Consider the following 89,093-nt stretch of genomic DNA (forward strand, 5'->3'; position numbering starts at 1 on the left):
CCTTTCTACGTTTATACAATGGAATAGCCATCCAGCTATTCCACCGCCGAGAACGTCCAAAAAGCCACTAGACATCCCGTCCAAAAACATCCTGGACTCCGTGTCCAAAAAGTCGCTAGACATCACATTACTGTGCTAGGGGTGCTAGGGGGCAAACGCAGGCTACAACCGTAAACCGCTAGAAGTGCCCAAGAACACCATGGCTCCCGTGTCCAAGAAGCCACCGGACTCCGTGTCCAAAAACCCTATGGACATAACAGCTTTCTGCTGAACTTAAGCTAGTCATTATCGGCAAGTTTTAAAACTGGGCAGCGACCCCAAGTCCTTCTCCTGACTTTTGGGACAAATTAAGACGTCGCTTCATAACCGTCAAAGAGATCGGCGGATGGGTAAGACGCAGAAGATAGTCCCTAGGTACTCACCACGACACCTAGGGACTATTCCCGCACCTGAAAAGCTTGTTGGCCAGAGTGTCTGTGCGGAAGAAACGGGCAGAGTAGTCGTTTCTGGACGCAGCGGTAAGTAGTGCTTGAGCCGGGTATGTTTTGCGTCGGACGATTTGCAGAGGATGGCAATTCTTTGCGCTTTTCACACCATTGGGCAGTGAGCGAGTCTGGTGAATTCTCTTTGTTGAGGTTGCGGCCGGTTGTGAAGGTGACGTATTCGATACACGCGCGAATTCGGTGAGTTACGGAAGCACTTACGCGTGCAGCGGTAAAGAGCTAGATAGTTAGAGAGAAAGACAAAAACTCCGCAGTTGTCGGAAGAACTGCAATCCGTTGTGATGATGTATTGATGCGCGTCGAAGAGGTAGAAAGTTTTTAGTCGCCGCGAAAACCGAGCGTGCGATTCAGGGGTTCGAGTTCTGCAGATGCCGGCAAACTACAATCCGCCTGTCCTTACTTAACGAATAGTGAGGGAGAAGTGGGCGTCGAAAAACTTGGGAACATGCAGATTTCGAACGTAGGGTAGTGAGCATGTCAAATGCGCAGGTTGCCTCAAAGTCGGCGGTGAAAGCGGCGTTTCCGTTGTATCTTGCGGCGGGACTCGTCGCGGCGCTCATCGCCGGGGTGATTTCGGAGATGTTCGCGGGCGCCTCGCTCGCAGCGTTGGGTATCCCGGATCCGGGAGCTGTGACGACGTTCGGCCTGCCGGCTCTGCGCGGCACCGCGTGGGTGCTAGCCGCGCTGGCTGCCGGGTCCTTCCTCTTCTCCGCGTGGTTGCTGCCGCCGAAGCAGACGGGGTCCGACCTCAACGGCGCGCGCCTGACTGTCGACGGGGTGATTGCGTCGCGCACGGGCGCGGCGTCGTCCGCGGGACTGGCGCTGATCGGTGTGGTGATGGTGCCGCTGGTGCTTTCCGACGTCTCGGGCCAGCCGTTGAGCACCGTGATGTTTGAAGTCGACGCGTGGGCCCTGGCGCTGGACAAGGTTGCTGACGCTCGCGTCTGGCTCATCGTTGCCGCGATCGCGGCGTGTGTGGCCGTGGCGGGGTACCGCGTGTCGTGCTGGTGGTCGCAGGTGGCGCTATTCATCGGATCGTTGCTTGCGATTATGCCGCTAGCACTCACCGGTCACTCGGCGACCGGTGGCGACCACGACTTCGGCACGAACTCTTTCATCTGGCACCTGGTATTCCTGCTGGTGTGGGTTGGCGCCCTGATGGCGCTGGTGGCGCACGGGTTCAGGTTGGGGCCGAACTTGGCGCCGGCGGTGCGGCGATACTCGCGAATCGCGCTGTTCGCATTCGTAGCGATGGCAGTGTCTGGCGTTATTAATGGAGCGATCCGCGTGCACCTGGACGACATCACCCGCTACGCCTACGGCTGGGTGCTGGTGGGCAAGCTGGTCGGCATCCTGGTGCTTGGCTTGATGGGGTACGCGCACCGCGAGCGGACGATTCCGGCGCTTGAGGCGGAGGGGCCGTCGCAACGCAGGGCGTTCGTACGTCTTGGTGCGGTGGAAGTGCTGGTGATGGCGGCCGTGACCGGCCTTGCGGTCACACTCGGGCGCACTCCGCCACCACCGCCGCGGGACCCGAACCTCACCCCGATGCAGATCCAGATGGGCTACAACCTCGAGGATCCACTGACCTGGTCGAACTGGGTTGGGCTGTGGCGCTTCGAGCTGCTCTACAGCGTCATCGCGATGCTGCTGGCCGTCTACTATCTGCAGCTGACGCGTCGGGTGAGTGGGTGGTCGAAGGGGCGCACGGCGTGGTGGTTGCTGGGCTGCGCGACCGTCGTACTCACGATGTGCTCCGGCATTGGGCTGCACATGCCGGCGTCGTACTCGGCGCACATGACGGTCCACATGATTCTATCGATGGGTGTGCCGGTGTTTCTCGTGCTGGGCGCGCCGCTGTCGCTCATTATCGACGCCTACCCGTCCGGCGACTTCAACCCCCGGCTGTGGGCGGAGTCCTTCCAGCGCAGTAAGTTCCTGCGCATCGTGACGTACCCGCCGGTGTCAGCGGTGCAGTTCCTGGTGTTCTTTTACGTCATGTACGTGTTCACCGATCTGTACGAGCTGATGATTTCTGAGCACGCGGGCCACGTCATCATGAACGCGGTGTTCCTGGTGTCGGGCTACTTCTACTTCTGGGAGCTCATCGGCCCGGACTATATTGAGGGCCGCGTGACGGCGAAGACGCGTCTGCTGTGGCTGTGGATCTCCATGCCGGTGCACCTCTTCATGGGCGTGTACCTCATGCAGCTCAACACCGTGATGGGGGAGGAGTTCTACCGTTCGCTGCTGCTGCCGTGGGAGCCAGATCTGCTTGCGGACCAAAAGGTCGGTGGCGGTATCGCGTGGGCGTCGGGCTCGTTCCCGCTGGTCATCGTGTTCGGTGTGCTGTTCATCCTGTGGTGGCGCGAGGACCGCGCAGAAACCGCAGAGGTCGACCGTCGCGCGGACGAAACTGACGACGCCGAGTGGCGCGCCTACAACGAAATGCTGGCACAGTACACGTCGGATACCACGCAGCGCAAGGGCTAACCGAAGATCTGTTGAGATCTGTGGAATTTACATTTTTCATCCACAGGCTGCCAGGCCGCATCCTTTCTTTTCCGTTTCTGCACTGGAAAGCTCCGAGTTGTACCAGTTCAGGAAACATTTGAAAGGACACAACAATGAGCCAGATGAACGTCACCGTATGCGGAAATTTGACGGCAGCACCGTACTTTAAGTGGTTCCCGGCGTCGGGAAATTCGGTGTGCAAGATGCGCATCGCATCCTCCCGTAGGCGCCGCACGGGCGAGCAAGACAACCAGGGCCGGGACATCTGGGAGGACACGGACCAGCTCTACATCGACGTTGAGTGCTGGAACCAGCTCGCCATCAACGCGCGCACCTCGCTGTTCCGCGGTGCGCCGGTGATGGTGTCCGGCAGGTTAGTCACGGAGACCTGGGTGGAAACGAACGACGCAGGTGAGAAGCTCAACCGCTATCGCACCGTGCTCAAGGCCGACAAGGTCGCGTTCGAGCTCGGCATGCACCAGATCTCTTCCTGGAAGATCACCGAGAACGGCCACACGCTCGAAGGCCAGCCTGCGGTAAAGATTAAGACGGCGGTCGATTTCATGACGGAGGAGGAGCGCGAGTTTTACTTCGAGCAGATGAAGATGCAGGCATCCGCGTCGTCGTCGGACTCGGCGTCAGCGACGGAACCACAATCGCAGTCGCCTGAGCTCGAGCCGGTGGCTGTGGGCGCTGGCAGCGCTGAAAGTGACGACGGCCCCGCCCCCTTCTAGCACTCCGACGGCGGGGCCGCTTGACGCTGGAAAGCGCACGTTCACCTTTCGCTGATGTACCCTGTGAAACGATGTATGTCCGCTTCAGTTAAAGGGGTTTTTACGTGGCTGAGTTCATCTACACGATGAAAAACGTTCGCAGGGCCATCGGTGACAAGGTCATTTTGGACAATGTCACCATGGCGTTTTATCCCGGCGCCAAGATTGGTGTCGTTGGGCCAAACGGCGCGGGTAAGTCCTCGCTGCTCAAGATTATGGCGGGGATTGACCAGCCAAACAACGGCGAAGCATTCCTGGACCCGGGTGCAACGGTTGGCATCCTCCTGCAGGAGCCGCCGCTGAACGAGGAAAAGACGGTACGCGAGAACGTCGAAGAAGGCCTTGGCGATATCTTCGAGAAGAAGCAGCGCTTCGAAGCAATCGCCGAAGAAATGGCGACGAACTACACCGACGAGCTCATGGAAGAAATGGGCAAGCTCCAGGAGGAGGTCGACGCCGCCGACGCCTGGGAGGTCGACTCCAAGATTGAGCAGGCGATGGAGGCCCTGCGTTGCCCACCATCCGATAGCCCGGTGACCAAGCTTTCCGGTGGTGAGCGCCGCCGCGTCGCCCTGGCGAAGCTGTTGCTGTCCGAGCCGGACCTGCTGCTGCTCGACGAGCCGACAAACCATTTGGACGCCGAGAGTGTCCTGTGGCTGGAGAAGCACCTGCAGAACTACCCGGGCGCAGTCCTGGCAATTACCCACGACCGCTACTTCCTGGACAACGTTGCCGAGTGGATCTGTGAGGTCGACCGCGGCAAGCTCTACCCATACGAGGGCAACTACTCCACCTACCTGGAGAAGAAGGCCGAGCGTCTCGAGGTTGCTGGCAAGAAGGACCAGAAACTGCAGAAGCGCCTGAAGAACGAGCTCGAGTGGGTGCGTTCCTCGCCGAAGGCACGTCAGGCGAAGAACAAGGCGCGCCTGGAGCGCTACGAGGAAATGGCCGCCGAGGCAGAGCAGTACAAGAAGCTGGACTTCGAAGAAATCCAGATCCCGACGCCTCCACGCCTGGGCAACAAGGTTGTCGAGGTCGAGCACCTCGACAAGGGCTTCGACGGCCGCGTCCTGATCAAGGACCTGTCCTTCACGCTGCCGCGCAACGGCATCGTGGGCGTCATCGGCCCGAACGGTGTGGGTAAGTCCACCCTGTTCAAGACCATCGTTGGGCTGGAAGAGCCAGACGCAGGCACCGTCGTGGTCGGCGACACTGTGGAGCTGTCCTACGTCGACCAGAACCGCGAAAACATCGACCCGGAAAAGACGGTGTGGGAAGTCGTGTCCGACGGGCTCGACTACATCGTGGTTGGCCAGAACGAAATGCCGTCGCGTGCCTACCTCTCCGCATTCGGCTTCAAGGGTGCTGACCAGCAGAAGCCGTCCAAGGTGCTCTCCGGTGGTGAGCGCAACCGCCTGAACCTGGCGCTGACGCTGAAGCAGGGCGGTAACCTGATCCTGCTCGATGAGCCGACCAACGACCTGGACGTCGAAACCCTCGGCTCGCTGGAGAACGCGCTGCAGAAGTTCCCGGGCTGTGCCGTCGTGATTTCGCACGACCGCTGGTTCCTGGACCGCACCTGTACCCACATCCTCGCCTGGGAAGGCAACGTTGAGGAGGGCAAGTGGTACTGGTTCGAGGGCAACTTCGGAGACTACGAGAAGAACAAGGTTGAGCGCCTCGGTGAAGAAGCAGCGAAGCCATCGCGCGTCACGCACCGTAAGCTCAGCCGCTAACAGCGGACCAGATAGGAATTGGCTATGTCGGAACAGAATATGCGCGGCAGGATTCACACGCACTCCATCCCCCTGCGGTGGAACGATTTTGACCGGTACGGCCACGTAACAAACTCGGCCTACATCGAGATCGCGCAGCAGGCGCGACTCGAGTTTGCCCAGGAGTTCTTCGAATCTCAGGGCCACGAGTTTGTAGCGTTCGTTCGGCGCATCGAAGCGGACTATGTTCGCCCGGTGTTGCCGAACACGCAGGCGGTGACTGTTGATACGCAGGTGATTCACCTTGGCAATACGTCGTTTACGACGCGCCAGGAGATCAAGGATGCGCAAGGCAGAGTCTGTTGCGTGATTGATTGCGTGCAGGTCACCGTCGATAGGCGGACGGCAACCCCGCGGGAAATCACCTCGCAGGAGCTCGGCATCCTCGCCCGCGCCTACACGACACTCGAGGGCGACGACGAGATCGGGCAGGCATAAGTTGTCTACCACCGAAACGCTTGTCGTTCAGCAGGGGGAGCGCGGCCTGCGCGCCTTGCTGCAGCGTGCCCTTGCCCTCCAGGACGACGCCTACGCGCGGTTCCAACGAGTCGGGGAACACGACGTCGACGTCTTCGTCACCACCCCGTTCGACTGCGTCGCCTCGCGCCGGGTCCGCGGAACCGTATCCCGTGACGGTGCGGTGGTGCCTGCGCTCCGGGTGCTTGACGCACTCGGTACAGTGTCGGGCGAGCCGGGGGAGCTTGGTGTAGCGCAGGACCAGAACTGGCCGGGGGCGCTGCCACCGGCGCAGGGGTTCACACTGCGCGAAGAGGTGCCGATTGCGACCGCGCGCCAGCTCGCCGACGAAGGCCGAAATCTCGCGCGCCAATTCGCGGGCCCGCTTGGCCCGCCGGTCTCGCTGCTGGATGGCGTCGTCATCACCATCGAAGCGGATGAGCGCGGCCCGAAACTCGAAATCCCCATGCGCGCGGTGTTCACCTGCACTTCGCTTGGGCTCATCCCGGGGTTTGAAGCCCCAGTCGAGGTGCCTCGCTACCTGCGGATTTCAAGCGCGGGCAGGTGGGTGCGTATTGACGCCCCCTTCGGCACCGTCTACCACAGCAAGTCGCTGAGCCTATTCGTATGACCGCGAGCCCTGGTTGATCATCATGTACGCGACCCGCTGCATGTGATTCCACAGGGCATCGCGGTATGGCTGGGGCAAAGCGGCGTCGTCAAACTCGGCGACAGCCTTACCCATCAGCTCGAGCCAGCGGTCCGCCTCTGCCTCCCCGATTGCGAACGGGAAGTGCCGGCGGCGCAGCATCGGGTTGCCGCGGCGCTCTTGGTAGGTGCGTGGACCGCCCCAGTATTGGGTGAGGAACCAGCGCAAGCGTGATTCGGCGCCTTCCCAGTCGTCGTCGGGGTACATGGGGCCGATGAGGTCGTCCTCTTTGACTTGGGCGTAGAAGCAGTGCACGAGAGTGCGGAAGAATTCTTCGCCGCCGACGGCCTCGTAGAGCGTCTGCTGTGCCGCGCTATTATTGCTGATCTGCATCCTTGTTCTCACCCCCAGAGGTGTGGTCCAGGTGCCGGATGTAGGTCGGCTCCGTGCCAGGCAGGGGCACGCCGTGCGTGTGGAGTGCTTCGAGGATAACCGCGGTCATGAAGCGGGAGACGCCCCACTGCTCGCCGGGCAGCGTATTGACCATCACACGCAGCGTCGCGCACTCGGGGTCGAACTTGGAAATGCCCAGCATGGTCGCCTCGCCGACGAGCTTCTCCGCGATCTCAGGGCGAGTTACCGCGTCTTGCATCGCGGCTTCGACGACGCTGGCGGCCTGGTCCGGGTCCGCCTGGATAGAAACAGGGATCTCGAGGCGGGCAACCGAGTAGATATCGCTCTGGTTGCCGAGCAGGTCAATATCGCCGTTTCGGATGTACCACAACGTGCCGTCAATATCGCGCACGGTAGTGATGCGCATCGTGACGTGCTCGACAGTGCCCTCGACGTCGTTGACGGCGATGACGTCACCGACACCGTACTGATTTTCTAGCAGCATGAAGATACCGCTGAGGAAGTCCTTCACCAGCGATTGTGCACCGAAGCCGAGAGCGACGCCCACAACGCCTGCAGAGGCGACGAGGGGTGCGACGTTGACTCCGAGCTGGTCCAGCACTGCAAGCACCGCCCACACCCAGATGACGATGGCTGCCGCGGAGCGCCCCACGTTCGCCAGCGTGAGGATGCGCTGCTGACGCCGTTGTTCCTGCGAGCGTGAGTGGGCAGTATCTGGCTTCGGAGCGCCGGCGCGGCGTCGCAATGGTAGGGCACTGCCCTGGGAATTGATGGCATTGTTCGCCGCCTTCGTGATGATCCTGCGCACCACGAGATGCAGCACGAGTGCAATGGCAAGGATGACCAGGATCCACAGTGGGCGGGTGACAAAGATGTCCCGTGTGGCTGGATCGTTCCACCACGAAGTGACGGAGTCGACGGCTTCGTCGACTTCGGGAACACTCACTGATTTGGTTGGAGCTGACATGGAAAACTGTGTAAGAGAAAACATCCCGCACGAGTTTACGCGCTATGTTGAAATGCTCGCAGAGCGCCAGGCTTACCGCAAACGGGGGTGCCCGGCTGAGCTTGGACGACGTTGCATTTGGGGTTGGAGATTCCTGGATTTGGCACGTAGAGGGGGTTCAACTGAAAGTAGGAGATGCTAATTTGCGTTTGTGGTAAATGGTGCGTGTTTTGTCCAAATTTATTGTTAGGCACTTTTATGGTCCAATGAACTATATTAAAAAGAACTGAGATTACGGTGCTGGACCATATCGTGGTGCACCAGGCGTTTTGTGTGTACGAGACTGTACCTAAGGGCGACCGCAAAAAGAGGAGGAAGTTGTGGCTAAAAAGCCAGCATATGTAGCAATTGCGGACGCGTTGCGAAGCAAAATTGAATCACGCGAGCTAGAACCGGGGGATAAGCTCCCCCCGGAGCGCGAACTTGTAGACATGTACGGCGTGGCTCGCATGACCGTACGCCACGCGCTAGACCTCTTGCAGCTCGAGGGCATCATTGAGCGAAAGCGTGGCCGCACCGGCGGCACCTTCGTGCGTGCACTGCCTCCGATCATTGATCTGACAGGTAAGGTATCGCTGACGGAGCAGCTTGCTGCGCATGGCTTGGAGGTCTCTTCCGAACTCATTTCGGAGACCGCTGCGCCCGCACCGCAGGTCGTCGTCTCTGCATTCGGTGTAGATTCCCGCGACAAGTTGCTGACCAGCGAGCTCGTCCACTTCGTTAACGGAAACCCGGTGTTCGCTGAAACCACCTATGTGCGTCCGGGCTACGAGTCCAAGTACAATCGCAGCTCCGTCGATTACGCATGCGGCCAGCGCACAGACCTAGGTGGCGTGACTCCTCGCCTGCGCCGCGAAGACATCCTGTTCCCGGCCAACCCGACCGATAAGGAGCGCGAGAGCCTCTCTTTAGCAGCGAACACCCCGGTGCACCGCATCACGCGCAAGCTCTTCGAGGGCGAAACATTGGTCATGTTCGCCTCTATCGTGGCCCGCACGGATGCGGCGCAGATCCGCATCGTCGAGGAGAACTAGCCACTAACGCAGCGTTTTCGCTGCGCCTTCTGCGCCGGCGTCGCCAACACGGTTGCGCAGCGCACGCTCGAGACGGGCCTTGCCCTCCGAAACGATACGGCGCAGGCCGACTGGAATATCCTCGCGTCCCAGGAGTGCGTCGGCACGCTCAACCGTGGCAATCGAGACGTCCCAGAGCGGGAACAGGCCCTCGAGCGTATTCTGCGCCATCTCGTTCGTCAGCTTGTCCCACAGCTCGGGCGCGATCTCGAAGTAGCGTTCGCTCAAGCCGTCCAAGCCCTCGCTGGTGAACGTGAGGCCGTCGATAAGGAAGCGAACCTCAAGGTTCGTGCGCTTACCGCTGACGATCTCATCCCACGCCCACCGCTTGTTCGTCACTGCGTCGATCCGCAGGCGGGAAAGTGCGCCCTCGGACGTGGGGTCATCCTCGCCCTTCGCTGTCTTTGCCAGGATTGCACCACCTGCAACGAGGTTCGTGAGGATAAGCCAGCGAATCTCCTGATTATCCAGCGACTGTAGGAGCTCGTGGAAGTACGTCGTGTTCTGCTTCGATGGCTGTAGACGGGCAAGGGCGCGCTGGTAAATACCGGCGGGTTCCTGCCCACGGAACGCCTCGCTGAGCATGTAGAAGCCGGTGCGCTGCCAGGACCACGCCACGTACTGCTTGACCGCCAAGGTTGCCTGCGCGAGAATGCGCTCCTGCACGCTCGCCTGGTCCTCAAGGCGGCTGAAGTTGGCCACGGCCATCACGAACTTGCGTGCTGGCAGCAGCGTGTCGCGGACCGCTTCCCACAGGGACGACCAGCACAGCGTACGAGCCAGCGGGTCCTCAATCTGGCCGATGTGCTCCAGCACGAACTCGGTGTGTGCTGGCGTCAGCCGCATCTTGCAATATGTGAGGTCCTCGTCATTGACCAACGCGAGGTCGTGGTCGATGCCGGCGAGCTCGGGAACCTCGGTGCGTGCTCCCTCGATGTCCACCTTCACATGATGGGTGCGCACGACCTTGTCGCCGTCCAGCTTGTACAACCCGATGCCGACGCGGTGGGTGCGCAGCACATCGGATTCCTGCACAACCGTGAATGCGTTCTCGGTGATTTCGGGGCGAAGCGTGGACACGCCAGTGGTGCGCAGCCACTGCTGGGACCATTCGCTCAAGTCACGGCCAGAAGACTTCTCGAGCGCGCCCAACAGGTCGTCGAAGGTGGCGTTGCTGAACTTGTGGTTCTTGAAGTGATCACGAACTCCGGCGAAGAATTCGTCGCGTCCCACGTAGGCCTGCAGCTGCTTGAGCACGGACGCTCCCTTGGCGTAGGTGATGCCGTCGAAGTTCTGCTCAGCGGTCTCGATGTCCGGGGCGTCAGCGGCGATGGGGTGGGTCGTTGGCAGCTGGTCCTGCTGGTACGCCCACGCCTTCTCGACGGCCGCGAACGTCGTCCACGCATTCGGGTATTCACCAATCTCGGTCTGGGCAATGGCCGCGGACCACGTTGCGAAAGACTCGTTGAGCCACAGGTCATCCCACCACTGCATCGTGACGAGGTCACCGAACCACATGTGCGCCATCTCGTGGAGGATTGTGTCGTTGCGGCGCTCGAGGCGGTAGGGGGTTGGCTCGGAAGTAAAGACGTACTCGTCGCGGAACGTCACCGCGCCGACGTTCTCCATCGCGCCCATGTTGTACTCGGGGCAGAAAATCTGATCGTACTTGCCGAACGGGTACGCAATGCCGAAGTTCTCGTGGTAGTACGCGAAACCATCCTTCGTCTGGCGGAACAGGCGTTCCGCGTCGAGGTGCTTCATCAGTGACGCACGGGCGAAGATGCGAAGCGGGATACGCTTCAGATCGTCGACGTACTCGTCTTCGACGAACTCGTACTCGCCGGCGCAGACCGCCACCAGGTACGTCGACATTGGATAATCGATGGTGCAGGACCACACGTTGCCCTCACGGGTCGCCTCCTCGTTGAGCACGACCGTGTAGGCCTCCGGGGCATCGACGGCGATCTTGTACGTGGCCTTGATATCCGGCTGGTCGAAGCAGGCAAACACCTTCATTGCCATCGCGGGCTCGAACTGGGTGTAGAGGTATTCCTTGCTGTCCACCGGGTCGATGAACTTGTGCAGGCCCTCCCCGGTGTGGTTGTAGGTAATGGTGGCGTCGACAACTAAGGTGTGCTCACCCTCGGTGAGTTTGAGGGTGCGGCCGTCGACGGCGGCGCCGTCGAGCGTTGCGGAGAATTCGTCGGCGACGAGGTCGAAGAACGTCTCACCCGCACCCGAGCGGAACGTGACTGCGGTGGTCGACGTGAACTGCTCTGCACCGTTGACATCGAGCGCAATATCGTAATGGACATCTGAGATGAGTTGTGCGCGAAGTTGTGCGTCGCTGCGCTTGAGGTTTGTCTTCATGCACTCCAACATACTCGCCGTACCTGTGTGGTTTTCGCTATGGTGGCTGCAGAATTTCAACACATCATGAGAAGGGATGATTTCGTGACAGCACCAGTTACCTTTTGGTTCGACGTAAGCTGCCCATTCTGTTGGCTCACCTCGCGTTGGATGAAGGAAGTAGAACAGGTCCGCGACATCACTGTGGAGTGGGTGCCCATGTCGCTTTCGATTCTGAACGACGGCCGCGACATTCCCGCCGACTACGCCAAAATGATGGAAGCGAACTGGGGCCCCGCGCGAGTGTTTGCCGCAGTCAAGCGCGACCACCCTGAGAAGATCGACGCCCTCTACACCGCGATGGGCACCGCGATCCACGCCGGGGAGCAGGGCGGCAAGAAGGGCTATGGTGCCTACGGCGAGATCATCGTGGCAGCGCTCGAAGAGGTAGGTCTTGACGCCAGCTACGCCGATCTTGCCAATACCAACGAGATGGATGAGCTTCTTGGCACCTACCACCAGGGCGCAATGGACGCCGTCGGCGACGAGGTGGGCACCCCGGTGGTTAAGCTGGGCGACACTGCCTTCTTCGGGCCAGTCATCACCCGCGTCCCAACGGGCGAGGAGGCTGGCAAGCTTTTCGACGCCTCTTTGGCCCTCGGCGAATACCCCTACTTCTTCGAATTGAAGCGTTCTCGCACGGAACCGCCGCAGGTGAGCTAGCAGGCAGGTAGTGTAGAGCGCATGCGTATTTACCTTGGGGCAGATCATGCCGGTTTTGAACGAAAGAATCAGATTAAGGCTCACCTGGAGGAGCAGGGCCACGAAGTCATCGACTGTGGCGCACACGAGTACGACGCACTCGACGACTACCCAGCGTTCTGTATCGCAGCAGCTGAGCGCACGGTAGCTGACGAAGGTTCCCTCGGCATCGTGCTGGGTGGTTCCGGCAACGGTGAGCAGATCGCCGCGAACAAGGTGAAGGGCGCGCGCTGTGCCCTTGCGTGGTCAGAGGAGACCGCACGCCTGGCACGTGAGCACAACAACGCACAGCTCATCGGTATCGGTGGACGCATGCACACCGAGGAAGAAGCACTGAAGATCGTCGACGCGTTCATCGGCCAGGAGTGGAGCAACGAGGAGCGCCACCAGCGTCGCATCGACATCCTGTCCAAGTACGAGGAGACCGGCGAGGCCCCAGCTATCTAACCCAGCTCTTCGTAGTCCGCGGGGTGCGGCCCGTGGCGCCCGAACTCTTCCTCGTCGAGCGCGACAATGGAGGACATTTCTTCGGGGGTGAGCGTGAAATCGAAGATATCCATGTTTTCACGCATCCGCTCCACGGACGTGGTCTTGGGGAACACGATCACGTCGTTCTGCAGATGCCAGCGTAGAACTACCTGCGCTGGCGTTTTGCCGTGTGCCTCGGCGGCGTCGGTGATTTCGGGAAAGTCCGTCAGGTCGTAGGCGCCGCCACCGAGTGGTGCCCACCCCTCGATGGCGATGTTGTGCACGCGCATCGCGTCGAGCTCTTTCCAATTCTGAAACAGTGGGTGCAGCTCTACCTGGTTGACCACCGGGGTGACATCGGTGTGCATCTCGATTTGCTCGATGTGCTCGGGGAGGAAGTTCGAAACGCCGATTGAGGTGGTGAGTTTCGCCTCCCGGAGTTTGATGAGGGACTTCCACGCATCCACGTAGGCACCTTGCCCGGGTAGGGGCCAGTGAATGAGGTAGAGATCCACGTGGTCAAGCCCGAGCTTTTCCAGCGACTCTTCGAGCGCCGCTGGGGCGTCGTGGTGGCGGTTGTTCCACAGCTTCGTGGTGATGTACAGCTCGTCGCGCGGGATGCTCGACTTCGCGATTGCCTTGCCGACGCCCTCTTCGTTGCCATAAATGTGGGCGGTGTCGAAGTGGCGGTAACCGGCCTCCAACGCCTCGCTGACCAGGCGCTCGGCCTCCTGCGGGTCTACGCGGTGGAGGCCGTAGCCGAGTTGGGGGATTGATGTGCCGTCGTGAAGCGCAAACATGGGTACCATGCGCTTTACCTTAGCGGCTTGTCACCTTGCCAGTCGCTTGCGCCACCGGGGCAACCAATGCAGGCCGCGCCAGCTTGCACACCCCCGCGATAACGACCGCGGCAACAAGGAATAGGATCACGCCGGTCCAGCTCGTGCCGTACACATCTGGGTTGACGTCGCCGGACGCGGCGAACATCGCGTTCATATTCCTGCGCAGTCCCGTGGTGAGCACCAGGAAGACGTGCACCACGGTGAACAGTACGAAGAACAGCATGGTGGGGAAGTGGATGGCACGCGCCGCCTTCAGTGAAAAGAAAGTCCAGGACTTCGGCCACCACTCGCTCATACGGGCGCCGGAGAGGATCGCCAGTGGCGCGGCGATGAACACTACTGCGAAGTAAGACAGCTCTTGCAGCGCGTTGTAGTGCACCCATGGGTTTTCCGTCGGCCAGTCCAGGCTGAGGTATTGGATCCCCGCGGAGATAGCTTGCGGGATGACCTCCCAGCTCGTAGGCACGATGCGCATCCACTGGCCAGTGGCGAACAGGACAATGTAGAACACCACGCCGAGTGCCACCCACAGCACGTCAATCGTGAGGTGGAGCCACAGGGTGAGCGAAATCTTCTTCTTGGGGTTCTTGCGCGGCGCCCAATACGCTTCGGGTTTGCGCTCGTGGTGCACGGTGATACCCGTCTTGATGATGAGCGCCATGAACAGCATGTTGAAGAAGTGCGACCACCCCAGCCATGCTGGCAGCCCAACAGGTGCGCCTTCCGGCAGGGGCTGCTGGCCGGTGTAGCGCTGAATGAAGCTGCTGCCCGTCGGGGTGCCGACAAACCACCGTGCAACCAGGATCGCCATCACGAAAGCAGCGAGTAACGCGACTCCGCCGTACGCCCACCAGCGACGCGTTGGTGCTTGGGTCGGTTCCGGCACAGACTGCGCCGCCGGCTTTGGGCGTTCAGGTTCAGTTGTTGTAGGCACTGGGGTCGCTTCTGGAGCGGACGCAGCAGCAGCGGCCACGGGCTCCGCCGTGGCACCGTAGAGCGGTGGAACCGCCACAGCGGAGTCTTCCGGGACGTCCACACTGGTCACAGGTGGGAAAGGTTCGCCGTCAGGCGTGTGAGGCAGACCTCGGCGGACCGCGACTGTCCTCAATGCCTCGGCGCGCTGCTCTGCTGCGGGCTGTGCAGGGGCAGTGCGTGCTGTAGCCGCCGAGAAGGCCTGCTCCACGTCTGGGTCCGTTGCGACTGCGGCTGTGTCCGCGGGTGGCCACGGTTGGCCGCTCGGGACTCGAGGTAGGCCGCGACGAAGAGGCGTCGAGACGCTGTCGGTGAGTACGGCGGGTTCAGTGGCTGGTGCCGCTGGAGCGCCTGAGAGATCGCCGCTCACATCCGGGTCGGGTTCGACCGCGACGGCATCGACTGGTGGCCAGGGCTGCCCGTCCGCTACACGGGGCAGACCGCGACGAAGGTGCATCTGCATTACTCAGACGCCTCCGAGCCGCGACGTGTGGCGATCTGCTCGATGAGCTCTGGCACAACGTCGAAGAGATCGCCAATGATGCCGAAGTCCGCAATATCAAACAGTGGCGCGTCCTCATCGTTGTTGATCGCGATGATGGTATCGGCCGTCTGCATGCCCACAAGGTGCTGCACCGCGCCGGAAATACCGATGCCGATGTAGAGCTTCGGGCTGACCACGACGCCGGTCTGTCCAATCTGGGCGTCGTGGCTGACCTGGTCCTCGTCCGCGGCGGAGCGTGTCGCGCCGACTGCGGCGCCGAGCTCGTCAGCGAGCCCGCCCACAAGTTGCTCGAACATGTCTGCATCGCCCAAGGCGACGCCGCCCGCGACAACACGGTCGGCGGTGAGCAGCTCTGGGCGTGTCGACGTACGCACCACCGGCGTCACCGACGTCACCGTTGCCGCACGCGTGCCGGACGCGGTAATATCCAGCTCGTGAACCTCGGGCGTTGTCGCATCCGCACGGCGATCGATCGCGCCGACGCGCACCGTAATAATCGGCGCCGAGTGCGTCGCTGCGGCCGTGGCGGTGTAGGCGCCACCGTAGTTCTCGTGATCAGTCACAATGCCCTGGTCGTCGCGGCGGACATCGATTGCGTCGGTCAGCAGTGCCTTGCCTTTGCGTACCGCCAGACGGGACGCGACGTCGCGGCCCCGGACGGAGTGGGCGAGGATAACGGCTGCCGGATCAGTGGCGTTGAATGCGGCCTCGGCGGCATCGACTAGAGGGACGGTCTGCTGCTGTGCGTCAATACTCGCGGTGAGCACGACCGCTGCGCCGAGCTCGCCGAGCGTGTCGGCGTGCGCGGGGCTAGTAGTGAGTACGACCGGGGTGCCCAGCGGTGCAGCTGCACCGATGAGTTCGGCGGCGGTGGGGTCAAGCTGGTCGTCGTGCGTCGCGTCGAGCACGACCAAAACTGTGCGGGGAGAGGTTGCCATGTCAGTATCCTTCAAGGTCCTTCAAGCGTGTGCGTTCGTTCGGCGGGTTAGATGTAGTGCTTCTCTGCGAGGAAATCCACCAGTTGGCCCACAGCGTTTGGGCCGTAGTCGATGATCTCGCCGCGTTCACGCGCAGGACGCTTTTCGACGTCCACCATGATTGCTCGCGGACGTGCGAAATCTTCCGCGTCGACGCCGAGGTCCGCCAGCGTCACCGTGTGTAGTTCCTTCTTCTTTGCCGCCATTAGGCCTTTGAAGTTTGGGAAGCGGGCATCGGGGTATTCGTCCGAGACCGCGACCAAAGCCGGGAGCTGTGCCGCCAGGGCCAGTGTCGCGTGGTCGCTGACCTGCGTAGCCGTCACTGTCTCGTTTTCGAGCGCGACTTCGGTGGCATTCGCAATTGCGGGCCAGCCGAGCAATTCAGCAAGCAATCCGGCCATGACGCCGCCGCCACCATCCGAGGAAGCGGTGCCGAGCACCACCAGGTCATAATCCTGTGTACGCAGCGCCGCTGCGAGCACCTCTGCCGTTAGTGTCACGTCTGCGCCGAGCAGCGCGTCGTCTGCAATGATATAAGCGTCGTCCGCGCCCATCGCGATGCCTTTACGCACGCTGGCGTGTGCTGATTCTGGCCCTACTGTAATGAGGTCGATGGTCGTTTCGCCGTCGCCACGAGCCTCTTTCAGCCGCATCGCGGCTTCGACAGCGCGCTCACAGACCTCGTCAGCGACAACGTCACCGGAGCGGTCGGTCAGGCCGGTTTCCAGATTCAGGTCGCGGTCGCCGTAGGTGTCCGGGACTTCTTTCAGCAACACAGCAATTTTCACGAAACGCTCCTTATACGGTTTATGCAGTGGGGTGCTAAACGGTAGGCATTCTACCGCACTGGCCTGGACTAAAAGTCAAATCCCCCGAAGTCGAAGCCGCCGCCGTCACCAAAGAGACCGCCGTCACCGAACAGGCCCTCGCCACCGGCGTCGCTCATGTCGCCCATCTCGCCGCCGTCGCCGATAGTGCCCGCGTCACCCATCTCGCCAAGGTAGCCCGCGCCGGCGTCACCAAAGTCGCCAGCTTCGAACGCCTCGGGTGACGGCGTGCCCGCCATGCCGGCGAACATCGCGGAGTAGAACATCATCGAACTTGCAGCCCACATCCCGGTCATCATCGCGGGCGCCCACCATGCGGTGGAGTACCAGCCCGCGGGGACCGGACGGCCGGCGACAACGCCACCGGGGTAGTAGTTCGGGGTGCGTGCTGACGCGTACGGAGAGGCGGTAACCGTGGTGCCGTCTTCCTGACGGATAGTCCGCTCCTCAGTCACTCGGCCTGCGCGGCGTTGGCCCTCAAGTTCAGGAAGTTCAGGGCCGGCAGGCAGCCCCATAATCTCGCGAGCCGCTTGGACGTAGTGCAGCCCCTCCAACGCTGACTCGCGGGCAAGCATCGCCTGCTTCGGTGTTGTTGCCTGGCCGAGCGCGCCACTTGCAGCGTTATAGCGTTCGGAAGCATCTGCCATCGCCTGGGTCGATGCGGCGTCGTTGCCCGAGATACTCAGAACCTGGGAACCCAGCCGTTCCGTCCAGCGACGAGCATCCGCCAGTGCGTCCTCAAGCTGGAGCTGTTCGCGCTGGTTATTTGCGCCGCTTTGGCGACTCTTGACCAGGTATACGGCGGCGCCAACGATGACAAGGATCAAAATGAGGTTCATAGCTGCAAAAAGCTCCTTCGGGATCGGCCAGAAAAGAATCAGTGCTTACAAGAGGGAACGCATGTGCAGGCAAGAAAGTTCCACGCTAAGCGCGTGGTTTGTTTCACCGTGGGCCGTGGGTTACACTTGCGCCCATCACCTTTTGGCGATGTGGGAATGTCGTATAGTGGCTAATACCTCAGCCTTCCAAGCTGAAGACGCGGGTTCGATTCCCGTCATTCCCTCCAAATAAAACACTGGAGAACGCGGTTGCACGAGATGTGTGACCGCGTTTTTCTATCTGTGGGTGCAGGCAAAAGTCATGTTGAACTGTGGATTTGCGTATTGTGTGGGCGTATGGTTATAGTTTCCAACGTCGCAATGAGCAATCATTCGCGGGGCGTGGCGCAGTTTGGTAGCGCACCTGCTTTGGGAGCAGGGGGTCGCAGGTTCAAATCCTGTCGCCCCGACATCAACAAGCCCGCTAGAAATAGCGGGCTTGTTTACATATTCGTACTATTTACCCGATTAAATACAGGAGTAATCCGTGAAGACTTCCGTCGACAAGCTCAGTGAGACTCGTGTCAAGTTGGACGTCAGCGTTCCTTTCGATGAGCTCGGCAAGGAAATCGACCAGGCGTACAAGTCAATTGCGCAGCAGGTCAACATTCCTGGCTTCCGTCGCGGTAAGGCTCCCCGTCAGCTGATCGACGCTCGCTTCGGTCGCGGCCCGATCCTGGAGCAGGTTGTCAACGATATGCTGCCAACCCGTTACGAGAAGGCTGTCCTGGAAAACGGTCTGAATCCGATTGGTCAGCCAGAAATCGACATCACGAAGATCGAGGACAATGACGTCGTCGAGTTCACCGCTGAGGTCGACGTCCGCCCAGAGATCACTGTGCCTGACTTCTCTAAGATTGACGTCACCGTTCCGGCCCTCGAGGTCAGCGACGAGGACGTCGACAAGGAGATCGACCAGCTTCGCGAGCGCTTCGGTGAGCTGAAGGACACCAAGCGCAAGATGAAGACTGACGACTTCGCGGTCATCGATCTGCACGCTGAGGTTGACGGCGAAAAGGTTGAGGAGGCTTCCACTGAGGGCCTGACCTACCAGATCGGCTCGGACGACCTGATCAAGGGCCTCGACACCGCGCTGCGCGGCATGAAGACCGGCGAGGACAACGAGTTCACCGCCACCATCGAGTTCGGTGAGCACAAGGGCAAGGAAGCCACCATCAAGGTGCACGTCCAGCAGTCGAAGGAGCGCAAGCTTCCTGACTTCGATGACGAGTTTGCACAGATGGCCTCCGAGTTTGACACCGCTGAGGAGCTTCGCGAGTCCACCAAGGAGCAGCTCGCTGAGGACAAGAAGACGCAGCAGGCAGCTGACATCCGCGACGAAGTCCTGAAGGCTGCGCTCGAGGAGACCAAGTTCGAGCTGCCGAAGTCGGCCGTCGAGGAGCAGGAGCACAACATGCTCCACCAGATGCTCGGCCAGCTGGCGCACGACGAGGCTGCTGTTGCACAGTTCTTCGAGGCGCAGGGCATGACCCGCGAGGAGTTCGACGAGAAGAACCACGAGCAGGCCGAGTCGGCTGTCCGTACCCAGCTGTTCCTGGACGCTGTCGCTGATCAGGAGGAGCCTGAGGTTTCCCAGCAGGAGATGACCGACCACATCCTGTTCACCGCGCAGTCCTACGGCATGGACCCGAACCAGTTCGTGGCACAGCTGCAGCAGGCAGGCCAGATCGGCAACCTGTTCGCGGACGTCCGCCGTGGCAAGGCTCTCGCAACCGCTATCTGCCGTGTGTCCGTCAAGGATGACAAGGGCGAGACCGTCGACCCGAATGAATACTTCGGTGAGGTTGAAGAGGAAGAAGCAGAGGCTTCCGAGGACTAAATCGTTTGAGAAAACGCCCCGGTAATGCACACACGCTGTGCGTTCGCCGGGGCGTTTTGTTGCCCGCTGCGAGGCAACAAAGCTTGTGTACGCCGTCAGCGAACAGCTACCTGCAAAGTGGACTATCAGAGTAGGGTGGTGGCATTGTTGTCGCTACATAAAACTGTTTGAACAATGAAGGAGCCATTTTTATGACATCCCCGACGCAGGGCATGAACTTGGGTGATTCTGTCTATGAGCGCCTGCTGCGCGAGCGCATTATTTTCTTGGGCCAGCAGGTCGACGACGAGATCGCGAATAAGCTGTGCGCGCAGATCCTGCTGCTGTCCGCGGAAGATCCAACTCGCGATATTTCCCTGTACATCAACTCCCCGGGTGGGTCCGTGACTGCAGGGATGGCGATTTACGACACCATGAAGTACTCCCCGTGCGACATCGCGACGTACGGAATGGGCCTGGCTGCTTCGATGGGGCAGTTCCTGCTCTCTGGTGGTACGAAGGGTAAGCGCTTCGCGCTGCCGCACGCGCGGATTATGATGCACCAGCCATCCGCAGGTGTCGGCGGTACCGCTGCCGACATTGCTATCCAGGCTGAGCAGTTCGCTGCAACGAAGCGCGAGATGGCGCAGCTTATCGCGGAGCACACCGGTCAGACGTTCGAGCAGATCACGCAGGACTCTGACCGCGACCGCTGGTTCACCGCCCACGAGGCGAAGGAGTACGGCATCGTGGACCACGTTATTGAGAGCGCCCAGGGCTCGATCAGCAACTAAGTAGACAGGAGAATATACGTATGTCTTTCCAAATGCCTTCCTCCCGCTACGTGCTGCCACAGTTCTTGGAGGAGACCTCCTTCGGCACGAAGCAGATCGATCCGTACGGCAAGCTCTTCGAGGAGCGCATCGTCTTCCTGGGAACCCAGGTCGATGACACCTCCGCGAACGACATCATGGCGCAGCTGCTGGTGCTAGAGTCCCAGGACCCGGACCGTGACATCACGATGTACATCAACTCGCCTGGTGGCTCGTTTACCGCGCTGATGGCGATTTACGACACGATGCAGTACGTCCGTCCGGACGTCCAGACGGTGTGTCTTGGCCAGGCTGCATCTGCCGCGGCGGTCATCCTTGCCGCAGGTGCCCCGGGCAAGCGTGCCGCGCTGCCGAATTCGCGTGTGCTGATCCACCAGCCCGCGACGCAGGGTACTCAGGGCCAGGTTTCTGACCTCGAGATTCAGGCCAATGAGATCGAGCGCATGCGTCGCCTGATGGAGGATACGCTTGCGCACCACACGGGCCGTTCTGCGGAGCAGGTTCGTATCGACACTGACCGCGACAAGATCCTCACCGCGCAGGAAGCTGTTGAGTACGGCATCATCGACCAGGTCTTTGATTACCGCAAGCTGAACGGCTAAGTTTTCTTCACTTTTCGACGCCACCGCGGGCAACCGGGTGGCGTCTTTTGTGTGTTTGAAGAATCGTGAATAAAACGGCGCGCATAGACAGACCGTGCACTACATTTTTCACTCAACTGTCAAAACGCTAGTGGCGAACATGAAAGATATTGCGCGGTGGAAATTAGAACCTCGATTAACACCCTGCCGATGAGCCCGTACCAGTGGCTGATCATCGCCGTTATTACCTACTTGAATGCCCATGGCGGCTACGACCTCGTCGCGACAGCATTCGCGGCGCCCCACCTGGCGGAGGAGTTCGCGATCGGTTCGTCCCTACTGGGGTGGGTGCTCTCTGCGACGCTGCTCGGCGTGGGAGTTGGCGCGGCGGCCTTCGGGCCAACTGGTGACCGGTTGGGGGCGTCCAAACGTAATTCTTGTGGCGCTGCTGATTGACCCGGTGGGCCTACTGTTGTCGAGCTTCGCGAGGGCAGCACCGCGGCGTTCATTGTGTCGCGCTTCGTCACCGGCGTGGGCGTGGGTAGCGTGCTCGCGTGCGTGACTGTACTGGTCAGCGAGTACGCAAACGACCGCTTCCGTGGCCTGACGGTGGCAATCTACGCGTCGGGCTACGGTGTCGGCGCGACGCTGTGTGGCAATGGATCTTCTTCGCTGGCGCGACACTGTCCGCTGTGGCGCTGGCGTTAGCGACCGCGCTGCTGCCTGAGTCAGTGGATGTGCTTGCGAGCCACGGGGATTCGGCGCGGGTCGAGCGAATCGCGCGCCGCATAGGGCATGGGGGAGCGATGCTCCCACCCCAGGCAAGCGCCCCGACTTCCGCGACAGGTGCGCTGCGCACGATTGTCTCCCCAGAGTGGCTGCCGACGACCCTCCGGATCTGGATCGCATTCTCCCTGATCAGCTTCGGTTTTGCCTTTGTAAACAGCTGGACTCCCAAGTTGCTCAACGAGTTGGGGCTGTCGGCGCAGCAGGGCATCTTCGGTGGCATCATGATTGCGTTCGGCGGCACGATCGGCTCGCTGATCTTCGGCGTGATTACCACGCGCGTGGACACCCGTGTGCTGCTCATCGCCTTCGCCATCGGTGGGGCGGGTGCCGTAGTGGTTTTCATTTTCTCAGCGGTGGCATCGTTGGTGGCGTTCCCGCTCGGGGTGCTGGCCGGCATGCTGCTGAACGCGTGTGTCACCGGCATGTACACGGTGACGTCGGCGTCGGTGTGGCGCTGGCTGTCGGCAGGGTTGGGTCTGTGTGTGGCCCGCTGTCGTCAAGGAACCGGGGGAGGCGCTTCGCGCTTAAGGGCAGTAAGGGACCGCGTCGCGTACTGCGGCCGGCGCGGAGGTGAAGTCCTTGCGGTCCCAGCAGGCGTTACCCTCGTGCTCGCCGACGGGGTCAACGGAGGCCCAAGAGTTGCCGTTGGAAGACCAGAAGTACTCCTGGCCGTTTGGCATCACCGTGCGGGCCCAGTCGCCGTCGCAGAAGGTGCTGTATTCGTCGCTCGCGGACTGCTGGCCCTGCTTCGGCCACGCGCACACCGCACCGTGCTGCGGGGCAGGCTCGGCAGGCTGTACCGCTGCGGGCGAATCGTCGCGGCTGTCCTCCGATGAGGTCGACTTCTTCGAGGAGCTTGAGGAGCTGGAAGAGCTGGAGCTCTTCTTCGACGTGCTGGTTGACGTCTTCGTCGAGGTGGAGGTTTTGGTCTCTGTCGCGTCGGCGTCGTCTTTTTCCTCGTCGGGCGTCGGAGTTGTCGACGTCTCCTTCGCCGGGAACGTGACGTGAGGCTCCGCCAGTCGATCCTCCGGCGATGAATTACATCCGGCCAGCAGCGTCGTGCACGTCAAAAGTGCGGCAAGCACAAGTTTGGGCCGGGTGTTCATCACTGGGGGATCCTTTCTGACAGACTTCTGCGTCTAGCGTAGCCGACAAATCTTAGCCCAAAAACTTGAGCAAGGCTGCATTGAAGGGCGCGGGGTTCTCAATGGGCACTTGGTGTGAGCCCGGCTCGATGACCACGGACTCCACAGGACCCGCGACACCGTCGGCGATTTCGGCCAATTTGTCCGGGCCGGTGCCAGCGTCACCGGTGGCTGCGATGGTCAGCACCGGGCAGGTGATCTGGTCAAGGTGGGAGGCGAAGTCCCACTTGGCCAGGGCGTCACCGTTTTGGGCGTAGCCCTCGGGGTTGATCGCGCTGACCATGTCGTGGATGCGCTGGACTTCCTCTGGGTGGGCGTCGATAAACTCGGGTGTGAACCAGTTCGGGATGAGCATGTCAGCGATGGGACCCATGCCTTCCTCGCGTGCGACGCGAGTGCGTTCATCCCACTGCGCATTGCCGCCGAGGTAGGTCGCGGTGCAAGCGAACACCGCCTTGTCGACGCGCCCGCTGTACGCCGCGAGCCACTGTGCGATGGCGCCGCCGAGGGAAAGCCCGACCACGCTGAAGCGGTCAACCCCTTCGCGGTTGAGCGCCTGCAGAATGTCTTGCGCGAGCAGTTTCACAGTCGCGGTGCCAGGTGCTGCCTCGGCGATGTCGGAACCGCCGTGACCGCGGTGATCGACGGCGATGACCCGGTGGTGCTTCGCCAACTCGGGGATCTGCTTCGACCAGGACTCGTGCGTCGTCGCGATGGAAGAGAGCAGCACGACGGTGCTGGTGTTGTCTTTGTTGCCGTACTCCACTGTATGTATATGCGTCATGCTCCCCATTGTGCCTTGAACAGCGAACATGTGCGAGAATGTGTGAGTTTGACGCACCAGCTAAGCTCTAAGGTCAACACTTAGGCGAGACGAAGAAGCTGGAGTCCAACGCATCTATGGCAACATCCCAAAACACCTCAAACCTGTTGAAGTGCTCCTTTTGCGGCAAGACGCAGAAGCAGGTTCGCAAGCTCATTGCTGGCGGCGGCGTGTACATCTGCGATGAGTGCATCGAGCTGTGCAACGAAATCATTGAGGAGGAACTCGGCGGAGCACAGGCTGAGCAGGATGAGGCTGCGGATCGTCTGCCGAAGCCGAGCGAGATCACCACGTTCCTGAACCAGTACGTAATCGGACAGGATGCGGCGAAGCGCTCGCTCGCGGTGGCGGTGTACAACCACTACAAGCGCATCCGGGCAGAGTCTCAGAATGTGGCGAACCGCAAGCGCGATGAAGAAGTAGAGATTGCGAAGTCGAACATCTTGCTGCTTGGCCCGACAGGTTCGGGCAAGACGTACCTTGCGCAGTCGCTGGCCAGGATGCTCAATGTGCCATTCGCAATTGCCGACGCCACCAGTCTCACCGAGGCCGGCTATGTCGGAGAGGACGTCGAGAACATCCTGCTGAAGCTGCTGCAGGCCGCGGACTTCGATGTCAACCGGGCGCAGCACGGCATCATCTACGTCGACGAGGTGGATAAGATTTCGCGCAAATCCGAGAACCCGTCGATTACCCGCGATGTTTCCGGCGAGGGCGTGCAGCAGGCGCTGCTGAAGATTCTGGAGGGCACCGTTGCCTCAGTCCCGCCGCAGGGCGGGCGGAAGCACCCGAACCAGGAGTTCATCCAGATCGATACGACGAACATCCTGTTCATCGTGGCCGGTGCGTTTGCGGGCCTGGATAAGGTGATCGCGGAGCGCGTCGGCAAGAAGGGTATTGGCTTCGGAGCGGAGATTGATTCGAAGCAGGAACGCGACGAGGCTAACATGCTGGCGAAGGTGCAGCCCGGGGATCTGGTGAAGTTCGGTCTGATCCCTGAGTTCATCGGGCGCCTGCCGATCATCGCGAACGTTGAAAACCTCGACCGCGAAGCGATGGTTCGCGTACTGACCGAGCCGAAGAACTCCCTGGTAAAGCAGTACAGCCGCCTCTTTTTGATGGACGGCGCCGAGCTCACGCTCACCGAAGACGCGCTCGAGGAAATCGCGGACCGCGCCGCTGAGCGCAACACCGGTGCCCGCGGTTTGCGCGCCATCATGGAGGAAGTGCTCGTGCCGATCATGTACGACCTGCCTGATCGCGAAAACGTCAGCGAAGTCGTCATTGACGGCGACGTGGTGCGGGGCACCGCTGAGCCGCAGTTCGTGGAAGAGGAAGGACAGCGCTCGGCGTAGGGGTTCCTAGTCGCAGCTAGTAGATGTCGTAGAGGTCATCGCTGGCGCCGGTGCCTTCACTGGCAGGCGCGGCGGTGGCCTCGAGGTAGCTTTCGTAGCCCGACGGTGCCAAATTGGACGTCAAAAACGCCAGCACACTATCGATGACCATGCGTCGCATCCCCTCGACATTGCGAGGCTCGTCGAGGTCTAGGTGGGACGTAATTATCGATGCCGCGTTGCCCGAGACCCGCAGCGTACTCAGCGCGGTGAGCAACGCAAGGACATCGTCGGCTGAGATTCCTGGTCTGAACGCTCCGGCGTCTTGGCCCACGAGCAGGAGGCGCTCAACGTGGAGCGTGATTTCGTTGCGACCATGAACAATGTCGGCCGATGTGTCCGCGAGCACCGGCTCAAGCCTTTCTCTGATGAGCAGTTGGACGGCTTCGGGGTTTTCTTGGAATGAGTGGAACATGCTGTCCACGAAGCGGCGCATGCCGTCAACCGGGACAGCGGAAGAACGCTGGAGGACCCCCTCCGGCGGAGTCAGCCGGTCGAGCGCACGCCTGATCGTTTTTGCGTACAGGCCTTTTTTGTCATTGAAGTGGTAGTGGATCATCCGCTTCGACATCCCGGTTTCTTTCGCGATGGCGCCCAGCTTGGTTTGAGAGAAGCCGCCGCGAGCAAACATGTCGAGGGCAATATCGACGACACTGTCGATTTCCGCGCTGATATCAGGCTCGGACGCTTTGATGCTCGCCGAGGTGGGGTCGGTAGGGAAGTCCATCGTTGTATCCGCTCCTGATTCAGTGCATTCGGTTCACGCGCGTGGCTACTGGCCTATTGGTGTCATCTACAGTTCCCTATGATGCCCCCATTTGAGAACTTTTTTGCCGGGAAACGGGGATTTCTGGGGAGCATCAAGCGATTTAGGCCTGAAAGGGGGAGGGTGTGCACGATTTCGGGGGTAGTGCGTCAGTCGTACTACCTATACTTTGTATGTCAGGTACCGCACTCTATTGACCCGAGGTTTTTCTATGACACACCATTCTTCCACTCCCGTTAAAGTCGTTGTCACCGGCGCAGCAGGCAACATCGCGTACTCCCTGCTGTGGCGTATTGCCTCTGGTGACGTCTTCGGTGCGGATCAGCCAGTTGAGCTGACCCTGCTTGAGATCCCAGCAGCGGTCCGCGCGGCGGAAGGCACCGCGATGGAACTGCACGACTCCGCCTTCCCACTCGTGACTGGCGTCAACGTGTCCGATGACCAGTACAAGGCATTCGAGGGCGCGAACGCCGCGTTCTTGGTGGGCGCGAAGCCGCGCGGCAAGGGTGAGTCCCGTGCGGACATGCTCACGGCGAACGGCAAGATCTTTGTCGAGCAGGGCAAGGCCATTAACGCCGGCGCTGCGGACGATATCCGCGTGCTCGTCGTGGGTAACCCCGCGAACACGAACGCGCGCATCGCAGCCAAGGCAGCTGCAGACATCCCTGCTGAGCGTTTCAACGCATTGATGCGTCTGGATCAGAACCGTGCACTGTCCATGTTGGGGCAGAAGCTTGAGGTGCCGTCGTCGACCATCGAGAAGATGGTGGTGTGGGGCAACCACTCGGATACCCAGTTCCCGGACGTGACCTACGCAGAGGTCGGCGGCGAGGAGATCGCCGACAAGCTGGACCGCGACTGGTACGTCGACGAGTTCATCCCGCGCGTTGCCAAGCGCGGCGGCGAGATCATCGAGGTCCGCGGTAAGTCTTCGGCGGCGTCCGCTGCTTCCGCTGCGGTTGACCACATGCGCGACTGGGTCAACGGCACCGACGGCAAGTGGACGACGGCCGCGCTGCCTTCCACAGGCCAGTACGGCGTCGAAGAGGGCCTGCTCTTCGGTTTCCCGGTCATCGGCCGCGATGGCAAGTGGGAAGTTGTTGAAGGCCTGGAGATCAGCGACTTCCAGCGTGAGCGCATCGACAAGAACGTCGAAGCGATGCGCGCTGAGTGGGAGATTGCTTCCAAGCTTTTCTAGTCGGTCGCGCCTACCGGAGGTTGATGGCTAAGATAGTCAACCGTGACTGACGCGACTGAACATTTGGTAGGCAAAAACCGGGCCGATGCGCTCCCGAAGTCTTGGGAGCCCGGCGAACACGAGCAGGCTTTGTACGAGGGCTGGGTGGAGAAGGGATACTTCACCGCCGACGCCGCCTCGGACAAGCCTGCTTATTCTGTGATGCTGCCCCCGCCGAATGTGACGGGCCAGCTGCACATGGGCCACGCCCTGGATCACACGCTCATTGACGTTATGGTGCGTCGCAAGCGTATGCAGGGCTACGAGGTCCTGTGGCTGCCAGGTATGGACCACGCGGGCATCGCTACGCAGACGAAGGTCGAGACGAAGCTGAAGGCCGAAGAGGGCAAGGACCGCTACGACTACGGCCGCGAAGAGTTCGTGGACAAGGTGTGGGAGTGGAAGCATCAGTACGGCGGCACCATCACTACGCAGATGCGGGCGATTGGGGACTCCGTGGATTGGTCACGCGAGCGTTTCACACTTGACGACGGCCTCTCGCGCGCAGTGCAGACAATCTTTAAGCAGCTCTACGACGCGGGCATGATCTACCGTGACTACCGCCTGGTGAACTGGTCGCCCGTGCTGGAAACTGCGGTTTCCGACATCGAGGTCGTCTACAAGGATGTTGAGGGCGAGTTCGTCTCCATCCGTTACGGCTCGCTGAACGACGACGAACCGCACCTGGTCGTTGCGACGACCCGTGTTGAGACCATGCTTGGCGACGTCGCTATTGCCGTCCACCCGGATGATGAGCGCTACGCGGACCTGGTTGGTCAGGAGTTCGACCACCCGTTCCGCGACGACCTGAAGATTCAGGTGATCGCTGACGATTACGTTGATATGGAGCTGGGCACCGGCGCGGTGAAGATTACGCCCGCACACGACCCGAACGACTACGAGATGGGCCTGCGCCACAGCCTGGATATGCCGATCATCATGGACGAGACCGGCCATATTGCCGACACCGGCACCAAGTTCGACGGCATGAGCCGCGAAGAAGCTCGCGTCGCGGTGCGCGAGGCGCTGGCGGAGCAGGGGCGCATCGTCAAGGAGGTGCGCCCGTACGTGCACTCGGTGGGCCACTCGGAGCGCTCCGGCGAGCCAATTGAGCCACGTTTGAGCCTGCAGTGGTTCGTCAAGGTTGAAGAGCTGGCCAAGATGTCCGGCGACGCGATCCGCAACGGCGACACGAAGATTCACCCGGCGTCGATGGAGAAGCGCTACTTTGACTGGGTAGACAACATGCACGACTGGACGATTTCGCGCCAGCTGTGGTGGGGCCACCGCATCCCGATCTGGTACGGACCGAATGACGAAGTGGTCTGCGTCGGCCCCGATGAGGAGCCGCCAGCCGGCTACACGCAGGACCCGGACGTGCTGGACACCTGGTTCTCCTCCGCGCTGTGGCCGTTCTCGACGCTCGGCTGGCCAGAGAAGACCCCGGACCTGGAGAAGTTCTACCCGACGTCCGTGCTGGTAACGGCCTACGACATCTTGTTCTTCTGGGTCGCGCGCATGATGATGTTCGGCACCTTTGCAGGAAAGAATACCCCGGAGGTCCTCGGTGAGGGCGTCGACGGCCGCCCGATCATCCCGTTCACGGACCTGTACCTGCACGGCCTGGTTCGCGACGAGAAGGGCCGCAAAATGTCGAAGTCTCTGGGCAACGGCATCGACCCGATGGATTGGGTGGAGCGCTACGGTGCTGACGCGCTGCGCTTCGCACTTGCCCGCGGCGCGAACCCGGGCGTGGACCTGCCGATTGGTGAAGATAACGCCACGTCTGCGCGTAACTTCGCCACCAAGCTGTACAACGCGACGCGCTTCGCCCTGATGAACGGCGCAGCCGTTGGCCCGCTCCCGGCACGCGAAGAGCTCACGGACGCTGACCGCTGGATCCTGGACCGCGCCGAGGAAGTTCGGGCGAAGGTCGACGCCTACCTGGATGATTACCAGTTCGCGAAGGCAAATGAGGATCTGTACCACTTCGCGTGGGACGAGCTGTGCGACTGGTACCTGGAGATCGCAAAGACCCAGATCCCGCGCGAGGGTGAGACCGCGCAGGGTCGCAACACGCAGATCGTGCTCGGCCGCGTACTCGACGTGGTGCTGCGCCTGCTGCACCCGACGATGCCGTTCATCACGGAGGTCCTGTGGACCGCGTTGACGCAGCAGCCTTCGATTACGCAGGCCCCGTGGCCGACTGCGGAGGACACCAACGGTGGCGTCGATACGGATGATGTTGCGCGCCGCAGGATCCAGGATTCCATCAAGCTGATCACTGAGCTGCGTCGCTTCCGCGCGGACCAGGGTGTGAAGCCGAACCAAAAGGTGCCGGCGAAGCTCGACTTTGCCAAGGCGGACTTGGCTGGCTTGGAGAACGTCATCCGCGATATCGCGCGGGTAGAGGCGCCTGGTGAGGACTTTGCGGCGTCGGCAAGCATTGAAATGCGCCTGAGCCAGGCGACGCTCGACGTGGCCCTGGATACCTCCGGCACCGTCGACGTTGCTGCCGAGCGCAAGCGCCTGGAGAAGGAACTTGCTGCGGCGCAGAAGGAGCTCGACACCACTGGCCGCCAGCTTGGCAACGAGCAGTTCCTGGCGAACGCGCCGGAGCAGGTCGTCGAGAAGATTAAGGTGCGCCAGCAGGTTGCGAAGGAAGAGTTCGCACGCGTGACCGCGCGTCTGGCGCAGCTGCCGGAGGCGTAAATGGCCGATAATGCTGATTTGCCGGAGCTTCCAGAGCTGCCAGAGCAGTTCGACATCTCCGTCGAAGAGTCCGGGCTGCGCCTGAACCTGGGAGCGCCGCAGCCGGAGGAGACGGAAGACACCGTCGCGCGTGAAGTCACGCCTGAAGACCTTGCCGCGCTGCGCGAAGTCCAGCGGGAGCTCGAGGAACGCTGGGGCGAAACACAAATCGACCCGACACTGGAGCGCGTCGAGTACGTCATGGACCTGCTGGGTTCCCCGCAGCGTTCCTTCAAGGCGATTCACGTCGCGGGGACGAATGGGAAGACGTCGACAACTCGGATGATCGAGTCGCTGCTGCGCAGCCTCGGGCACCGGGTGGGGCGCACGACGAGCCCGCACCTGCAGCTGATCACCGAACGTATCGCGATCGACGGTCAGCCGATCCACCCCGCGGACTTCGTTCGCATTCACGAAGAGATTCAGCCGTACCTCGCGATGGCCGACGAGCACTTCGGCCAGCCACTGAGCTTCTTTGAGGCCACGGTCTGCATTGCCTACGCCGCGTTTGCCGACGCCCCAGTGGACATCGCCGTGGTGGAAGTCGGCATGGGTGGTCGTTGGGACGCGACCAACGTGATTGACGCGGACGTGAACGTCATCATGCCGATCGGCATTGACCACACGCAGTACCTTGGCGACACGCTTGAGCAGATCGCGGGCGAGAAGGCCGGCATCATCACGAACCCGGACTCCGTCACTATCATCGCGGACCAGCAGCCGGAAGCTATGCGCGTGCTACTCGAGCAGACGGTCCAGGTCGGCAGTGCCGTCGCGCGCCTCGGCTCCGAGTTCGGTGTCGAGGAAGCCGGTGTGGCCGTCGGCGGCCAGCAGTTGCGTCTGCGCGGACTCGCCGGCAGCTACGAGGACATCTTCCTGCCGCTGTCCGGGCCGCACCAGGCACGCAACGCGGCTGTCGCGCTCGCGGCGGTTGAGGCGTTCCACGGCGCGCACGCCGAGCACCAGCTCAGCATCGACGCGGTGCGAGAAGGCTTCGCGGCGGTGCGCTCGCCGGGCAGGCTTGAGCGAGTACGCGCCACACCCACCACGTTTATCGACGCCACCCACAACCCCCACGGCGCGACTGCCCTCGCTGAGGCGCTGCAGCACGACTTTGACTTCACCCGCCTCATCGGCGTGATGGGCGTGCTCGGCGACAAGGACGCCGCTGGGATCTTCCAGGCGCTGGAACCGGCGCTGACGGAAGTGGTAATTACGCAGAATTCCTCGCCGCGCGCAATGGAGGCCGAGGACCTTGCCGAGATCGCCCGGCCCATCTTCGGTGATGAACGCGTGCACGTGCAGCCACACCTGCCGTCGGCTTATGAGCTGGCCGTTGAACTGGCCGAAGACGCCCTGGCGGAGGTTGGAGTGCAGTCAGGCTCCGGTGTGATCATCACCGGCTCTGTCGTGACCGCGGGGGAGGCCCGCACCATGTTTGGAAAGGACCCAGAGTGACCAGAGAGAAACGCCAACCGCCGATCAGCCCACTCGGGCTCGGGCACGAGCCAGTCAAGGACCCGATCGCAGGATTGCGCGGAGTGCTCTCCGGCACGCTGATCATGGAGTCCATCACCGTGCTGCTCATCCTGCTCGTGGTGCTCAAGGTCGACAATGGTGCCTATTGGACCACGTTCAACTGGGTCTACATCACGGTCATTGGTGTGGCGCACGTGGTGATGGCGTTTGCACAGAAGGTGCCGGGCGCGATGTGGATCAACCTGGCTTTGCAGGTGCCACTCATCTTCGGGTTCTTCGTGCATTGGTCGGTCACGGTGGTGGGGCTGATGTTCGGCCTGGTGTGGTTCTTCATCGTGAAGCTGCGCTCGGACATCGTCCAGCGCATGCGCGGGGGTTATCTGACCACGCAGCACCTGGACGCCGATTAGAGCTCGCGCCGTAAAATCTTGCCCGCCGCGTTACGCGGGATGTGATCCGTGAAGGTGACTTCACGGATCTTTTTATACCCGGCCACCCGCTCGGCGACCCACGCCATGATCTCCTCGCGGCCCAGCGTCGCGCCCTCGGCGACGACGATGCAGGCGCGCGGAACCTCGCAATCCACGCCGTGGGTGCGCACGATCTGGCGAACTACGGCGGCGTCACCAACTGCAGGGTGCGTGCGCAGCAGCGCCTCGAGCTCCGCGGGGGCGACGTGGAAGCCCTTGTACTTAATCACTTCTTTTGCGCGGTCGACGATGTACACGGTGCCGTCCTCAGCCAGCGTGACGATATCACCAGTGTGCAGCCACCCATCAGCGAGCGTCGCCCGTGTTGCCTCCGAGTCGTTGCGGTAGCCGCGCATCACCTGAGGCCCCCGAATGAGCATTTCGCCGGGTTCACCGGGGGCGACGTCGTGGCCGTCGCGAAGGTCGACGATGCGGAACTGCGTGTTCGGCACCGCGAACCCAATCGAGCCAGGCTTCGACTTCCCGGCGATGCCCACGTGAGTCACCGGCGAGGACTCTGTGGTGCCGTAGCCCTGCAGAATCACGGTGCCGAGACGCTTCTCAACGGTGTCCGCCAGCGTGGCATCCAGCGGGGCGGCGCCACACACCATGAACCGGGAATCCACAAACGCCTCCGCGGTCGCCTCCGGGTGGCGTGAGAGCGCAAGCGCGATGGGTGGTGCAATAAAGCCCAACTCAATACGGTGCTTGCGCTGCGCCTCAATGAACAGGCTCAAGTCAAACCCCGCCATCGTGTGAATGTGGTGCCGCGCGTACAACGACGATAACAACAGCGTGTTCAGACCGTAGATGTGGGCGAAAGGCAGTGGCGCCAGCGTCGGCGTGCCAGCGCCGATGCCGCTTGCGCGCAGCGCGGTCGAGAACTGCACCATGTTCGCACACAAGTTGCGGTGAGTCAGCTCCACAGCCTTCGGCAGGCCGGTGGTGCCGGAGGAAAACGCCACCGCGGCCACGTCGTCGGGCGCGGCGGGGCACGCGGTGAGCTCGGCGGGTTCGGTGGGGGCGATGGGGGCGTCGAAAAGTACTGAGGCCCCAGCGAGCTCGCAGAGGTGGTCGCGCTCGCCAGCGGTGAGACTCGTACCCAACAAACTTGCCGACGCCCCCACGTGCACCAACGCAAGAAAAGTAACAGCAAAGTCGATGCCGTTCGACAACTGCACCCCCACACAATCGCCGGGCCCGATGCCCCGCCGGCGCAACGTGGCGGCGAGCGCCAACACCTCTCGGCGCAGCTGCGCATAGGTCACGCTGCGCCCCGACTCAACCTCCATGAGGGCAGGCGCCGACGCGTGCTCGCCAAGATCGGCGAACAGCAGATCAGTGATGGAACTCGCACGCGTGCCGACGTCCGGAATGGGCGGCAGGGGACTCTCATAAGCCATGGAGCAAACTTTAATCATCCCCGCATCAAGATGTTCACACCTGGTGGTTGTTGTTTAGTAGGGTAGGGAACCATGACTGAACGTACACTGATTTTGATTAAGCCAGACGGCGTCGCAAACGGCCACGTCGGAGAGATCATCTCCCGCATCGAGCGCAAGGGCCTCAAGCTGGTCGAGATGGACCTGCGTACCGCAGACCGCGAGACCGCTGAGAAGCACTACGCAGAGCACAAGGACAAGCCGTTCTTCGGTGAGCTCGTTGAGTTCATCACCTCCGCTCCGCTGGTCGCTGGCATCGTCGAGGGCGAGCGCGCTATCGAGGCGTGGCGCCAGCTCGCGGGTGGCACCGACCCTGTCGCCAAGGCAACCCCTGGCACCATTCGCGGTGACTTCGCCCTTACCGTCGGCGAAAACGTCGTCCACGGCTCCGACTCCCCAGAGTCCGCCGAGCGCGAGATCGCAATCTGGTTCCCGAACAAGTAAGAACCACACTTCGGCCGCCCATCCTGCTGTGTATGGCAGGGTGGGCGGTTTTGTTGTGTTGCCGCCTCCCCTCCTGCCGAAAAAGTTCCCGCGATTTCCTGGATAGTGGGAACGATTTTCGTAGACAAGTGTTGCGACTTGGGGATACAGATGCGTTGGTCGACGGGAGCAGGCCCAAAACGCAAAATAGTTCCCGAGCTTGGGAACTATTTCATCGTGGTGCGCCGAACGGCTGGATGGCCACGCGCGGCGGTGCTGAAATAGGCACAGTCGGCGTGGTGTGTCACAATGGGGGCAAGCTTTTTACAACTTTCTGTAGGAACGTGTGTCAGCCGTGTGGCAGCGGCAACGGCTTCGCGCCCGGTTGACCCCGCTTGCAGATGCAAAAAATAGGAGCACGTACGTGGCGAAAAAATCTCATACCGAAATTCAGGACTTTGATCGATCCACCCTGAAAGACAAGATGCGGGTATTTCAACTCGCGAAGGCGTTGGGGGTGGCATCCAAGGACGTTGTAGTCGCGCTGACCGAGATGGGAATTACAAAGGTTGCGCAGTCCTCGATTACGCGGGAGGAAGCCGAAAAGGTCATCGATGCGCTGCAGCAGCCAACGGATAAGGCTGAGGCGAAGAAGTCGAAGGATAACAGCGACGAAAAGATCCGCGAGCGGGTGCGCAAGGACGTGGAGAACGAAATCCACCAGATCGAGGAGAAGGTCGACGCGACCTTCGAGTCCGCTGATGAGGAGGCCGACGAGCCGGAGCAGGAACCAGCATCGGAACCGGAGCCTGAACCGGAAGCTGAGGAAGAGCCAGAACACGAGGAAGAGGCGACGGTCGAATACGCGCCGATCTTCAAGGCGCCGACGCGACCGAAGCGCCGCCGTGCAGTGCGCACTGCCGCACCGAAGGAACCGGAGGCAGATACCGCACTCGAAGACACCGGCAAGGGCGAGGACCACGATGAGGCCGAGGAGCCCAAGGTTGAAGTTATTGATGAACCGAAGGGGATCAGCGGTTCCGCTCGTCTGGAGGCGCAGCGTCGTCGGCGGAGTGAGCGTCGAGAAGCAGAGCGTCAGCGCTCCCGCATTGTTTCTGAGGCTGAGTTCCTTGCTCGACGTGAGTCGGTGCACCGGACCATGGTGGTACGCGAGCGCGACCGTAACGATGGCCCGGGCCGCATCACGCAGGTAGCGGTCCTGGAGGATGGTCTGCTTGCGGAGCACTTTGTGTCGACGGATGACAACGCTTCGATCATCGGCAATATTTACATGGGCCGTGTTCAGAACGTGCTGCCGGGTATGGAGGCGGCGTTCATTGACATCGGAACTGGGCGTAACGCGGTGCTCTACGCCAGCGAGGTCGATTGGAAGGCGGCGAAGCTTGGCGGCAAGAAGCGCAGAATTGAACACGCGCTGAAGTCCGGTGACCAGGTGATGGTGCAGGTCTCGAAGGATATTAACGGGCACAAGGGTGCTCGCCTGACAACGCACATATCGCTGGCAGGGCGCTTCCTTGTCTACGTGCCGGGTGGCCGTAACGCTGGGATTTCCCGCAAGCTGCCTGTCACCGAGCGCAAGCGCCTTAAGGGCATCCTCAACGAAGTCGTGCCTGGCAAGGGTGGTGCGATTATCCGCACGGCCGCGGAGGGCATGTCGAAGGAGGCGATTGCCGAGGACGTGCAGCGCCTGCATAAGCAGTGGGAGATGGTGCAGGAGAAGGCGGAAGCCGCGAAGAGCGGTAAAGGCTCACGCCCAGTGCTGCTCTACGAAGAGCCGCGCCTGATCGTCCGTGTGGTCCGCGACGTCTTCAACGAAGACTTCTCCGAGCTGATCATCGACGGCAAGAAGTCGTACAACATTGCGCACGCGTACCTGCAATCTGTCGCGCCGGACCTGTTGGACCGTGTGACCAAGTTTGACCGTGTTGCGCACGACGGTGCCGACGCTTTTGCGGAACACCGCATTGACGAGCAGGTGCAGAAGGCGCTTGCTCGCGTTGTGTGGCTGCCATCGGGTGGCACGTTGGTCATTGAACGCACCGAGGCCATGACGGTGATCGACGTCAACACCGGAAAGTTCACCGGCTCCGGCGGCAACCTCGAAGAGACCGTCACCGCGAACAACTTGGAGGCCGCGGAGGAAGTCGTGCGCCAGCTGCGCCTGCGAGATATTGGCGGCATGGTGGTCATCGACTTCATCGACATGATCCTGGACGAAAACAAGGAGCTAGTGCTGCGTCGCCTGAAGGAGACGCTGGGCCGAGACCGCTCCCGCCACCAGGTTTCCGAGGTGACCTCGCTCGGGCTTGTGCAGCTGACCCGCAAGAAGCTCGGCGACGGGCTGCTTGAGACCTACTCCAAGCCGTGTGAGTGCTGTGGTGGCCGCGGTGTAATCATCACCGAGGAACCGGTGGAGCACGCGACGTACAACCCGGAGGAGGACGACCTGCAACACCGCGGTGGTCGCGGCAAGAAGCGCGGGAAGTCGAACGGTGAGCGCACGAACAAGAAGACGGCGGAGAAGTGCCGCAACAAGCTCGACGAGAAGGCTATCGACGAGCTGGTGGGCTCGGTTGTTTCCGAAGACGTTGAGGACCACGCCGACAACGCCGAGAACAACGAACCGAAGCCACCTGTAGTAGGTGAGTCTTCTCAGCGCGAATCCGGCTCGCGTCGTCGCGGCCGTCGCGGGACGGGTCGTGGCCGTGGTCGCGCGCAGGAGCAGCGGGAGAGCCGGCAGTCCCAGCAGTCCCAGCAGGAGCAGGAGACGCCGAAGTCTGAGCAGACATACGAAGAAGCACTCGAGGCCTTCGAGCGTTCTCCACGCCGCAAGCGGGCGACCCGCGGCAACTCCCGTTCCGACCACAAGCCGAAGCGTGAGGACTTCGAAATCAAGGAGCCGGAGAAAGAATCACAGGACAAGCCGGCCGTGAAGGTGACGGAGTCGCCTCGTCGACGTGGGCGCCGCCGCGCAGTACGCAGGACTTCTCAGCCGCAGCAGGAGCAGCCGAAGGCAAAGGAGAGCCAGCCGAAGGCGGTAAAGCCGATGGGGAAGAAGCAGGAGTCGAAGGCGAGTGCGCGCCGCAGGCGTCGACGCGCGACACGCCGAACCTCTTCTAAGTAGAGGGAAGCGGGTGCGGTTTGATAATCGCACCCGCTTCTGTGTAGTATTTGACAGTCGCTGTTTTGGGCTGTGAAGCCGCGCCGTTTACGCATGCAGGCATGGTGGAACGCGAAAGGCCACAAAGCGCTAGAGAACTGTACCAACTGTCTGCTCAGCATGCGGGGAGACACAACGAGTTTAGATAAGGGGTAACCCTCTATGTACGCGATCGTCAAGACTGGCGGCAAGCAGTACAAGGTTGCCGAAGGCGACCTCGTCAAGGTCGAGAAGATCGAGGGTGAAGCGGGCGACAAGGTTGCCCTCACCCCGGTTCTGCTCGTCGATGGCGCGGATGTCACCGCAGGCCCTGATGCTTTGTCCAAGGTTTCTGTTGAAGCTGAGATTGTCGAGCACGGCAAACGCAAGAAGGTCGACATTCTGAAGTACAAGAACAAGACCGGCTACAAGGTCCGCCAGGGCCACCGTCAGCCACAGACAACCATCAAGATCACTGCTATCAAGTAAGACTTGCACTAAGGAGAAATAGACAATGGCAACGAAGAAGGGTGCATCAAGCTCCTCGAACGGTCGTGACTCAGAGTCGAAGCGCCTCGGTGTGAAGCGTTTCGGTGGTCAGCAGGTAAAGGCGGGCGAGATCATCGTTCGTCAGCGCGGCACCAAGTTCCACCCAGGTGACAACGTCGGCCGCGGTGGCGACGACACGCTGTTCGCGCTTGCAGCTGGCGCAGTCCAGTTCGGCATTAAGCGCAACCGTCGCATCGTCAACATCGTCCCAGCGGACGGCGAGGGCGTTTCGGCAGAGGTGCTCGAGGCTGCAGAGGTAGCTGGCGTGGCACAGGAAACTGCGTAACCCGTAGCAATACTTGAAACACCGCACACCCCGACCGGGTGCGCGGTGTTTTTCTTTCCCACAACCCGGTACCCTCCACTACTAGAACTCTTTTGCAAGGAAGGCGGAAATAATGGCCCAATTTGTTGACCGCGCGGTGCTGCACCTCCAGGCCGGTGACGGCGGACATGGCTGTGTCTCTGTCCACCGCGAAAAATTCAAACCCCTCGGCGGACCGGATGGAGGCAACGGCGGCCACGGCGGCGACATCGTGCTGGAGGTATCCAACCAGGTGCACACGCTGCTCGACTTCCAGTACCATCCGCACGTCAAAGCGAAGCGTGGCGGCAACGGAGAGGGCGACAACCGCAACGGCGCTCGCGGGGAAGACCTCATCCTCGAGGTCCCGGTGGGCACCGTGGTGCGCAGCGAAGACGGTGAACTGCTCGCTGACCTGACGGTGCCGGGCACCCGCTTCCTTGCCGCGGAGGGCGGCTTCGGTGGTCTGGGCAACGCGGCGCTGGCCACCGCGAAGCGGAAGGCCCCAGGTTTCGCGCTGAAGGGCGAGCCGGGCGAAGCTCACGACCTGATCCTCGAGCTGAAGTCAATGGCGGATGTGGGGCTGGTCGGCTTCCCTTCGGCAGGGAAGTCCTCGTTGATCTCGGTGCTTTCTGCAGCGAAGCCGAAGATTGCGGACTACCCCTTCACGACGCTCGCTCCGAACCTTGGCGTGGTCAATGTCGGCGATGACACGTACACGATCGCGGACGTGCCAGGCCTGATCCCGGGGGCGAGCCAGGGCAAGGGGCTGGGCCTGGACTTCTTGCGCCATATCGAGCGTACTGCCGTGCTGGCACACATCGTGGACGTTGCCACGATGGAGCCCGGGCGCGACCCGATTTCTGACATTGAGGCGCTTGAACATGAGCTGGATACCTACGCGGAGCAGCTTGATATGGACTCAGGCCTCGGTGACCTGCGGGAGCGCCCGCGCATCGTCGTTTTGAACAAGATGGACGTCCCGGAGGCGCGGGAGCTCGCGGAGTTCTTGGAAGACGATATTAAGGAAAAATTCGGCTGGGATGTGTACATGATTTCTACCGCGACCCGTGAAGGGCTTGACCCGCTGAAGTGGGCGCTGTGGACCATCGTTGAACGCGCCCGGAAGCGCCGCGTGAAAGCTACGAAGGCGGCTCCAGCTGAGGTGATCCGCCCGAAAGCAGTAGCGCCGAAGCGGCGTGGTCACGCGCAGGAGGGCGGTATCGAGGTCGTTGCGGATCCGATGGTGCCGGGTGCATGGCTGGTCACTGGTGAGAAGGCGGAGCGCTGGATTCGCCAGACTGACTTCGAGAACGATGAGGCAGTTGGTTACCTCTCGGACCGTTTGAACAAAGCCGGTGTGGAGGACGAGCTGCGCAAGATCGGCGCGATGGAGGGCGATACCGTCACTATCGGCGAAATCTCGTTTGAGTGGGAGCCATCGCGAGCCGGCGATCCAACCTTGGCGGGACGCGGCCAGGATGCGCGCCTCTACGACACCACGCGTGCTTCTGCTGCGGAGCGTAAGCGTGCGTCGCAGGCGCGCCGCGGCCTGATCGACGAGTTCGATTACGGCGACGGCGCAACAGCCGACCGGGAACGTTGGCAGGGGTAGCGCTACACTGAGCTGCTATGAACGCAGCGACTACTACGGAGGCGCAGCTTCGCAGCCACATTGCTGGTGCGAAGCGGGTCGTCGTCAAGCTTGGTACTACCTCACTCGTCAACGAGGATTCGTCAGTGAGCAGGGTCAAGATTGATCGCCTCGTGGATGCGCTGGTGGATCGCATGGATGCGGGCACCGACATCGTGGTGGTGTCCTCCGGCGCGATTGCTGCCGGGATGCGCCCACTGGGGTTGCGGACCCGCCCGCGCGACCTTGCAACGAAGCAGGCCGCCGCGGCGGTGGGGCAGGTGCATCTCGCGCAGGAGTGGGGCGCTTCCTTCGCCAGGCATGGTCGCACTGTGGGCCAGGTGCTGCTGACGCAAGCCGACGCCGGCGTGCGCGAGCGCGCGCGCAACGCGCAGCGTACAATCGACCGGCTGCGGCAGCTGGGCACCGTGCCGATTGTCAACGAGAACGATACAGTGGCGACCTCCGAGATGCGCTTCGGCGACAACGATAGGCTCTCAGCGATCGTGGCGACGCTGATCGGGGCAGATGCGCTCGTGCTGCTTTCAGATGTCGACGGCCTCTACGACCGCAACCCTGCCGACCCTGATGCGCAGCTCGTGTCCGAGGTCCGTACCGGCGCTGACCTGGAAGGCGTCGTGGCCGGTGATGGTGGTGTGCTCGGGACTGGTGGAATGGCGGCGAAGGTATCCGCCGCGCGCCTGGCTGCCCGCGGCGGCGTGCCGGTGTTGCTGACCAGTGCGTCGAAGATTTCACAAGCGCTACAGGACGCGAGCTGTGGCACCGTCTTCCACACCCGCGAGCAGTCGACGCTGCGGGCGTGGAAGTTCTGGGCGCTCTACGCTGCGGACGCTGAGGGCGTGGTGCGCCTCGACAGGGGTGCGGTGAACGCGGTCACGAGCGGTGGTACGAGTCTGCTCGCGGTCGGCATCACGGATATCGAGGGAGACTTCCACGCGGGCGACATCGTCGAGATCCTGGGGCCGGACTCGGAAGCCGTTGGGCGCGGCGAGGTCGCCTACGACGCCACAGAGCTTGCAAACATGCTGGGCAAACACACCGATGAACTGCCGGAAGGCCAACGCAAACCTGTCGTGCACGCCGACTATTTATCGAATTACGCCACCCGCTTGTAAATCCACGCTAGGTTGGGGTGCATGAAATTTGCATTCTTACCGAAGCCTTGGGACGCAGTCGTCGATGATCTGACCGCGCACGGCCACACGTTTGTGGACCTCAACGAGTCTCCAGATGTATTGGTGTTTCGCGGGGGCCCGGAAGATTTCCCGGAGGAGCTGCCGCCGAGCATCAAGCTTGTGCAGGTGGCGTATGCGGGCGTCGAAAAGCTGGTAGAGGCAGGGGTGCTTGACCCAGATGTGCCGACGGCGAACGCCGCCGGGATTTACGACGACACGGTGGCTGAGTCTGCGCTGGCGTTGCTGCTGGGCGTATTGCAGCGGCACAAGGCGGTGACACCGCAGTGGAACGATCGGCAGATGCACGAAGAGAAGGACTACCTGTTCGACAACAAGAAGGTTGCTGTCATTGGGGCGGGTGGCATCGGCAAGAAGCTGATTCGCTTCCTCGAGCCGTTTGGACCGGAGATTATCGCGGTGAACCGTTCTGGCAACCCGGTGCCGGGGGCGACGCGCACCGTCGCCATGGATGAGGCGCAGGACGTGTGGTCGCAAGCGGACTACTTTGTACTCATCGCACCGTTGACGAAGCAGACGCATCACATGATCAACGCGGAAGTGCTGCGTGCGATGAAGCCGAACGCGGTGGTTGTCAACGTGGGCCGTGGCCCGCTGGTGGATACCGAGGCGCTGACCAAGGCGCTGCAGGAACGCACGATCGCCGGCGCTGGCCTTGACGTCACTGACCCGGAGCCGCTGCCGGAGGATCACCCACTGTGGCAGATGGACCGCTGCCTGATCACCCCGCATACCGCGAACATTCCGCGCTACATGCAGGCACGCCTGGGCGAGCTGACACGCCGCAACTGGGAAGCGCTGCAGGACGGCCGCCCGATGCCAACGCAGATCGACGTGGAGGAAGGGTACTAATGGCCAGTATTGAGATTGAGGCGCGGGTGCACCGCCTCGCGAAGGCCGCGAAGAAGGTAGCGCCGGTGATCGCGACGCTGCCGACTGCCCGGAAGAATGCCGTGCTGCTGCACGCTGCGGAGGCGCTCGAGGCACGCACCGCGGAAATCCTAGAGGCGAACGCCCACGACATTGTGGAAGCCCGCGAGGCAGGCATGGACGAGGCGCTGGTGGACCGGCTCGCCCTGGACGAGCAACGCATCAGCGGCATCGCGGACGGACTGCGCCAAGTCGCAGCCCTGCACGATCCGGTCGGGGATGTGGTGCGCGGGGGCACGATGTACAACGGGATTCGGATGCGCCAGGTCCGCGTGCCACTGGGGGTGATGGGCATGGTCTACGAGGCCCGCCCGAACGTCACTGTGGACGCGTTCGGTTTGGCTCTGAAGTCGGGCAACGTGGCGCTGCTGCGCGGTTCGAAGTCTGCGGCGCACTCGAACGCGGCGCTGGTCACGGTGCTGCAGGATGTGCTTGCGAAGGAGGCGCTGCCGGTCGAGGCAGTCCAGCTGCTGCCGAGCGATTCGCACGATTCCGTCACCGCGCTCATCACGGCGCGTGGGCTCGTCGATGTTGTCATTCCGCGCGGCAGCGCCAGGCTTATCGACGCCGTCGTTACCCAAGCAACCGTGCCCACCATCGAGACCGGCACGGGCAATTGTCACGCCTACGTGGACGCTTCCGCGGATCTTCAGCAGGCGATCGACATCGTTGTCAATGGCAAGACGCGCCGGGTGTCGGTGTGCAACGCGACTGAGACGGTGCTGCTTGATGCGACGCTGCCGGATGAGGACAAGGCGGCCGTCGTCAATGCGTTGCAAGAAGCCGGCGTGACGGTCCACGGTGACCCGGAGGTGCTCGGCGCGTTTGGTGCGCGTGACGTGGTCAAAGCGGGCGAGCACGATTGGTCGGAGGAGTACCTCTCGATGGATGTGGCCGTCGCCGTCGTTGATGGAGTGGAGGGCGCAGCGGAGCACATCGCGCGGTATTCGACGGGGCATACGGAAGCTGTCGTCGCGAGCAACGCGCGCGTGCTGCAGTACTTCGCGGACCACGTGGATGCTGCGGCCGTCATGTTGAACGCGTCGACCGCGTTTACAGACGGCGAGCAGTACGGTATGGGTGCGGAAATCGGGATTTCGACGCAGAAGCTGCACGCGCGTGGACCGATGGCGCTGCCTGAGTTGATGAGCACGAAGTGGATACTGGAAGGAAACGGGCACACTCGAAGTTAGGAAAATGGTGTAAGCGGGCTACACTAATGCGCAGTTCTTCACGCCCAAACTCCCAGGTGTGATTCATTTACGAAGAAGGTGCACAGTGATCCGCAAAATGCGTACGTTTTTCCGTCGTCGGCTGTCCGTGACTGCAGTTGCGTTCACCGCCGCAGCAGCGGCGGTGGTTACTCCGGTGCTGCCGACGCATGAGGCGGACGCGCAGCAGCATTGCCCGTCTGTTGCCGTGATCGCCGCGCGTGGTTCGGGACAAAACAACCAGATCTACCGCACCCGCTACGCAGGGGAAGCACCATGGACGTCGAATGGGTGGGAGGGGGAGACCATCCGGGCGTTCCTGCGCTACTCGGAGTCGCGCTACCGCGCCACGCATGGCGGGAATTCCCTGATGAAGGACGTGGAAGTCCTCGGGATGGAGCCACGTTACTACCCGGCTGTGTACCCGGATTACGACGTCCCCTCCGTCGCGGTTCCAGCTACCTTGCTGCAGGCGTTGGGGCTGGCGGTGCAGTACGCAGTGCCACTGTTTACCATGGCGCGCCAGGCTGGCACCGACTTCATGGATTCCGTCAACATTGGGCGCACCGGCGTGATGGCGCTGGTCAACGACTACGAGCGCTCAAGCGGGTGCCGCCCGAAGTACGTGCTGTCCGGCTACTCGCAGGGCGCGATGATTCTGCTGGAGCATGAGCGTGAGCTGGCACGCCGCGGCAAGCTGGCTGGCGTTGTCTACTTCGGCAACCCGATGACCGCAGCACGCGATGGTGGCACGGTTGGTGTAGCAAACGGTGGCGCTGGCGGCATGCTTGGCTTCCTGCCGTTCAACACGCGCACCGCGGGCGCGACGCCGAACAGGGTCAACTACTGCCTGCCGCTCGATGCGGTCTGTGACCTTTCCGTGCCCGTGTTGCGTGCGGCTGCTCCGACAGGAGGTACTCACGGACAGTATTTCCTGCGGTGGAACCGCTGGGATGACCAGGTGGCGGATTCCTTTGGGCGCTTCGTCGACCAGGTACGGTACCGCTAAGTGTTAAGGAAGGACAGAGACACAGTCATGGTTTCGTGGAAGCATACAGCGTGCAGCGCTCTCGTGGCAGCAACGCTGATGACCAGCGGAGTCTCGGTGGCGCAGGCTCAAGAGGCAGAAGCGGGTGTGGCAGTGCCGACGCCGACGCGGGGTGTATACATCCAGTCGCAAAGGTGCCAGTTCCGCACCGATGGGAACGGCAATGTTCTTGTCGACGCCCGCGGGCAGCGCATCCCGGTCCTCGACGAGCACGGCAAACCGGTGTGCGAGGACCTTAACGCCAGTTCGATGTCGTCGTTAAAGCAGAACGGGGGCTCCTCCGTGGAAGGCAAAGAGAAGCTGTCGTGGTGGGGGATTCTGCTCATCGTGCTTGGCTCAATCGTTGGCGTAGCGCTTACCGCGTTTTGGCTGACGTTCGAGCAGGCCAACATCTGGATCGGATAAGTACGTGGCAGAAGCTGTAGCGGCGTCGTTGCGTGGTGCACGACGCGTGGGAGTCATGGGTGGCACGTTCGACCCGATCCACAACGGTCACTTGGTGGCAGCGAGTGAAGTCGCTGACCGCTTCGACCTGGATGAGGTCGTGTTCGTCCCGACAGGGGAGCCCTGGCAGAAAGCTGACCGGCAGATCACTGACTCTGAGGACCGCTACTTGATGGCGGTCATCGCGACGGCTTCGAACCCGCGCTTCTCGGTCTCTCGGGTGGACATTGACCGTGCAGGCCCGACCTACACCCTGGACACGCTGCGGGACTTGCGCGCCCTGTTGCCGCAGGCAGACCTGTTTTTTATTACGGGTGCGGACGCGTTGGCATCGATAATGTCGTGGCGCGACTGGGACTTGATGTTTGACTTGGCGCAGTTCGTCGGAGTGACCCGGCCGGGCTACGAGCTGAGCGAATCTTTCCTGCCCGAGGATCTGCAAGAAAGGGTGCACCTTATCGAGATTCCCGCTATGGCGATCTCTTCCACCGGCTGTCGGGATCGCGCTCGGGAGGGCCGTCCGGTGTGGTACCTGGTGCCGGATGGTGTGGTGCAGTACATCGCGAAAAACGATCTTTACCGTTCAAGTGGCGAACAACATGCGTAGCGTGGGACAATAGGCGCGTTACTGCTATTTTTCATTACTTTTCATTACTGACGAAGGACTGAGTACTTGACTGCTTTGCAGATCTCTCTTGATCAGGCCGCGATCGCTGCGAAAGCTGCCGACGAAAAACTCGGCGAGAACATTGGCGTGATCGACGTGTCGAACGTGATCGGGATTACCGACATTTTTGTGATTGTCTCCGCGGACAACGAGCGCAAAGTAAACGCGATTGTCCAAGAGATTGAAGGCGACATGACCGACGCCGGTTTCGAGCCGAAGCGCTGCGAGGGCGTTCGCGAAAACCGCTGGGTGCTGCTGGACTACGGCAACATCGTGGTGCACGTGCAGCGCAGCCCAGAGCGCGACTTCTACGGCTTGGATCGCCTGTACGCGGACTGCCCAGCAATCGGCGTCGAGGGCTTGCCGGACTACGAGCGCCCCGGTGCCTTCGCGGACGGAGAGAGCGTACGCTCGGCGCAGCAGATTGAGGACCTGCCACTAGCGGGCGACGCGCCCGAGGACGAGGACGAGCTCTAGAACCATGGCGCGACGACTCATCTTGCTGCGGCACGGCCAAACGACGTATAACGCAACGTCGAGGATGCAGGGACAGCTCGATACGGAGCTGTCGGAGGAGGGGAAGCTGCAGGCGCGCAATATTGCGCCTGTGTTGACGGAGATGGGCGTCGCGAAGATAATTGCCTCGGACTTGAGCAGGGCCGCGGACACAGCGCAGATCGTCGCGAAACACCTCGGGCTGCCGGTGACCTATGATGCGCGCCTGCGCGAAACCCACCTTGGGCAGTGGCAGGGCAAGACCCACGCTGAGGTTGATGGCGTCGACGGCAGCGTTCGCGCCCACTGGCGCAATACCCCAACGTGGGCGCCTCCGGAGGGGGAGAGCCGAATTGACGTTGCGCAGCGCGCACGCCCAGTGGTCGATGAGCTGCTCGAGAGCTTTGACGAGTGGGAAGATACGGCGGTGCTGCTTGTCGCACATGGAGGCACGATTGCGGCATTGACGTCGAGCCTGTTGGACTTGGAGATTTCGCAGTACCCAATGATGAAGAGCCTGCGTAACGCGAACTTCGCACAGCTGCAGGCGTTGCCCCGCTACGGCGAGCCCGATGCCGGTGTCCAGTGGTACCTCGAGGCGTGGAACCAGGGGTTGACGGTCTAAATGGCGGTACGGGTAGTTGTTGATTCCTCCGCGGGCTTGCCTGACGATATTGTCAGCGAGCTGGGCATCACAGTGCTCCCGCTGCACGTCACGGAGCATGCCGAAGACGAAGAAGTATCGACGAGCGGGCTGTCGGCGTTGGAACTCGCGGCGGCCTACGGGCGCCAGCTCGAGCGCTCCGAGGACGAGGGTGTGGTGGCGCTGCACCTGTCGAAGCACTTTTCTTCCACCTGGTCCGCGGCGGTCTCTGCGTCGGGGGTGTTCCCGGGGAACGTGCGGGTGCTCGACACCAGTACCGTCGGCATGGCGGTTGGAGCGGCCGCGATGGCGGCGGCGACTGTAGCACGCGAGGGTGCGAGCCTCGAAGAGGTGGAGGCGATGGCGTCTTCCACGCTGAAGCGCTCCGAGACGTGGTGCTACCTACATCAACTGGACTGGCTGCGAAAGTCTGGCAGGATCTCGACGGGTACTGCGGTGCTCTCAGCAGCGTTGTTGGCAACGAAGCCGATCCTGCGGATGCACAACGGCAAGCTCGAACTTGCTGGCAAGACCCGCACTCAGACGAAGGCGTTTTCCAAGCTCACCGAGCTTGTCTTGGAACGCGCAGACTCGCAACCGGTGTTCGCTGCGGTGCAGCATGCGGACGCGGAGGAGCCTGCGCAACAGCTGGCGAGGATGCTCGAAGAGGTCCTGCCGCGGCACTCGCGAGTGCTAGTGGAGTCGATGGTCGACGTGCTTGCGGCGCACACAGGGCCTGGCGCGATCGGGCTGTCGGTTGTGTTCGGATCACGTACGTAGCGGCGGTGTCAAGGGGGATTCCTGCGGTTGTGGATACGTGGCCTGTGCGGGGCCTGTGGGTGAGGGGTTATCCACAGTAGGTTTGTGTGTGCTGCCCGGGGTGGTGGCGCTGGTTTTAGCCTGTGGTTATGCAGGTCAGTGAACGGATTCAAGAGCTTACGCGCCCGACTGGTGAGGAGGCGCTGCTGCAGGTGAAGTACCCTGCCCCGCGGGTGCATGTTCCGGCGAAGCCGGCTGCGGCGGTGGCTGGGGTGGTTGTTTGCGTGCTGGTGGTGTGGGCGCTCCTGCAGATTCGTGGCCTGGATCCCGCAGAGGTGGAAACACCGGTGTGGGAGAACGTCGCCACGGCGACGGATGTGCCTGAGCGTGTGGTTGTGGCGGTGGTTGGGGAGGTGGCTAACCCCGGGTTGGTGACGTTGAATCAGGGGTCGCGTGTGGCGGATGCGTTGGATATTGCCCAGCCACTTGAGCATGCGGATTTGTTGCAGTTGAACTTGGCTCAAGTGCTTGTCGACGGCCAACAACTACACGTCGTGGCAATCGGTGAGGGCCCTGCCGCGCCTGCCGGGCCTGCCGGTCCTGCTGGGGATGGCGCGCTTGCGGGCGCGGGTGGGCAGCTTTCACTCAACAGTGCCTCGGCGGCGGAACTGGTCACGTTGCCCGGGGTGGGAGAGGCGACAGCGGCGGCAATTATCGCTCACAGGGAGGCGAATGGGCCGTTTCAGAAGGTCGAGGACCTCATGCAGGTGAAGGGGATTGGGCCTGCGAAGTTCGAGGCGATTGCGCCGCTGGTGGGGTTGTAGGCGGTGCAGGAGCTTCGGCTGGTGCCCACCGCGCTGTGTGTCTGGTTGGCGACGATCGTGGCTGTTGGCGTCGCGCCGTGGGCGGGCTTCGCGGTGGTTGCAGGGGTGGTGTTGCTGTGCGGGTGGGCGCGTGCGGTGGGGCAGGCGCTGCTGGTCGGGGTTGGGGGTCTGGCGGCTGTCGTGGTGGCGTGGGTCCGTGTCGCGGTGGCACGCGCGGGGACCTTGCGGCTGCCGGTGGAGGCCACCGTGACAGCGACGCCGAAGGAGCTTGCCTCCGGCGGGGTGCTGGTGCGGGTGCGCACGAAGGCTGGCGGCGCGGAGCTGCCGGTGTTTGTTCGCGATGATGTCCCTGATGGGGTGGTCAGCGGGGCCACAGTGCGGGTGGATGGCACGGTGTCGGAGTCCTCGCGGGCAGGAGTGAACCCGTGGACGGTCAACGGAGCGGTCGAGCCCGTGGCGGGGCCGACGGGTGCATCCGGGTGGGCACAGCACGTGCGCTCTGCCTTTGCAGATGCGGTGCGCGACCATGTTGGCGAGCACTCGCAGGGGCTCATCCCCGGCATGGTGTTGGGTGATACCTCGATGCAGGGTGCATCGGAGCAGCAGGCGTACATCGCTACGGGTCTTTCGCACCTCTCGGCGGTATCGGGGGCGAATGTGGCCATTGTGACCACGTTTGCAGTGATGGTCGCGGCAGCACTTCGTATCGGGCTGTATGGCAGGCTCGTCGCCGCGAGTGCAGCGCTGGCGGTCTTCGCCGTATTGGTCGGCCCGGAGCCGAGCGTGCTGCGGGCATCCGTCATGGGACTGGTCGGGCTCGTCGCGGTGGTCGCCTCGAGCCAGACGGAGGTCATCCACGCGTTGTGCCTGGCGGTGGTCGCGCTCATCTTCTTCGATACCGACCTGGCGCTGCATTATGGGTTCGCGCTGTCGGTGGCGGCGACCGTCGGCATCGTGGTGCTCTTCCCGCTGTTCTACAGGGCGCTGGCACCGACTGCGCTGCCGGATATCTTCGTGCGCGCTGTCGCGGTTGCCATTGCTGCCGATGTTGTGACGATGCCCCTCGTGGCCGCGATGGCGGGGCAGGTCTCGTTGGTTTCCGTTGGTGCAAACGTGCTCGTCGCACCGGTCACGCCCCTGGTGACGGTGCTTGGGCTGAGCGCGGTGGTGCTCGCAGTGCTGCCGGGTGGCCTAGAGGCAGTCCTGCTGTGGGCGATTACCCCGCTGACCTGGTGGGTGCACACCGTGGCTGAGCGTGGCGCTGCGCTGCCTGCCGCGACAGTCGCCGCAAATCCGGTGACGGTGCTCATCGGATACGGATGGGTGGTTGCCGTGCTGCTGCTTGTGCCGTGGCGGGGCCGCACCCTTGCACTGAGCCTGGTCTGCGCGGTGGCAGTCGGCGTCTGCATTACCTGGCCACGCGGTACCGTCGTGGACCCCGCTACGCTACGCAGCCACGTCGTGGCCACCAAAGAGGACGTCTTCCCGGTCCCGACCGGTACCGAGCTGGTGGTGGTACTCGAAAAAGGCAGCGCACTCGAAAGACCAGCAGCCACAGCGGAAGGAATCCCCGTCATCTTCCCCAACCGGGGACCCGTGCCCGTCCTCTACGCAGATGGGAGGCAACAGCTACGCTAAGAAGCATGCTCAACCCAGTACACCTGGTCCTCGGGGAAGACGAATTCCTCGCCGAACGCGCCACCAAAGCCATCATTGCCCAGCTCAGCCCAGCTGCGGAGCGCACCACCTTACGCGCGGGCGACGTCACCGAGGGCGAACTGGCCATGGCGACCAGCCCCTCGCTGTTCGCAGAGGAGCGCATCGTCGTCATCGAGAACACAGAAATGGCGGGCAAAGAGCCACTCGAAACCCTGCTGCGCGCCTGCGTGGACCCAGCGCCAGGCATGACGCTGATCATCGAGCACTCCGGAGGTGGGCGTCAAAAAGCCTATGTGAAGAAGTTCGAGAAGATCGCCGAGGTCCACCGGGTGGACTCCCTGCGCGACCGCGACCGCCACTCCTGGCTCACTCAGGAGTTCCGGCGCTACGGGCAGCGACCAACGCCGGACACCGTCGCGGCGCTGCTCGAGTCGGTAGGCTCTGACCTGCGGGAACTCGCCAGTGCGGTGAGCCAGCTCGTGGCGGACACCGACGGCGAAGTCGACGTGACTGCCGTGCGTAACTACTACACTGGCGTGGCGGAAGTCGCAGGCTTCGACATCGCAGAACAAGCCATCGCCGGGCGCGCTGACCGCGCACTCGCCTCCACGCGCCGGGCGTTGCAGCTGGGCACGAGCCCGGTCGCGATCGCGGCGGCGCTCGCGCACAAGGTCGGTGACATCGCCAAACTGTATGGGGTGCGGGGCAACCCGGACCAGCTCGCTCGCACGGTTGGGATGCACCCCTTTGTGGTGAAGAAAACCATGAACGTTGCGCGCCAGTGGTCGGGGGACGCCGTGTCGCAGGCCGTCATCATCGTCGCTGAGTTGGAGTCGACAGTGAAAGGTGGCGGCGGGGAACCAGAGTACGCAGTGGAAGAAGCAGTTCGTCGGATTGCCCAACTCGCGTGATAGCGTGAGAAAACTATGACGCAGCAAGAACCGAACGAGATTCCCGAAGACGTCCAAGCCTTCGTCACCCGCCTGTTCCAGATGGCGCGGGACGGCGACATGAGCCTGCTTGACTACGTTGACCAGGGCGTCGACGTCAACCTGACAAACCAGGACGGCAACTCATTGTTGATGCTCGCCAGTTACTCCGGCCACCTCGCCGTCACTGAAGGGCTCATCGCGCGCGGCGCAGACGTCAACGCCCTGAACTCGCGTGGGCAAAGCCCGCTGGCCGGGGCGATTTTCAAGAAGGAAGACGACATCGCCCGCGCGCTCATCAGCGCGGGTGCCGACGCCACCACCGGCACCCCAACCGCCATCGACACAGCGAGCATGTTCGGCCGCGAGGACCTCATCGACCTGCTCAAGGGCGCTCAGCGGTGATCGCGCCGGCAGATCTCGCGGTCATTGTCGGCCTCAACCTGGTTGGTGCAGCCGCGCCGGGGCCCGACGTCATCCTGGTAACCCGTACCGCGACGCGTTCTCGGCCTCACGCTTGGGCGACGACATGCGGCATCCAACTCGGCGTGCTGTGGTGGTGCACGCTCACCGTGCTTGGAGCAGCGGCCCTACTGACCGCTGTGCCTCGCGCGCTGCAGGTGGTGCAAGTGATTGGTGGCGCGTACCTGGTGTGGATGGGCATCAATGCGGCGCGTCAAGGCTGGCGCGATAGGCGCAACCCACCCCTTTCCCTCGAGGAGGCGGAGCAGCGTCTTGGGAGCTTGCGCGCCAGTTTTGTTCGTGGTCTATCGACGAACCTAGCGAACCCAAAAATTGTTGTGGCGCTCTCCGCCATGATTGCGCCGCTGCTGCCGACGAGCCCCTCGTGGGCAACGCAGATCGTGGTGATCCTGTCGTTGTGGGCTAGTTCGTTCATCCTGTTCGGTGTGCTCACGCAGGTTGTGTCAACGAACCGGGTGCGGCGCAAACTTTTAGCCACCGGGCCCGCAATCGATATGGGCTCCGGCGGCTTCTTCTGCGTCGTTGGCGTGCTGCTCGTGGTGCGCGGCCTGCTTAGCGCTGGCTAAGCAGGAAGTCCACGGTGGTGTTGCTTGCGGAGGGGTCCGTGAACCAGTGGTGGATCCCGCCTTCGATCCGCTGCAATTCCGTTGGTGCGACGCATGATGCTGGTGTGAAACGGGTGACGTTGCCCAGCTGTGACTCGTTGACCGCGCCGACAGAGCAGCCGTTTTTGTCCATGAACAGGTTGAACACGTCGTTGACCGAGCGGAACGGCTTGCCGTGGCGGTTGCCACCGTTGTAACCCACGACGTTGTCGTTGGTGCCGTGCATGATCAACGTCGGGACGGCACCGCTCTTGCAACCCTCGACCGTTGGGTTGTAGTAGGCGCCCGCCACCGATGCGATACCGCTGACCAGCTCAGGTGCGTGGCAGGCAAGCGATGCAACCATGCCACCACCGTTGGACAAGCCGACCGCGGTCACGCGGTCGCGGTCGGCGCCGTAGTGCTCGACGAGGTCGTCGATAATCGCGCGAGTGTAAGCGATGTCCTGCTTGGTCGAGGTCCGCGCGTATGGTGCGCCGGCCCAGGCCTGCGACTCGCCCTCTGCGTACACCACAATAGCGCGGCCCGCAGCAGCGGACTCTAGGTTGGCGTAGCTCTGCATCTGATCAGCGGTGTGCTGCCAACCGCCGTAGCCGATAATGACAGGGTAGTGCTTGCCCTCCTCATAGCCTGAGGGCAGCACCACGTTGTAGGAGCGCGACAGACCGTCCGCGTTGACGGTGCGGCGCTCCTGGGAACCGCGACGACCCGGCTCATGCGAGGAGCCGATCGTGCCGGTGACCGGACCCAAAACCACAATGGCTGCCACGAGCCCGACGAGCAGCGCCAGCCGGTCCAGCCGAATATTCTGCGGGTTCAGCATTTTCTGAAGCTCACGTAGGTCAGGCAACTGCTGCGCCTGCGCGGTAGGGGTGACGGCGGACTGCTCCGGGGCCACCGCGACGGCACCCAACGTCAGAGTTGTAGCTGAAACTGCTGCGCAAAGCGCACGACGATAATTCTTCACAAATTCAGTATCGTAGAACAGATTCAGCAATGTTACGAATGCAAAAAATCCTGCGCACCGGGCGGGGCCGGGGCACAGGATTGCTATGCGCGAAAAGCTTAGGCCATCTTGTTCAGAGCGCGAGCCATGTTCGACTTCTTGTTCGCCGCATTGTTGCGGTGGAACACGCCCTTGGACACAGCCTTGTCCAGCTTGCGGGAAGCGAAACGCAGCTGCTTCTCAGCAGCGGCTTTGTCGCCGGACTCGACAGACTCACGGAATTTACGGATCTCCGTGCGGACAGCGGAACGGACCGACTTGTTGCGAACGCGACGCTTCTCGTTGGTGAGAACGCGCTTCTTCTGCTGCTTGATATTAGCCATAATGTGCACCTCTTAAATAAGTTGATATCGATTGCAATGTCGAAGATTCGGCGACGGGTTGTATATGCGCAATGCTTTGAACTTGACGCGAACCCAAGGTCCTGCCCGCGTAGATCACGCACCCGAAACCGGATACAAACAACTCGACCAAGATACCCCACCACGCGAAACGGGGCAAGTGCTGGGCCTGCTAGGTCCAGTGGTAGTTGTCGCGCAGGCGGTTGGCTACTCGTTCGAAGCGGCGCGCGGGAAGCGTGGCACCCCGCCGGTGGATGCTCGCCTCCGGCACCACCAGCAGTAGGTCAAGGCGCAGCCAGCCGGGTTGCCCAGAAGCGTCCCAGTCGCCGGTGCCGATGCTGAGCCATTCCTCAGTAGTGGACTCCGGGTTCGCCACCGGCTCCTCACCGCAGTGGATGAGCAGCGCAAGCACGTCGTGGTGGTCACGCCCCACGACAAGCATCGCGCGTTCTTCCGGGGGAGTAGACGGCACGAGTGCCCACACGACCTCGCCGGGCTCGGCGTTGCCGTCCATATCCGGACCGTAATAGATATTGCGCGCGTGCTGCTCCGTAGGTTGGACGTCGATACGCGTGGCGGTGGTGCGGGTCTTGGTGCCGGGGGTGAGCCCAAGGCGCTCGTTGAGCAGCGCAAGCCCCTCCTTGAGGGAGGCACGTCGTTGCTGTTGGAGCTTGCGCCAGATGACCATGGTGCAAACTCTAAGTGTTTTGCCTGACCTGGGCAAGGGTGTGTTTCGAAATGGGCCTTCGGCAGGTAGAGTGACACAATTATGGCTGCCCAAAAACGAAATTTCGCGGAAACGACGTTCACTGACCCGGAGCGGATCCGGAACTTCTGCATTATTGCCCACATTGACCACGGAAAATCCACGCTCGCGGACCGCATTTTGCAGCTGTCTGACGTTGTTGAGGCGCGTGAGATGCGTGATCAGTACCTGGACAATATGGATATTGAGCGCGAACGCGGCATTACCATTAAGGCCCAGAACGTTCGCCTGCCATGGACTCCACGTTCGGGCGAGTACGAGGGGCAGGAAATGGTCCTGCAGATGATCGACACGCCCGGCCACGTCGACTTCTCCTACGAGGTGTCACGCGCACTCGAGGCGTGTGAAGGCGCAATCTTGCTTGTCGACGCCGCCCAGGGCATCGAAGCCCAAACCCTCGCGAACCTGTACATGGCGATGGACAACGACCTGGAAATCATCCCGGTCCTCAACAAGATCGACCTGCCGGCAGCCGACCCGGAAAAGTATGCACTGGAAATCGCGAACATTATCGGCTGCGAGCCGGAGGACGTTTTGCGCGTATCGGGCAAGACGGGCGTGGGCGTCCCGGAGCTGCTGGATAAGGTCGTGGAGCTGATCCCTGCGCCGTCGTCCGAATACGACGCCGATGCTCCAGCCCGCGCCCTCATCTTCGACTCCGTCTACGACACCTACCGCGGCGTCGTCACGTACATCCGCATGTTTGATGGCAAGCTGCTGCCGAACCAGCAGGTGCAGATGATGAACACCGGCGTGCGCCACGAGATCCTCGAGATCGGTGTGGTCTCACCAACCATGAAGAAAACCAAGGGGCTCGGCCCCGGCGAGGTCGGCTACCTCATCACAGGTGTGAAGGACGTGCGCGAAACCCGCGTCGGCGACACCGTCACCTGGGCAACCAAGGGGGCTGCCGAGCCGCTCGACGGCTTCGAAGAGGTCAAGCCGATGGTGTACTCGGGCCTCTTCCCGGTCTCCCAGGAGGACTTCCCGGCGCTCCGCGAGTCGCTGGAGAAGCTGCAGCTTAATGACGCCTCCCTGACCTGGGAACCCGAGACCTCCGTGGCGCTGGGCTTCGGTTTCCGCTGTGGCTTCCTCGGGCTTTTGCACATGGAAATCACCCGCGACCGCCTCGAGCGCGAGTTCGACCTGGACCTGATTTCCACCGCGCCGTCGGTCACCTACCGCGTGATCGCCGAGGACGGTACGGAGCAAATGGTGCACAACCCATCCGACTGGCCGAGTGGCAAGCTGCAGGCCGTGTACGAGCCGATCGTCAACATGACGATCATCGTCCCGCAGGAGTTCGTCGGCTCCACGATGGAGCTGTGCCAGTCGAAGCGCGGCACCATGAAGAACATGGAGTACCTCTCGGAGGATCGCGTCGAGTTGCGCTACCACATGCCACTCGGCGAAATTATCTTCGACTTCTTCGACATGCTGAAGTCCCGCACCAAGGGCTACGCCTCGCTGAACTACGAGGACGCCGGCGAGCAGGAAGCAGACCTGGTCAAGGTTGACATCCTGCTGCAGGGCGATCCTGTAGACGCGTTCTCCGCGATCGTGCACAAGGACTCCGCGCAGTGGTACGGCAACAAGATGACGAAGAAACTCAAGGAGCTCATCCCACGCCAGCAGTTCGAGGTGCCCGTTCAGGCGGCGATTGGCTCGAAGATCATCTCGCGCGAAAACATCCGTGCGCTGCGCAAGGACGTGCTGTCCAAGTGCTACGGCGGTGATATTTCGCGTAAGCGCAAGCTGCTGGAGAAGCAGAAGGCTGGTAAGAAGCGCATGAAGGCGATCGGCTCGGTCACCGTGCCGCAGGAAGCATTCGTGGCGGCGTTGTCGACCGACGAAGCGTAGCTTTTACCCCTGTATGTGGCGGAAATCACCGCATGTTTTTGGGGAATGAATTCCGCAAGAAAATCCACCGCGCGTGTGCGTGGTGGATGTTTTTATGACCTTGTAGTTTCGCTCCCCACTGCTGAATGGATGAGAAGTGCTCAAAGAACTCCCGAAGGAATAGAGGAGATAAAAGGAGCGTAAATATGTGGTTTCTAAAACTCGCGTATCAAGTAAATGTGCAGGTAGGGGAATTGTCTACCGTGCCTGATATATTTTTGTTCCAAAAAGTACGGTGTTAATTTGCAGAAAACTCTGTCGTAGTATTAAGACGAATTTGTTGCCCCTGAAAGGACACCCCTCATGCGAAAAATTGGAGCGTCCCGCGCTGCACGCCGACGTGCAATGATCGCCGGAACCGTCATCTGTTCACTTGCGCTTAACACAGTGTCAGCGAACGCAGTCACGCCACACTACGCGGTGAACCCTGAGAGCGCTGCACAGCAACTCGACGGGAACCAGAACTGGCGTGATGCCAACGGCTCTGTCGTCCCGGCAGTAAGCCCCGAAGTTACGGAAGATGCGCGGCAAGCTATCGACCGTGACGCGATTGCAGCCGGACGTGTCACTTCCCTCGAACAAATTGAACAACAACGAGCGAAGGGCGTAGTGCAAGGCCGAGTCGTACTGGCCACGGATGCGAACACGCTCAACGCGGCACAGCAAGGAATCGGCAACGGTTACACCGTGTACCTTCAGTGGATGGACAACACATCGCCGGCATCGCCTATCTTCTCAGCCAAAACACACACACTGGCCGACGGCACTCCTCCCGGCGAAGGCTACTTCGCGTTCGATAACCTCAACTGGATTGATGCGAAGGGCACCCTGCACCACTTCAACCCTGAATCGGATGGGGAGCATACCCGCTACAAACTGTGGATGCGTCCCAATCAGCAAGGCCCTGCTGGCAATCCACTAGTCACACTGCGTCAAGCGCCAGGCTCCGGAGTTGGTTTTATGAACCCCGACTTCGACGGGCCGGGAGGCTCCAAGGTGATTGAGGGCTATGCTCTCACCCACGCGACTATTTACACAGCAGAGCAGCCTTTGGCCACGGACACACCCTTCCCATTCGCTCGACCGCGCAACGATTGGCGGCTCGACGAACAAGGCCCTTCCACTGATCGGCCGCAATACTCAGTTTCAGGCAAGGTGTACTGGTCCAGTATCGACAACCTTGACGGGTTCCCACGCAAAACTGAAGGTCAGGATGGGGATGGCCACTACGTAGTCATGAGCCGGCTGAGTGAAGAGGGCGTCGAAAAGCTGAAAGAAGCCGTCGGTCAGATCTCCGATCCTGCTCAGCGCTCCCGTGCGCAGGCTGAGTATCTCAAAGAGCACCCGGATACTGTCGCCGAGACTGTGATTGGCAAAGTTGTAGACGGCAATTACACCGTGCGCTTCAAGGGGCGAATCACCGAAGAATCGCTGTATGGCTTTGTAGTCGCCGGGACGCGAAAGTCCGGCCCGACACAGCAGATACTCCCTGCCTTCTCCGGCTGGTCTGTGCCGGAATTCGGCCCCGCCGGTGAAAACTCCGTGCTTCCAGCAGCTAAGTACCATACAACTGCTACCTACGCTGCTGAAGGCGTGAACTTCGCCCTCGTTCCAGACGTCGCGGATCCCATGTTGAGCATCAGTGCTTCCGTCGGCACGCACCGTGCGAAACCAGGCGACGTGGTCCAGCCATTCGTCGAAATGGTGGCGGCGCTAGGCCAATCCGCAGACGTCGAATGGACCAACGCCGATGGTCGCCCCGACGGCGCATGCAACGACGACAACTTGAACACCTGCTCTTTTACCGTGCCTGATGACGCCAAAGATGGCTCTATCTTCCAGGCCCGGCTCATGGTCGAAGGACAGATTGTGGCTTCGGCTCAGTTCGAAGTCGGCACGAAGGAACTCGCCGAAGACTACCAGCCACAATGGAGCAACATCACGGTTGAAGCGGGCAAGAAAGCCACCGCTCCGGCCCCTACGCTTGACGACACCCGTTCCACCACCACTGAGCGCCTCACCCCAGGCCAAGACGTAGTATTCGCCCGTGACGCAAAAACTCCTGACTGGGTCAACGTCGTCGAAGACGGGTCACTGACTATCAACCCACCAGCCGGAATGAAAGCAGGGAAGCACAACGTCCCCGTGAAAGTGACGTACCCGGATACGTCGACAGAAACGGTGAGCGTTGCAGTAACGGTGACGGCGCCGCCAAGCGTTGTGCCGACCCCGCCGGCCAAGCCGTCTACTTCGGCTAAGCCGTCCACGTCGGCCAAGCCGTCTGCCTCTCCGAAGAAGCCGACCCCGCCGGCCAAGCCGTCTACTTCGGCTAAGCCGTCCACGTCGGCCAAGCCGTCTGCCTCTCCGAAGAAGCCGAGCCCTTCGGCTAAGCCGTCTACGTCGGCTAAACCGTCTGCCTCTGCCAATCCGTCTGCTTCGGCTAAACCGTCTGCTTCGGCCAAGCCGTCTGCTTCGGCCAAGCCGTCTGCTTCGGCTAAACCGTCTGCTTCGCCGAAGAAGCCAACCACGTCGGCACAGCCATCGACTACCTCTCGCAAGATGAAGGCACCGACCCTGGAAGCGCTTGTCGAAGGCGACACAATGCTCCGCGGCAGTGCCGATGGGGTCAACCAAAAGCTGACTGTATCGGTAACTGGTCAGAAAGATGTCACGGTACGAACCGACAAGAACCATCGCTGGAGTGTGCAGTTATCGCAGCCCCTGCGTGCGGGGGATGTCGTGAAAGTTCGTGATGCTGCGGGCAACGAAACGAGGACGACTGTTCAGGCGAAACCGACTGAAGAACCAACACCTAGTTCGTCGACGGGCAGTATCGTTGGCATCGTGCTCGGCATCCTGGCGGCCTTGATCGGTGGCGCCGTAGCGTTCGGGCTGCACACCGGCATGCTCAAACTGCCTGGGGTGCTGCATTGATGAGGTGAGGCTCTGCCATAAAACCTAAAAGGCAGTAACAGGACGAGGATTACTACAGTCCTGTTACTGCCTTTTGTGCTGACGGCACTGCCTGTGTTGTTGAGTGTGGCGCCCAGCTAGTCCTTCTTGGACTTGGCTTCCGAACCAACCCCCGAACCAGACTCCGAATCAGTGTCGTTGCTGTCAGGGGTCTCTGGCTCGTAGCCGTCGGCCCAGGTGCCGGTTTCGTAGTCGTAGCCGACGTTTTCGCCGTCTTCGTTGGTGCGCTGGTACCAGTCGGTGACGTGGGCGGCGGTGGAGTCGAAGTCCGCGCCGGCGCCCTTGCCTTCGTCGGCTTGGTTGACGGTGAGTTCGAAGTCGTCGCCGTATTCTTCGAGGCCCTTGATGACGGCGGCGCGCATTGCGGATCGCGCGTAGGTGTTGCGGATCGCGAGAGGGTCGGTGGACAGGTCTCGGAGGAATGCGACGCCGATGAAGATCAGGATGGCGGAGAACGGCAGCGCGGAGAGGATCGTGAGGGATTGCAGGCCGGAGAGGGCGTCTTCGCCGCCGGTCAGGAGCATGACGACGGCGATGCCCATCATGCACGCACCCCAGAATAGGACGATCGGTTTCTTTGGCGCCGGGTCGCCCTTGGAGGACATGGTGCCCATGACGACGGAGGCGGAGTCGGCTGAGGTGATGAAGAAGATGGAGAGGATGACGATCAAGAGGGCGGAGGTGAGGCCGTAGAGGGGGAGCTGCTCGAACATGGCGTAGAGGACGCTTTCGGTGGAGCTGGTGCCGTCGAAACCTGGGATGTTGTCTCGGTTGAAGGAGATGGTGGTGCCACCGAAGATGGTGAACGCGAGGATGAGCACGGTGGTCGGCACGACGATGGTGACGATGGTGAATTGTCGGATGGTGCGGCCGCGGGAGATGCGGGCGATGAACATGCCGACGAACGGGGTCCAGGCGATCCACCATGCCCAGTAGAAGGCGGTCCAGGCCGCCTGGAAGTCGAGTGTTTCTTGGCCCCAGGTCAGTGAGCGGGACGCCATGTCCATGTACTTGTCGACGTACGCGATGGCGCCGGACGGGAGGAGGTTCGTGAGGAACAGGGTCGGGCCGGTGACGAACACAAAGAAGATCGCGCCGAGCGTCAGGGTGATGTTGATGTTGGAGAGGATGCGCACGCCCTTGGAAACGCCGGAGACGGCGGAGATCATGAAGCCGGTGGATAGCAGCATGACGATGCCGATGAGCACACCTGTGGACACCTCGATGCCACCGACGATGGAAACGCCCTCGGTGATCTGTAGCGCTGCGACGCCGAGAGAGGCCGCGGTGCCAAAGAGGGTGGCAACGATCGCGAGGATGTCGACGAGCTTGTCGGTCCATGCACCTTTACCCTTGGTCAGGGGGGTGAATACGGAGGACAGGAGGGAGACGCGGCCGCGGCGATACGTCGAGTAGGCGAGCGCACCGCCGACGAGCGCGTAGGCCGACCATGGTGAAACGCCCCAGTGGAAGTGGGACTGCGCCATCGCTTGGTGGAGGGCTTCGGGGGTTTCGGCGTCGACAGTCAGTGGTGGTGGGGTGATGTAGTGGCTGAGTGGTTCGGAGGGGCCGAAGAAGAAGATGCCGACGCCAATACCTGCGGCGAACATCATGGCGATCCAGGAGAAGAAGGAGTACTCCGGCTCCTCGTCGTCCTTGCCGAGTTTGATAGTGCCAAAGCGTGAGAACGCGATGACGAGCATCAGGACGACGCAGCCGGACATGATGATGTTAAACAGCCAACCGAAATTGTACATGCCCCAGTTCAGTGCGTTGCCGGCTACTTCGCCGACGGTATCTGGTGCGGCGATGCCCCAAATGATGAACGCGACGATGAGCACCGCGGTGACACCGAAGACGAGCTTGTCCACCCCGAATCGGTTGCGTTGTTCTTCCACGCTGATCCCGGGGACGAGCCCGGGGTGCATGTCGTCGGGATAGGCGGGTGCAGCATTGGTGCTGGACATGAGGTGCTCCTTGCGATTGTGAGTCTCTTAGTTAACCGCATCCGGGACGATATGGCTAGTTGGGTCCGGACGTTTTCGGCGGTTGATAGTCAGGAGGAGCAGCGTCGTACCGATGGTGAACGCGGAGGAAAACGCGAGGTCAACCCAATCAAGTTCGGTAGGGCTGGCGTCGGGTTCGATGAAGAAAACAGAGATATTATTAAACGCGTGCATCACCACTGCGGCCTCGAGTCCGCCGGTGTACCAGACAAGGGCGGAGACGCAGATGGTGAACACGAGGATGTCGGTCAACCCGATCCAGTTGTACTCGTGCAACGCCACGAATGGGATGACCGGGACCGCGTACGCCACCCACGGCGAGCGCACCCACGTGCCGACGATCTGGGGGATAGCGCCACGGAACATGAACTCTTCCGCTGCTGCCTGAAACGGCGTGATGAGCACGTACATCAGCAGGATTGGCGTGAGGTCGATGTCTTCCCACGGCGTGGTCAGGCCGAACAGCACCAGCATGACCAGGCTGCTGCGAAGCACGATTGGCCAGCGCACGCGGCCCGCCACGCTGACGAGCAGCGCCGGATCGCGTCCGGCCACCCGTGCTGCGAGGAACGCCGCCGGCAGCGTCAGCGCAAGGCTGAGCACGATGGCGAGCTGGGATTCCATGTCACCGGTGGCGTCCAGGAAGAAGAAGGCAGCCAGCGTCAGCGTGAGGAAGAACGCTACGAGCAGCAGCGCCTCTATGAGCGCGCGCCACCACGGCCGTTCAGCGGCGAGGAGGTGGTACTCAAGGCAGGGCTGCAACGGCGACCTCCAACGCGATGTTCGCGGAAGCGCCAGGCAGCAGTGTCACGCCACGGCGGTCTTCGCCGAGTAGGGCGGGTTCCACGCAGACGAAGTGGGCCCAGTCGTCATCGCCGAGATCGTCGGCTTCGCGGCACACGTCGGGGCCCGGGTTCCACACCACGAGGTGGTCGGTGCCGGTGCAGGTAAACGTGAGCTCGCGGGTGGCGTCGCGGAGGACGGCGCTGGTCGCCCCGGCAATCACGGCGTCGGTCTCCTTGCCAAAGCGCAGCGATCCCTCCACCGTCTTCAACTCGCCGTCGGTTTTGTCGAGGAAGCGGGAGCCGTCGACACCCGAGAGTTCCGCTGTCGCCGCGTCGCAGGCCCAGTAGGGGTGCAGTGCGATCTGGACGGGCCGCGGGGTGGACGCGCCGTTGGTGATGGTCAGTTCGAAGCGCGAGCGGGCGTCGTCAAGCTGGGTGCGGAAGACGAGGTGGAAGTTGTCGTGGCTCACGCGCATCGTGTCGCCGTCGTGTTGCCACTCGAGGCTGGTTGCCCAGCCGTGCATCTGCTCGCCGAGAGTTTGTGCGAACCACGGAGCGACAACTGGGATTCCTCCGTGGGCCGGACTGTGCTGGGAATGAAAAAACAGTGGTTGCGTCACGGCTCCCAATGCTAGTGGGGGTATAGCATGAGGGCCATGTCTCTGTTTGCTTCCCCGTTACACTGCGTTGATGTCCCCTTCGAGCGCGAAGGCATGCAGCTGTTCGCGCGCATCGTGCGCAGCGCCACGACCGCGAAGGACGCACCGGCGTTGCTCTTCCTCCAGGGCGGCCCGGGCTTCCCGAGCCCGCGCGAGCGCTTCGAGTGGATTGAGTACGCCACCAAGCGCGGCTACCAAGTGGTGCTGCTGGATCAGCGCGGCACGGGCCGCTCCTCCCGCATCGATCGCGCCATGCTTGACGACGCCACCATCGACTTCACCTGCCTCCGTGCCGACGCCATCGTGGACGACGCGGAAGCACTGCGCCACACACTGGGGCTGGCGCAGTGGGACGTGCTGGGCCAGTCCTTCGGCGGGTTCTGCCTAGTGCACTACATGCTGCGCTACCCGGAGTCGCTGCGTGCGGCGCTGTTTACGGGTGGGTTGCCCTCGATCAGCAGGGGCGTGGACGAGGTGTACGAGGCGACGTTCGCCACCGTGCGGGCCCGCCACGAGGAGCTCTTCAACGCAGTGCCGTGGGCGCAGGAGCGCATCGCGGAGGTGTGCGAGCACCTCGAGCAGCGCGAGGAGTTCCTGCCAACCGGGGAGCGGCTGAGTGCGCGGCGCTTCCGGACCATCGGCACGCTGTTGGGGCAGGAGGGCGGCGCGGGCACGATCGCGACGCTGCTCGAGGCCCCCTTCCACCCGAACGGTGCGATGCGCACGGACGTGCTTGCACAGATCGGCGCGCTGGTCAGCTACGAGTCCGGCCCGCTCTACGGGGTGATCCACGAATCCATCTACGGCGGTACCGTGCCGGGCGCGACCGCGTGGTCGGCGCAGCGCGTCGCCGAGCGCACTCCCGGCTTCGGCGCCGACGAAGGGCTGCTCACCGGTGAGCACGTCTTCCCGTTCCAATTCGACGAGGACCCGGCACTGCGCCCCTTCAAGCAGGCGGCGCACGAGCTGGCGGCCAAGGACGACTGGCCAAACCTCTACGCAGGCGCTGCGGGGTTCAACGCGGCCGACCACGGCATTCGGACCGCGGCGGCCGTCTATACGCAGGATATGTACGTGCCGCGCCAGTTCTCCCTCGAGACCGCCGAGGCGCTCGGCATCAACGTGTGGGAAAACGAGCACATGCAGCACGACGGGCTGCGTAAACACGGCGAGGCCGTGCTGGGTGCGCTGTTAGAAATCGTAGGCGTCTAGCTCGGCGGCGCTCGGGTAGGAGGGCTGGGCACCCGGCTTGGTCACCGCGATTGCGCCGACCTTCGCCGCGACCTTCGCGGCCTCATCCAGCGTGTCGCCCTCGACGAGTCGGTGGCACAGCGCGCCGGCGAACGCGTCGCCAGCGCCGACGGTGTCGACGGCCTCCACACGCGGCGTATCCACCGGGCGCAAGCCCTCCGCGTCGGCGATGAGCGCTCCGGCCGCGCCGAGGGTGAGCACGACGGAGGCGAAGCCGGCGTCGAGAAGCTGCTGGGCGAGCTGCTCCGGGGTTTCCTGCGGGGAGACGCCGAGCTGCTCGAGGATGAGGCCGGCCTCGTGCTCGTTGGCGAGCAGCGGGTCGGCGGCGAGCAGTGCTGCGCGGTCCACCTCCACGACGGGGGCAAGGTTGACCACGACGCGCGCACCGTGGGCCTGTGCCAACTCGACCGCCTTGGCGAAGCCGTCCGCGGGGATCTCGCCCTGCAGCAACACGAGCGAGGCGTCCTCGATGGCGGCGACGTGGCGGTCAACGTGGTTCGCGTCCACCTCGGCGTTCGCGCCGGGCACGACCAGGACGGTGTTCTCGCCGTCGGCGGCCACGGTGATCACGGCCAGGCCGGTGACCTCCTCTTTCTGCTCGACGTGGGTGAGGTCCACGCCCGCGACCTCCAGGAGCGCGAGCGCCGGCGCCGCGTTCGAGTCTTTGCCCACCGCGCCGACCAGCGCCACATGCGCGCCCAGCTTCGCGGCTGCGCACGCCTGGTTGGCACCCTTGCCTCCGGCGGTGAGCCCGCCGCCTTCGCCCAGTAGGGTTTCGCCCGGGTTAGGGTGGCGGGCAACGTTGACGGTGAGGTCTGCGTTAATGGAACCAACTACTACGATCTTCATACCCACCCACAGTAGCGTCTAAAACATGCTGTCGATGAGGCGCCGCGTGTATTCGTGCTGCGGATTGCGCAGGACGTCCTGCGTGCGGCCCTCCTCCACGATTTCGCCCTCGTGCATCACGATCGTGCGAGGGCACAGCGCGCGCACCACGCCGAGGTCGTGGGAGACGAACACGAGGGTGGAGGCGAGCTCGTCGAGCAGGGTGAGCACCTGGTTACGCAGGGTGGCGTCGAGGGCGGAGACGGGCTCGTCCGCAAGCAGGATATCGGGGGTGGCGGCGGTCGCGCGGGCAATGGAGATGCGCTGGCGCTGCCCGCCGGAGAACTCGCGGGGGAAGCGTCGCTCGGTGCCCTCAAGACCGACCGCGGCAAGCATCTCGCTGGCCCGCCGCGTATCGACGCCCGCCTCCTCCACCGACGCCCCGACCCGCATCCGAGGGTCCAGGGAAGAGTAGGGGTCCTGGAACACCATCTGGCAGCCGCCGTTGATGCGGACCTCCCCGGAGTCGACGCCACGCAAGCCCGCGATGACGTGCAGGAGGGTGGTCTTTCCGGAGCCGGAACCGCCCACGATGCCGATGCGCTCGCCCCGGCGGACCTCAAGGTTCACGTTGCGTAGTGCTTTGGTGGTGCCGCGGGTGACGGAGACATCACGAAGGGTGACCACGGGCACACTCACCTCACGCGGGGCGGATGCGAGCCGCGGCAGCGTCGGGTTGAGCAGCTTGCGCGAGTAGGCGCTGTCCGCCGGCTCGATCGCCCCGGCGCGAAACACCAGGACTTCCTGCGTCATGTGGTTGACCACGGGCATGTCGTGGGAGATGAACAGCAGCCCCATGCCGCGGCGGCGGACCACGGTGTCGATGAGGTCCAGGATCTGGCGTTGGACGGTGACGTCGAGGGCGGTGGTGGGCTCGTCGCAAAGTAAGAAGTCGGGGTCGCCGGCGAGGGCAAGCGCGATGAGCACGCGCTGTCGCTGCCCGCCGGAGAGCTCGTGTGGGTAAGCCTCGGGGCGGTCGACGCCGACTTCCTGCAGCAGGTGCCGCGGCACGACCTTGCCGATCTTCTTGAGCGGGTCGAGTGCCGTCATGGGTTCTTGGAAGACCATTGCGACGCGAGAGCCGCGCACGCGGCGGCGGGTCCGCTCGGAGGTGCCGATCATTTCGACGCCGTCGACGGTGATGGAACCTTCGGCCGGTAGGTCCGTGAGCCCCATGATGGACAGCGCCGTGAGTGACTTGCCGGACCCGGACTCGCCGATGATGCCGAGGCGCTGGCCGCGTTCGAGCGTAAAACTGATGCCGTGCAGCAGGCCCTCGATGCGGAGGTTAGAAACGTTGATCACGGTGGCCCCCTGCTACGTTGCACGCGAGAATCGTCAGCGCGATGGCCAGCGCCGGCCACAGCGCAAGGTGCGGGGCTGCGGCCAGGTAGGGCTGGCTGGCCTGCAGCATCCGGCCCCAGGACGCGTAGGGTGCCTGCACGCCGAAGCCCAGGAAGGATAGGCCCGACTCGGCCAGCACCGCCATGGAAAACGCCACCGCGATCTGGGTGATGACCACCGGCAGGATGTTCGGCAGCACGTGGCGCCACGCCACCATAATCCCAGGCACCTTGTTCAGGCGCGCGGCCAGGATGTAGTCCTGGGACATCACGCGAAGCGTGGCCACGCGCGAGACACGGACGAACCCGGGGATACCCGCGATGCCAAGGGCGAGCACCACGATCCACATGCTGGCGCCGAACGCCGCCGTGAGCGCGATGGCCAGCAGCAGCGCCGGAAACGCCATGAGCACGTCGCTGCCGCCCATGACGGTGCGCTCCGTCCAGGAGCGGCGCATGCCCGCGAGCACCCCGAGCGGCACGCCCACGAGCAGGGAGAGCGCCGCGGCACCTGCGCTCGCAGCAACGGTGTAGCGCGCGCCCATCATGATGCGCGAGAGTAGGTCGCGACCCAGCTCGTCGGTGCCGAGCAAGTGCGTGGCGCTTGGTGCGGCGAGGCGCTGCGCCGGCATGGCCTGCAGCGGGTCGTAGGGCGTCCACACCAGGGAGAGCACCGCCACGAACACGATCGCCCCCAGGGTTGCCCACCCGGCAACTCGTTTCGGATTCACTTCGCCCTCCTGACACGCGGGTCAACGACCCCGTAGGCGATGTCCACGAGCGCGTTGACCAGTAGCGTAAACGCCACCAGCAGCATCATCGTGGACTGCACCGCTGTGATATCGCGGTTGCGCACCGAGTCCAGCAGGAAGGAGCCCAGGCCGGGGATGGCGAAGACTTGCTCCACAACCACGGCGCTGACCACCAGCGCGGACAGCTGGATCCCCACCACCGTGAGCACCGGCAGCGCGGCGTTGCGAAGCACGTGCTCGCGCACCACCTGCGTCATGCTCGCGCCGGTAGAGCGCGCGGTGCGCACGTAGTCGCGCTCGAGCTCCTCGGAAACCGCGGTGCGGATATACCTCGCCAGGATCGCCGTCTGCACGGCGGTCAGCGACAGCACCGGCAACACCGCGTGCGCAGCCGTGCCCCACCCGTTGGCAGGCAACCAGCCCAAACGCACCGAGAACACCGCCACGGCCACAATGCCGACAACGAAGCTCGGCACCGCCATGCCCAACTGTGTCAGCCCGGACAGCACCGCACTGTTTCGCCGCGCCAGCCAGATCCCGACAGGAAGCGCGATGGCCAACGACAGCGCCATCGCAGCCACCGCCAACACCAGCGAGACCCCCGCGCGCTGCCAGATCACCGGGCCCAGGTCCGCGCCGCTTGCCAGCGACACCCCGAAGTCACCGCGCAGCATCGCGACAATCCAGCTCACGTATTGGGCCACCAGCGGGCGGTCCGTCCCTAACGTGTGCGACAGCTCCGCCACCGCCTCATCCGAGGCGTTGAGCCCAAGCGCGATGCGCGCCGGGTCGCCCGGGATGGCGCGCAGCAGCAGGAAAATCACCACGCTGGCCGCAGCGAGTAGCGCGAGCAGCCGCAGCAGCGTTGATGCAACGTGTTTCATCGGCGCACCTCGTTCAGCGGCAGGGAGTCGGTGACCACGTTCGGGTCGAGCCCGTGCACGCCCGGCGCGTAGAGCACGATGTTCGGCGCGTTGACCAGGGTGAGCGCCCCGGCGTCGGCCATGATGGTGTCCACCGCGGCCCGCAGGTCGCCCTGCGCCATGAGCTCGCGGGCGTGCGCGGAGTCGTAGCCGAAGTAGTAGTCCGGGTTGCCAAACATGTGCACCATGTCGCGCGGCTCCACGTGCGAGATAATCGACGCCTGATAGTCGTGCTGCTTGTGCACCTTGTTCAGCCACACCGCCGGGAACTCCACGGTGTGCAGCGTGACGCGGAAGCCGACGCTGCGAAGCTGGGAGTAGATGAGCTCGCCGGCGGTCTGCGCGTACGGCCTGCTGGGCACCTCGATGGTGATCTCTGGGGTGCGCCCCGCGAGCAGCTGGCGGGCTTTGTCGGGGTCGAAGGGGTAGTAGTTGGTGCCGGTAAACCACGGGTCGGTCGGCGGGACGGGCGCGCCGCCGGTGTCGGTGGCAAGCCCGTTGTAGACCACGGCGTTGAGCGCGTCGCGATCGATGGCGTATGCGACGGCCTGCCGCACGGTGACGTCGTCGAAAGGCTCAACCTTGTTGTTCATGCTGAAGATCACCTCGCCGTTGGTAGTACCGACCGCGGTGGTGATGTCGTCTGGCAGGGCGTCGATCAACTGTGGCGCCTGCATTGCCCACACGACGTCCACATCGCCGACGCGCAGCGCATTGACCGCGGCGATGGCGTCGCCGAAGTAGCGGATCATCGCCCCGCTTTGCGGCTTTGTGCCCCAGTAATCGGGCCGCGGGTCGAAAGAAATCACGTAGCCGGGCTCAAACGAGCGCAGCGTGTATGGGCCGGTGCCCAGCGGGTCGCGGGCAAGCCGGCTCACGGAGTCGGGCGTCATCATCGCCCCCGTCATCGTGCCCATGGACCACAGCCACTGCTCGTTCGGGGCTTTCAGCGTCACCTCGAGCGTGCGCGGGTCCACCGCGCGGGCGGATGCGACCGGGTCCATGTTCTCCTTGATGCCGTTGACCCAGGAGTCCTTTACATAGTTGATGGAGAAGACGGCGTCGTCGGCGTCGAAGGGGGAGCCGTCGGAAAACGTCACGCCCTCGCGAAGATCGAAGGTGTAGACGGTCCCGTCCTCGCTTACGCGCCACGAGGTCGCCAACCACGGCTGAGGCTCGCCGTGGGCGTCGATACGCACGAGCGTCTCATAAATGTTGCCCATCAACGCCTGGGGCGCCGCGGCACCGCCGATGGAGGTGAAGTCGAGGCCCGCTGGCGGCCCTTGCGTTGCGACGACCACATCCTCCCGCGGCGCCGCAGGACCGCACGCGGCGAGGCTCATCCCAAGCGCGGCGCCGAGCGTCGACGCCACCAGCCCGCGCGACAGGGTGCTGAAATGCATGGGTGTAGAGTCTAGCGGTCCCAGACTCCTGCGAGAATTTCCATCGAACGCAGCGCCTCTTCGTGCGTCGGGGCCTGCAGGGAAATCATCAGTTCGTCCGCGTGCGCGGTGGCGGCGAAGTCGGTGAGGTAGCCGCGGACCTGCTCACCGGTACCGGCTGCGGTGTAGCGCAGCATGCCGATAATCTGCTGGCCCTGTGGGGAGCGCACAACTTCGTCGAGCTGCTCGTCGCTCAGCATGGTGCCGCGTCGACCGATCATGGCGCGTACCCGGTTGCGGTGCACCAGGTGGGTCTGGCGCTCGGCGTCCTCGGCGCTGTCCGCCGCCGTGACATTGACGGCCGCGATGCAGTAGGGCTCCGGGTAGCGCTCAGACGGCTCGTAGTTTTCCTTGTAGTACGCCGTGGCCTGCTCCAACATGCTTGGCGCGAAGTGGGAGGCAAACGAGTACGGCAGGCCGAGCTTCGCTGCCAACGACGCCCCGAACATGGAGGAGCCGAGGATATACAGCGGTACGTTCGTTCCTGCGCCGGGCACGGCGGTGACTCCGGCCAGCGGGGAGTTATCGCTGAGCCACGCCTGCAGCTCCAACACGTCCTCTGGGAAGTGTTCGGCCGCCCGCGGGTCGCGCCGCAGCGCCCGGCCGAGCGTTTGCTGGTCGGTGCCCGGGGCGCGGCCAAGACCGAGATCGATACGCTTCGGGTAAAGCTCCTCAAGCATCCCAAACTGTTCTGCAACCACGTACGGCGAGTGGTTCGGCAGCATCACGCCACCTGCGCCGAGCCGAATACGTTCAGTCTTCGCGCCGATATGGGCGATGAGGACCGAGGGCACCGAAGAGACAATGCTGTGCATATTGTGGTGCTCGGAATACCAAATACGCGAAAACTCCAGCGACTCCGCCTTCTGCGCGAATGCAACGGAACGCTGCATTGCGTCGGCGACGGACTCGCCGGAGTATCGGGTGCAAAAATCAATCAGTGAGAGTGGGAGAGACATGGCCCCCACCCTACGCGGTAGCTGCCTCCACGTGTTGTTGCGGGCGAGCGAAGTCAACCACTAGACCAACGATGAACGCGATGACTACCGGCAGGACCCAACCCAGGCCAGCATCGTGCAGTATTGACCAGCTCACCAGCGGGGTCAGGGCGCCGGCAGCCCAGCCCAGGGAAATGAACGTCTCGATTGCGGACCAGACCACAGCAACCCAAATCGGCAGGAAGAGCGCCCAGTGGAACGCCATGCGGCGCTTGAACACGGGCTCGATCAGGGTGACGAAGATCAGCGCGATCGCCGGCGGGTACAGGAAACCGATGACCGGGGCGGCGATCGTCATCACGAAGTCCAGGCCCTGGGTAGCGATGACCATGGAAGTGATGGTGAAGATGACAGCCCAGGTGTGGTACGAGCCTGCGAACTCGGTGGAGAAGAACTCCGCGGTTGCGGTGATCAGGCCGACCGCGGTGGTCAGGCACGCCAGCAACACGATCAGCGAGAATACGATCTGTCCAGCCTGGCCCATCGTCAGGTTGGCGGCTTCTGCCAGCAGGCCAGCGCCGTTATCGAACTGGTCAGAATCAGGCATCACGCGGCCGATCATGCCCAACCCAACGTAAATGAGTGCCAACAGCGCGCCCGAGCCAGCACCGGCCGCGATGGTGCCGTTGACCAGCTTCTTGCCTTCAGGGAAGCCCTTCGAACGCAGCGTGGAAATTACAACGATGGAAAACGCCAGCGCGGCGATGGAGTCCATCGTCAGGTAGCCCTCCAGCAGGCCGGTTGGGTAGGGGCCGGACTGGTAGTGCTCGGAAGGCGCGGATGGTTCTGCGCTCCAGCGCGACAGGGAAACCGAAATCATCACGACCAGCAGGATGACCAGCGCCGGGGTGAGGAACTTGCCCAGCTTCTCCATGATTGTGTTCGGGTTCCAGCTCAGCGCCAGGGCGATGCCGAAGAAGATGACGTTAAACACGCCGGAGGCGAAGAGCCCGGAGACGTTGAACAATGGGGTGATCGCGGTCTCCATTGATACCGCGCCGGTACGCGGCAGGGCGTAGAACGCGCCGATGGACAGGTAGGCGAGCACCGGGAAAACGACGCCGAAAATGCTGCCTGCGCGCTGCGCAAGGTCGCGGACGTTCGTGCCGGACAGGGCAATCGCGATGACGGCGAGCACCGGCAGCAGAGCGCCGGTGCTGAGGAAGCCGAGGATGGCAGGCCAGAAGTTATCGCCTGCCTGTACAGCCAGGATTGGTGGGAAAATCAGGTTGCCGGCACCGAAGAACATGGAAAACAGCGCCAGCGCGGTGACGATGACCGCCTGGGTGGAGTTCCCCTGTTTCGTGCCCGTTTGAGCGTTCTGTGTGTGGTCCATTGCCACACAATACAACACACAGCGAAAAAATGGGAAATCTTTTCCATTCTGTGAGACGCTTATACGAGTGTTTCGATCGCTTTCAACGGAATCTCCACCCAATCAGGGCGATTGTTTGCCTCGTACACCACCTCGTACGCCGCCTTATCCACCACGTACGCAGCAAGGACTGGGTCCTCGCTCGCAGGGGCAGTGCCGTAGCCTTCCAACAGCTTCTCGACGTGCTCCCGCTCCCAGGCAGCGTCAAAGTTGCCCACTGCCGCGGCGTACCCGTAGGAACGGATCATCCCGGCGACATCGCGCAGCGGGTGATCGGGTAGGCGGCGCTCCTGCAGAGGACGCGCGGGTTCGCCTTCGAAGTCGATGAGGAACCACTGCGCATCCGTCTTGAGCGTCTGCCCAAGGTGAAGGTCGCCGTGGACACGCTGCGTGGTCAGAGCTGTGGCGGTGGTGGTGGCGGAGCTGGCGTCGAGAAGCGAGTAGAGCTTCAGGATGCGCTCGCGATACTGCTCGAGCACCGGCGCGCGCTGAATGTAGGAGTCGAGATGCTGCGTGAGCCGTGTGCGCAGCGCCGACGGGCTGGCGGTCTCGGTCGGGAAGGCGTCGGCGAGCGCGGTGTGTACCTGGCGGATCGCCGCGCCGAGCGCTTCGGTGTCGTCGGTGTCGAGCGTGCCGCCGGAAGCGAGCACGAACCCGTCAGTGCCACCCACGATGCGGTCTTGCTGCATCGCCAGGGTCTGGCCGTCGCGGGTAGCGTAGCCGCGCACCGCGGCGACGGCGGGGCAGTCCGCGATCTGGCTCAGCAGCTCCACATCCGGGTTCAGCCCGTCCTCGAGGCGGCGGAACACCTTCACAATGTGATCGCCAACCACCAGCGAGGTGTTCGACTGTTCGGCCCCGAGTGGACGCGCACCAGCAGCGTCGATGGCGCCCTCTACCGCGCCAAACTTTGCGACGTTAGCCAGGTAGGCCTCGGCGCCCTCTGGGGTGTGCAGGACGTCTTGGGTGCCGGTGGCGTCGACAAACACTTGGTAGTGGTCGACTGTGCCGCCATGGTGTACCGCGAGAATCTGCCACGTGAACTGCTCCCCGGTGGTGGGGGAGGTGACAGTTTCCGCGGCGACGACGTCAATGGCGTCGACCGGCTCGGACTTCGCGCCGTAGAAGCGCTGCGCAGCAATATCAATCATGTGACCAATGTTAGGAGATATCGAACCAGAAGAAGCCATGAGGCGCGAGTGTGCTCAACCACGGCAGCTCACCGATGGCCGGGAACTCCTCACCGCCGGTCAGCTCGCGGGGCACCACGCCGTTGTAGCCCGACAGATCCATCTCGACGGCCTGCGGGCGCGAGGACATGTTGTGCACGCACAGGATTCGCTCGCCCTCATACTCGCGGATAAACGCCAACACCTGCGGGTTCTCATGGTCAACCTCGATGTAGGAGCCACGCCCGAACGCGCGGTACTGCTTGCGGATCATGATCATCTGGCGCACCCACTGCAGCAGCGAGTTCTCCAGCTTCATCTGGGACTCCACGTTGACAATGTCGTAGCCGTACTGGTCGTTGCGCACCGGCGGCAAATAGAGACGCTCCGGATCCGCGTGCGAAAATCCACCGTTGCGATCGTTCGACCACTGCATCGGAGTACGCACACCATCGCGGTCCGGCAGCCAAATGTTGTCGCCCATCCCGATCTCGTCGCCGTAGTACAAAAACGGCGACCCAGGCAGGGAGAGCAGTAGCGCGTGCGCAAGCTCCAGGCGATCGCGGTGCCCACCCAGCAGCGGCGCAAGCCGCCTGCGGATGCCCACGTTCGCGCGCATCCGTGGCTCGAACGCGTAGTTCCGGTACATGAACTCGCGCTCCTGGTCCGTCACCATCTCGAGCGTGAGCTCGTCGTGGTTGCGCAAGAACATGCCCCACTGCGCGGACTCCGGAATCGGAGGTGTCTCACGCAGGATATCGACGATCGGCTGCGCCAATTCCTGTCGAATCCCCATGAAGATGCGCGGCATGACAGGGAAGTGGAACGCCATCTGGCACTCGTCACCCTCGCCCTCACCGAAGTAGGCGACGACCTCCTCCGGAAGCTGGTTCGCCTCCGCAAGCAAGAAGCGGCCCGGGTACTCTTCGTCGAACATTGCGCGGACCTTCTTAATAAACTCGTGCGTCTCCGGAAGGTTCTCCGACGACGTGCCCTCGCGCTCGAAGAGGTACGGGATAGCGTCGAGGCGGATTCCGTCCATCCCCAGGTCCAGCCAGAAGCGGATGACGTCCAAAATCTCCTGCTGAACCGCCGGGTTGTCGTAGTTGAGGTCCGGCTGGTGGGAGAAGAAGCGGTGCCAGAAGTACTGCTTGCGTACCGGGTCAAACGTCCAGTTGGACTCCTCGGTGTCGATGAAGATGATGCGGGTGCCGGCGTACTTCTCCGGGTCATCTGACCACACGTAGTAATCCCCGTACGGGCCGTTCGGGTCGCGGCGGGACTCCTGGAACCAGGGGTGCTGGTCGGAGGTGTGGTTGATCGGAAAGTCGGTGATGATACGGATGCCGCGGCGGTGGGCGGCGTCGATAAGGGAGACGAAGTCCTCCACCGTGCCGAACTCTGGCAGCACCTTACGGAAGTCCCTGATGTCGTAGCCGCCGTCTTTCAGTGGCGAGTCGTAGAACGGTGGGATCCAGAGGCAGTCGACGCCGAGCCACTGCAGGTAGTCCAGCTTGGACTCGAGGCCCTGCAGCGTGCCGGAGCCCGTGCCGTTCGGGTCGAAGAAGGCGCGGACCAGCACCTCGTAAAACACCGCGTCCTTGTACCACTCTGGGTCGGGGCGTTCCCACGGCTCGGCGGCCGGGGTCGGCGTGGCGAAGTCAGTGGCCTGTGGGGTAGGGAGTTTCGTGTTTTCGTCCATGCCTTCTCACAGTAGCTTGATTGCCTCAGCCATTACAGACTCCAGGCTTGCTACTCCTCATCATGGTCGTCGGAGTGGAAGCCGAACGCCTGTAACCTGGCTCGATCCGCCGCAGACGAGGACGCGGTAAGCCGCAGTAGCTCTGAATAAATACCGCCGGAGACCGCGAGCTCCGCAGGGGTACCAATTTCGTCGATGCGGCCGTCGCGCAACGTGATAATGGTATCGACGTCCGCGATGGTGGACAGCCGGTGCGCGATCATGATGGTGGTGCGGTCCTCCATCAGCGCGTCGAGTCCAGCCTGCACGGCGCGCTCCGCCTTCGTGTCGAGGGCGGAGGTGGCTTCGTCGAGAATCAGCAGTGGTGCGTCCTTGAGCATCGCGCGTGCGATCGCGACGCGCTGGCGCTGCCCGCCGGACAGGCGCAGGCCGCGCTCGCCGATGACGGTGTCGTAGCCGTCGGTGAACTTCATGATGAAGTCGTGCGCGTTGGCGCGTTTGGCCACCGCGACCACCTCGTCCATCGTCGCGTCCGGCTTGCCGTAGGCGATGTTTTCAAACACGGTGCCTGAAAAGAGCGCCGCCTCCTGGAACACCACGCCCGTGGTCGCGCGCAGCTTTTCGACGCCCAGCTCCGCCAAGTCCCGACCGCATACCTTCAGGGTGCCCACCTGGATAGGGTAGAGGCCCAGCAGCAGGTTCACGATGGTGGACTTACCGCCGCCGGACTCGCCAACCAGGGCGATCTTCTCCCCGGCGTGGGCTCGGAAGCTCATGTCGTGAATGACGGGCTCGCCTGGCTCGTACTCGAAGGTGACCGAGTCGAACTCCACGACGGGTTCGTGGACCGGCAGTGGGCGGTGCTCCTCGACGGTGAGCTCCGGCACGCCTGAGGTTTGGGTCGCAGCAACGAGCTCGCGGTTCGCGGTTGGCTCTACCATCTCGTCCATGACATGGAAGTAGTCGCGGGAACCCGCGACGGCCCGCTGGGCGCTGTCGACGATCCAGCTCAGCATCATTACCGGCTGGCGGGCCATCGTGACCAGCTGAATGAGCATGACCATGTCACCGATACTGAAGTGGCCCTGGATGGTGCGCACGAACAGGATCATGTAGATGCCCATGAAAATCAGCGACATCGCCAGCCCGCGCAGGGCGTCCATGGAGTGCCACCAGCGCGACTGCGGGCGAGTGATGTTCACCGTGTTGTTGTAGTGGTTGCCGAACTTATCCAGTTCGCGCACTTCGGCGACGTACGACTTCGTCACTTTCACCTGGCCGACGACCTCCGCGAAACGCCCGTTCGCCTCGTCGATCTGCGCGTTCTTCTCCGCTTCCCATTTCTGCCACCGCTTCGAGGTCAGCGCCGTAAGCCACGTGTAGACGGGGAAGAGCGCCAACAACAACAGGGTCAGTGGCCAGTAGTAGAAGGAGGTGATGACGAGGATGGCGATGATCTGGATGATCATCGGCAAGAAGTTGTTGGAGAACGACTGGATGAACTGCGTCACCGAGGCGATCGAACGATCCAGCCTGGCAATGATGGTGCCGGTGACCTGGGTGTCGAAGTAGCGCTGTGGCAGCGAAAGAAGCTTTGCGAAATAGCGGGTGGATAGGATCTGCCGGATCCGCGCCGCCATGACGTCGCCGAGGTAGCCGGAAACGTTCTTCGCCAGCCCGCTGAGCGAGGTTGCGATGAACAGTGCGAACGCGAGCCACAGGACGGTGCGCACCGGGTCGGCGGGAGCGTTGTCGGAGTTATTGAGGGCGTCGACAATTGTGTCGGTTGCCTCGCGGACGATGAATGGCGAAATCAGCCCGAGGCCTGCGACAACCGTCGAGATCACAACGATGGCGAGGTAGAACGGCCACAGGGCGGAAGCGCTTCTTAACACACGGGTGAGAGATTGCATAGGGTGCCCAGCGTAGCGCGCATGGGAGATGCTCGTACAATAGTGTCCAATTGTTTTCGCTTACATCAGACGAACCAGACGAAAGGGCACTGATGCGCCACCACATACTTTCAGCTGCGGCCTTGCTGCTCGTTACTACTCTCACGCTGGGCGGGTGCGTGGCAGAGGATGACACTGCAACCCCCACTGACATCGAGGTGACGACGCCCACTGGCGCCCCACAGCCCGAGTTCCACCAAGAGTATGGTGACCCGGTGACTTCTACGGAGATCACCGGCAAGAGCGTCGATGACCCGAAGATGGAGCTGTCCTACAAGTGGCAGGGCAGCAGCTACGGCACCGGCTCCGGTGGCATCATTGTCGTTGCGGTGACGAACAAGAGCGACGTGCCAATGCCCGTTGACGCGCTCAAGCCGAAGCTGCGCTACAACACCGGCAACAACAAATTTGTCGACGCCAACCCAATTAACGCCGAACAGGCCGGGGTAGACATCCTCGGCGTCGACCGCCCACTGGGGCCAGGGGCCACCACGAACGCGAAGTACGCCTTCGACGTCACCCCAGATGGTCTCTGGGACGCGGAATTTACGATCGGCAACGTGAAGTTCAAGGGGAATCTGAACAACTAATGCGTGAAGAAGTAATCCTGCTCAATGACGACGGATCCCCGATCGGCACCGCGGACAAGTCCGAGGTCCACACCGAGGATACCCCGCTACACCTGGCCTTTTCCTGCTGGCTGTTTAACGAGGATGGCCAGCTGTTGCTCACACGGCGTGCGCTAGGGAAGAAGACGTGGCCCGGGGTGTGGACGAACTCGTTCTGCGGTCACCCCGGCCCCGGCGAGGACGTGCCGACGGCCATCCTGCGGCGCTCCGTAGAGGAGCTGCGCCTTCCGGAAGGGGCCGTGCTAGAGGTCACGCCGGTGCTGCCGGAGTTCCGTTACCGCGCGGTGGATTCTTCCGGCATCGTCGAGTACGAAATCTGCCCGGTCTACTCGGCGCGCCTCGCGCCGGGCCACGAGGACTTGGACCCGAACCCGGACGAGGTGGACTCGTGGCACTGGGCGGATCCCGCCGATGTTGTCCGCGCGGTGGACGCCACCCCGTTCACGTTTTCGCCGTGGCTGGTCGAAGAGCTGGCGGACCCGCGGCTGCGCGCTGTGCTGGAGGGCGCCGGGCGTTAACTACTGGTTGAACGCCGCGCGCACGTGGCGCAACGGGTCTTCCACGACCGTCGTCGTGTCAGCGCTGAGCGAGGCACGCAGGACGTTTCGGCCCGGCCGGTAGGCGGGCCAGTCGGCCTGCCCGCTGCAGATGTAGTCGTAGACGAGTCGGCCGATGTGGGTCGCAGGCTCGCCGAACAGCGTGTCCAGCTCGTAGCTGTGGCCAAGTGGGGTATCTGTGCAGAACTCGATCTGGCGGATGTCGGCAGGGCCGTGTTCGCAGGCGACGTCGACCCAACGGCGGATCAGCGCGTCGGACAAGAACCTGCCAGCAAGTGCGCCGGGGTCCGTGGTTCGCGCAGCTTCGATGTAGGCGCGCCGGGCCGCCCTGCTTTTGGCGCCGAACAGTTTACCGAAGCAGCGGATGAACGCGGCGCCGAAAGCGTTGAACCCTTCGCCGGACTGGTGGAACTCTTCACGGGTGGAGGTAACCACGATTGGTACGTCGGCGAGCTCAGCTGGATCGAACGGCGCCGGGCCAAGCGCGATGTCGTGGAAGTACTGGGTGCGGAAGCGCTGGTAGGCGCGCTCGATGGCATCCGGGCGGCGCTCGGCGTGTGCGTTGAGCTCGTGGCGTGTCAGTGGCTTGCCGATCGCCCCGCGCGCCGCCCACTTGCGCTGACCAAACGGGGTCCGCGGGAACGCGGGGGAGAGCGCCAGCACACGCCGGAACGCTCCCTGAAAGTGGTCGCGGCGCGCCAACCACAGTGCCAGCGCCGCCCCCGCCGAGTGCCCGACCAGCGTGACGTTGGTTGGGTCGCCGCCGAAGTACTCAATGTTGCGCTGCACCCACCGCAGCGCCTCCTGACAGTCCTCCACCGCGCGGAATGACGTGTCGTTGGGGAAGGGGAGCAGCCCAGGAAATTTTCGACGATACCCCACCCGCACTTGCACGATACCCTGCGAAGCGAACGCCTCCGGTTGCGAGGTGGTCTCGCAGTGGTTGCCTTCCTCGAACCGGCCGCCGTGCAGGTACACCATGACGGGGTAGTCGTCGAGGGCGCGTGCAGTCGCCGGGGTGATGATGCTCAGCCCGATCGTGTCGGGGTGCGGCGTGGTGGCGTTGATGAGATGGCCCTCGGGGGCGGGGCGTGGTGGGTCGAAGGGGGCGTCGATACGCGAGTAGGGGATGGAGTGGAACTCGCGCATTGTGGCGGTGGCGGTGCCGGTGATCGCGCCGGCGGGGCAGGTGATGGTGACGTCCATGACAGGCCAGTGTAAACGCCTGCTCCATGATGGGAGATTCAATTGGATAATTGACGAAATTGGGTGGGTTGTTTAGGTTAGGTTTATGCGTACAGAACACGCCGATATACTCGGCTTTCGCAGACACCGAATGAAAGCGACCGCCTGGGCGATCGGCCTGAGCGTGGCGCTCGTTTTCACCTTTATTATGTGCGTGGGCTACGGCTCCGTGCCCGTTGCACCGAGCGAGACACTCAACATCATTTCGCACCACTTCTTCGGCACACCGCTGGAGGTGGAGCCGGTGAAAAACACCATTGTGTGGGACATCCGCATGCCGCGCGCGGTGCTCGGCATGTTCGTTGGCGCTGGCCTCTCGATCGCAGGCGCGATCCTGCAGACGCTCGTGCGCAACATGCTCGCGGACCCCTACATCATCGGTATTAACGGCGGCGCCTCGACGGGCGCGGCCTTGGCGATCCTCTTCGGCGCCGGTGCAGCGTTCGGCGACTACGCACTGCAGGGCAGCGCGTTCCTCGGCGCGATCGCGGCGTCGTTTGTTCTGTACGCGGTGGCGCGCTCGCAGGGCCGCCTCACCTCAATCCGCCTGCTCATGGCGGGTGTCGCGCTTGGCTACGCGCTCTCCGCGATCACCAGCTTCCTCATCTTCGCCTCCGGCGATGCCGAAGGCTCCCGCTCCGTGATGTTCTGGCTGCTCGGCTCGCTGGGCCTCGCGTCCTGGGACCTCTCGCTGCTGATCACCGTCATCGTGGTGCTCTTCAGCCTCATCGTCGCGGTCATCTGGGGCAGGAACCTGGACGCGTTGGGCATCGGCGACGAAACGGCGCTCACCGCTGGCATCAACCCGGAGCGCTTCCGCCTGGCAATGCTCGTGGTGGCCTGTCTACTCGTCGGCGCAATCGTCGCGATGGCGGGCTCCATCAGCTTCGTCGGCCTGGTTATCCCGCACCTGGCGCGCCGGGCCGTTGGTGGCGCGCACCGCACGATGCTCCCGATCGCGGGGCTGCTTGGCGCGGTGCTGCTGATGTGGGCGGACATCGGCGCCCGGATGTTGCTTGCACCGCGCGAGCTGTCCATCGGCATTATTACGGCGCTTGTCGGCGCCCCATTCCTGCTCATCCTGGTGCGCAACATGCGCGCCGCAAGCTAATACCCACACGAAAGGTAAATCATGAAACGCACAGTGAACCGGGTAGGCATCCTCGTTGCGACGGCCGCCCTGAGCCTCGGGCTCGTGGCCTGCTCCGGCAACGAGGCAGGTACCGAAGTGAACGGCGCATCGACCTCCGCGACCGCGGCGGCAGAGGTACACAAGTTTGAAAACTGTGGCCACTCGATGGAGATCGACGGCGTGCCACAGAAGGTGATGCTGGTCAACCGCGTGGGCGTCGTCCCGACGCTTGAGGCGCTCGGCGTGCTGGACGACGTGCACATGGTTGCCGGCCCGTTCCCGGAGGAGTACTTCTCGCCTGAGTTGGCGAAGAAAGTGGCCGCAATCCCGCTGCTGACCGACAAGGTCGATGCTGGCGGCCACCTGCAGATATCGAAGGAAGAGATCGTGGCGACGGACTCCGACCTGATCATCGGCTACGCAGGCAACGTCGACTACAACGCGATGCAGGGCACCGGCGTGCCGATTATCGAGGAGCCAGGCTTCTGTGGCGCGCTCAACGGCGCGGCGAGCTGGGACCACGTCTGGGACCACATCAAGTTCTACGGGGATCTTTTCGACGCCACCGAGGCCGCCGAGAAGTTCACCGCCGAGACCAAGGCGCGCCTCGAGGCCGCCGAGGCCAAGAAGGCCGGTGAGGGTCTGCGCGTAGCGGTGCTCTACCCGGCGACGGACGGCTCCGTGAACTACGCCTACGGCGCCGGTTCCATGTCCAACCCGATCGTCGAGTCCGCCGGCATGATCAACGTCTTCGGCGACTCCGCTGACCGCGTCTTTGAGGTCAGCGACGAGGAACTGATCGCCCGTAACCCCGACGTGATCATCTCGCTGCACTCCAAGGGCGGCGACGAGGCCGCGGCCGCGTCCATCGAGGGCGTGAAGCAGATCAAGGGCATCAACGACACCAATGCTGGCAAGAACGGCGCGATCATGCCGATGCTGCTCTACTTGGCGGAGCCACCATCAGGCATGTCTATTGATGGCCTGGAGCAGCTCAACGAGTTTTTGGAGCAGCGCTAAATGATTGAGGGCACCGGAATTCATTTCCAGCGTGGCAACCGCACGATTCTGCACGGCATTGACATTACGGTCCAAGATGGCCGGGTGCTGGGCTTGGTTGGGCCGAACGGCTCAGGGAAAACCACGTTGCTCCGGTGCCTGTTTGGGTCCTTGAAGCCTGATTCGGGAACCGTCACCGTAGATGGCGAACCGTTGAGCGAGATAAATAAAAAAGCGCTTGCGCACAAGCTCTCGGTGGTCACGCAGGAGCATGAGTCTGACATGCCGGTGAGCATCGCTGAGCTCGTCATGCTTGGGCGGTTGCCGTACCTTGGTCTGACGGGCAAACCGTCGGCGGACGACGAAGCGATCGTTGAAAAGTCGCTGCGGGACGTGGGAGCGATCGACCTTGCCACGAGGGACTTTTCTGCCCTGTCTGGGGGAGAAAAGCAGCGGGCGCTCATTGCTCGCGGGTTGGCGCAACGCTCTACACATCTGCTTCTTGATGAGCCGACTAACCACTTGGACATACGATTCCAATACGATGTCATGGACCTGATCGCGTCGCTTCCGTGCGCATCAGTTGTGGTGCTGCATGATCTCAACCTTGCGGCGCGTTACTGCGAAGATGTCATGCTGATCCATGACGGGCGCGTAGTGGCGGCCGGGCCCACGCAGGATGTGCTTCGCCCTAATTTGTTGGAGCCAGTGTATAAGCTTCCGGTCCGCAGATTAGAGACGGAGGACGGGTTGGTGCTGACATTTCGAAAAGCTTCCGCCAAGTTTCTCGACGAGCTGCCGAAGGTGACTTATGCTAGTGAGTGATTATTGTCTTTCTTTTGTAGGAATGAGTTGTCCCAAATGACAGATACCCAAGCACGCATTACTGAGTACTGGGCTGGCCGGGCGGAGGCGTACCACCGCGAGCACTTGATCTCCGATCGCGCCAAGGCGGACCGTGCAGCGTGGACTGACATCTTCAAGCGCTTTATGCCGGAGGATGCGGTTCGCGTGCTGGATATGGGCACAGGCGATGGCTACATTGCGCACATCATCGCGGAGCTCGGCTACGCAGTTGTGGGCGTGGATGCGTGCGAGCCGATGCTCGACGAGGCCCGCGACGAAGCGGAGCTCCGCCAGGAAGAAGGCATCAACACCCCACTATTCGCCGAGGTCGACGTGACGAACCTGCCGCCGTCCTTCTACGACTTCGATGTTGTAGTGAGTCGCTACCTGTTGTGGACACTGCGTGAGCCGATGCAGGCAATTCGCGGGTGGCTCAAGGCCCTGAAACCTGGGGGTCTTGTGATTGCCGCGGACGCGATCTGGTTCCCGAACGGTATCTCGAAAGACACACAGGTCATTTCTGACAACGGCCCAGACTCCTTCGTGCTGACCTACTCCGATGATGTCCTTGGGGAGCTGCCGCTTGCAACGGCGGAGTCCCCGGAGGCGTACGCGGAGGCGTTCCGTGTTGCGGGCTTAGAAGACGTGGAGATTGTCGAACTGCCAGAGATTACGAAGATTGACGAGGAATTCGGCGCGGCGGAGGGACACGAATCGCGCCCGAACTTCCTGGTGATTGGCCGTAAGTCGGCCTGACACGCACGCCAAGTAGGATAGGGTGCCATGACTGACAATCCGTTGCTGCACCCATCCGATTTGCCATATGGTCTGCCTGATTTCCAGGCGATCCGTCTTGAACACGTGCTGCCCGCGTTCGAGCGGGCGCTTGTTCTTCATGAAGAAGAAATCGCTCGCATTTGCGCAGAAAGCACCCCGACGTGGGAGAACACCGTCGAGGCGCTGGAGCGCGCGGGCAGCGATCTCAATCGGGTCGTGGCATGGTTTTTTAACCTCCAGGGCACTGATGGTTCGCCTGAGTTTGACGAGGTCGCGGACGCGATCGTGCCACGCCTGTCCGCGCATACCGACGCCATTTACCAGAACCAGGAGTTGTATGGTCGCCTGCGTGCGGTAGAGGCTCCGGTGGATGAGGAATCGCGTCGCCTGCACGATCTGCTGCTGCGCCGCTTCACCCGCCGTGGCGCGGAGCTCGACGAGGCTGGCAAGCAGCGCCTGCGCGAGCTGAACCAGCGCCTCTCGGAACTCTCCGAGCAGTTCGGGCGCAACTTGCTGGCGGACACCACCAAGCTTGCGGTGCGCATGATCCGCGAGGAGCTCGCGGGCCTGAGTGAGGAGCAGCTCGCAGCCTACCGCGACTCGGAAGACCCCGACGTCTACGTCGTACCGATTGAGCTGCCGACGACCCAGTCGCTGCAGGCCGAACTCGAGTCCAGCAGCGCCCGCCACAAGCTATTCGACGCCTCCCGCCAGCGCGGCCGCGACACCAACAGTGCGCTCGTGGTCGAGTCGGTGCGGTTGCGGCAGGAGCGCGCGAAGTTGCTCGGCTTCGACACGCACGCCGATTACGTCATCGCGGAGGAAACCGCGGGCAGCGCCGCCGCGGCCCGCAAACTTATCAGCGACCTCGCACCGGCCGCCGCGTCGAACGCCGCCGCGGAACGCAAGCTCGCGGGCGAGCTGGCAGGCGTGGAGCTCGACGGCGCCGACTGGCCGTACTGGGAGGCGCGCCGCAGGGAAGAGGCGTTCGCCGTCAACGACGCGGAGCTTCGCAAGTACTTCCCGCTGCAGCAGGTGCTGCGCGACGGCGTCTTCTACGCTGCGAACCTGCTCTACGGCATTACGGTCACACAGCGCGAAGACCTGCACGGCTACCGCGATGACGTGCACGTGTGGGAGGTCAAGGAGGAAGACGGCACCGGCATCGGGCTGCTGCTGACGGATTATGGGGCGCGGCCGTCGAAACGCGGGGGAGCCTGGATGAGCTCGTTCGTGGACCAGGCGACGCTGACCGGCACGAAACCAGTGGTGGTCAACGTGATGTCGCTGACCTCTGACCTGCTCACGATCGATGAGGTCACGACGGTGTTCCACGAGTTTGGCCACGCGCTGCACGGGTTGCTGTCCAACGTGCGTTACCCGACGCTCTCCGGCACCAACGTGCCGCGCGACTGGGTCGAGTTCCCCTCCCAGATCAACGAGAACTACGCGTTCGCACCCGAGATCATCCGCAACTATGCGCGCCACGTGGACACCGGCGAGGTCATCCCGGATGCGTTGCTGGAGGCGGTGCAGCAGTCCCGGACCTTCGGGCAGGGCTTCGCCACCGCGGAGTACCTGGCGGCCTGCGCGATCGACCTGGCGTGGCACTCGCTGGACGGTGAGGTGCCGGAGGATATTGATGCGTTTGAGCAGCGGGCGCTCGAGAAGGTTGGGCTGGACGTCGAGGGGCTCGAGCCGCGTTACCGCTCCACGTGGTTTAACCACATCTTTGCGGGCGGGTACTCGGCGGGTTACTACTCCTACCTGTGGGCGGAGGCGTTGGACGCCGACGGCTACCAGCTCATCGAGGAGTCCGGCATCAACCGCGACAGTGGCCAACGCTTCCGCGACGCGGTCCTCTCGGTTGGTGCCGCTCGCGACTACGTCGAGGCGTACCGCGCCTTCCGCGGCCGCGAGAAGGACACCCGCGCCCTGCTGGTGCGCCGCGGGCTCGAGGGCAGCGATGTTTGAGCTGTCGCCGTGGCTGCAGACACCCCTGATCCTGCTGGTGGCGCTGCCACTAGCAGGGGTGGCGTCGTGGGCGATGCTGCGTGTGAGTGACTGGATCGCGTACAAAATTTCGAAGAAGTAAGGTGGTCAACTATGGCCAACCCTGAAGAACTCCGCAAGCGTGATCAGCAGCTTCCGAGGCAGAAACGCAAATACCCACAGTCCCGTGTCACACAGGCACTGTGGGTGATGATTGCGTTGGTCGTCGTCGCGGCACTGGCAGGGCTGTTCTAGCGCGCTAGCGTTTCGACGCCTCTGCGACCCGACCGAACAACTCGATGCTTGGCAGGTCCTCGATGAGGACCGCCTTGCCGCTGTTATCCGTCAACGGGATGCACCAGTTGGAGTACTGCTCCGCGTTGGTGCCCGGCTGGTTCTGGATGCGGATATCGCCGACCATGTCCACCAGGTTCGTCACCGTCATCGCGGATGGGGTAGCGGCGATGAAGCGGGTCAGACCAACAAGCAGGTCCTCCACGTCCACGTCGCGCGCGAACTCCTCCGCGCTCAGGTGCGTGAACTCGGTGTGCTCAAGGGAGGTGCCGTGGAAGTGGCCGTCCTCGCGCACGCGGTCAAGCACGCGGGCCTGCCACTGGTGGTCCTGCTCATTGAGTTCCTCGAGGGGCTCCTCGATGAGGCCGAGCTCGTCGCGCAGGATGTTGTGCGCGAACTGCAGGTAGCCGGCGGTCGGTGGCAGGTCGTGCGTGCCGACGGCCGACAACGCCAACCGGCGGTAATCCCAGGTGTGGAGCGGGGAGCCGTCGTCGTAGGACTCGAACCACAGTACCGTCGTGCCAAGGATGCCCTTGTCCTGCAGGACGTCCTGGACCCACGGCTCAAACGTGCCCAGGTCCTCGCCAACCACCACGGCGTTCGCGCGCTGCGCCTCGAGCACCAGGGTGCCCACCATGGCCTCGTGGTCGTAGTTCATGTAGGTGCCGAACATCGGGGAGACGTTGCGTGGCATCCAGAACAGGCGGAAGAGCCCAAGGATGTGGTCGACGCGGATGCCGCCGGAGTGGCGCAGCACGGTGCGCAGCAGTTCTCGCCACGGCTCGTAGCCGGCTTCGGCGAGCGCCTGCGGGTGCCATGGCGGCTGTGACCAGTCCTGGCCCTGCTGGGAGTACTGGTCTGGCGGGGCGCCGACGGAGGCCTCAGGTACGAGCACGTTGGCGAGCGTGTTGGCGTCGGCACCATCGGGGTGAATACCCACGGCGAGGTCAGTCATGATGCCGACCTTCATGCCGGCGGCCAGTGCCTTGTCCTGCGCGCGGCGGCGCTGCTCGTCGGCGATGAACTGCAGCCACATGTAGAAGCGGGTGAGTTCCTCGAGCTCCTCGTCGTGCTCGTGGCGCGAGGGCGCGGACTCCATTGCCTCTACGGCGCACCAGCGGGCGAACTCTTCGAGCCCTTCGCCCTCGTCGAGGCAGAACAGGTCGAAGTCGTGGGAGCGGCGCTCGTCGGCGCAGGCGATGAAGAACAGTTCGCGAAGCACGGCGAGCTTTGTCTCGAAGATTTCGTTGCGACGCAGCGGCTCCGCACTGCGGTTGCGCGCCTTCAGCGGAGCGACCATGCGCTCAATCTGGGATTTCGCCTCCTTGTCCAACTTGTAGTACTCATCAACCGCCTCCACCGAGATGTAGATCGGGTTGACGAAGCGGCGCGACGTCGGCAGGTATGGAGAGTCCTCCACCGGCGGAATAGGCTGCGCGGCGTGCACCGGGTTGATCAGCAGGTAGTCAGCACCCTGCTCCGCCAGCAGCACTGCGAGCGTACCGAGGTCCTCGAAGTCGCCAATGCCCCAGGACTGCTCGGAACGCACCGAGTACAGCTGGGCCATCACACCGAAGACAGGGTTGTCGATGTAGCGCTGGTTGCTCTCCAGGCGAGCCGGGACGACGAGCAGCGGGCAGGAATCCTTCAAGTTATCGGACTCCAGGTGCAGCGTGTGGTAGCCCGGAGGCAGGTTGCCCGGCACGTGGAAGGTGGCCTCCCCCCAGACGACGCCGGCAACGTCGGTAGTTGGTGGCGCCCAGTTTTCGTCCTGGTAGGTCTCGCGCGGGGTGCCGTCCTCAAGCTGGATCCAGGTGCGGGCCGGGTGGCCGTCGTGCACGTGGACGTTGAAGTGACGCTCCTGCCCGGCCGTAGCCACGACGCAGGGCGGCAGCGGGCGAGTAGCCCAGTACTGGTGCCTGGCGTGAATGAGGTGATGCAGCTCCTCGTCGGAGGGGGCGTCGCTCATGTTGACGCCCATGGCCTGCAGCAGCGAGATGAATGATTCCGGCGGCGGGGTGGTGATCGCACCGTTCGAAGCGCGGTAGCTCGTGCCGAACCCGTACGCGGAAGCTAATGAATGGAGCAGTTCTACGTTGGTCACATCATCCCATTCTGCCAAAGAACTGATGTTTTGCAGAGTGGAGCTCACGCAAAAGGTAGTTTCTGTCAGGTAACGTTGCCAACCATGGCTTCAGAAACGTACACAACTCCGCTCGGATTCAGCCTGAACCCAACCGATACCTGCCTGTCGGCGCTCGTGGATATCTGCACGAAAAAGCCTCACATCGTGCTGTTTTCCCGCCCGCGTAACTACGACTGGGTCAACGTGACGGCGGGGGAGTTCCTCGAGGAGGTCTACGAAACCGCCAAGGGACTCATTGCGAACGGCGTCGAACCAGGCGACCGGATCGCTGTCCTGTCCTCCACCCGTTATGAGTGGTCCCTCGTCGACTTCGCCATCTGGGCCGCGGGAGCAGTCAGCGTCCCGATTTACCCGTCGAGCTCCATGCACCAGATCCAGTGGATACTCGAGGACTCCGGCGCCGAGATCGCATTCACTGAGTCGCGCGACCACACCCAGCTGATGAGCGCCTTCCTCCTCCAGGAAGATGGCAAGCCACGCCTGGCGGACTCCAGCTCGAAGCTGCGCAAGATCTACGAATTCAACGCCTCCGGGGTTGAAACACTGAAGTTTGAGGGCAGAGACGTCGAGCAATCGCGTGTTGACGCCCGCTCCGCCTCCCTCACCCACGACGACCTCGGCTCCATCGTGTACACCTCCGGCACCACGGGACGCCCGAAAGGCGTGGCGCTCACCCACGGCAACTGGGCGCACCAGACGTGGGCGCTGATCACAAACGACATCGGCGAGGTGGCACGCCCCGGCAAACGCGTGGTCACCTTCTTGCCGCTGGCGCACGTGCTACAGCGCGCAGTGAGCCTCGCGCTGACGATGGCCGGCGCCACCCAATCCCACTGGGCGGACACCCACACGCTGACCGTGGAGCTGCAGCGTGCCCAGCCGAACATGGTGCTCGGCGTGCCTCGCGTCTTCGAGAAGGTCCGCAACGCGGCCTACAACAAGGCTGCGGACGGCTCCGCCATCGGCAAGGCTGCGTTCCTGGAAGCGGAAAAGGTCGCCATCGAGTACTCCAAGGCGATGGACACGCCTGAGGGACCAAGCCGAGTACTGAAGGCGAAGCGCCGTGTCTTCGACCGCCTCGTGTACTCCAAGATCAAGGACGCCATCGGCGGTTCCGTCAAGTACGGCATCACCGGCGGCTCCGCCATGAGCGGTGACCTCCTACACTTCTTCCGCGGCATCGGCATCCCAATCTACGAGGGCTACGGGCTCACCGAAACCTGCGCCGCAGCTTGCGTCAATAATAAGAACGGTAACAGGATCGGCACCGTGGGCCGCCCCGTCAACGGCTACCGGGTCCGCACCAACGACGACGGCGAGATCGAATTCAAGGGCCCCGGCGTCTTCGACCGCTACTGGAACAACGAAGCCGCCACACAGGAAGCCTTCACCGACGGCTGGTTCAACACCGGCGACCTCGGCGAAGTCGACGACGGAGGCTACGTGCGCATCACCGGCCGCAAGAAAGACCTCATCGTCACCGCCGGCGGCAAGAACGTCTCGCCGGGACCGATGGAGGACATCATCCGCCAGGACCCGCTGATCTCCAACGCGCTCGTAGTCGGCGACGGCAAACCATTCGTCGGCGTGCTCGTCACCCTCGACGAGGAAGAGCTGCGGCGCTGGAAGTCCACCCACAACATCCCGGAGAACCGCAAACTCAGCGACCTCGCCGGCGACCCCGTCCTGCGCGCCGAGGTCCAAGACGCGATCAACGTCGCCAACGGCACCGTCTCGCACGCGGAGGCGATCAAGAAGTTCCGCATCCTCGACCGCGACCTCAGCGAGCAGGAAAACGAGATGACGCCGACACTCAAGGTCAAGCGCAACGTGGTGTTCGAGCGCTTCCGTGAGGACATCGACAAGCTCTACGAGCGCTAGAACCCGGCGCGCCTCGACCCGTTCGGGGCGCCCATGACTTAGTATTTCCATCGACTTTTGATCCGTACTTCCTGTGAACCAGAAAGGGGCTATTCGTGCATAAAACTGCCGCGATGCTCCGCCACCGCGAACTGACACAGGAGATCTACAACATCGGTGACGAGGTCGCTGAATACACCGAGCACCTCGCCGAGGCGATCGCAGACTACGATGGTGAACTTACCGACGACTGCCTCGCCGAATTCGTCGAAATCGTCGACGACGCCCGCAACGACGCCCGCCGTATCGTCGGCGAGCTCATCGGGCTTCGCCAGGCGCTGACCACCGGGATGCGCGCCGGGGTGCTCTCCGCCTCCTATCGGCCGGAGGAGAAGGTTCCCGAGCCCGAGTTTCTCGACGCCGACGGCCTCGAAGACCTCTTCCCGCTCCAGGCGCCGTTCTCTGTGCAGACCATGCAGGACGCCCTTGTCGGCCGCACGGAGCTGACGGTGCAGCACCTCGGCGAGATCGTGCAGTACACGCTTGAGCAGACCGAGATGGTCGCCAGGGAGCTGGGTGCCGTGAGCCTGCCGCACCTGTACGCGCGGGTCGGCGAGCTTGTGGAGGCCGCAGTCGACGGCTGGATGGAGACCGTCTGCATCGACCACCCCGCGTTTGTGCGCACGATGCGTGGTGTCGCCCCGCCGCAGTTCCTTGAGGAGCGCGCCCGGGTGGATGCCATCGTGGCGAAGGTGGCGGCGAAGCGCCGCCGCCGCGGAGCCTAGGGATGCTCGCACCAAATTCCCTGATTTCTGGATCGGGGTTTTGCGTTTTCCCAGGTCACGGATTGTCGGGGATGGAATTTGGTGTCACCCCACCCGGCCGAGTGGCAAAAGACGCAGTCGTTTTTGGGCTAGCCATTCATACGTGCTGGTAGGAAAAGGGCTAGTTTTTGCTACCCTAGGTGGCAGGCTGGTTGTGAGCGCCGAACCGAAGGAGGTCCCCGCCCATGTCCCCGCACGATATTCCCCCGCTGATACCAAACCCACCCGAGAGGGATTGGGCACACTACAACACCAACCCCGACCCCGATGCTGGCAGTACTGGTAAGCGCCGGCGTGCAAGCATGCC

At 62.7% G+C, this 89,093-nt stretch carries 79 protein-coding genes, 2 tRNA genes and 1 pseudogene; 53 read left to right on the forward strand and 29 right to left on the reverse strand.

Translation table 11 applies throughout. The annotated features are described in order from the left end of the window. Positions 1 to 977 precede the first annotated feature (977 nt). The 5 genes from BJP07_RS05420 to BJP07_RS05440 all read left to right on the forward strand — a co-directional run bounded on the left by BJP07_RS05420 (position 978) and on the right by BJP07_RS05440 (position 6,652). Positions 978 to 2,996 carry a bifunctional copper resistance protein CopD/cytochrome c oxidase assembly protein gene (locus BJP07_RS05420; RefSeq protein WP_071566476.1) on the forward strand — a complete coding sequence of 673 codons (2,019 nt, stop codon included), beginning with the start codon at positions 978 to 980 and terminating at the stop codon, positions 2,994 to 2,996. A 134-nt stretch (positions 2,997 to 3,130) separates the two neighbouring features. After that, positions 3,131 to 3,751: a single-stranded DNA-binding protein gene (locus tag BJP07_RS05425; protein ID WP_071566477.1), complete on the forward strand. Its 621-nt coding sequence runs from the start codon at positions 3,131 to 3,133 to the stop codon at positions 3,749 to 3,751. A 104-nt stretch (positions 3,752 to 3,855) separates the two neighbouring features. After that, positions 3,856 to 5,526 carry an energy-dependent translational throttle protein EttA gene (ettA, locus tag BJP07_RS05430; protein WP_071566478.1) on the forward strand — a complete coding sequence of 557 codons (1,671 nt, stop codon included), beginning with the start codon at positions 3,856 to 3,858 and terminating at the stop codon, positions 5,524 to 5,526. 24 nt (positions 5,527 to 5,550) lie between these two features. Continuing rightward, the gene (locus tag BJP07_RS05435) at positions 5,551 to 6,003 is read left to right on the forward strand and encodes a thioesterase family protein (protein WP_071566479.1); all 453 of its coding nucleotides are present in this window, start codon (positions 5,551 to 5,553) and stop codon (positions 6,001 to 6,003) included. A 1-nt stretch (position 6,004) separates the two neighbouring features. Further along, on the forward strand, positions 6,005 to 6,652 hold the full coding sequence (locus BJP07_RS05440; protein WP_071566480.1) for a hypothetical protein: 648 nt from the start codon (positions 6,005 to 6,007) through the stop codon (positions 6,650 to 6,652). Here BJP07_RS05440 and BJP07_RS05445 read toward each other — a convergent pair. Beyond that, positions 6,641 to 7,063, reverse strand: coding sequence for a globin (locus tag BJP07_RS05445; RefSeq protein WP_071566482.1), 423 nt, complete (start codon positions 7,061 to 7,063; stop codon positions 6,641 to 6,643). The two genes, BJP07_RS05440 and BJP07_RS05445, sit on opposite strands and share 12 nt — an antisense overlap. Beyond that, positions 7,047 to 8,051: a mechanosensitive ion channel family protein gene (locus BJP07_RS05450; protein WP_255365931.1), complete on the reverse strand. Its 1,005-nt coding sequence runs from the start codon at positions 8,049 to 8,051 to the stop codon at positions 7,047 to 7,049. Before BJP07_RS05450 ends, BJP07_RS05445 begins: the two co-directional genes overlap by 17 nt. 359 nt (positions 8,052 to 8,410) lie before the next feature. Here BJP07_RS05450 and BJP07_RS11210 point away from each other — a divergent pair, with 359 nt between their 5' ends. Then, the gene (locus BJP07_RS11210) at positions 8,411 to 9,124 is read left to right on the forward strand and encodes a GntR family transcriptional regulator (RefSeq protein WP_071566486.1); all 714 of its coding nucleotides are present in this window, start codon (positions 8,411 to 8,413) and stop codon (positions 9,122 to 9,124) included. Positions 9,125 to 9,127: 3 nt separating this feature from the next. Here the strand turns inward: BJP07_RS11210 and pepN are convergent, their stop codons facing one another. Continuing rightward, positions 9,128 to 11,536, reverse strand: a complete 2,409-nt coding sequence (gene pepN / locus BJP07_RS05460) for an aminopeptidase N (RefSeq protein WP_071566569.1) — start codon at positions 11,534 to 11,536, stop codon at positions 9,128 to 9,130. A gap of 84 nt (positions 11,537 to 11,620) precedes the next feature. On the opposite strand from pepN, the gene BJP07_RS05465 reads away from it, so the two are divergent. Continuing rightward, positions 11,621 to 12,238 (forward strand): DsbA family protein, encoded by a 618-nt coding sequence (locus BJP07_RS05465; RefSeq protein WP_071566488.1) that lies wholly within the window; start codon positions 11,621 to 11,623, stop codon positions 12,236 to 12,238. A gap of 21 nt (positions 12,239 to 12,259) precedes the next feature. Then, on the forward strand, positions 12,260 to 12,724 hold the full coding sequence (locus tag BJP07_RS05470; protein WP_071566490.1) for a ribose-5-phosphate isomerase: 465 nt from the start codon (positions 12,260 to 12,262) through the stop codon (positions 12,722 to 12,724). Here BJP07_RS05470 and BJP07_RS05475 read toward each other — a convergent pair. The 5 genes from BJP07_RS05475 to BJP07_RS05495 all read right to left on the reverse strand — a co-directional run bounded on the left by BJP07_RS05475 (position 12,721) and on the right by BJP07_RS05495 (position 17,707). Next, the gene (locus BJP07_RS05475) at positions 12,721 to 13,554 is read right to left on the reverse strand and encodes an aldo/keto reductase (protein WP_071566492.1); all 834 of its coding nucleotides are present in this window, start codon (positions 13,552 to 13,554) and stop codon (positions 12,721 to 12,723) included. The genes BJP07_RS05470 and BJP07_RS05475 overlap by 4 nt on opposite strands. 10 nt (positions 13,555 to 13,564) lie before the next feature. Continuing rightward, complete coding sequence (locus BJP07_RS11470; RefSeq protein ID WP_071566493.1) at positions 13,565 to 15,022, reverse strand: cytochrome b/b6 domain-containing protein; 1,458 nt, start codon at positions 15,020 to 15,022, stop codon at positions 13,565 to 13,567. Continuing rightward, the gene (locus BJP07_RS05485) at positions 15,022 to 16,002 is read right to left on the reverse strand and encodes an electron transfer flavoprotein subunit alpha/FixB family protein (RefSeq protein WP_071566494.1); all 981 of its coding nucleotides are present in this window, start codon (positions 16,000 to 16,002) and stop codon (positions 15,022 to 15,024) included. Before BJP07_RS05485 ends, BJP07_RS11470 begins: the two co-directional genes overlap by 1 nt. A gap of 47 nt (positions 16,003 to 16,049) precedes the next feature. After that, the gene (locus BJP07_RS05490) at positions 16,050 to 16,829 is read right to left on the reverse strand and encodes an electron transfer flavoprotein subunit beta/FixA family protein (RefSeq protein ID WP_071566495.1); all 780 of its coding nucleotides are present in this window, start codon (positions 16,827 to 16,829) and stop codon (positions 16,050 to 16,052) included. A 68-nt stretch (positions 16,830 to 16,897) separates the two neighbouring features. After that, positions 16,898 to 17,707, reverse strand: coding sequence for a hypothetical protein (locus tag BJP07_RS05495; RefSeq protein WP_071566496.1), 810 nt, complete (start codon positions 17,705 to 17,707; stop codon positions 16,898 to 16,900). A gap of 152 nt (positions 17,708 to 17,859) precedes the next feature. Between BJP07_RS05495 and BJP07_RS05500 the strand changes: the two genes are divergently transcribed. The 7 genes and pseudogenes from BJP07_RS05500 to BJP07_RS05535 all read left to right on the forward strand — a co-directional run. Further along, positions 17,860 to 17,934, forward strand: a tRNA-Gly gene (locus tag BJP07_RS05500). A gap of 148 nt (positions 17,935 to 18,082) precedes the next feature. Further along, a tRNA-Pro gene (locus tag BJP07_RS05505) sits at positions 18,083 to 18,156 on the forward strand. A gap of 77 nt (positions 18,157 to 18,233) precedes the next feature. Continuing rightward, a complete protein-coding gene (gene tig, locus BJP07_RS05510; RefSeq protein ID WP_071566498.1) occupies positions 18,234 to 19,586 on the forward strand; it encodes a trigger factor in 1,353 nt (450 codons plus the stop codon). Between the two features lie 191 nt (positions 19,587 to 19,777). Beyond that, positions 19,778 to 20,359, forward strand: a complete 582-nt coding sequence (locus BJP07_RS05515) for an ATP-dependent Clp protease proteolytic subunit (RefSeq protein ID WP_071566499.1) — start codon at positions 19,778 to 19,780, stop codon at positions 20,357 to 20,359. 20 nt (positions 20,360 to 20,379) lie between these two features. After that, positions 20,380 to 21,000 carry an ATP-dependent Clp protease proteolytic subunit gene (locus tag BJP07_RS05520; protein WP_071566501.1) on the forward strand — a complete coding sequence of 207 codons (621 nt, stop codon included), beginning with the start codon at positions 20,380 to 20,382 and terminating at the stop codon, positions 20,998 to 21,000. 156 nt (positions 21,001 to 21,156) lie between these two features. Continuing rightward, positions 21,157 to 21,435, forward strand: coding sequence for a hypothetical protein (locus BJP07_RS05525; protein ID WP_071566503.1), 279 nt, complete (start codon positions 21,157 to 21,159; stop codon positions 21,433 to 21,435). A gap of 48 nt (positions 21,436 to 21,483) precedes the next feature. Beyond that, a pseudogene (locus tag BJP07_RS05535) lies at positions 21,484 to 22,604 on the forward strand (MFS transporter); the annotation flags it as partial. 322 nt (positions 22,605 to 22,926) lie between these two features. Here the strand turns inward: BJP07_RS05535 and BJP07_RS05540 are convergent. After that, complete coding sequence (locus BJP07_RS05540; RefSeq protein WP_071566506.1) at positions 22,927 to 23,697, reverse strand: alpha/beta fold hydrolase; 771 nt, start codon at positions 23,695 to 23,697, stop codon at positions 22,927 to 22,929. 116 nt (positions 23,698 to 23,813) lie between these two features. Between BJP07_RS05540 and clpX the strand changes: the two genes are divergently transcribed. Beyond that, entirely contained in the window at positions 23,814 to 25,091 is a 1,278-nt protein-coding gene (gene clpX / locus BJP07_RS05545; protein ID WP_071566507.1) for an ATP-dependent Clp protease ATP-binding subunit ClpX, read from the forward strand. 16 nt (positions 25,092 to 25,107) lie between these two features. On the opposite strand, the gene BJP07_RS05550 is transcribed toward clpX, so the two are convergent. Continuing rightward, the gene (locus BJP07_RS05550; RefSeq protein ID WP_071566508.1) at positions 25,108 to 25,857 is read right to left on the reverse strand and encodes a TetR family transcriptional regulator; all 750 of its coding nucleotides are present in this window, start codon (positions 25,855 to 25,857) and stop codon (positions 25,108 to 25,110) included. A 250-nt stretch (positions 25,858 to 26,107) separates the two neighbouring features. Here BJP07_RS05550 and BJP07_RS05555 point away from each other — a divergent pair, with 250 nt between their 5' ends. The 4 genes from BJP07_RS05555 to BJP07_RS05570 are packed head-to-tail and all read left to right on the forward strand — an operon-like array spanning position 26,108 to position 31,773. Beyond that, positions 26,108 to 27,094, forward strand: coding sequence for a malate dehydrogenase (locus BJP07_RS05555; protein ID WP_071566510.1), 987 nt, complete (start codon positions 26,108 to 26,110; stop codon positions 27,092 to 27,094). A 42-nt stretch (positions 27,095 to 27,136) separates the two neighbouring features. Then, a complete protein-coding gene (locus BJP07_RS05560) occupies positions 27,137 to 29,845 on the forward strand; it encodes a valine--tRNA ligase (RefSeq protein ID WP_071566511.1) in 2,709 nt (902 codons plus the stop codon). Then, the gene (locus BJP07_RS05565; protein ID WP_071566512.1) at positions 29,846 to 31,342 is read left to right on the forward strand and encodes a folylpolyglutamate synthase/dihydrofolate synthase family protein; all 1,497 of its coding nucleotides are present in this window, start codon (positions 29,846 to 29,848) and stop codon (positions 31,340 to 31,342) included. It abuts the gene before it with no gap. Continuing rightward, entirely contained in the window at positions 31,339 to 31,773 is a 435-nt protein-coding gene (locus BJP07_RS05570) for a DUF4233 domain-containing protein (protein WP_071566513.1), read from the forward strand. Before BJP07_RS05565 ends, BJP07_RS05570 begins: the two co-directional genes overlap by 4 nt. Here BJP07_RS05570 and BJP07_RS05575 read toward each other — a convergent pair. Next, positions 31,770 to 33,236 carry an AMP-binding protein gene (locus BJP07_RS05575; RefSeq protein ID WP_071566514.1) on the reverse strand — a complete coding sequence of 489 codons (1,467 nt, stop codon included), beginning with the start codon at positions 33,234 to 33,236 and terminating at the stop codon, positions 31,770 to 31,772. The two genes, BJP07_RS05570 and BJP07_RS05575, sit on opposite strands and share 4 nt — an antisense overlap. A 72-nt stretch (positions 33,237 to 33,308) precedes the next feature. Between BJP07_RS05575 and ndk the strand changes: the two genes are divergently transcribed. The 19 genes from ndk (at position 33,309) to BJP07_RS05670 (ending at position 51,216) form a co-directional block, all read left to right on the forward strand. Beyond that, on the forward strand, positions 33,309 to 33,719 hold the full coding sequence (gene ndk / locus BJP07_RS05580; protein WP_071566515.1) for a nucleoside-diphosphate kinase: 411 nt from the start codon (positions 33,309 to 33,311) through the stop codon (positions 33,717 to 33,719). Between the two features lie 334 nt (positions 33,720 to 34,053). Then, positions 34,054 to 36,843 carry a translation initiation factor IF-2 N-terminal domain-containing protein gene (locus BJP07_RS05585; protein WP_369822322.1) on the forward strand — a complete coding sequence of 930 codons (2,790 nt, stop codon included), beginning with the start codon at positions 34,054 to 34,056 and terminating at the stop codon, positions 36,841 to 36,843. A gap of 198 nt (positions 36,844 to 37,041) precedes the next feature. Next, positions 37,042 to 37,347: a 50S ribosomal protein L21 gene (gene rplU, locus BJP07_RS05590; protein ID WP_071566518.1), complete on the forward strand. Its 306-nt coding sequence runs from the start codon at positions 37,042 to 37,044 to the stop codon at positions 37,345 to 37,347. A 25-nt stretch (positions 37,348 to 37,372) separates the two neighbouring features. After that, on the forward strand, positions 37,373 to 37,693 hold the full coding sequence (rpmA, locus tag BJP07_RS05595) for a 50S ribosomal protein L27 (RefSeq protein WP_071566520.1): 321 nt from the start codon (positions 37,373 to 37,375) through the stop codon (positions 37,691 to 37,693). Between the two features lie 112 nt (positions 37,694 to 37,805). Further along, complete coding sequence (gene obgE / locus BJP07_RS05600; RefSeq protein ID WP_071566522.1) at positions 37,806 to 39,326, forward strand: GTPase ObgE; 1,521 nt, start codon at positions 37,806 to 37,808, stop codon at positions 39,324 to 39,326. A 17-nt stretch (positions 39,327 to 39,343) separates the two neighbouring features. Then, positions 39,344 to 40,480 carry a glutamate 5-kinase gene (gene proB, locus BJP07_RS05605; RefSeq protein ID WP_071566524.1) on the forward strand — a complete coding sequence of 379 codons (1,137 nt, stop codon included), beginning with the start codon at positions 39,344 to 39,346 and terminating at the stop codon, positions 40,478 to 40,480. A gap of 21 nt (positions 40,481 to 40,501) precedes the next feature. Then, the gene (locus BJP07_RS05610) at positions 40,502 to 41,410 is read left to right on the forward strand and encodes a D-isomer specific 2-hydroxyacid dehydrogenase family protein (RefSeq protein ID WP_071566526.1); all 909 of its coding nucleotides are present in this window, start codon (positions 40,502 to 40,504) and stop codon (positions 41,408 to 41,410) included. Further along, complete coding sequence (locus BJP07_RS05615; protein ID WP_071566527.1) at positions 41,410 to 42,681, forward strand: glutamate-5-semialdehyde dehydrogenase; 1,272 nt, start codon at positions 41,410 to 41,412, stop codon at positions 42,679 to 42,681. The genes BJP07_RS05610 and BJP07_RS05615 overlap by 1 nt, the downstream gene beginning before the upstream one ends. A 97-nt stretch (positions 42,682 to 42,778) precedes the next feature. Next, positions 42,779 to 43,708 (forward strand): cutinase family protein, encoded by a 930-nt coding sequence (locus BJP07_RS05620; RefSeq protein ID WP_071566570.1) that lies wholly within the window; start codon positions 42,779 to 42,781, stop codon positions 43,706 to 43,708. A gap of 27 nt (positions 43,709 to 43,735) precedes the next feature. Beyond that, positions 43,736 to 44,152, forward strand: coding sequence for a hypothetical protein (locus BJP07_RS05625; protein WP_071566528.1), 417 nt, complete (start codon positions 43,736 to 43,738; stop codon positions 44,150 to 44,152). Between the two features lie 4 nt (positions 44,153 to 44,156). After that, positions 44,157 to 44,798, forward strand: coding sequence for a nicotinate-nucleotide adenylyltransferase (gene nadD / locus BJP07_RS05630; protein ID WP_369822321.1), 642 nt, complete (start codon positions 44,157 to 44,159; stop codon positions 44,796 to 44,798). Positions 44,799 to 44,864: 66 nt separating this feature from the next. Continuing rightward, positions 44,865 to 45,335: a ribosome silencing factor gene (rsfS, locus tag BJP07_RS05635; protein ID WP_071566531.1), complete on the forward strand. Its 471-nt coding sequence runs from the start codon at positions 44,865 to 44,867 to the stop codon at positions 45,333 to 45,335. Positions 45,336 to 45,339: 4 nt separating this feature from the next. Then, complete coding sequence (locus BJP07_RS05640) at positions 45,340 to 45,978, forward strand: histidine phosphatase family protein (protein ID WP_071566533.1); 639 nt, start codon at positions 45,340 to 45,342, stop codon at positions 45,976 to 45,978. Next, positions 45,979 to 46,776 carry a DegV family protein gene (locus BJP07_RS05645; protein ID WP_071566534.1) on the forward strand — a complete coding sequence of 266 codons (798 nt, stop codon included), beginning with the start codon at positions 45,979 to 45,981 and terminating at the stop codon, positions 46,774 to 46,776. It abuts the gene before it with no gap. A gap of 128 nt (positions 46,777 to 46,904) precedes the next feature. Then, complete coding sequence (locus BJP07_RS05650) at positions 46,905 to 47,579, forward strand: ComEA family DNA-binding protein (protein ID WP_071566535.1); 675 nt, start codon at positions 46,905 to 46,907, stop codon at positions 47,577 to 47,579. 3 nt (positions 47,580 to 47,582) lie between these two features. Beyond that, positions 47,583 to 49,217 carry a ComEC/Rec2 family competence protein gene (locus BJP07_RS05655; RefSeq protein WP_071566536.1) on the forward strand — a complete coding sequence of 545 codons (1,635 nt, stop codon included), beginning with the start codon at positions 47,583 to 47,585 and terminating at the stop codon, positions 49,215 to 49,217. A 5-nt stretch (positions 49,218 to 49,222) separates the two neighbouring features. Further along, a complete protein-coding gene (gene holA / locus BJP07_RS05660; protein ID WP_071566538.1) occupies positions 49,223 to 50,149 on the forward strand; it encodes a DNA polymerase III subunit delta in 927 nt (308 codons plus the stop codon). Between the two features lie 15 nt (positions 50,150 to 50,164). Continuing rightward, positions 50,165 to 50,572, forward strand: coding sequence for an ankyrin repeat domain-containing protein (locus BJP07_RS05665; RefSeq protein WP_071566540.1), 408 nt, complete (start codon positions 50,165 to 50,167; stop codon positions 50,570 to 50,572). Beyond that, positions 50,572 to 51,216, forward strand: a complete 645-nt coding sequence (locus BJP07_RS05670) for a LysE family translocator (protein ID WP_071566571.1) — start codon at positions 50,572 to 50,574, stop codon at positions 51,214 to 51,216. The genes BJP07_RS05665 and BJP07_RS05670 overlap by 1 nt, the downstream gene beginning before the upstream one ends. On the opposite strand, the gene BJP07_RS05675 is transcribed toward BJP07_RS05670, so the two are convergent. The 3 genes from BJP07_RS05675 to BJP07_RS05685 form a co-directional block, all read right to left on the reverse strand. Further along, positions 51,203 to 52,222 carry a PHB depolymerase family esterase gene (locus tag BJP07_RS05675; protein WP_143109679.1) on the reverse strand — a complete coding sequence of 340 codons (1,020 nt, stop codon included), beginning with the start codon at positions 52,220 to 52,222 and terminating at the stop codon, positions 51,203 to 51,205. The genes BJP07_RS05670 and BJP07_RS05675 overlap by 14 nt on opposite strands. 98 nt (positions 52,223 to 52,320) lie before the next feature. Continuing rightward, the gene (gene rpsT, locus BJP07_RS05680) at positions 52,321 to 52,584 is read right to left on the reverse strand and encodes a 30S ribosomal protein S20 (RefSeq protein WP_071566542.1); all 264 of its coding nucleotides are present in this window, start codon (positions 52,582 to 52,584) and stop codon (positions 52,321 to 52,323) included. 190 nt (positions 52,585 to 52,774) lie between these two features. Continuing rightward, positions 52,775 to 53,290 (reverse strand): type II toxin-antitoxin system PemK/MazF family toxin, encoded by a 516-nt coding sequence (locus BJP07_RS05685; protein ID WP_071566543.1) that lies wholly within the window; start codon positions 53,288 to 53,290, stop codon positions 52,775 to 52,777. An 81-nt stretch (positions 53,291 to 53,371) separates the two neighbouring features. On the opposite strand from BJP07_RS05685, the gene lepA reads away from it, so the two are divergent. Both lepA and BJP07_RS05695 read left to right on the forward strand, forming a co-directional pair. Then, positions 53,372 to 55,228 (forward strand): translation elongation factor 4, encoded by a 1,857-nt coding sequence (gene lepA, locus BJP07_RS05690; protein ID WP_071566544.1) that lies wholly within the window; start codon positions 53,372 to 53,374, stop codon positions 55,226 to 55,228. A gap of 342 nt (positions 55,229 to 55,570) precedes the next feature. Then, positions 55,571 to 58,201, forward strand: coding sequence for a Rib/alpha-like domain-containing protein (locus tag BJP07_RS05695; protein WP_083584111.1), 2,631 nt, complete (start codon positions 55,571 to 55,573; stop codon positions 58,199 to 58,201). A gap of 116 nt (positions 58,202 to 58,317) precedes the next feature. Here BJP07_RS05695 and BJP07_RS05700 read toward each other — a convergent pair whose 3' ends face one another. Genes BJP07_RS05700 through BJP07_RS05710 form a run of 3 tightly spaced genes read right to left on the reverse strand, consistent with a single transcriptional unit; the run spans position 58,318 to position 61,651 of the window. Then, positions 58,318 to 60,207 (reverse strand): BCCT family transporter, encoded by a 1,890-nt coding sequence (locus tag BJP07_RS05700; protein ID WP_071566546.1) that lies wholly within the window; start codon positions 60,205 to 60,207, stop codon positions 58,318 to 58,320. Between the two features lie 27 nt (positions 60,208 to 60,234). After that, positions 60,235 to 61,008, reverse strand: a complete 774-nt coding sequence (locus BJP07_RS05705; protein WP_071566547.1) for a CPBP family intramembrane glutamic endopeptidase — start codon at positions 61,006 to 61,008, stop codon at positions 60,235 to 60,237. Next, the gene (locus BJP07_RS05710) at positions 60,992 to 61,651 is read right to left on the reverse strand and encodes a hypothetical protein (RefSeq protein ID WP_177222525.1); all 660 of its coding nucleotides are present in this window, start codon (positions 61,649 to 61,651) and stop codon (positions 60,992 to 60,994) included. Before BJP07_RS05710 ends, BJP07_RS05705 begins: the two co-directional genes overlap by 17 nt. Positions 61,652 to 61,687: 36 nt before the next feature. Here BJP07_RS05710 and BJP07_RS05715 point away from each other — a divergent pair, with 36 nt between their 5' ends. Continuing rightward, positions 61,688 to 62,902, forward strand: a complete 1,215-nt coding sequence (locus BJP07_RS05715; RefSeq protein WP_071566550.1) for an alpha/beta fold hydrolase — start codon at positions 61,688 to 61,690, stop codon at positions 62,900 to 62,902. On the opposite strand, the gene BJP07_RS05720 is transcribed toward BJP07_RS05715, so the two are convergent. From BJP07_RS05720 to BJP07_RS05765, 10 genes are read right to left on the reverse strand one after another with little or no spacing between them, the layout of a single operon-like run. Beyond that, positions 62,882 to 63,790, reverse strand: coding sequence for a ribokinase (locus BJP07_RS05720; protein WP_071566551.1), 909 nt, complete (start codon positions 63,788 to 63,790; stop codon positions 62,882 to 62,884). The genes BJP07_RS05715 and BJP07_RS05720 overlap by 21 nt on opposite strands. An 18-nt stretch (positions 63,791 to 63,808) precedes the next feature. After that, complete coding sequence (locus BJP07_RS05725) at positions 63,809 to 65,134, reverse strand: ABC transporter ATP-binding protein (protein WP_071566552.1); 1,326 nt, start codon at positions 65,132 to 65,134, stop codon at positions 63,809 to 63,811. Then, positions 65,118 to 65,903 carry an ABC transporter permease gene (locus BJP07_RS05730; RefSeq protein ID WP_071566553.1) on the reverse strand — a complete coding sequence of 262 codons (786 nt, stop codon included), beginning with the start codon at positions 65,901 to 65,903 and terminating at the stop codon, positions 65,118 to 65,120. Before BJP07_RS05730 ends, BJP07_RS05725 begins: the two co-directional genes overlap by 17 nt. Continuing rightward, positions 65,900 to 66,808: an ABC transporter permease gene (locus BJP07_RS05735; protein WP_071566554.1), complete on the reverse strand. Its 909-nt coding sequence runs from the start codon at positions 66,806 to 66,808 to the stop codon at positions 65,900 to 65,902. Before BJP07_RS05735 ends, BJP07_RS05730 begins: the two co-directional genes overlap by 4 nt. Continuing rightward, complete coding sequence (locus BJP07_RS05740; RefSeq protein ID WP_071566555.1) at positions 66,805 to 68,250, reverse strand: ABC transporter substrate-binding protein; 1,446 nt, start codon at positions 68,248 to 68,250, stop codon at positions 66,805 to 66,807. Before BJP07_RS05740 ends, BJP07_RS05735 begins: the two co-directional genes overlap by 4 nt. An 11-nt stretch (positions 68,251 to 68,261) precedes the next feature. Further along, positions 68,262 to 69,248, reverse strand: a complete 987-nt coding sequence (locus BJP07_RS05745) for an LLM class flavin-dependent oxidoreductase (protein ID WP_071566572.1) — start codon at positions 69,246 to 69,248, stop codon at positions 68,262 to 68,264. A 10-nt stretch (positions 69,249 to 69,258) separates the two neighbouring features. Continuing rightward, a complete protein-coding gene (gene brnQ, locus BJP07_RS05750; RefSeq protein ID WP_071566573.1) occupies positions 69,259 to 70,623 on the reverse strand; it encodes a branched-chain amino acid transport system II carrier protein in 1,365 nt (454 codons plus the stop codon). Between the two features lie 59 nt (positions 70,624 to 70,682). Then, a complete protein-coding gene (locus BJP07_RS05755) occupies positions 70,683 to 71,813 on the reverse strand; it encodes a phosphotransferase (RefSeq protein WP_071566556.1) in 1,131 nt (376 codons plus the stop codon). A gap of 10 nt (positions 71,814 to 71,823) precedes the next feature. Then, a complete protein-coding gene (gene treS, locus BJP07_RS05760; RefSeq protein ID WP_071566557.1) occupies positions 71,824 to 73,533 on the reverse strand; it encodes a maltose alpha-D-glucosyltransferase in 1,710 nt (569 codons plus the stop codon). A gap of 50 nt (positions 73,534 to 73,583) precedes the next feature. Beyond that, positions 73,584 to 75,446: an ABC transporter ATP-binding protein gene (locus BJP07_RS05765; protein ID WP_071566558.1), complete on the reverse strand. Its 1,863-nt coding sequence runs from the start codon at positions 75,444 to 75,446 to the stop codon at positions 73,584 to 73,586. A gap of 158 nt (positions 75,447 to 75,604) precedes the next feature. On the opposite strand from BJP07_RS05765, the gene BJP07_RS05770 reads away from it, so the two are divergent. Both BJP07_RS05770 and idi read left to right on the forward strand, forming a co-directional pair. Then, complete coding sequence (locus tag BJP07_RS05770; RefSeq protein ID WP_143109680.1) at positions 75,605 to 76,075, forward strand: hypothetical protein; 471 nt, start codon at positions 75,605 to 75,607, stop codon at positions 76,073 to 76,075. Continuing rightward, on the forward strand, positions 76,075 to 76,632 hold the full coding sequence (gene idi, locus BJP07_RS05775; protein WP_071566560.1) for an isopentenyl-diphosphate Delta-isomerase: 558 nt from the start codon (positions 76,075 to 76,077) through the stop codon (positions 76,630 to 76,632). The genes BJP07_RS05770 and idi overlap by 1 nt, the downstream gene beginning before the upstream one ends. Here the strand turns inward: idi and BJP07_RS05780 are convergent, their stop codons facing one another. After that, on the reverse strand, positions 76,633 to 77,877 hold the full coding sequence (locus tag BJP07_RS05780; protein WP_071566561.1) for an alpha/beta fold hydrolase: 1,245 nt from the start codon (positions 77,875 to 77,877) through the stop codon (positions 76,633 to 76,635). A gap of 130 nt (positions 77,878 to 78,007) precedes the next feature. Between BJP07_RS05780 and BJP07_RS05785 the strand changes: the two genes are divergently transcribed. From BJP07_RS05785 to BJP07_RS11035, 7 genes are read left to right on the forward strand one after another with little or no spacing between them, the layout of a single operon-like run. Beyond that, positions 78,008 to 79,027 (forward strand): iron ABC transporter permease, encoded by a 1,020-nt coding sequence (locus BJP07_RS05785; protein ID WP_255365932.1) that lies wholly within the window; start codon positions 78,008 to 78,010, stop codon positions 79,025 to 79,027. A 21-nt stretch (positions 79,028 to 79,048) separates the two neighbouring features. Continuing rightward, complete coding sequence (locus tag BJP07_RS05790) at positions 79,049 to 80,068, forward strand: ABC transporter substrate-binding protein (protein ID WP_071566562.1); 1,020 nt, start codon at positions 79,049 to 79,051, stop codon at positions 80,066 to 80,068. Then, the gene (locus tag BJP07_RS05795) at positions 80,069 to 80,872 is read left to right on the forward strand and encodes an ABC transporter ATP-binding protein (protein ID WP_071566563.1); all 804 of its coding nucleotides are present in this window, start codon (positions 80,069 to 80,071) and stop codon (positions 80,870 to 80,872) included. Positions 80,873 to 80,908: 36 nt separating this feature from the next. Then, positions 80,909 to 81,649: a class I SAM-dependent methyltransferase gene (locus BJP07_RS05800; RefSeq protein ID WP_071566564.1), complete on the forward strand. Its 741-nt coding sequence runs from the start codon at positions 80,909 to 80,911 to the stop codon at positions 81,647 to 81,649. Between the two features lie 27 nt (positions 81,650 to 81,676). After that, positions 81,677 to 83,644 (forward strand): M3 family metallopeptidase, encoded by a 1,968-nt coding sequence (locus BJP07_RS05805; RefSeq protein WP_071566565.1) that lies wholly within the window; start codon positions 81,677 to 81,679, stop codon positions 83,642 to 83,644. Beyond that, a complete protein-coding gene (locus tag BJP07_RS11475) occupies positions 83,637 to 83,765 on the forward strand; it encodes a hypothetical protein (protein ID WP_255365933.1) in 129 nt (42 codons plus the stop codon). Before BJP07_RS05805 ends, BJP07_RS11475 begins: the two co-directional genes overlap by 8 nt. A gap of 11 nt (positions 83,766 to 83,776) precedes the next feature. Further along, entirely contained in the window at positions 83,777 to 83,917 is a 141-nt protein-coding gene (locus BJP07_RS11035) for a hypothetical protein (protein ID WP_143109681.1), read from the forward strand. 4 nt (positions 83,918 to 83,921) lie between these two features. On the opposite strand, the gene BJP07_RS05810 is transcribed toward BJP07_RS11035, so the two are convergent. After that, on the reverse strand, positions 83,922 to 86,060 hold the full coding sequence (locus BJP07_RS05810; RefSeq protein ID WP_177222527.1) for a 4-alpha-glucanotransferase: 2,139 nt from the start codon (positions 86,058 to 86,060) through the stop codon (positions 83,922 to 83,924). A gap of 84 nt (positions 86,061 to 86,144) precedes the next feature. On the opposite strand from BJP07_RS05810, the gene BJP07_RS05815 reads away from it, so the two are divergent. Together BJP07_RS05815 and BJP07_RS05820 are read left to right on the forward strand one after the other, a co-directional pair. After that, on the forward strand, positions 86,145 to 87,983 hold the full coding sequence (locus BJP07_RS05815) for a long-chain fatty acid--CoA ligase (protein WP_071566567.1): 1,839 nt from the start codon (positions 86,145 to 86,147) through the stop codon (positions 87,981 to 87,983). A gap of 95 nt (positions 87,984 to 88,078) precedes the next feature. Continuing rightward, complete coding sequence (locus BJP07_RS05820; RefSeq protein WP_071566568.1) at positions 88,079 to 88,747, forward strand: hypothetical protein; 669 nt, start codon at positions 88,079 to 88,081, stop codon at positions 88,745 to 88,747. Positions 88,748 to 89,093: the final 346 nt, after the last annotated feature.

This window comes from Corynebacterium sp. NML130628, assembly GCF_001875665.1.
Classification (GTDB): Bacteria; Actinomycetota; Actinomycetes; order Mycobacteriales; family Mycobacteriaceae; genus Corynebacterium.

Excerpts from the sequence above, each read along its gene's own strand:
- BJP07_RS05615 (WP_071566527.1), top strand. The coding sequence starts at position 41,410 with ATGGCCAGTATTGAGATTGAGGCGCGGGTGCACCGCCTCGCGAAGGCC.
- BJP07_RS05640 (WP_071566533.1), top strand. The coding sequence starts at position 45,340 with ATGGCGCGACGACTCATCTTGCTGCGGCACGGCCAAACGACGTATAAC.
- BJP07_RS05450 (WP_255365931.1), bottom strand. The coding sequence starts at position 8,051 with ATGTCAGCTCCAACCAAATCAGTGAGTGTTCCCGAAGTCGACGAAGCC.
- BJP07_RS05420 (WP_071566476.1), top strand. The coding sequence starts at position 978 with ATGTCAAATGCGCAGGTTGCCTCAAAGTCGGCGGTGAAAGCGGCGTTT.
- BJP07_RS05700 (WP_071566546.1), bottom strand. The coding sequence starts at position 60,207 with ATGTCCAGCACCAATGCTGCACCCGCCTATCCCGACGACATGCACCCC.
- BJP07_RS05715 (WP_071566550.1), top strand. The coding sequence starts at position 61,688 with ATGTCTCTGTTTGCTTCCCCGTTACACTGCGTTGATGTCCCCTTCGAG.
- rpsT (WP_071566542.1), bottom strand. The coding sequence starts at position 52,584 with ATGGCTAATATCAAGCAGCAGAAGAAGCGCGTTCTCACCAACGAGAAG.
- proB (WP_071566524.1), top strand. The coding sequence starts at position 39,344 with ATGAACGCAGCGACTACTACGGAGGCGCAGCTTCGCAGCCACATTGCT.
- BJP07_RS05740 (WP_071566555.1), bottom strand. The coding sequence starts at position 68,250 with ATGCATTTCAGCACCCTGTCGCGCGGGCTGGTGGCGTCGACGCTCGGC.
- BJP07_RS05540 (WP_071566506.1), bottom strand. The coding sequence starts at position 23,697 with ATGACGCATATACATACAGTGGAGTACGGCAACAAAGACAACACCAGC.
- BJP07_RS05780 (WP_071566561.1), bottom strand. The coding sequence starts at position 77,877 with ATGGACGTCACCATCACCTGCCCCGCCGGCGCGATCACCGGCACCGCC.
- BJP07_RS05495 (WP_071566496.1), bottom strand. The coding sequence starts at position 17,707 with ATGAACCTCATTTTGATCCTTGTCATCGTTGGCGCCGCCGTATACCTG.
- BJP07_RS05610 (WP_071566526.1), top strand. The coding sequence starts at position 40,502 with ATGAAATTTGCATTCTTACCGAAGCCTTGGGACGCAGTCGTCGATGAT.
- BJP07_RS05765 (WP_071566558.1), bottom strand. The coding sequence starts at position 75,446 with ATGCAATCTCTCACCCGTGTGTTAAGAAGCGCTTCCGCCCTGTGGCCG.
- BJP07_RS05720 (WP_071566551.1), bottom strand. The coding sequence starts at position 63,790 with ATGAAGATCGTAGTAGTTGGTTCCATTAACGCAGACCTCACCGTCAAC.
- BJP07_RS05550 (WP_071566508.1), bottom strand. The coding sequence starts at position 25,857 with ATGGACTTCCCTACCGACCCCACCTCGGCGAGCATCAAAGCGTCCGAG.
- BJP07_RS05620 (WP_071566570.1), top strand. The coding sequence starts at position 42,779 with ATGCGTACGTTTTTCCGTCGTCGGCTGTCCGTGACTGCAGTTGCGTTC.
- pepN (WP_071566569.1), bottom strand. The coding sequence starts at position 11,536 with ATGAAGACAAACCTCAAGCGCAGCGACGCACAACTTCGCGCACAACTC.
- BJP07_RS05520 (WP_071566501.1), top strand. The coding sequence starts at position 20,380 with ATGTCTTTCCAAATGCCTTCCTCCCGCTACGTGCTGCCACAGTTCTTG.
- BJP07_RS05785 (WP_255365932.1), top strand. The coding sequence starts at position 78,008 with ATGAAAGCGACCGCCTGGGCGATCGGCCTGAGCGTGGCGCTCGTTTTC.
- clpX (WP_071566507.1), top strand. The coding sequence starts at position 23,814 with ATGGCAACATCCCAAAACACCTCAAACCTGTTGAAGTGCTCCTTTTGC.
- BJP07_RS05625 (WP_071566528.1), top strand. The coding sequence starts at position 43,736 with ATGGTTTCGTGGAAGCATACAGCGTGCAGCGCTCTCGTGGCAGCAACG.
- BJP07_RS05475 (WP_071566492.1), bottom strand. The coding sequence starts at position 13,554 with ATGGTACCCATGTTTGCGCTTCACGACGGCACATCAATCCCCCAACTC.
- BJP07_RS05805 (WP_071566565.1), top strand. The coding sequence starts at position 81,677 with ATGACTGACAATCCGTTGCTGCACCCATCCGATTTGCCATATGGTCTG.
- BJP07_RS05485 (WP_071566494.1), bottom strand. The coding sequence starts at position 16,002 with ATGGCAACCTCTCCCCGCACAGTTTTGGTCGTGCTCGACGCGACGCAC.
- BJP07_RS05695 (WP_083584111.1), top strand. The coding sequence starts at position 55,571 with ATGCGAAAAATTGGAGCGTCCCGCGCTGCACGCCGACGTGCAATGATC.
- BJP07_RS05735 (WP_071566554.1), bottom strand. The coding sequence starts at position 66,808 with ATGAAACACGTTGCATCAACGCTGCTGCGGCTGCTCGCGCTACTCGCT.
- BJP07_RS05755 (WP_071566556.1), bottom strand. The coding sequence starts at position 71,813 with ATGATTGATATTGCTGCGCAGCGCTTCTACGGCGCGAAGTCCGAGCCG.
- BJP07_RS05800 (WP_071566564.1), top strand. The coding sequence starts at position 80,909 with ATGACAGATACCCAAGCACGCATTACTGAGTACTGGGCTGGCCGGGCG.
- BJP07_RS05565 (WP_071566512.1), top strand. The coding sequence starts at position 29,846 with ATGGCCGATAATGCTGATTTGCCGGAGCTTCCAGAGCTGCCAGAGCAG.
- BJP07_RS05435 (WP_071566479.1), top strand. The coding sequence starts at position 5,551 with ATGTCGGAACAGAATATGCGCGGCAGGATTCACACGCACTCCATCCCC.
- lepA (WP_071566544.1), top strand. The coding sequence starts at position 53,372 with ATGGCTGCCCAAAAACGAAATTTCGCGGAAACGACGTTCACTGACCCG.
- BJP07_RS05645 (WP_071566534.1), top strand. The coding sequence starts at position 45,979 with ATGGCGGTACGGGTAGTTGTTGATTCCTCCGCGGGCTTGCCTGACGAT.
- BJP07_RS05790 (WP_071566562.1), top strand. The coding sequence starts at position 79,049 with ATGAAACGCACAGTGAACCGGGTAGGCATCCTCGTTGCGACGGCCGCC.
- rpmA (WP_071566520.1), top strand. The coding sequence starts at position 37,373 with ATGGCAACGAAGAAGGGTGCATCAAGCTCCTCGAACGGTCGTGACTCA.
- rplU (WP_071566518.1), top strand. The coding sequence starts at position 37,042 with ATGTACGCGATCGTCAAGACTGGCGGCAAGCAGTACAAGGTTGCCGAA.
- BJP07_RS11470 (WP_071566493.1), bottom strand. The coding sequence starts at position 15,022 with ATGCAGATGCACCTTCGTCGCGGTCTGCCCCGTGTAGCGGACGGGCAG.
- holA (WP_071566538.1), top strand. The coding sequence starts at position 49,223 with ATGCTCAACCCAGTACACCTGGTCCTCGGGGAAGACGAATTCCTCGCC.
- BJP07_RS05685 (WP_071566543.1), bottom strand. The coding sequence starts at position 53,290 with ATGGTCATCTGGCGCAAGCTCCAACAGCAACGACGTGCCTCCCTCAAG.
- ndk (WP_071566515.1), top strand. The coding sequence starts at position 33,309 with ATGACTGAACGTACACTGATTTTGATTAAGCCAGACGGCGTCGCAAAC.
- BJP07_RS05815 (WP_071566567.1), top strand. The coding sequence starts at position 86,145 with ATGGCTTCAGAAACGTACACAACTCCGCTCGGATTCAGCCTGAACCCA.
- BJP07_RS05555 (WP_071566510.1), top strand. The coding sequence starts at position 26,108 with ATGACACACCATTCTTCCACTCCCGTTAAAGTCGTTGTCACCGGCGCA.
- BJP07_RS05470 (WP_071566490.1), top strand. The coding sequence starts at position 12,260 with ATGCGTATTTACCTTGGGGCAGATCATGCCGGTTTTGAACGAAAGAAT.
- BJP07_RS05515 (WP_071566499.1), top strand. The coding sequence starts at position 19,778 with ATGACATCCCCGACGCAGGGCATGAACTTGGGTGATTCTGTCTATGAG.
- idi (WP_071566560.1), top strand. The coding sequence starts at position 76,075 with ATGCGTGAAGAAGTAATCCTGCTCAATGACGACGGATCCCCGATCGGC.
- BJP07_RS05445 (WP_071566482.1), bottom strand. The coding sequence starts at position 7,063 with ATGCAGATCAGCAATAATAGCGCGGCACAGCAGACGCTCTACGAGGCC.
- BJP07_RS11035 (WP_143109681.1), top strand. The coding sequence starts at position 83,777 with ATGGCCAACCCTGAAGAACTCCGCAAGCGTGATCAGCAGCTTCCGAGG.
- BJP07_RS05795 (WP_071566563.1), top strand. The coding sequence starts at position 80,069 with ATGATTGAGGGCACCGGAATTCATTTCCAGCGTGGCAACCGCACGATT.
- BJP07_RS05425 (WP_071566477.1), top strand. The coding sequence starts at position 3,131 with ATGAGCCAGATGAACGTCACCGTATGCGGAAATTTGACGGCAGCACCG.
- BJP07_RS05575 (WP_071566514.1), bottom strand. The coding sequence starts at position 33,236 with ATGGCTTATGAGAGTCCCCTGCCGCCCATTCCGGACGTCGGCACGCGT.
- BJP07_RS05650 (WP_071566535.1), top strand. The coding sequence starts at position 46,905 with ATGCAGGTCAGTGAACGGATTCAAGAGCTTACGCGCCCGACTGGTGAG.
- brnQ (WP_071566573.1), bottom strand. The coding sequence starts at position 70,623 with ATGGACCACACACAGAACGCTCAAACGGGCACGAAACAGGGGAACTCC.
- obgE (WP_071566522.1), top strand. The coding sequence starts at position 37,806 with ATGGCCCAATTTGTTGACCGCGCGGTGCTGCACCTCCAGGCCGGTGAC.
- BJP07_RS05665 (WP_071566540.1), top strand. The coding sequence starts at position 50,165 with ATGACGCAGCAAGAACCGAACGAGATTCCCGAAGACGTCCAAGCCTTC.
- BJP07_RS11475 (WP_255365933.1), top strand. The coding sequence starts at position 83,637 with ATGTTTGAGCTGTCGCCGTGGCTGCAGACACCCCTGATCCTGCTGGTG.
- BJP07_RS05745 (WP_071566572.1), bottom strand. The coding sequence starts at position 69,248 with ATGTCTCTCCCACTCTCACTGATTGATTTTTGCACCCGATACTCCGGC.
- treS (WP_071566557.1), bottom strand. The coding sequence starts at position 73,533 with ATGGACGAAAACACGAAACTCCCTACCCCACAGGCCACTGACTTCGCC.